We start from the raw sequence: 114747 nt of genomic DNA on the forward strand, positions 1-114747 counted from the left end.
CTCGCGCTGCCGCCCTACGAGGTGGAGCGACTTCTCCCCGCGCTCCCCGTGCCGACCTCCTTCGAGCCCATCCTCAACGTTCATTACCGCATGAAGGGCCTGTCTGGACCGCGCTTCATCGGCTTCACCGGCACGCTGGCGCAATGGGCGCTGGTCCGCCCCTCGCATGTGAGCGTCACGGTCTCGGCCGCCGACGCAGTGGTGGACCTCAATGCCGCCGACGTGGCGGCGCGGATCTGGCGCGACATCGCTCCGGCCCTGCGCCGCCTCGGGCTCGATGCGGACGGCGACCGTCAGCCCGAGAGCCGGGTGGTGAAGGAGAAGCGCGCGACCATCCGCCAGGCGGCGGAGGATCTCCCGCAGCCTCCCCTGCGGCCTCTCATGAACCTCGCCCTGGCGGGCGACTGGCTCGGCTCCCTTCCCGCTACCATCGAGAGCGCCGTGATGGCCGGTGAGCACGCCGCCTCCCTGCTGCGGCATGCCCGCTGCACCCGCCCGACCGTTCCGCGCGACCGCCCCTTGAAGACGGAGGATGCGGCATGATCCAGGACCATCCCCCGCTGACCGTTCTGCTCGCGGCGCCACGCGGTTTCTGCGCCGGGGTCGAGCGCGCCATCCGGGCCGTCGAGGACGCCATCGACCGGACGGGCAGGCCCGTCTATGTGCGCCACGAGATCGTGCATAACGGGCGCGTGGTGGACGACTTGAAGCACAAGGGCGCGGTCTTCGTCGAGGATCTGGCCGAGATCCCGGATGGGGCCGTGGCCATCTTCAGCGCCCATGGAGTTTCGCGCGCGGTGGAGCGGGAAGCGGCGGGCCGGGGACTTTCCGTGCTCGATGCGACCTGTCCGCTCGTGCGCCGCGTCCATCTCGAAGGACAGCGCCATGCGAAGGCCGGTCGCGAGGTCATCGTCATCGGCCATCGCGGCCATGTGGAGATCGAGGGAACCACCGGGCAGATCGACGGCACCGTCCATGTGATCGAGAGCGTCGCGGAAGCGCTGACCGTTCCGGTCCTGAACCCGGAGCGCATCGCCTACATCACCCAGACGACGCTCTCCGTCGACGATCCCCGCGAGATCATCGCACCCCTGAAGAAGCGTTTTCCCGCCATTCAGGGGCCCGACATCAAGACGATCTGCTACGCCACGCAGAACCGGCAGATGGCGGTGCGCGTGATCGCCCGGCGCGCGGAGCGGATCATCGTCTGCGGCGCGCGCAATTCATCGAACACGAACCGACTGTGCGAGGTGGCCGCCAACGAGGGACGCCAAGCCCTCCTCATGCAGGATCCGAAGGACCTGACGCTCTCCTTCATCGACGGCGCCGCCGTGATCGGCCTGACGGCGGGCGCCTCCGCTCCCGAAGACCTGGTGCAGGAGGCCCTGGCCCGGCTTGCGCAATGGCGGCGGCTGACGGTGGAGGAGGTGCGCGTGACGCAAGAGGACGCGCATTTCGCCCCTGTCGACATATCGCGGCTGGTGGGCGGAGCATCGGACCCGAAAGTGGACACCACTTTCGGGATCGATTCGATGCTCATTTCTCAATGAGCGCATTGTTCAGGGCGGAAAACCGGATCCACTTTTCCGCACAATGCGCTAGCTCGCGAACGCCTCCTGAACGTCCCGCGGCGTCGCCGTCACCAGTCCCAGCCTGTCCCGGCGCAGCCAGCGCCACAGCATCAGGCAGGCCACCACGGCGAGTCCGCTGGCCAGTCCGATCCAGATGCCGACACCCCGCAGCGACGTGCCGAAAGCCAGCATGGCGCCGAGCGGCAGGCCCACGCCCCAATAGCCGAGCGCCGCGTAGATCATCGGCACGCGGGTATCCTGCAGGCCGCGCAGCATTCCGGCCCCCACCGCCTGCGCGCCGTCCACGAGCTGGAAGATGGCGGCCACCACCAGGAAGGTGCGCGCCAGATCGATGACGAGCGCGTTCTTGGGATCGTTCACGTCGAGGAAGACGCCGAGCAGCAGGTGCGGGGCGAACAGCATGAGCGACGCGGTCACGGCCATGAAGCCGGTGCCCAGCGCGAAGGAGGTCCAGCCGGCCCGGGTGACCCCTGCTGCATCCTGCGCCCCGTAGGCCCGGCCGACACGCACCGTGACGGCCTGTCCGATGCCGAGCGGGACGGAGAAGCAGAAGGACGCGATCTGCAGGGCGATCGCATGGGCGGCCAGCTCGCTCTCGCCGATCCGGCCCATCAGCATGGCGGCCGCATTGAAGATCGTCACCTCGAACATCAGCGTCAGGCCGATGGGCAGGCCGATCTGCCAGAGGGTGCGATAGCGCGGCCAGTCGGGCCGCCAGAAACGCCCGAAGATATGGTAGCGCTTGAGCCGGGGATGAAGCACGATCACCACGGCGAGCGCCACGAACATGAAGATGCTCGAGATCACCGTGCCGAGCCCTGCCCCGACCAATCCGAAGGCCGGCAGGCCGAGGGAGCCGAACATCAGCGCATAGGCCGCGCCGAAATTGACCGGGATGGCGAGCAGGCCGATGAACAGGGCCCAGCCGGGGCGCTCCAGCGCCGCCAGGAACGAGCGCAGCACCAGGAAGAGCAGGAAGGGCAGAAGGCTCCATTGCAGGGCGCGGATATACTGGCCGGCATTGTGGGCGAGCGCGGGCGCCTGCCCGATGGCGAGCAGGATCGCCTCCCCGTTCCAGGCGACGATCCAGATCGGGACCGCGACGGTGACCGAGGCCCAGAAGCCCTGGCGCACCGTGCGGCGCACCTCCCGGACGGAATGGCGCTTGCGGCCGAGCTCCTCGGCGATCATCGGCGACGTCGCGTTGACGAGGCCGATCCCGAAGATCAGGAAGGCGAAATAGAGATTGGTGCCGAGCGCGCCCGCCGCCAGCGCGTCCGATCCCATCCAGCCCATCAGAATGACGTCGGACGTGATCAGGGCGTTCTGCGCGATGGTTGCCAGAACCAGGGGCCAACCGAGGGCCAGGGTCGCACGCAGCTCCGTCATCCAGGCGGCGCGCTCGAAGGTCGATTCTCTGGAAATCATGATGCTGCGCTTGTAGCCAACCCGACGCCGGAAAGCCACACCCGGAGAGCCGGGAGGGAGTCCTCTCGGACCAAGGAACCTGAGCGGAAGCGCGCCCGTTCATCCCATTGTTCACATTTGCGTGGTGTTTCCGGAGTCCTCGATGGCGCAGCCGGCGCTTTCAACCGAGATCGAATTCGACCTGCCGCCGGTCCTGCTCAACGGGCAGGGGCAGATGCGCACGGTCGGGATCGAGATCGAGTTCGTGGGGCCCTCCGCCGAGACGACCGTCCAGGCCCTCCAAGAGGCGCTCGGCGGCAGGCTCATCGAGCAGGACCCCCATGCCTTCGCCCTGAAGGAATCGGCCGTCGGCGACCTGACGGTGGAACTCGACAGCCGGATCCTGCACCCGGGCAAGCAGGCTGGGACCCAGAAGGGCGTCCTGCCCAAGATTGCGGCCCTGTTCGGCTTCGCGGCCCGCTATCTCGTCCCGTGCGAGCTCGTCACGGCGCCGATCCCGGTCGACCGGCTGCAGGAGATCAACCGAATCCTGACGATCCTGCGCAGGGTCGGCGCCAAGGGCACGCAGGACGGGCCCTTCTACGCCTTCGGCCTGCACTTCAACCCGGAGATTCCGCACCGGGACGCGGCGACCCTCACGGCCTTTATGAAAAGCTTCGCCCTGCTCAATCCGTGGCTCCGGCGCGAGGCTTCGCCGGACGCCACGCGCAATCTGCTGGGCTTCGCCGATCCTTTTCCGACCGAATACGTCCGCAGGATCGGCGATCCGGGCTATTGGCCGGACATTCGCACCTTCATCGACGATTATCTCGGCTACAACGCGACCCGGAACCGGGATCTCGATCTCCTGCCGCTCCTGCACGACTTCGATGCGGCGCGGGTCCGTGCCGTGCTGCCGAACGAGAAGATCAACGGCCGCCCCACCTTCCATTACCGCCTGCCCGACGCCCGGGTGAGCGATCCCGGCTGGAGCATCGCGCCGGACTGGAACCGCTGGGTCTGCGTCGAGCGGCTGGCCGCGGACCGGGAGAAGCTGGATGCGGTCGGCGCGGCCTATCTGTCTTTCGAGGGCGAGGACAAGAGCTGGGCCAACGTGGTGGAGCAGATCGTACGGTCATGACGAGCCCCTTGATCGGCGTCACCACGTCAAGGCGTGGCGGATGGCGCAGCTACCTCATGCACCGGCTGGCGCTCTCCCGCGCGGGCGCGCGCGCCGTTCGCCTGATGCCCGGCCATCCGCTGCCGGCGGAACCGTTGCAGGGGCTGGTGATCGGCGGCGGCGACGATATCGGCGCGGAGATCTACGGCGGCCAGGTGCTGCCGGACGTGCGCATCGATCCCGAGCGCGACAAGCTGGAGCTCGGCCTGCTCAAGGCGGCGCTGCCGGCGGGGCTCCCGATCCTCGGCATCTGCCGCGGATCGCAGATGATCAACGTGGCGCTCGGCGGCACCCTGCACACGGACATCTACGAGGTCTATGTCCAGGCGCCGAAGATGCGCACGGTGCTGCCGCGCAAGACCGTGACCATCGAGCAAGGCTCCCGGCTGGACCGAATCCTGAACTGCAATCCCTGTCAGGTGAACGCGCTGCATCACCAATCCGTCGCTCGTCTCGGGCGGGGGCTGAGGATCGCCGCCTGTGACGAGAGCGGCATCGTGCAGGCCATCGAGAGCGAGAGCGCACCGTTCCTGCTCGGAGTCCAATGGCATCCGGAGCTTCTGGTCTGGAAGAAGCCGCAGCAGCGATTGTTCGCGGCTTTGGCAGACGCGGCGCGCGAGGCTTCCGCTCCCCTCTCGGCAACGGCGCTTGCCGTATGATTCAGCGCGCCCGCCGCGAAGCGCGCGGGAAGAAAGGAATGACCTTGCTGTCGCTGTGTACGTTCAGGTGCCGCTGGATCGCCAGATGCAGGTCGCGGCTGACGATGGGCTTCTGGAGCAGCGGGAACTCGCTGTCGCCGCCGGCGACGTCGGGATTGCCGGTGATCAGCAGCACGGGCAGACTCGGGAAGACCTGCCGCACTTCGCGCGCCAGCATGACGCCGTTCATGTTCCCGGGCATGGCGACGTCGGCCAGCACGAGGGCGGGCCTGCGCACGCTCAAGGATTTCACGGCCTGCGCCGCATCGGTGGCGATGCTGGCGACATAGCCGAATTCTTCCAGGGTCGATTGCAGCGCGAGCGCGACTTCGAGCTCGTCGTCCACGATCAAGATTTCCGTGTGGCCCTGCACGCTCTGGTCCGGCACCTCATCGTCGCTCGGGGAGCTCGACGGCAACAGGGTCGCCGCATCGGTCCGCGGGATGTACAGGAGGATCGAGGTTTCCCCCCCGTCCCGCCGCACTTCCGACGCGCCGCCGAGGTCCTGCAGGAAATGCAGGCTCTGGCGCAGGGACAGCCACGAGGACAGGTCGAGATCCCGCACGGAGAAGGATTGCTCCAGATCGGCCTCCGGAGCATGGCGCATCTCCTCGGGGCCGGCGCTGCGGATCGCGAGCTGCACGAAGTCGCCCTCGCGTGTGAGATCCGGCAACGAGCCTTTTTCGACCTGCACGTTCCGGGCTTCGAGCGTGATGGTGCCGCCCTGGGGCAGGGCGTCACGGACATGGGCGCTCAAGGTTACGATAGCGGTCTGGATGTCGTCCGGATTGGCCTCGATGGCCCATAGATCGTCCGCGAGGGAGACCCGCAGCTCGACCGTGTCGCGCAACAGGGAATGGCTCATGAGATCGGCGACCGAGTTCACCTGCTCGGCAATGTTCACATATTGCACCTTGCCCTCGCCCTGGCGGGCGAAGGCCGTCGACTGGGCGATGAGCTTGGCGGCCTGGTCGGAGGCCACGAGCGCGGAGAGCAGCTTGCGCTGCAGGATCGGCTGATCCTTCAGCTGGCGGGCGGCCGCATCGATGTTGGCGCTGATCACCATGAGACGGTTGTTGAGATCGTGAGCGATGCCGTCCCGCAGCCGGTCGACGGCCTGCGCCTTCTGCATGCGGCGCAGGGCGTCGTCTTCCTCATGAGCGGGCCCCTCCTCGAAGGCGGAGAACTCGGCAAAGGACAGGAGGGGCTCGGCGGGCGGATCGAAGGAAGCGGCCGTTACGTCCTCGAACACCGTCAGCTCGTCGGACGTACCGTCATCCTTGTGTCGGAAGGCCTGCTTGATCTGCCGTCCGATCAGCAGGGGAGCGCCGGCGCCGATCAGCAGGAAAAGCCCCGCCGCCGCGGCGACGAGGGCCGAATTCCTGACATAGGCCGCAGCCGCCAGCGCGAAGCCCGACATGATCAGGGCGCCGGACAGGCTCAGCAGGGACAGCTTCAATGAGACTGGCAGCAGATGCATAAGGCTTTTCTGAAATATGATTTGACCTGACGGCCCCCGGACGCCACTTGCAGACCTATCTTGTGTAACACGAACAGGCGGCAAGCGAGGGGGACCTCGCGATTAAGTGTTATTGTTCCATAAAGGAGATAATTGTGCGGCTTTCTGATGTCCCTGGCTTGACGCAACTGGCGCTTGCATTGGCCCTCACGGTCTCGTTTCTCCCAACGGCAGGTGCCCAGGAATCCCAAGAGCAGGCCATCGAGCGCCGCGTGAACGAGCTTCTCGGACGGATGACCCTGGAAGAGAAGGTCGGCCAGCTGAATCTCGTCTCCCACGGTCCGCCGCTGCGCTGGGAGGACATCTCCGAGGGAAAGGCTGGAGCCGTCCTGAACTTCAACAGCGCCCAGGACGTGGCGCGCGCCCAGGCTCTGGTCCGGGAAAGTCGCCTGAAGATTCCGCTGCTCTTCGGTCTCGACGTCCTGCACGGTTTCCGCACCCAGTTTCCCTTGCCGCTAGGTGAGGCTGCAGCCTTCAGCCCGCGTGTCTCCCGGCTCGCCTCCGAGTGGGCCGCCAAGGAAGCGTCCCATGTGGGCGTGAACTGGACCTTCGCGCCCATGGCCGACCTGTCGCGCGACAGCCGCTGGGGGCGCATCGTCGAAGGTTTCGGCGAGGATCCCACGCTCGGCGCCGCCCTCACGGCGGCCCGCGTGGAAGGCTTCCGCAAAGGCGGGCTCGCGGCGGCGGCCAAGCATTTCGCGGGCTACGGCGCTCCGCAGGGCGGGCGCGACTACGACACGACCTACATCCCGCGCGCGGAAATGTACGACACCTATCTTCCGCCGTTCCGGGCGGCCGTGGAGGCGGGCACGGCAAGCTTCATGGCCGCCTTCAACGCCCTGAACGGCGAACCCTCGACGGCGAATCCGTGGCTGCTGACGGATGTGCTGCGCACCCAGTGGGGTTTCGACGGCTTCGTGACCTCCGATTGGGTCGGCATCGGCGAGCTCGTCAACCACGGCATCGCGGCCGATGGCGCGGAGGCCGCCCGCAAGGCGATCCTCGCCGGCGTCGACATGGACATGATGGGGCAGCTCTACATCAACCATCTACCAGACGAAGTGCGCGCCGGCCGGGTGCCGGAAAGCGTGATCGACGAATCCGTGCGGCGCGTGCTGCGCACCAAGTTCCGCTTAGGATTGTTCGATCGCCCCGACGTGGATTCCTCCCACCAGGATTCGGAATTTCCGTCGCCGGAGTCGCGCCAGGCTGCCCGCGAGGTCGCCCGCGAGACCTTCGTGCTGCTGCAGAACCGGGACGACGTGCTGCCGATCCCGTCGAAGGTCCGTTCCATCGCGGTCGTCGGCCCGCTCGCCGATGCGCCCCAGGATCAGATGGGTCCCCACGCGGCGCGTGGCCACAAGGAGGACAGCGTCACGATCCTCGAAGGCGTGCGCCGCCGCGCGCAGAACGCGGGCATCGCGGTGCGGCACGCTCCGGCCTGCGACCTGTTCTGCCGCAACACGGACGCGCTGCCCGCGGCGATCGAGGCCGCCCGGCAGTCGGATTTCGTGATCGCCGTCTTCGGCGAGCCGCAGGAATTGTCCGGCGAGGCGGCCTCGCGGGCCCGCATGGACCTCAACGGCAAGCAGATCGAAGTGCTGGAGGAGCTTGCCAAGACCGGCAAGCCCGTCGCCCTCGTCATCATGGGCGGACGTCCGCAGGTGCTCGGCCCGGTGGCGGACCGCATTCCGTCGATTCTGATGGCCTGGTATCCGGGGACGGAAGCGGGGCCAGCCGTGGCCGACGTGCTGTTCGGCGACGTGAGCCCGAGCGGAAAGCTTCCGCTCACCTGGCCGCGCGCCACGGGCCAGCTGCCGCTCTACTACAACCGGCTTCCCACCGGCCGCCCCACCCTGGCCAACAACCGCTTCACCCTGCATTACATCGACGAGAACGTCGCGCCGCTCTACCCCTTCGGCTGGGGCCTGAGCTACACGCATTTCGCCTATTCCGATGCGAGGATCGCGAGCCGGCAGCTCGACGAGGGTCAGGTCCTGGAGGTCTCCGTCACCGTGAAGAACGCGGGCGCGCGGGACGGCCAGGAGGTCGTGCAGCTCTACACCCGCGATCCAGTGGCGAGCCGCAGCCGCCCCCTGCGCGAGCTGAAGGCCTTCGAGAAGATCGCCCTCAAGCCCGGCGAGACGAAGCAGGTGACCCTGCGCGTTCCCGTCGAGTCCCTCGGCTTCCATTTCGACGACGGCACCTATCTGGTCGAGGCCGGCGCCATCCAGGTTTTCGTCGGCGGCTCTTCGCTCGCGGATCAGGTCGGCGAGGCCGAGATCCTCAAGACCCTCCGCATCCCGCCCCTGGAGCGGCGCGCCTCCGTGTCGACCGGCGTCGCGCAGTAACGGACGGAGGCAATTCATTTCCTGACTGTTCGGCGCATCGCTCTTAGCGGAAAACCGGATCCACTTTTCCGCACGATGCGCTAAGCTGGCGGCCATGAGCGCCCAGTCGACAAAGCCGGAAACGCGCGACTTCACCATCCGGGCGGTGAAGACCATCGCGGCTTTCGAGCGGACGAACGTGACGGATACCCTGCTGGGCATGTCCCTCACCTTCGTGGCCGGGGCCATCAATGCCGGCGGTTTCCTCGCCGTCGGCCAGTACACGTCGCACATGTCGGGCATCTTCTCGTCCATGGCCGACAATCTCGCCTTGGGTTCGCTGGGACTGGCGAGCCTGGGGCTCCTGGGGTTCCTGCCCTTCGTCATGGGGGCTGCCTGCTCGGCCATGCTGATCAACTGGGGCCGGCGGCATCACCTGGGCAGCCGCTACGCCATGCCGCTGATGGTCGAATCTTTCCTGCTTCTCGGCTTCGGGATCCTGGGCTGGCTCGCCCATCCGTCGCCGGGCTTCGTCGCGGTCGCGATCCCCCTGCTCTGCTTCATCATGGGCCTGCAGAACGCCACCGTGACGAAGATCTCCGGCGCGCGCATGCGCACCACCCATGTGACCGGCATCGTCACGGATATCGGCATCGAACTCGGCAAGCTACTCTACTGGAACCGGAATGCGCATAATCCGGACCGGATCATGGCGGACCGCGAGAAGCTGCGCCTGCTCGTCCTGCTGCTCGCGTCGTTCTTCATCGGGGGCGTTATAGGAGCCGTCGGGTTCAGCCATGTCGGCTTCCTCTTCGCGCTTCCCTTCGCTCTCCTGCTGCTTCTGCTGGCCGGGCCGCCCCTTGCGGAGGATGCCGCGACCCTGGCCCGCCGAATGACGAAGCGCTGATGCGCCATTGGCCCGGAGCCGAGAACGCCTAGATTCCCCCTATGCAAGAGAAAGCCGCGGCTCCCTTGTCCCACCCGTTCGACGGCGATGCTCCCGATGCCCGCGCCCGGCGGGTCACGCGCCTGATCGGCGCGGCGGCGCTCGTCGGGCTCGCTCTCTGGATGATCGGCTCCTATCTCACCGCCATCGGCTGGGCGGCGATCATCGCCATCAGCGTCTGGCCGCTCTATCGCCGGTTCCAGGCCCGTCTGGGAGGCTCACGCCTCGCCGCCCCCCTGCTGACGACGATCGGCCTCGCCGTGCTTCTTCTCGTGCCGGTCGCCCTCGTGCTGACCGAGATCGGCCGGGAGAGCCAGTTCGTCATGGAATGGCTCACGCGGCTGCAGCAGACCGGCATGCCGGTGCCCGAATGGGTCCATCGCCTGCCGCTCGTCGGCCAGCATCTGGACACCTGGTGGCAAGCGCATCTGGGCCGCCCGGAATCCGCCGGGCAGCTCTTGAGCGGCATCGACAGCCAGACCCTGACCGAATGGTCGAGAACCCTGGGTGGGGCGCTGGCAACGCGCCTTCTGCATACCTTCCTGACATTCCTGGTCCTGTTCATGCTGCTGCGCCATGGCAGCGAGATCGGCCGGCACGTGCTGGCCGCCATCGATCGCTGGTTCGGGGCGCCAGGCGAACGGCTGGCGGAGACCATGGCGTCGGCCGTGCGCGGGACGGTGAACGGGACGATCCTCGTCGCCGTGGGCGAAGCCATCCTGATCGGCATCGGCTTCGTGGTCGCGGGCGTGCCGCACGCGGTCCTGTTCGCCTTCCTGACCGCCGCCTTCGCCATGCTGCCGATGGGCGCCTGGTTCGCCTTCGTGACCGCCGCCATCGTGCTGGTTCTCGCCGGCGGATCCGTTCTGGCGGCCGCGGGCGTCGTGGGCTGGGGCGCGGCCGTCATGCTGATCGGCGACAATCTCGTCCAGCCGGCCCTGATCGGCGGAACGGCGCATATTCCCTTCCTGTGGACCCTGTTCGGCATCCTCGGCGGCCTCGAGACCTTCGGCCTGATCGGCCTCTTCCTCGGCCCGGTCCTCATGGCCGCCCTCCTGACCATATGGCGGCAGCAGAGCGGGCCTGTTCCGGATCATCCGGCCTAAGGAACATCTGCGAAGGCTGGGCGGTTCATCCCTGACACAAAGGAGCCGCCCGCCATGCCCCGGATCAACCCCAACCCCGTCGAGGCCCTGGCCCGTTTCGGCTACGGAGCGCGGGGGGTTGTCTATGGGCTCGTCGGGGGGCTTGCCCTTCTCGCCGCCATCGGCTCCGGCGGACAGACGGGAGGAAGCCGCAGCGCCCTGCAGACGCTGCTCTCGCAACCGTTCGGGAAGCTCTGGCTGGTCCTGATCGCCCTCGGCCTCTTCGGCTTCTGCGCCTGGCGGGTGCTGGAGGCCCTGACCGACGCCGACAATCGCGGCTCGGACGCGAAGGGCTGGGGCATCAGGGTGGCCCATCTGATCAGCGGCGTCATCTATGCGGGTGGTCTGCCCCCTGCAAAGTGATCCTCCCTGAAGTATGGCTTTTAAGCCGAAGGAGGACTGAAGATGGGCAAGAAGCGGCATACAGCCGAAGAGATCGTTTCCAAGTTGCGGCAGGTTGACGTGCTGACGGCACAAGGCCGGACAGTCGCGGAGGCGATCCGGCAGATTGGTGTGACGGAGGTCACGTACTACAGGTGGCGCTCCGAGTACGGCGGCCTCAAATCCGACCAGGTCAAGCGGCTCAAGGAACTCGAGATGGAGAACGCCCGGTTGCGTCGAGCGGTCTCGGATCTCACCCTGGAGAAGCTCATCCTCAAGGAGGCCGCCTCGGGAAACTACTGAGCCCCGCCCGCCGTCGCGCCTGTGTGCGGCATGTGATCGCCAGGTACGGCGTCTCAGAACGGCTGGCCTGCCGGGTCCTGGGCCAGCACCGTTCCACCCAGCGCAAGATCCCCAAGCAGCCGGAAGATGAGGCGGCCCTGACCGCCGACATCATTGCCTTGGCCACCCAGTACGGCCGCTATGGCTACCGGCGCATCACGGCCCTGCTGCGGGACGCCGGCTGGCTGGTGAACAAGAAGCGGGTCGAGCGGATCTGGCGACGGGAGGGGCTCAAAGTGCCGCAAAAGCAACCGAAGAAGGGGCGGCTCTGGCTCAACGACGGATCCTGCATCCGGCTGAGGCCGGAGTATCCCAACCACGTCTGGAGCTACGACTTTGTCGAGGATCGCACCCATGACGGGCGCAAGTTCCGCATGCTCAACATCATTGACGAGTTCACGCGTGAATGCCTGGCCATCCGAGTGAACCGGAAGCTGAAAGCCGTCGATGTCATCGACGTGCTCTCGGACCTGTTCATCCTGCGCGGTATTCCGGGCCATATTCGTTCCGACAACGGCAGCGAATTCGTGGCCCAAGCGGTTCGGGCCTGGATCGGTGCGGTTGGGGCGAAGACGGCTTACATTGAGCCGGGTAGTCCCTGGGAGAACGGCTATTGCGAGAGCTTCAACTCGAAGCTTCGCGATGAACTGCTGAAAGGAGAGATCTTCTACACCCTGCAGGAGGCAAAGGTGGTGATCGAAAATTGGCGCCGCCATTACAACACGGTGCGCCCGCACTCATCCTTGGGCTACCGACCGCCCGCACCAGAGGTCCTGGTCCTGGCTTCCAAGCTGGCGTCCAGACCAACGCTGAATTAACATCACACACGGATCACCTACATGGGGCAGGCCATACCCAAGCGGATGCAGCAAGCTTCATTCGTTCAACAACATCATGATATTCATTCAAGCTCCTAAAGGAGGACTTCCTAACCGTATAGCTTAAATGCCTTTGTCCTCGGGCCCAGAACTGAGGTCGACCGCTACGATCTGTCATTACAAGGAGTTCGCCTGAGGGAGGAGAAGCTGCGTTTTTATCTTTCTGCCCTCGAATTTCATTCAGATGGGCTCTCACCTCGTCGGCACTTGAAAGCGTATCTCCTTCAACCAGATAATAGTCGCGAGCAACCTCTCGATCATCTGTAATCGTGATTTTCGGGAGTTGACCCAAGAAGAGCTTAAAGGCCGCTTCGTCGCCAGGCTTCTCTAGCACATGGGAGTATTCATCGGTCGTTGCTGATGCAAATTGTTTCCCAGAATCAGCTTTGAAATGCGCGGGATCAGTTATTTCATACAGGGTATCCTCATCTAATTTGCCGGTTTCATCAATCCCACGCGCTCTTTGCAGTTGCTTAAGATACACTGACAGGTCGGGATCTACGAACGCACCGGGACCGGTGGGCAGTATTCCTAACACTTTCAGCTGGTCAGCGACGGCATTGCGTTCACTGGAGGTAAGTCCCGGCTCTTCAAAACTCCCCGTTGAACTACGAAGATATCGCTGCGCTCTGGCTAACCAAATTCGTGACTCAGCAAGTCCATTTATTCCGCCATTGACGGCCTTGCGGACACTCGCAATATCGTCCTTATCCGCGATCGTGTTAATTCCGCGAGCCTTCCAGTAAGCTACTGCTGTCTGGAACGCCCCGAACGGGGTTCTGGCGAGGTCTGGCTCCTCTTCGAGTTTAATGTTTAATTCGGAGCCTCGGCTGGCGAAGTTTCCCCGTCCAGTCAATTGGACCAATCCAGAGCCTCTATAAATCCAACCATCCTCGGGAAGTCGGTTTCCGAGCCGGTTTCCATAAACGAAGTTCGCAATTCTAACCGGCTGGTTCGCCAATTGGGCCGCCATCTCGGGACTAACTCGCCTCGGAAAAATCTGCAGCAAGCGGGCGGCCGAATAATTGAGATTTTCCGCCAAATATCGAAAGCCACCTGTCTCCGTGGCTAATTGCGCTATGAAATGCTCGATCCTTTTCGTTCCGACAATTCCTGCTTGGCTAGCGATCTTCCAATTCGACACCATCGTGGACACGACATCCGCTCGCGCTCTCGGAGAAAATCTAGCGAGGCTCGCAGCATCAATAACAACAACATCCCTGGGCTGCGGCTTGGTCTTGGCGAAAGCGACGCCCGTAAGGAACGGAAGCGTGACAATTATGAGCGCAGAAAGACACGTGAACATACGAGGCTCCCGATGCGATATCAGAATAATTGTCTTTGTGTTAGGTATTTGATCCCGCCTGAGAAAGAACCCGATCCTTCAGCTTACAAAAGCGCGCTGATTTAACCGAGAGGCTAAACTATATAGTTTTTGACAAGATTAATCTCCTACGCTTTTGAGCTACCTTGCAAGAGGTAAATGAACGCCATCGGCCATTTATAGATCTTCGACTGACGAACGCTGCAGCGAATCCAATTGCGAGTATGTTGGTTATACTCCAACCCACTCGGCTCCATTTATGCCTAGCCTTACCCACGGCATTCGGCTAACCCCAATCTACTCGCACAGAGGCGACAGACACCTCAAAAGAACTCCAATTGCGGGTATGAGAAAGCTTCCTCCGTACTAATATATTATTCGTACGACCCGTCATGGAACTACTAGGAGCCGCTTCCCCACAGCCATATACGCGCTCGCGCGGAGGCGCCGCTGGGCTGGCGTGAGGCGGTGGAGCTATAGTAGGGCTAGGCGGTGCCGCAGCGGCGTCCGCAGGGCCACGGCGCGGCGGCACTGTGTATATGGTGGCATAGGGTGGGCGGAGCGGCACAGAAAGTCGACTTTGCTTGGCCAGTCCCATTGGCTATCGTCTCGGATGCCCCTAAGCGAGCTTCACTACGCCCTATGACTTTACTCCCGCAACACCTCACACGGTACATCTCCTTAACGCAGTTTTTTGAGCAATTAGGGAGGCTAACGTTTGCCGAATCGTGGAGTGGGCGGGAGATCAGCGCCGACACGGTCATCCCCTATGAAGAAGCTTTAGTGCTTAGTGCTGAGTTGAAAGCTAAATCGGCCGAGCTTGCCAAGAGGTCAGGGCAGTCCGACATTGATTATGTCGATCACCTAATTCGCCAGAATGAGCTGACTGGAGATCTAGATCATAATGCTCCATTCCGACGGCTTATCTACCGGCTGGATTTTTTACATTCATATTTCCGTGCCCACCCTATAGAAGATAAAGCTGGATACGAAACCGCTTATTCCACCCACCTGCGCAGGCAATCTACTGTCGAGAAGATCCGCGAAGTTTTGGCGCAGCAGGCTCTTCAGGCCTTCGAGTCGACCGAGGATGGTCGCCGTGAAGTGTCAGGCGATGTATGGGGGTCGAAGGACGTTGATCTCGATATTGAAGCTAACTCTGCGAGAGCTGGCCCCCGAAAGCTTGTAAACATCTCCTTTCATCTCGACGACGCTCAGCGAATTATCTCGAGTTTAGCCGGCAGGGCCATCGCCACGGGAAAAGCCGAGGCGGACGCTAAGAGGTGCCTTATTACCATGATGAACGATCATGGAACGGCTCGCCGCTCCAAGTCTGAGGTCTGGAAAGAGCTTAAGGGCGAGTTTCCGGGCCTCTCGGAAAAAGGATTTGAACGTGCATGGACCGCTGCTTGCGAGGCAACTAGGTCGGGCTGGAACAAAGCCGGCCGTCCCCGTGGTGTCCCCGTATCCCAAAAAAGCCAGCGCGCAAAATCACCTCGAAATCTCCGCGGCAATTAAATCACGACGGCTATTAAGGGAGACGCGACAGCCTCAGTTTCTACCCACGTCAATTGTGACGTGGAGAAATGACCGTGCAGACAAAAATTTCAAATTCCGGGACCTACAGGAATGAGGCTAAGCAGTTAGCTTCGTTTCCCGACCACGACAAGCTGAGGACCTTCCGCGCAGCATCTGAGGCGTTGAATATCCCCTATTTCAAAATTCAGCGCGCTGCGCAATCAGGGATAATCCCGACCTATTCGATCCTAAACTCGCGCAAATACGTGAAGCTGAGCGATATTCTGAAGGCAATGTCGCCCTCTCTCTAACTCCTCTTCCCACAATCTTCGCCTCACCAACCGCGCATGTCATTTGCGTGAACGGGTTCGGCTGTCCTGAGAAAGCATCATGATGCCCCAAGATACTGACAATACTCTCTCAAATCTCCCTCTCCGGGACAACGGAGATGACTTCCTTCTCCCAGAGCACGACCCAAACTCGCTTGTGAACCGACTTGCTCAGGAAACAGCTATCATCTCGGCCCCCTCGGTCTCTTTCTATGCTCTCCGCGATTACTTCGTCTTCGTCATTAAAAGGCAACCCGACTGAGCCGGCCTGGTCACCGGGCGGCCCGAAGCGGCTATGCCCGCGACACCCATGATACCTACGCCTCCTCATCGTACGGCACCGCCCGCGATGGGGGACGGCTGACTTGAGAGAATTCACATGCTGGACCACATTATCCCCAATACAGCCGAGGCAGTCGCATTCCTTCAAGCGATGCACCCGGACGGACCCTGGCATCTCGTCGCCATGAAGCCGGATGGGCCGCCTATTGCCCAAACCTTCGACCCAGACAATCTCGACGCAATGTCCGCCTGGATCGAGGATCGCCAAGGCGTGGAGAACCTCTACTTCCATGTCAATATCCTGTCGCCGGGTATCCGCAACAATAAGGCGAAGAAGGGCGACGTCAGCGCGGCGGCTTTCCTCCATGTCGACGTCGATGACGCGAACGCGCTTAGCCGGATCGAACAGCACGCACCAAGGCCTTCGGTCGTCCTATTTTCAGGCGGTGGGTATCAAGCCTTTTGGCGATTGGATGCGCCTTGCAGCGACCTCGAAAGGATCGAGCGCCGCAGTATGCGCATCGCTGCGGAGCTCGGTGGCGACAACTGCCATAACATTGACCGGATCATGCGCGTTCCCGGCACGATCAATGTGCCCAACGCCAAGAAGCGAGCGGCGGGACGAATCCCAACCCTCGCCTACCTGGTCACGGCATTAACGGACTGGAACCTGTGCTACCCCATCGAAAATTTCACCGAACAGCCGGCCGATCGGCCGACTTTCGCGCCCATCTCTGTAGCCATCACGCCGCGTGGAATAGATGACCTACCCAAAAATGTCTCTGGCTCCACGCGGAGCGTGATTCAGGTCGGCGACGACCCCGACCGGCCGCGCACCGGTGAAGCGCCGCGGTATCCATCACGGAGCGAAGCTGTCTTTCATGTCGCGTGTGAACTTGTGCGCGCCGGCTGTGCAGAGGAGCTGATTGCGGGTGTTCTCATCAATCCCGATTTCGGCATCTCGGCCTCTATACTTGAGAGAAGAACCCCTATCCCTTATGCCTTAAAGCAGGCGAGGTCTGCGAAGGCGGCCATCGAAAATGGCTGGCCCGACTGCGATAAGAATGGCAGTCCCCGCGCGACAATGCGCAACGCGGCGGTGGCCATTCGGCGTCTCAGCCTCTCCTGCTCCTTCGACCTGTTCCGCAATCGTAAGATGGTCGGCGGACAACCGCTCGAAGAGCACCAAGGCGAAATCAGCGACGATGCCTGCATGGCCCTGCGCGGATTGATTATCGAGAACTTCGGGTTTGATCCGCGATCGGAGCACGTCCGCGACGCCGTCAATCTCCTTTGTCTCGAGAATGCGTTCCACCCGATCCGGCAGCTGCTCGACGGGCTGGTCTGGGACGGCGTGCCGCGCATCGATCGATGGATGACCAACTACTTGGGGGCAGAAGATACACCTCTCAACTGCGCAGTCTCCCGTATCATACTGATCGCGGCAGTGCGACGGATTAGGCGACCCGGCGTCAAGTTCGACCAGATTGTCGTGCTTGAAGGCAAACAGGGGTCCGGCAAATCGACGGCGGTGGCGATCCTCGCCGGGCCGGGCAATCATTCCGACCAGGAAATTCTGACCCTTGACGCGAAAGCCCAAATCGAACTGCTCGAAGGTGTTTGGTTCTATGAACTCGGCGAGGTAGAGGGATTCGGCAAAGCTGAAGTCAACAAAATCAAAGCCTTCGCCTCACGGACCATCGACCGAAGCCGCATGGCCTACGCCCATTACTCCACCGCTCGCCCGCGGCAGGCTATTTTCATCGGCACTACCAACGACGACAAATACCTCCGCGATTTGACCGGCAATCGGCGTTTCTGGCCGGTAAAGACCGGGTTCATTGACCTCGAAGCGCTTCGTCGGGACCGCGATCAACTCCTCGCCGAGGCGGCGAACCGGGAGCAGCAAGGCGAGAGCATCTCGTTGCCTGAAGAACTTTGGGAGGTCGCTGCGGTCGAACAGGCCGCGCGGCTCGAAGATGATCCCTGGCTCGAGAAACTGGCAGGCGAACGTGGGGTCGCGCATGGCGATATGGTTCGGATCGTTACTCACAAACTTCTCGAGGAAACGCTTCATATCCCCCCAGAACGTCAAACGCAGGCCCATACAAAACGCCTTGCCGTCCTGATGCGCCAACTGGGATGGGAGCCCAAGAAATTCAACCTCGCAGGCCAAACCATTCGAGGCTATGAGCGCCCAAAACCAACAGAACACCGTGACAAGCAAGCCTTCTAGGCCGTGGCGTGGTGGCACGTGTGGCGTGTCCCCTAGGCGGGGCTGGTGTGTGGGTAGCCGGGGCCGCGCTGCGGGTGTGTGGCGTGGGCAGCGCACGGAAGTGCCGCCGCCCACGCCACACATGCCACAGCCGCCACACGGCAGCGTTGAGGCATGGCGTCTTGGCTTTCGAAGTGCCCCATCGACCGACTCATGGACTATTGAACCGTAGTTCAGGCCGCGTCGCTTCGGGGCTATCGGGCCAAAATTCCCCCATGGTTACCTGCGTGGTCACTCTCTGGTACGCCTCACCGCCTTTCGATGACTCGCAGCATCGCGAATAATTGTGCCGGTTGCACGGGCATGCTTCCCTTTTGATTTTTCGTTTTCCTAAGGAACCAAGATGTCGATCGCCATCAAAGTGACCAAGCGTGAACGCCGTCGCCGCCTCAAGTCGGGCGAAGTCGTCGTGCAAACGCGGTATGTGATCAATTTTCGTGACCCGATTACTGGCAAGCGTAAGCAGCTGTTCTTTGAACGACAGAAAGATGCGCAGCATAAAGCAAGCGAGATCGCCGCGGCTGTGGTGACGGGCACTTATGCTCCCGCACCAGCGGCACGCCTTGATTTGGTCGTCGAGGAAGCCGTTCAGAACTGGCTCAACAACTGTGTAGGCAACGTCAAGGAAAGGACGTTACGGGGTTATCGCCACGTCGCGCGCTCCATCGTCGGCCCGCTTCTTATCGGATCCAAGGACCAGCGCACGGAATACACGATGACTGGCAAAGTGCCGAAAGGCACGCGGCTGCAGCCTCTGCTGGGCCCGGTGAAGGTCGCGGACTTAACTACTGCCGACATTCGGGCTTGGCATAAGCTCTTAACGAAGGAAGTTGGCTCCTTCACGGCGAACCGAGCCAAGACGTACCTGCAAGCGGCGCTGGCGCTCGCTGCTGAGGATCACAACATCCGTCCACCCGCTATGCCTTCCAAGTTGGGCCGTGGACGTCAAAAGCTCAAGAAAGCGATCCTCACGCCAGATCAGGTCGCAACGTTACTCAAGGCCGCGCGCAACGACCTCGAGCGCGGGATCTACTATGCCTTTCCCTTCCTCACTGGGACGCGACCCAGCGAACAGTTGGCTCTGCTGTGGGATGACGTCGACTTCGACAAAAACCTGATCCGCATCCAACGCATGCAGGAGATGGATGGGACCATCAGCGAAATGACAAAGACTGCCGCAGGGACGCGTGACATCCCCATGAGCTCAATGCTACGGGCACTGCTTCTGGACTGGCGTGTGCGCTGCCCACGAAGGCTCGGTGAGCTCCATCGTGTCTTTCCGAGTCCAGGCCAGCGGCGAGCTTGGCCCAAAGGCCGTGTTGGTGGCGGGGGTACCCTGCTTTATGCGAATTTCCGGACTCGCTTCTGGACGCCGGCATTCAAGAGACTGGGTCTTCCCTACGTCACCCCTCATTCGGCACGTCACTGCTTCATTTCCACACTGCAGGCTCAAGGTGTCGAGGTTGGTCTGGTCGCTAAACTTGCGGGGCACTCGAACGCTGTAGTCACGCTAGGTCACTACACACAGGCTGTACGCGGCGGCGAGGATGCCATTGCGGCACTGGAGCGAGCCTTCGTATAGAGCGTCAGATTAGAATATGTTTTCGAAACATGCCGCGGCGCAGAACCATGCGTCGCGGATAATTTTGTGCGCGCCCTCGGCGTGTTTTGCTTTTCCGATAAAGAGGAGCAGCACATGTCGGATCGGGAAGTCGTCTTAGTTGATCTGGTCACCTCTAGCGAGTCGCGCGTCTGCCTGTCTGCGGCCGCTGAGATCTCTGAGCTCTTTATTGAAGACGTTGAGTGGGCACTCGAGGAATACGGGATTTGTGAGACAGACCGCTACCGGATCATCGATACTGAGTGAGCGATAGCACCACGAGCCCGTCCGTGGGCCGCCAGCAGTCGTGAGCGCCACGTGGCTGTACAGGCCGGTAGACTTGGCTCATAGGCCTCCGTAGCCGCTCCCGCTGCGCGGTAGGGTATGTCCATGCGGCCAGCCCCGGGGCCGGCTGGCTCATCTCTCCGCCGCCTCGGCTTCAACCCTCCCCGTATTGTAGTGCCAGCGTCACCGCAACGGGGGCCCCAAGGACACCGCATAATATCTGGAATATTGCATTGTCAGCGGCGGTCGTCGTGCACTCTATGGACAAAGACCTGACGTTCGGTGCCCGACGCCGAAGACGACTTCCAGCCGATCTCGGATGTTCGTTCGATGCGCATCGGAGGTGCGGACCTGACCAGAAGCGGGTCGCAGGTTTATCCAAGCTTTCAGCCGATGAATATCGATGTAAATGTGCAACACTCCCCGCTAAAATGTGCAACAACCCATGTAAGCGTTTAGTGACACGGTGCGGAAATTCTCGCTCAGCAGGCCTTTACCGCCGTTCAATCCGGCAGCAACCCTTGCACGCATCGTCAGTCGGTTGAGGGGTGGGGAAAATGCAGTACGCGTTGGTAAATCGGGTACGTCAAGAGGCTGAGCCAAAGCTCCGTGGAACATGTCCGAACTGCGGCGCAGAAGTGGTCGCCAAGTGTGGTCAGAAGCGGATTTGGCACTGGTCTCACCTTGGGAAACTCGAATGTGATCGCTGGTGGGAGCCGGAGACCGAATGGCATCGGGCGTGGAAGGCTCTATTCCCGAAGGAGTGGCAGGAGGTCATCCACGTCGCCGCTGACGGCGAACGTCATATCGCGGATGTTAAGAACGATAAGGGCGTGGTGATTGAGTTCCAGCACTCGCCTCTAGATCCCGAAGAGCGCCTTTCCCGCGAGAAGTTCTATGGGACAATGGTTTGGGTCGTGGATGGCATGCGATATAAGCGTGATCTTTCCGCCTTTCGTGAAGCCGTGGCAGAGGGATACATAGTCAACGACAGCCCTTTGTGCTTGGATCCTCGAACGAGAGCCGCGGCTATGGTCCGACGCTGGGCTCCTCTCCGACACCACGTGTTTATCGACTTTGGGGACGAAGATTTTCAAATTGCTGGCTTTCAGCCTCCTGAAAAAGTCCTCTGGCAGTTTCTCTTCAATCGAGCAACCGGAAAGGTTGTAATCGCTGCCGTTACACGAGAGAGTTTCATGAAGTTTTGCTTGAATGGTAGCGAGTTTCAGCATCTCACAGTGGAACGTCACCAACGGCCACGAGGGCGCTACCGCCGCTATTAAGGCAGCAGTTCGGAGTACGGCGGCATATGGCGCAACTGTCTAGTTCCGCCGCTCGGCGGGAATGACTCCTTTCCTGCCTAGGGTGGGTCTGCGTCGCCGGAACCAAGCGTAAGATTTTAACCACTAGGGCCGTGTCTACCTTCAATAATGGGAACATCGGCAGTGGATAAAATCATTCGGTTCGATCTTGACGCGGAACGCGAGCGCCCCCTTGACAGGCTACAAGCAGTCACAATTAACCACGATGGCTACGATCCACAATAGACTCGAGCTACAGGCGCCCGACACGTGAAATAGTACTGTGCTAGAATAGCGGTTGGGCAGATGGTCTCATTTAGTACTGCGGGATCATTTCTGCTCATCCACGACGCGCGGCCGTAGCTAGGCGCCTAAAACTTTGGCTATCAGCTACGGACGGATGAACAGCGCGAATTTGATCAAGCGCAGCGCTCAGATCACGCGGGATCACCGAAGTGTCTGTAGTTCCGATAGTACGATCAAGCATTAATAGGAGTGCTTCAGCCTTCGAAGGGTTGTCGATTAACGCAAGTCGCGGTCTCCCGTTAGTTTCTCCATAAAGCCCATACTGGACCATTGACCAGCACTCGAATGGAACGAGAAAACGTTCGATCGAAATCACGGCCTCAGCGAATGCAGATCCGCATGCCGAGGGCAAATCAGCGAAGGCCCGCGCCACGCCTGGGGTAGCCAAGGATCGCTCTTGAGGCCATACCTGGGCTAAAAATGGTTGCGCAGCCGCATAAAACACCTCTTCAGGTGTCGGTGTACCACTTATCTCGTCAGCTGCCTGAGACATCTCGCTTACAAAGCGCTGTACTGCTTCAGCTGCATGAGCGCGCACTTCATCATCGATCGTTCGAAGCATCTGCTGCACGTCGGAGTGCGGAATGGCTGGATCGCGCTCCTCGCGTAAAGCATGAAGGCTTTCAACAGCGAGGCTCCATGCCAATGCTTGTCGAGTCTCTCGTCCCAACTGTGGATCACTCGCACGATTGGCGATTTGCACTCCAATTACCTTCAGCAATTCCGTTGGAAGGCGACGACGAGCGACAGCTCTCCAAAGTGTAGATGCTTCGGATGTGCTAGCTAAGAGAGGACCCAGCAGGTGCTTCTCCGACCAAGAAGCGTCCGCAATCTGGAAGTAAGATAGTGCCTCAAGCATCCGATGTCTCGCAATCATGAGTGACCGACCTTTCGTTTGAACGATGGTGTCACGCATGAAGCGCAAGTTTTCATCGGCCTCGAATGGCTGTTCGCCTGGCCTGATGGTTGGACAAAGAGCTAGGAATACGCCAACGAGCTTTCCTGTTGGAGTGTTGTATGTATCAAGATCTTCAGATTCGCGTCCGTCAGACGATCGTACAAGTATGTTTAGGTCCGGTTCCTCCCCTTCGTCCTGCTGCGAGTTGGTCTCAGTAACAGCAATTGGCCAGAGGCGCGCCCACGCTTTGACAGCACCTTCGGCGAACTCAAATTGCCGCTCCCAATTATCCATCCAGGTTGCGAGACCCTCGATTGCCTTGCGTAGGGTGCTGTCTGGTAGCTGCGCAATTAGATATAGAACTCGAGAAGCTGTTTTCGTATCTGCAACGGAAGTCTTTGGACCATTCTCTTCACTAGGCTGGCTTGGACGGTGTATCCATCCGAATTGATCCCATACATGCGGATAGGTTGCGCCAGCGTCCTTCGTAGACTCGAGGTCATACAACACCTCGTCGCATTTGCCCTCCAAGCGCATCCAGTCGGATGCCCGCCCTCTTGGATCATCCTTCCAGCTATCACGAGTTGATGATAGAGCTGCTTCTAGTGCGGCAAGGCGGCTTACACCTTCTAGAAGATCAAACCTATCGTCCGGGTCAGGTGGAACCCGTCGAGCCTTGTGCGTCCCAGGGAATCCTTCATCAATTCGATTCATTTGACGTAAGTCGTCGAACTGTAGCAGTTGAGTAAAAAGCCAAGTTCGCTGTTTTGCTGGCAACTCCGCGCCACTGAGCTCAATCCGGAGTAGTTCACGTGCAGCCCAGTACCGACGAGCCTCATCGACCTTGCTGCGATCGATATCTCTTGGCCAATGCTTTCGTGGAGGCAGCCTCATAAGACGGGCAAGAATTTCTTTTCGGTTCGTATCGGATAATTCCGCAAAGCGGCGCGCGCGAAGTTCCGCAACTTCGGGAAAGGAGTGAACATTCCAGAATTGTTGATCATTGCAACTGAGCAGAAAAGGACCGATATCCTCCCCTGACATTATGCGGTGTTCACGCGCGAGGGCGGACCACAGCCTTATGTAGATGATAGACTTCGAAGTTTGCCACCGTCGGGCGAACGCGATTGCTTCATCCAGATCGACCTCTAGAATCCTTGCGACGGTCGCATGTAACAACTTAACTGAAGGTGCGATACCCTTGCTAAATTCGTCTGGTTCATGCTGCTCCGGGTCTCTCTCAGCGACTGGCACAAAGTAGGCCCGATCCAACCCTCCAAGGCGCCATAGACTCTGCTGATTCTGCCAGCCAATCCTGTGACCGATATTAATTCCTTTGGTAACGGAAGCGTCTAGATCATTGGCTAGCTCAATGAGAAATTGACACTCAACAATTCCTGAGATGCCAAGCTCGTTAGGGTCGATTGTCTCACCGCTCGTCAGGTTGAGTAATACAACATCGGTTGAGCGCTCTGGCCTTCGTGCAGGATCTTTCAATGACTTTGCTTCGAGAGAAGGCTCTACCAGTTCCACAATCTCTCTGATCAATGCTCCTGACCGATCTCCATGCTCGATGCGAGCACGCAGTGCATATAGGCCGTCCCATGGTGGGCGGCGACTGCGCTGCTGGTTCCAACTCTCTTCGACGAGCCGCCACGCAGAATGCCAGGGCTCCTGAAGCCTCTCACCATCACGGCTAAGAACTTCCAGTACCGCAAGCCGCTTCACGTGCTCATGACTTGGTATACTGAGTGCCCAATCAATTGTAACTTGTTGATCAAGACGGCCGCTCAGGAATGCGACCGCAGCATCGTATGCCCCGCGCTCCATATCGGAAAAGTAAGACAATAATCGAGCCATTAGAGCCTCTCTCTACGAGGTTCATTTCCGATGGCGGTAATTGCATCTAGCCATTCCATGGTGGCTCCTGCTTGAGAGATAAGTGCCGCAATCCGCTGCCGCTCTGTGTCGACACTCCTCCGTACCAAGTGATCGAACAGATCGCGGTCAGCATCATCGGTAGCTGAGCGTGGTTTACGCGCTACGCGCCTCAACAAGGAGTCAATTCGATCACGTTTTCCATTGATTGCCGAAAGCTCTGACCACTGGATAAGTGTCTGGGCGACGGAAGCATGGTTATCCGCTACTGAGTAAGGAATCGGCGTGATACCTCTCCCTTTCCAGTCTTCCATCGCGACAGGATCAGATGAGTCTACGCCTACGAAGGCGAAACGCTCTTTCAAATCGCTGAAGCGAGAGCCATCTGCCGCAACCGCATTAAGCAGATACCGCATTGGTGCGTCGCTTGCGCTGTACCCAACGAGCACTAGATGAAAGAGCCGAGCCGCGTCATAAATAAAGTCAGGGATAACGCGGCGCCTGAGATAGAACTCGCCAAAGTCCTGGTCTGTTACAATAACATTTGATCTGTTGTTGGAATTTTTATTAAGGGCTCCATGAATATGGAGCACTCCAGAGAAGTCATCACGATAGCCAGGTCGTGGCATTGCACCCAATGAATGGGTGTCTATGCTCTTTCCTAAACCATGCGCGGCTTTTTCAAGTAGCAAATCGAAGTTCGTTGTGACGATCGTTGTAGCGGCGCCGCGATCAGCGAGGCGGATCAATGCCTTGTGAGTTGACGACGGACGGGGGCTTCCGGCTCGCAAGAGGTCAAAAACCTCGTTCCTTACCTTGCTCGTGGAAACTGCGACGCCATCCATTCGGCGCTCTAGCATCCCTAATACGACGTCGTACTCGCCTTGGATAAAACGGCTGATTTCAGCGCATTGTCTGTTATCCAGTCCTGCAGTTTTGGCTTTCCATGCGTTACATGCGTTCCGAGGCACCGACTTAAGAACATTATGTGTCGGACCTTCGAGCTTCTCATAGATTTGCAAAGTCAACGTGCGGAAGTCAGGCAGGCCGGATGGCATCGATATTCCTGCACCGGTGATGAACAGAACTTCACCACGGGAATGCGCCAGCAGAAGACGCTCGGGAACTCTCGCCGTATTTGACCCAAATGAAATCAGCCGATCTTCGGATGACTGAGGCCTAGACATTTTTGTTAAGTAGCCCCCCTTAGAGCTGACTAAGATTGGCTCTCGCCAGCAGACTGTAGACCGATCAATAAAACAGCCTTGATTAAACCGGGAAACCCAGCATTCACCCTCGATCCTAAAATGGTATATCGTCATCGAGATCGGAGGTATACCTCGATCCATCAGCCGATGTCCGGTACTGATCCGAATCTTCTCTTCTAGGGCCAGTGATTGCCTTTGGTGGCATGGCGGACTGAATTCGCCGTGATGCGTCGTCTGCTTCTTTAGCCTCGCCAACAAGGCGCAGTATATTCGTGACTAACCTCGGCGCTAGCTCGGCGGTGGCCCAGATCCCTCCTGGAGCACTCAGAATTGTAATCGCGAAAGTGGTTAAAGCCACCATGTTGAGGCGCTTCTTTTCCAGCTCAGCCTCGAACTCCGCTAGTTTTCTAAGCAAGATGCTCCGTTTGGCTTCGCTTAAATCAGCTCTATCGACTGCCTCACGTAGATGATGCAAATAACTTCTAATCTCAGCCTTTAAATCAGAAGAGATCGAGACTGAATCACGCTTAGCTCTTGAACTATTATCCAGAAGAAGCTGAGTTATGTAATGATCGAGGTCGGCTCTAAACTGTCGATGAAATTGATCGTCGAAGCGTCCGAGTTTCGGTATTTCTAATGAAATAAAAGGCTCAATCTCATATTTCTTAGCAGCCGCGACTACTACATTCACGAAGCCATAGCGCGCATCCTCAAGCAAACGCCATCCACCTTGGCTTTCATCATCGATTTGTGCAGTGCGGTCGCCTAGGCGCCGCTGAGCAATCCGCACAAACATTATGAACGCAGCCTGCGGATCGTCGTCCGGAAGATCGTCGATCTCATCCTGCGTTATAAAATCGAATATGTTCATTCGGCTCGGCCAGCGAAATACCAGAATCTTGTCATACCCAAACCTACTCTAACCTAAGCCGGCTGGTGACCCACTTATCCTATTATTCCCAACTTTCGCACTTCGACTGGCTATTGAGACGCGCTCACAGCAACACTGGAACGTTTAGTGCGTTGTAAGCTTAGCTTTGGTCCATTCGGCTTTTGCTGAATCCAATTGAGGTATGGCACAGTTCCAATGTGACGCATCTAGGTGCAGTCTCTTGAGGTCTGGATCTGTCCTGGGATCAACGTGCCGACTTGTAACCGAGAGGTAACCACGGCCTTTCAGTTACTTCGAAAATGCTGGCGATCCCGGGAAGACTCGAACTTCCGACCTTCGGTTTAGGAAACCGCTGCTCTGTCCTGCTGAGCTACGGGACCGCGTAAGACGAGGGGATTTAGCACGGTCGGGAGGGGCATTCCAGGGGGGTCATGCCTTTGAGCGCAGCTTGCGGCCACGAGATCGTGCCGGGCCGGGCCGTCGTGTCGCCGGTCTGGGGCACGGCGGCCCGGGCGAAGGGCTACCGGGTCCCGGTTTCCGGCGGCCGGACCGGGAGCATCAGGTGCTCGTAGGGCGTGTCCGGCCACATCACGTAAGGCTGCGAGGTGTCGGGCTTCGCGGTGCGGGGATAGCCCTCCATCATGCCCTTGGCGCCCACCACCATCACGTGGGGCCCGGTCTCGACCCAGTTGTTGTTGGGCTCGGGCTTCTGGGCATAGGGATCGGTGTTGCTGGCATCCGTGCCGCCGGCGAGCATGTACATGAAGCCGACCTTGTTTTTCGGCGGCTCCTTCTTTTCGAGCCAGGCCTGGGCCCATTCCATGGCGTTCTTGTCGCCGCACATGGGATCCGGCCCCGGCGTGTTCGGATTGTCCGCCAGACAGGTGAAGCCGTTCGTCCCCTTGCGGACGATTCGGGTTTTTCCGTCCGGCGAGACATCCACGATGGTCGCGTCCTTGGCGACGGCGGGCGGCGCCGCCGTCATGGCGCTCTTGATGATGTCCTCATCGCTCATGGAGCCCGCCATGCCCTGATGCTGGGCGGACGCCACGGGGATGGAGCCGAATGTCGAGATGACGCTGCACGCGAACCAAGCGAGAGTGCGATGCCCATTCATGGCCCACCTCCTGTTGCTGCGCGACCGGCACCTCTCATTCTACGCCTGTAAGCCATTTCAGGGGAGGGCCCTCTGCTACCTTCCCCCGACGAACCCCAAGGAACTCTGCTTGGCCCGATCCGGTTGAGAAGGAACCGGAGGCATATCATGGCGCAGACGCTTCGCGATTTCCTGAAACAGATCGAGAATCTCCCCCCCGACACCCTTCTCTGTGTCGCCGAGGTGGACGAGGCCTTCGCCGCTCATGTGGCCGAGATCGAAATCATCGAGGATGCGAAGCCACAGAACCGCAAGACGGAAGGCCTGGAAGCGGTCGAGCTGGGCAACGGACGCGAGAGGGTCGTGGTCATCCGGTGGTAGAACAAGCGTAGCCGTTTCATCCGGAATGGGTATGATCCCGTCCCATGACGGGAGCGGCCCTGCGGACATTATTGACCATCGGCATCGGGGCGGGCCTCGCGCTCGCCGCTCCCGCCGGGCGGGCGCAGCCTGTTTCGGGCGAGCGGCCGGGCGCCGCCTGCTCCGCGGAGATCCGGCCCGACCGGCTGCAGGACCTTTCCCCGGAAGGCGACCTCGTTCTGGCCGTCCTCGGCCCGGCCCGGCTCGCCGGGATCCGGCTTCCGGATGCGCCCCCCTATCGCGACGAGGCCCTGGCCTGGCTGCGGAACCGCGCCGGTGAGCCCAGCCTCGTTCAAGGCGCGGGACATTCCGACCGCTGGGGCCGGAAACCCGTCCGGATCCGGTCCGTCGGCACGGCACCTCCCGTCGATTGGAGCCACGGCCTCGTCGAGGCAGGCCTTGCGATCACGGATGCGGGCCTGGACGACGCTTTCTGCCAGCCGGAATTGCTCGCCCTGGAAGCCAATGCCCGCGAACGACGCCTTGGTCTTTGGGCCGATGACCGCTATAAGCCCATGGACGTCGATCAATCCGAGCGTCTGCGGGCCCGAATCGGCAATTTCATCCTGGTCGAGGGGCGCGTCAGAAGCATCGGTGAGCGCAAACAGCGGACTTATTTGAACTTCGGGGAGCACTGGGCAGAAGACTTCACGATCATCATTCCTCGAAAAACCTGGAAGCAGATGTCCGACCGCGGCATGGGCACCGAGGCGCTCAGGGGCCGGCGGATCCGGGCCCGAGGCGTTTTGCAGCCTTGGCAAGGGACAGCCTTCTCCATTGTCATTCCGGACATGATCGAACGCCTTGAAGGCGGCCGCCTGCCACGATGAACGAGCATGAGCACAATACGTCAGAGAGGTAGCTTTTCGTTACTTGGCAGCGTCCTGCTTGCGGCCCTTGTCGCGGGCTGTTCGGGCTTCGGCGGCGATGTCTCGCTGCCGGCCAATGCGCCGCGGGTGATCGGCCCGGACAGGGATCGGGATCACATCCGGCTCGTGCGCGCCTTCGGCGGCGAGGGCCGGGCTCCGCAGCTCCAGCAGATGCTGACCGACGTGACCAACCGGCTCGTGATGGCCACCGACAGGCCCGACGAGGCCTTCCAGGTGACGATCCTCAACTCGCCGGTGGTCAATGCCTTCGCCCTGCCGAACGGACGCCTTTACGTCACGCGCGGGCTCCTGGCGCTCGCCAACGACACCTCCGAGGTCGCGGCCGTGCTCTCGCACGAAATCGCGCACGTCACCCTCCGCCACGCATCACAGCGCAGCGAATTGCAGGCGCGGTCGGACCTGATCGAGCGCGTGGCGGAGAACGTGCTGAACGATGCCGAAGAGGCCGCCATGGCACAGAACCAGGCCCGTTCGGCCCTGGCCAGCTTCTCGCGCGCGCAAGAGCTCGAGGCGGACCAGACCGGCGTGAAAGTCCTGGCCCGGGCCGGGTTCGACCCCTACGGGGCCCCGCGGTTCCTGACGGCGCTTGGACGCTCGAGCGCCAGTTCGGATTCCTCGACGGCCGAGCGGAACGCCTCCCACCCGCGGACGGACGACCGGGTGGCGCGGGCGCTCCAGGCGGCACGGCGCACCGGCATGCAGGGAACGGGCGAAACGGGCCGCCTCGCCTATCTGACGGCGCTCGACGGTCTCTCCTACGGGGATGATCCGGCCGACGGCGTCGTGAAGGGTCGTCGGTTCATCCATTCGCGACTCGGCGTCGCCTTCGAGGCGCCCGAGGGGTTCACCCTCGAGAATACCTCCCAGGCGGTGCTGGGCGCCTCCGGCGACAGCGAGCGCCGCCTCCTGTTCGATGCCGCCGATACGCCGCTCGGACAGAGCCTGGAGGATGTGCTGCGCTCCACCTGGACGGATACGATCGAGCCCGGCACCCTGACGATCGGCACGGTGAACGGCCTGCCCGTGGTCACCGCCCTGTCCAACGGCAAGGAATGGACCTTCCGCCTCTCGGCCATCCGGATCGGCAACACCACCTTCCGCCTCATCATGGCGACCCGTGGGAACAGGGCAGACCTGGAAGGCCTGTTCCAGCAGACCCTCAACAGCGTCCGCCAGGTGCAGCCCGATGAAGCCCGCCGGATCAGGCCGCTGAAGCTGCAGGTCATCACCGCCCAGCGGGGCGACACGGCCCAGAACTTGGCGGCCCGCATGCCCGTGGACCGGGCGCTCGACAAGTTCCTGCTGCTCAACGGCCTCAACCGGAGCGATGCGCTCAAGGTGGGCGAGCGTTACAAGGTCGTCGTCGAGTAACTCGGCCACTCCCCAAAAGAAATCGGCGAAGCGGTTGCCCGCTTCGCCGGTGAGAATGCTCGTTTTGCCCGCGCCTTAATTAAACGAAAGCACCCGAAGCCTGGGGGTACTTTTCCACCAGGGCGCGTTTGAGCTTTTCCAGCGCCCTGTTCTCGATCTGACGCACGCGTTCCTTCGAGATCCCGAGCCTGTCTCCTAGAAATTCCAGGGTGACCTGCTCGTCGTCGAGGCGGCGAGCACGCAGGATCCGCAATTCGCGCTCGTTGAGCACTTCCAGAGCCTGCTGCAGCCAGCGCACGCGGCGCTCCGTGTCGATCACGTCGGTGACGCTCTCGTCCGGCAACGGACTGTTATCGACGAGAAATTCCACGCGCTCCGCGGAATTCCCCGCATCGGCATCCAGAACAGGCGCATTGAGGGACGTGTCCGGCGCCGAGAGCCGGGCGTCCATCAGAGCCACGTCGGCTTTGGACACGCCGATCGCCTCGGCGATCTTCGCATGCACTTCGGAGGAGATGCGCTCCTCGCCGCCGCGGGTCAGGCGGGCGCGCAGGCGGCGCAGGTTGAAGAAGAGCGCCTTCTGGGCGGAACTCGTTCCGCCCCGGACGATTGACCAGTTGCGAAGGATGTAATCTTGCACGGAGGCACGAATCCACCAAGTTGCATAGGTCGAGAAACGAACCTCGCGCTCAGGCTCGAAGCGAGCGGCGGCTTCGAGGAGCCCCACATGGCCTTCCTGAACAAGATCGGCCATCGGGAGGCCGTAGTGGCGGAAACGGGCTGCCAGCGCGATCACGAGGCGCATGTGGGCAGCAGTCAATTGATGAAGCGCCGCCTCATCGCGGTTCTCTTTCCAGCGCACGGCAAGAAGGTGCTCCTCTTCCCTTTCGAGAAAAGGTGCATTCATGGCAGCGCGGACGAACCGGCGGCGAACCCCTGAGATTTCTCCCATTGTGTGCTCTCCCTTGGCAGAGACACAACGAGCGAGACCGCGAAAAGTTCACTTCTCACAGCCAAGTTTTGCAAAATAGATTCCAAGCCTTGGAAAACAAGGCTTCGGGAAAGAAAAAGCCCGGCTTGGCGCCGGGCTTTTTGCGGGATGGAAGGTGCCTTTCGATCAGGCGGCTTCTTCCTGGAGGTCGTCGCCTTCGGCCTCGGCGCCCTTGGCACGGCGCGGGGACTTGGCAAGGCTCTGCTCGATGAGCTTGAGGGCCTCCGTATCCGTGATCTTGTTCACGGCGGCGATTTCGCGGACAACCCGGTCGAGGGCGGATTCGTAGAGCTGGCGCTCGCTGTAGGATTGCTCGGGCTGGGCCTCGGAGCGGTAGAGATCGCGCACGACCTCCGTGACGGCGATCAGGTCGCCGGAATTGATCTTCGCCTCATATTCCTGCGCACGGCGCGACCACATGGTGCGCTTCACGCGGGCACGACCCGTCAGCACGTCCAAAGCCTTCTGCACCAGGGCCGGTTCGGCAAGCTTGCGCATGCCCACGCTGGAAGCCTTACCGGTCGGAACGCGCAGGACCATCTTGTCCTTGTCGAAGGAGACCACGTAGAGCTCCAGCTTGAAGCCTGCGATTTCCTGCTCTTCGATGGCCGTGATACGGCCGACGCCGTGAGCGGGATACACGATTGCTTCACCGGACTTGAACCCAAGGCGCTGGGCGGACTTCTTGGCGGTTGTCATGCGAGAGAGGCCTCCTTGCATGGTCCTCGCTTGGCAGCGAGGAAGCTGTGGTTCCACTGGGCAGGGACCCAGGGGAACGAGGATCGAGATTGAGCATCACGGAACTTGACTATTCCGCTCGTCTCCCTGATGTAAGCCAGCGGCTAAATACGCTCATACCCTTGACCAAGGCAGCGACGCTCCCTTAAGTCAAAGGACGCGAATCTTTGCTTCAATTATGCGAACCGCCGGTCTGCAGGGACGGTGCACGGCTTGAGCGCAAGCGACGGCATTTGCGGACCCTATCACAGTCCGGCCGAAAAAGCAAAAATATTTCAACGGGCAGCGTAAATCAGGCCCTTTATGGCCGCGCTTTGGAAGCTAACGCATCGTGAGGAAACTGGTTCCGGTTTCCAGCCCAGGCGAACTGCAATCCGACAGGCCGGGAAGCGGCCGGACGGAGAGCCCCCGGATCCGGTCTCAGTCGCCTTCACCCGGATTGGCCGAGAAATACGCCTCGAACTTGCCGGCGACGCCGTCGAATTCCTTGGCGTCGGCGGGCGCGTCCTTCTTGATGGTGATGTTGGGCCAGCTCTTGGCCATGTCGGCATTGAGCTTCAGCCATTGCTCGAGACCCGGCTCAGCATCGGGCTTGATCGCCTCGGCGGGGCATTCCGGCTCGCAGACGCCGCAATCGATGCACTCGTCAGGATGGATGACGAGCATGTTCTCGCCCTCGTAGAAGCAATCGACCGGGCACACCTCGACGCAGTCCATGTATTTGCACTTGATGCAATTTTCAGTGACGACGTAGGTCATGCACGGTCCTTCGAGGGTCTGTTCGAAAGTCAACGAAATGGCGTTATGCCGCCGCTCTAGCCCTTGTCGGGGTCGCTGACAAGCGCCGCGTTGTCCTGGTTGAGGTCTATGTAGAGCTGCCTTGCTTCCGGCGCAGGGCCGCGCCGCTCGCCGAGGCTTTCGACCCGGACCACCAGGGTGGTCCGGGCCAGCGCAAGAGTGATCACGTCGCCGACGGCGACCGCCTTGGCGGCATTGTCGGTGCGCTGGCCGTTGAGCCTAACGAAGCCGCCCGTGACCAGCTTGGCCGCCAGCGTCCTCGTCTTCGCGAAGCGCGCGAACCACAGCCACTTGTCGAGCCGCTGCCGGTCCTCACGCATGCGTGTCACATCCCTACTTCTTGTTGTCCTCGAGCTGCGCCTTGAGGGCCATCAGCTTGGCGAAGGGCGAGTTCGGGTCCGGCTGCTTCTCCCGGCGCTCGTGCCCGCCCTCGCGGCGGTTGTCGGAGCGCTTGTCGGGACGGGGTCCTCGACGGTCCTCCCCGCGACGATCCTCGCCGCGGCCGGGGCCGCGCGGCGGACGGTTCTGCGGACGACCGCCCTCCCCTTGCGCCTCGCGGCGCTCGGGACGCGGACGGCGTTCGCCGGGTTCGCCCTGGCCTTCGCCGCCATGACGCTGACGACGCTCGCCGCGCTCCTGGCTGCGTCCGCCCCGGGCCTCGCGGCCATGGCGGGCGCGCCCGCCCTCGGGATGGCGGCGACCCTGGCGCCAGACCTCGATCATCTCGGGCTCGGCGGGAGCTTCAGCCGCGGGAGCCTCGGTCGAAGCCTCGGAGGGAGCCAGGGACTGACCTGCGGGCGAAGCCACGGCCTCGGCGGCGCTGGCCTCCACCTCCTGCTGGGACACGGTCGCCTCGGGGGCCTCGACCGCCACGGCGCCGATCTCTTCGGTGCCCACGGAGGCTTCGGCCGCTTCCGTCGGGGCCTGCTCGGCGGGAGCGGGGGTGTCGCCTTCCACAGGCGCGGCCGGGGGTTCGACAACCCTCGGAGCCTCGACCAGCGGCACCGTGATGGCGGGGCCGGGACGGCGCTCCACCACATAGCCGAGAGACTTGAGGATCGTGGCGAAATCCTCGCCCGCGCAGCCCACGAGAGAAGTCATGGACACGGTCGGGACGAAGCTCTCCCCATCGGCCGTGCCGGCCGGCGGCTCGCCGGGGGGGATGCCGGGACGATAGGAGATGGCGGGACGGATCAGGTCGGCCAGGCGCTCCAGGATGTCGACGCGCACGGCCCGTCCGCCGAGCACGCGGAAGCCGGCCGCGCGATAGAGCCCGTGGGCGATCTCGGAATCGACCGGGATTGAGGTCCGGCCGGACTGGGCGAGATGGGCGATCTCGTCGATGCCCTTCTGGTCGAGGCCGCCGTTCTGCAGGGCCCAGAGCTGGGTCGCCAGGACGCGGGGCGCCGGCTTCAGGAGGGCGGGCAGGTAGAGGTGATAGGCGCCGAACCGGACCCCGGCCTTGCGCAGGGCGCCGCGGGCATCCTGGTCGAGGCTGCGCACGTCGTTGAGAACCTTCGCGCGCTCCAGCACGCCGAGGGCCTCGCCGATCTGGAACCCGATGCCGCGGGCGAGGCCCGTCAGCTCGGCGCTGTCCTCGAGCTGCAGCAGGGGCCCGAGCAGGCGCACCACATAGGCCTTGAGCCAGGCGCGCAGGCGGGTGTCCACCTTCTCCCGGGCCGGGCCCGTGAGGTGCTCGTCAGAGAGGATGCGCACGCGGGGCTCGAACAGCTTGTCGCCGGCCTCCAGCTTGGCGACCGGGTCGCCCATCCAGCGGATCGTGCCGTCGTTCGACAGCACGAGCATGGCATCGGGAGCCTCGGCGAACCGGTCCGCCCGCGCCTCGATCTCCCCGGCCAGCGCCTTGCCGGCCGCGTTGCGCAGGGTCTTGGCCTCCGTGGTGTCGGCCTGGGGATCGGGCACGAAATGAAAGCCGTGCAGGTGACCGATGTGCTGACCCTCGACGGTGACGTCGCCGGTGGTCGTAATTTCCGCTTCGAGCATCGTTTTCTCTCTCAAGCGCCGCATGAGAACGCTCGTCCGCCGGTCGATGAATCGTTGGGCGAGGCGTTCATGGAGCGCATCCGATAGCTTGTCCTCTACCTGACGCGCAACATCCTGCCAATGCTCTGGATCCTTCAACCAGTCGGGACGGTTAGCGACGAAGGACCAGGTCCGGACCTGGGCGATGCGGTTGGAGAGGGTGTCGATATCCCCATCCGTCCGGTCCATGGCGGACAGATGGCGGGCGAACCAGTCGGCCGGGATGGCCCCGTCCTTCATGAGGAAACGATAGAGCTGGCCGACGAGATCCGCATGGGTCTGCGGGGAAACTTTCCGGTAATCCGGCACCTGGCAGATCTGCCAGAGCCGTTCCACGGCGAATTGGGTGCGGGTCATCGCCCGGATGTCGTCCTCCCGGGCCAGGACCTCGAGGGCCGTTACGTCCTCGCCCGTGGGGGCCCGCACGAGGCCGTGCTCCCTCGGCTGCGCCCCGAGAGAATCGCGCAGGCGGGCGAGCGAGGAAAAATCCAGGTCCGGGTTGCGCCATTGCAGGATTCGCACGGGGTCGAAGGTGTGATTCTCGAGCGCCTCGACGGTTTCCGCATCGAAAGGCGGGCAGCGGCCCGTGGAGCCGAAGGTGCCGTCGCGCATGTAGCGGCCGGCGCGGCCGGCGATCTGGGCGAGTTCCGGATTGTTGAGCTTGCGGAACTGGAACCCGTCGAACTTTTTGTCGGACGCGAACGCCACATGGTCCACGTCGAGATTGAGCCCCATGCCGATGGCATCGGTGGCGATGAGGTAATCCACGTCCCCGTTCTGGTAGAGCTCGACTTGGGCGTTTCGGGTCCGGGGCGACAGGGCCCCCAGCACCACCGCGGCGCCGCCGCTCTGGCGCCGGATCAGCTCGGCGATGCCGTAGACCTCCTCGGCCGAGAAGGCCACGATGGCCGAGCGGCGGGGCAGGCGCGAGACCTTCTTCTCGCCCGCGAAGGACAGCTTCGACAGGCGCGGCCGCGTGACCACATGCACGCCGGGGATCAGCGCCTCGATGAGAGGACGCATGGTGGCCGAGCCGATGAGGAGCGTCTCTTCGCGCCCGCGCTGGTTCAGCAGGCGGTCTGTGAATACATGGCCCCGGTCCAGGTCGCTGGCGAGCTGGATCTCGTCCACGGCCACGAAGGCAAGGTCGAGGTCCCGCGGCATCGCCTCGACGGTGGAGATCCAGTAGCGTGGCCGGTCCGGCTTGATCTTCTCCTCGCCCGTGACCAGGGCGACGTTGTGATGCCCCGCCTTCTCCACCACGCGGTTGTAGACCTCGCGCGCCAGGAGACGCAGGGGCAGGCCGATCATGCCGCTGTCATGGCCGAGCATGCGCTCGATGGCCAGGTGGGTCTTGCCGGTATTGGTGGGGCCGAGCACGGCGGTCACGCCGCGCGCACGCACTTGCGGAGGGAGAGAGCGACGGGACATGCCTGGATGACGGGTAATGCTGAAAAGGTCCCGGAGTGAGAGCCGAGAGGCTTTAGAACCGGAGACCGGCGCCAGGAGCCTTCCCTACGAAGCAGCCTCGAGCCCATGCGGCAGGCTGCGGTTAGCCCCTTATATGGTGCCGCAGCCCGCTTTCGCTACCTGAAACAGCAGGAATCGCGAGGGCTTTTCAGGACTTACTGAACGACCCCGGCCTTCACGGCCTCGTCCGCCTTCATGGCCTTGCGGGAGGGCGCGGGCGATTTGCCGTCCTCAAAGGACCAGAGGGACGCCTGCATCTCGCCCATGCCGATCATGGTGCGGACGGAAACCTTGACCGGGAAGAGCACGCGCGGCCCCTCGACGGGTGCCAGCCAGACGGACATGTCCTTGTTGTCCTGCATGAACTTCGTGCCCGGGCGCTCGCTCCGGTGGCCGGAAATCGGCACGTAGCGGGCATTGCACACGAGGACGGACCCGGAATAGCCCGGCACCTCGACCTTCTTCGTCTCCGCATAGGAGAGGACCACGTTCATGCGGGAGGCCCCGTCGAAGACCGGAATCGTCCGGTCGCAATTGGCCGGGTCGGTCAGGCTCTTCGACGCCACGGCCGGCATGAGCAGCGCGCTCATGGGATCGACCACGCCCTTCTTGTCGGCCGCCTTGACGGGCACCCGGTCGGGCTTGGGCTCCAGGGGCGGATCGATCTCGACCTCGGCCACCCGGCCGCTCTTGATCCCCATGCGGACGATGCGCTGATTGTCGGAGGTCTTCGACACGACGGAGAAGGTATTCGAACGGGGCGGCGCGTCCCCGTCCAGGGTGCCGGAGGCATTGGCCTCGCCCCGGCCGCCGGTCAGGATCATGGCGAGCCCGGTCAGCTTTGCCTGTCCCGCCATCTCGTACTTCGCCCCCTTGAAGGACGACGACAGGTCGGCCTTGCCCAGGGGCAGGCCGGCCAGGGTGATGTCGTAGCTCACTTTCAGGGTCTGGGCCGGTCCGGTCTGGGCTTGCGCGAGCGAGCCCGATCCGGCGAAGACCAGGGTCGCGAGAGCTGAGGCGATGAGGCGCATGAAAGCTATCCTGATAGTCTATTCCGTTGCATCGCACGAGATTCGGAATAAATCATGACCGCGCTGCTTCAAAAAAACGAGATACGGCGTCGCACTATTCTTGACGTCCTCCCCTTTTTTGGCCTATAGGCTCCCACCTTCCAAGGACTTCTGGTGTCCGGCCGCGTGGGATCTGCGATCAGGCAAACCCGCGATTTGTGGTCGCGACCCTTTAATAGACGAATAGGATTGAACCCATGTCGCGCCGTTGCGAACTGACCGGCAAGGCCGTGCTGAGTGGCCACCTGGTGAGCCACTCGAACCGCAAGACGAAGCGGAAGTTCCTGCCGAACCTCTGCAACGTCACGCTCCAGTCTGACACCCTGCAGCGCTCCGTGCGCCTGCGCGTCTCCGCCAATGCGCTCCGCTCGGTCGAGCACCGCGGCGGCCTCGACGCCTTCCTGGCCAAGGCCAAGGCTGGCGAGCTCTCCACCACCGCGCTCGCGGTGAAGCGCGAGATCGAGAAGAAGCTCGCCGCTGCGAGCTGATCTCGGATCGCCAGTGGATCGGCTTTGCGGGCGGCCTCGGTGCCGCCCGTTTTGCGTTGCATGAAGCCTGAGCTGTTGGCTCAAGAGAGACCGCCCAAAAGAGGCTGCCCCATGTCCCAGATCGACCGCCGCGACTTCCTCATTGCCCTTGCGGCCATGACCCTGGTCGTCCTCTCGTCGAACATCCTGGTCCAGTATCCCTTCCAGCATCTCGGCCTGGACAACTACCTGACCTGGGGTGCCTTCAGCTATCCGTTCTCGTTCCTGGTCACCGACCTGTCGAACCGGCGCTTCGGCCCCAAGGGCGCCCGCCGGGTGGTCTATGCCGGCTTCGCGCTGGCCGTGGTGCTCTCGGTCCTTCTCGCATCTCCACGCATCGCGATCGCCTCGGGAGCGGCCTTCCTGGTCGCCCAGCTCCTCGACATCCAGATCTTCTTCCGCCTGCGTGGCCACGCCTGGTGGATGCCGCCCTTCGTGTCCTCGGTGATCTCGTCGGGCCTCGACACGGCTATCTTCTTCTCCTTCGCCTTCTATTGCGGCGCGGTGCCCGGCCTCGGCTTCACCATCAGCGAGGCGCTCGGCCATGCCGGCATCGTGGATCAGTGCATCGCCCTGCCCTGGACCAATCTGGCTGTGGCCGACTACCTGGTGAAGCTCGCGCTCGCGGCGATCTCGATCGCTCCCTATGGGGCGATCCTGCGGCTCATGCGCTACGAGGCGAAGCATCATCACCGGGCCGCTTGAGCTTACCTCTCTAGCTTCAATGCACTTAGCAGCGCTGCTTGCTAATCACCCTCTAAGGCTTTGAGACGTCGGCACTCTGCGATACAAACTTCTAAACTGCCTCGAACCTGCTCGGCTGTCTCGAGATCGAAGCTGATGTAGTTTTTTGGGGCGCCCTCAGGCCCTGCAGAACCATCCGGAAGCATTTTCAGGCTTACAAAGTATGAGGCATCATCCAGCCCCTTCTTCACACGCCACTGGAACAGAGATGTGGATGACTGCCCCTGCAGGGGCTCAGCCTCGTAAATGACTTCACCCAGCAACGAGCCCATGAGGGGTGATCCCGCGAAGAGCTTCTTAATGGGTGCCCACATCACCGATGCGCCTCAATCGAGATTCTATATGTAATACTATATACCATACATTGAATGATTGCACTCACCAGCAAGTCGATTGAGTCAGCTACTAAAGAACCTCTTCCGTATAAGGCGGGTGAGGAATCGCCTGATGGGCCGCGCGCAAAGCGGCGGACCAGCGTTCGCGCAGATCTCTGAAATACGGCTCGTCCTCCTGGATCCGGTAGGTCACCTGCGCCTTCAGGGCGTCGCGCCTCGCCACCACGATGTCGATGGGCAGGCCGACCCCGAGATTGGATTTCAGGGTCGAATCCATGGAGATGAGTCCGAGCTTCAGGGCCTCGACGAGACTGGTGCCGTGAGAAATCGCCCGGTCGAGGATCGGCTTGCCGTATTTCGGCTCCCCGATCTGCAGGAAGGGCGTATCGACAGTGGCCTCGATGGCATTGCCGGCCGCGTAGATCTGGTAGAGCCGCATGGGACCTGACCCGATCTGCCCGCCGAGCAGCATGGTGACGTCGAAGGTCATCTGGCGCTTTTCGATCTCGACCCCATCGACCTCGTAGACCTGACGGATGGCACGGCCGACGAGCTGGGCGGCCTTGAACATGCTGGGCACGGTCAGGGGCGTCTCGACCACGCCGGTTTCGGGGTTTTCGAGTCCCTCGGTCAGCAGGGACATGACGGACTGGCTGGCCGACAGGTTGCCCGCGGTGGCCAGCGTGATGATGCGCTCGCCGGGCTTCTCGAACAGGTGCAGCTTGCGGAAGGTCGCGATATTGTCGACGCCCGCATTGGTGCGCGTGTCCGCGATCATGACGAGGCCGTCCCGCACCAGGATGCCGACACAATACGTCATGGGGGTTCCTCCTGGGGCCTTCTGGTCGAGCTGCTCTGTTGCCGAGGCCATTCTCACGCCTGCGATTGACGGGCGCTTTCGATCCTCAGACGAACGTCGAGCGCTTCACGGGTGATACCGTAATAGCTTCCTCGAACCGGGGCCGCATCAAGATAATCGAGTCCGATGGCCAGGCGGACATAGTGTTCCGTTGCGGAAACAGCATTGGCCGGGTCGAAACTCACCCAGCCGAGATCCGGAAGATACGCCTCCGCCCAGGCGTGGCCCGCCTCCTGCTCGATCTCTCCAGGCTTGTGCAGATAGCCCGAGACGTAGCGGGCCGGGATCTTCAAAGACCGCGCCGCGCTCACGAAGACATGGGTGAAATCCTGGCAGACCCCGTGGCCTGCCGCGAAGGCGTCCGCGCCCGTGGTCGTGGAGTTGGTGGCTTGCGTGTCGAAGCGCAGGCGCTCGGCAATGGCGCTCAGGAGCGCGTGGGCCTGATCGAGCGGATTGGTGAAGCGGCCCGCCGTGAGTTCGGCGAATTCGCGGATGGAGGCATCGGCCCGGGTCAGCGGCGTATCCCGCAGGTAGAAGATCGGCGGGAAGCGCTCCACCCCTCCCTTGATGATCCCGGCCGTATCCGTGGTCTCGATCTCGCCGGCCACGTGCAGGGTGATCTGACTCACCGGGCCGGAGACGGACAGGCTGTGGATGATGTTGCCGTACCAGTCCTCCCGCCGCATCAGCCGGCCGTCACCATCCATGTCGATGTTCCAGGACAGGACCGTCTGGCTGTCGCTGCCGCGCGGGGTGAGCCGCAGGAGCTGGATCGCCGACTTGGCGGGTTCGCTGTAGTGATAGACCGTCTCGTGGGTGATGCGGATGCGCATGGGTCAGCCGAGATACTGGTTCGTGATGGCCTGCCCGAGCCGGTTGTTCTCGGCAAGAAAGTCCTGCAGGAACTCGTGCAGCCCGTGCTGGAAGATCTCCTCGATGTTCTGGTTCGCGAGGCGCGCATGGGTCGCCCGCGCCTGACGCTGCGCCGCTCCCGACGTTCCGTAGCGGTGCGAGATGTCGTCGAGGTGGCGGGAGAGGAACGCGTAGCAGGCGGCGAGCGAGCGCGGCATTTCCTCGCGCAGGATCAACAGATCCGCCACGAGCCAGGGCCGCAGGTTCTGGTGGTAAACCCATTGGTAGCTCACCAGCGCCGAAACCGAGCGCAGGATGGCGGCCCATTGGTAATAATCGATGCCGCCGCCCACCGGCGCGTCCTGCGGTAGCAGCACGTGGTACTTCACGTCCAACACCCGGGCGGTGTTGTCAGCGCGCTCGATGTAGACGCCGAGCCGCGAGAACCAATAGGCGTCGTTGCGCAGCATGGTGCGCATGGCGGAGCCGTCATAGCGCAGCGAGGCTTCCTTCACGAGGTTCAGAAAACGGGGAAGCTCCTCGACATTGATCTTCTTCGACCGGTAACGGCGCAGGTCGAGCCAGGCGGAATTGATCGCCTCCCACATCTCGGAGGTCAGCGCGGACCGCACCGAGCGGGCATTCTGCCGCGCCGTGTCGAAGCTGCTCTGGATGCTCGACGGATTGGCCTCGGAGAAGGCCAGGAACTCGATCACGTTCTCGGGTGTCGCATCCCCGTAGACGGCGCGGAACTGCTCGATGCCGCCCGCCGTGACGAGCGCCGATTCCCACTCGTTGGTCTCGACGCCGTTATAGGAGATCGGCATCGACGCCATGCGATAGGCGACATCGAGGATGCGCGCCGTGTTCTCGGCCCGCTCCACGTAGCGGGAGAGCCAATAGAGGCTGTCGGCATCACGACTCAACACGCGAAACGCTCCCGCTCATTCACTCAGCACCCAGGTATCCTTGGTCCCGCCGCCCTGGCTCGAATTGACCACCAGCGATCCTTCCGTCAGGGCCACCCGGGTGAGACCGCCGGGCACCAACCTGACGCCGTCGCGGCCCGTCAGGACGAAGGGGCGCAGATCCACGTGGCGGGGCGCGAGCCCGGTCTCGGTGAAGATCGGGCTCGTCGAGAGGGCCAGCGTCGGCTGGGCGATGTAATTGTCGGGAGTGGCGAGGATCCGGGCCTTGAAATGCTCGCGCGCTTCCTTGGTCGCATGCGGACCCACCAGCATGCCGTAGCCGCCCGAGCCGTTGACCTCCTTCACGACGAGTTCGTGCAGGTTGTCTAGCACATAGGAAAGGGCTTCCTGCTCGCGGCAGCGCCAGGTCGGCACGTTCTTCAGGATCGGCTCCTCGCCCATGTAGAAGCGCACGATGTCGGGCACGTAGGAGTACATGGCCTTGTCGTCGGCCACTCCCGTTCCAGGCGCGTTGGCGATGGCGACATTGCCGGCCCGGTAAGCCGCGATCAGGCCCGGCACGCCCAGAGCGGAATCGGGACGGAAGACCAGCGGGTCGAGGTAGTCGTCGTCGATGCGGCTGTAGATCACGTCGACGCGCTTCGGCCCTTCGGTGGTGCGCATGTAGACTATCTCGTCGCGCACGAAGAGGTCGCGTCCCTCGACCAGCTCCACGCCCATGCGGTCGGCCAGGAAGCTGTGCTCGTAATAGGCGGAGTTCAGCGAACCGGGCGTGAGGAGAACCACGGTCGGGTCCCAGGGAGAGCTTGCCGGAGCGACGGATTTGAGCGTGCCCAGAAGCTCGTCGATGTAATTCTCGATGGGCCGGATGCGCTGCATTCCCACGAGTTCGGGGAAGAGGCGCATCATCACCTCCCGGTTCTCCAGCATATAGGAGACGCCGGAGGGCGTACGCAGGTTGTCCTCGAGCACGTAGAAATCCTGGTCGTCGACCCGGACGATGTCGATCCCCGCCACCTGCACGTAGATGTCGCTGTTCAGGGACAGCCCATGCATCTGCGGCCGGTAATAGGGATTGAGATAGACGAGTTCCGGCGGGATGATCCCGGCGCGCAGGATCTCCCGGGCCCCGTAGATGTCCTTCAGGAACAGGTTGAGCGCCTTCACGCGCTGTTCGAGGCCCTGCGAAAGGCGCTTCCATTCCTTGCCCGACAGGATGCGCGGGATGATGTCGAAGGGGATGAGTCGCTCTTCGGCTTCCGTGTTGCCGTAGACCGCGAAGGTGATGCCGACCCTGCGGAAGAAGAGTTCCGCTTCCTCGCGGCGATGTTCCAGCACGTGCGGCGGGGCGGATTTCAGCCAGTCCTGGAGAACCCGGTAGGCATCCCTGCTCTGGCCGTCATGGCCGCTCATCTCGTCGAAGACCGCCCGCGCCGCCACCGGATCTCCTCAGGCCTCGTGGTGCGGACACCCGGCGCAATGATTGGCAACGGGCCCGCATGCGTGAAGCTTAGTGGTCCGTAACCAGAGGCTTCAAGCGCAACGAAGGGATAGAAGCGGCAAAGAATGATGAGAAAAAAGGCGAATGCCCATCCGTAAGGCAGGGTCAGCCCACGAGAGAAAACTCGAGCAGCACCGTTTTCTGCAGGGAACTGAAATTGTCGTCGGAGATCAGGGAAAGCACCGTATCGCGACCTTCCCTATGAATCGCCAATCCTTCCATGTTGTCGATCTGATGCGAGGCTTCGCTCTCGTAAAGAACGTCGCCGTCGATCCGGGCCCCGGCCTTCAGTGCAGCCGCCTCGATGCGGCGAAGGCGGCAGCCGAAGAAGCCGAAAAGCGAGAAGCGGCGCTCCAGGATCACGGCATCGCCCTCGGGTAGGAAAGCGAGGTCGGTCACCGCATAACCGCCGGAGAGAACGATCTCGAAAGCGCCCTGCCGCGGCCCCGTCAGGATGAATCCGCTGCCGCCTTCCGCGATTCCCACGAGCGCTCCGTTCAAGGGCGAGCGCCGGGGCGCGACGCCGAGGGCCTCCAGGCCGCCATTGCTCGGCAGATCCTTCACCGCCTGCGGGACGGGAATGGGAACGCCGCGAATGATGCTGCCCGCATCGGTGCGCTCGAACCTGATCACCGCATGGTTGCGCTCGACGCCCACATAGACGGCATTGCCTGCAAGCGCGAAGCTCTCCGTGTCGTAATAGCGCGAACGCCGCAACGGCACGCCGTTGCTCAGGACCAGGGGGGACAGAACCGGGTTCGACAGACCCGAGAGCCGTCCGTCAGAAGTCTCGACCCGGGCTTTCAACACCTGCGCATTGTCGGCGAGCGCGATGAGGTCCTGCCCGTCGGACGAGCGCCAGAGGCCGGAGAAGCCTCCGAAGGCCGAGACCCGCGAGCGCAGCTCGAGTCCGGAGCGGAACATCAGCGCCCCGAAGCGGGAGCGATCGGGATCGGTGGTGGAGAGTCGGCTGACCGGCCGCGCCTCCACGTCGATGGAGGTCGCGCTCCGGAAAACCTGCGGGCGCTGCGCGAGGGCGACGCCCGTGCAGGCCAGGGTCGCGGCGGCCGCACCGCCGCCGATCAGGAAGTTCCGCCGGGTCAGCCTCAAGCGACGGCTCTGCGGCGGGGTGCTCCGCGGGATGGGGGCGCGGCATTCTCCTCGAACAGCTCCGCGAGCTTCTCGGTCATGACGCCGCCGAGTTCCTCAGCGTCGACGATGGTCACCGCGCGGCGGTAATAGCGCGTCACGTCGTGGCCGATGCCGATGGCGATGAGCTCCACGGGAGAGCGGGTCTCGATCTCCTCGATGATGAAGCGCAGATGCCGCTCGAGATAGTTGCCGGGATTGACCGACAGGGTCGAGTCGTCCACCGGCGCGCCGTCCGAGATCACCATCAGGATGCGCCGCTGCTCGGGCCGGCCCAGCAGGCGCTTATGCGCCCAATCGAGCGCCTCGCCGTCGATGTTCTCCTTGAGCAGGCCCTCGCGCATCATCAGGCCGAGATTCTTGCGCGCACGGCGCCAGGGCGCATCCGCCGACTTGTAGATGATGTGGCGCAGATCGTTCAGGCGGCCGGGATTGGCCGGCTTTCCGTTCTGCAGCCACATCTCGCGGGACTGGCCGCCCTTCCAGGCGCGCGTGGTGAAGCCGAGGATCTCGACCTTCACGCCGCAGCGCTCCAGGGTGCGGGCAAGAATATCCGCGCAGGTGGCCGCGACCGTGATCGGCCGACCGCGCATGGAGCCGGAATTGTCGAGGAGCAGCGTCACCACCGTGTCGCGGAAATTCGTGTCCTGCTCCTGCTTGAAGCTCAGGGGCTGGTAAGGATCCATGATGATGCGCGGCAGGCGCACCGGATCGAGGGTGCCCTCCTCAAGGTCGAATTCCCAGGACCGGTTCTGCTGCGCCATCAGGCGGCGCTGCAGGCGGTTCGCCAGACGCCCGACCACGCCCTGCAGGTGGGCGAGCTGCTTGTCGAGATAGGCGCGCAGGCGCGTGAGCTCGTCCGCATCGCAGAGATCCTCCGCGTGAATGATCTCATCGAATTTGTGGGTAAAGGCCTTGTAGTCGGGGCCTCGGGCCTCGTTGGAGCGCGACGGCGGACGCCAGGATTCGCCGGCATCCTCCGAATCCGCTTCCTCCGATTCCTCGGGCATCTCGCCGGAAGGACCATCGGCCTCTTCCGTCGCGCCGTCCTCCATCTCGTCGCTCGAATCCTCGCTCATCTCCACCTCGGCCCGGTCGCCTTGGCTTTCCTGCTCGGATTCTCCCTCGCCCTGCTGTTCCTGCTCCTCGGATTCGTTCTCGTCCTCGTTCTCCTCGTCCTCGGAATCGAGGGCCGCTTCGTCGGCCATGTCGAGGGAGGAAAGCATGTCGCGGATGTTGCGGGCGAAGCTGCGCTGGTTCTCGATGTTCTTGAGCAGGCCGTCGAGATCGTGTCCGGCGCGATCCTCGATGAAGTCGCGCCAGAGATCGACGATCTTGGCGGCCGATGCGGGCGGCTTCTCGCCGGTCAGGCGCTCGCGCACCATGAGGGCGAGCGCATCCTCGAGCGGCGCATCGGCCCGGTCGGTGATCTCCTCGTACTTGCCGCCGCGATGGTAGCGGTCCTCCAGCATGGCCGAGATGTTGGACGAGATGCCGGCCATGCGCCGCGAGCCGAGGGATTCCACGCGCGCCTGCTCGACCGCGTCGAACACCGCGCGGGCGGCCTGGCCCTCGGGGGCGAGCTTCCGGTGAAGGGCGGTGTCGTGGCAGGCGAGGCGCAGCGCCATGGCATCGGCATTGCCGCGCAGCACCGCCACGTCCTGCGAGGTCAGCCGCCGGGGCGGCTCCGGCAGGCGGGCCTTGTCCTGCCCCATGAGCACCGGACGGTCGGACGCATAGGCGACCTCGAGATCGGGCTTGCGGGCGATCGCCTTCATGGTGCCGGCGATGGAGCGCTTCAGCGGCTCCGCCGGCGCTTCCTTCTTCTCACCCGGCTTGCGGTTCGAGATGGACATCTCACCTCTCCTGACGCCCGTTGCGTGTCATCCCCGCGAAGGCGGGGATCCATAACCACGACAGAATGGGGATGGTTGCTGCGTATCCACCTGATCCTGAATCGTTGGCGTTCATGGGTTCCGGGCTCGGCTACCGCCGCCCCGGAATGACAGGGCTGGTTTTACGACAGCACCATATTCACCGCGCTCTCCGGCAGTTCCTTGCCGAAGGAGCGCTGATAGAACTCGGCCACGAGGGTGCGCTCGAGCTCGTCGCACTTGTTGAGGAACGTCACGCGGAAGGCGAAGCCCGTGTCGCCGAAGATCTCGGCGTTCTCGGCCCAGGTGATCACCGTGCGCGGGCTCATGACGGTCGAGAGATCGCCGTTCATGAAGGCCGAGCGGGTGAGATCGGCCACGCGCACCATCTTGTTGACGATGTCCCGGCCGGACGCATCCTCCTGGTAGTGCTTCGCCTTGGAGAGGACGATGTCCACCTCCTTGTCGTGCGGCAGGTAGTTGAGCGTCGTGACGATGGACCAGCGGTCCATCTGGCCCTGGTTGATCTGCTGCGTGCCGTGATAGAGGCCCGAGGTGTCGCCGAGGCCCACCGTGTTGGCGGTGGCGAAGAGGCGGAAGGCGGGGTGAGGCCGGATCACGCGCTTCTGGTCGAGCAGGGTGAGCTTGCCCGACTGCTCCAGCACGCGCTGGATCACGAACATCACGTCCGGGCGGCCGGCATCGTATTCGTCGAACACGAGGGCCACGTTGTTCTGAAGGGCCCAAGGGAGAATGCCGTCCTGGAAGGCGGTGACCTGCTTGCCGTCCTGCAGCACGATGGCGTCCTTGCCGACGAGGTCGATACGCGACACGTGGCTGTCCAGGTTCACGCGCACGCAGGGCCAGTTGAGGCGGGCCGCCACCTGCTCGATATGGGTCGACTTGCCGGTGCCGTGATAGCCCGTGATCATGACGCGGCGGTTGCGCGCGAAGCCGGCCAGGATGGCGAGGGTCGTATCCCGGTCGAAGAGATAATCGGGGTCGAGATCCGGCACGTGCTGCTCGGCTTGCGAAAAGGCGGGAACCTCCAGATCCGAGTCGATCCCGAAGACCTGTCGCACGGACACCTTCATGTCAGGCAGAAGGGTCGCTGTCTCGGTTTGTGCCGTCATAGGGGCCTCTCGGTCTTTGAAGTTTGTCTCGAAAACGTCACGGGCTTCTTAACCCCCATGACGGAATGGCGCAATTTCCTAATGCGCGTAGCTGCCTTGCCTAAAAGACTACCATGTCAGCACAGGCCGGCGCTCTTGAGGGCATCGTGCGCCTTGATGATGTCGCGCAGGCGCTCCTCGAAGGATCGGTCGCCGCCGTTGGCGTCCGGGTGGAAGCGCTTCACCAGGGACTTGTACTGGGCCTTGATGGCGGGACCGTCGGCGGTCTCGTCGAGCCCGAGGATGTCGAGCGCCCGGCGCACCGCTCCGCTGTAGCGCGGACGCTTGGGCTCGGGGCGGGCCCGGCTGGTGCGGGCCTGGGTGAAATCCTCGCCCTTGAGGATCCCGAGGGGATCGAAATAGCCCCAATCCCGCGGCTCGGCCTTGGCGCCTTGCTCCTCGCCCTGGCCGGATCCGTTCATGCCCATGGTCCAGGTCGGGCGGTGGCCGATGATGGAATCCTTCTGGAAGGCCGCAACGGCGGAATCCGACATGCCGGCGAAGTAATTATACGAGGCGTTGTACTCGCGCACGTGCTGGAGGCAGAAGCGCCAATACTGCCCTTCCCGGTCCCGCCCCTTGGGCGCGCGGAATTCCCCCGCCGCCTTGCAGGTCGGGTGCTCGCAGACGGGACCCTTGGCCTCCTGCGGCTCTTCGCAGGAAGGCTTGATCCGGATACGGTCGAAAAGAGGCGAGTTGAGATCCATGATTCAGTGATTATGAGTGGCTTGGGGCCTTGCGCCAAGGCCTGAACGCTTTTCGCCGCAGACCCGTTCAAAAAGGTTTTACAAATCAGCATGACCCTTCAGCACTGGATCACACAGACTTTGCAGGAGAGCCTGCAGCCGACCGACCTGACCGTCATCGACGAATCAGAAAAGCATCACGGCCATGCCGGGTGGCGGGAAGGCGGGGAAACTCATTTCCAGGTTAATATCGTGTCGCAAGCCTTCTCCGGCAAGAGCCGGGTCGCGCGTCACAGGCTCGTGAACGAGGTTCTGAAAGGCGCCTTCGACAGGGGCCTGCACGCCCTGGCGATTCAGGCCAAGGCGCCGGGTGAGTGAGGAAGACGGCTTCTAATCCAGCTGTCCGTTCCATTCCCAAGGATGCTTGATGCCTAAGCTTTTGAGTCCCTGATGAACAAGCCAAGGCGTCCATGGCCTTCCGTGCGGGGCGATGATGCGACGGCGGTCAAGCTCCATCACTATCAAGTGCGGAGAGGTTACCCCGACCTCTCCAAGTTCTTTGAAAATGGGCTTTAGTGCACTTGCCCAAGTCACAGTGACTCGCGTTCTGTAGGGCACGACTTCATTGAGAGGCGTAGCAGGCACCTTGGTCTTTCTGGGTTTTAACGCAAGGTGCTCTGCCTCAAACAAAGACGTTTCATGACCGACATCGTCAGGGGCCCTTTCAAGACCCTGTAGCGCCTGATTTACCCCGCGTCTCCCTGTACGATTGGAAGCGGCTTTGAAGCGTCGAACCGCTTTGCGAGCCGCCTTATCGTTTTCACCGTATTGATTGACGCAATCGCGCTCATAGGACAGCCTTTTGTTCTCCTGGGGCGAACGTTTGCGGTCAGACTTGTTCATCGTGAGTATCCTGGCATCTCATTCGACCGCCCGCACGAGCAATCTAGCGACATGATACTCTATTACTTGATCCGCTCAAGCACGCTCACGTAGTTCGCCACGGCCGCGCCGCCCATGTTGAAGATGCCGCCGAGCTTCGGGTTCCTGACCTGGATGCCGCCGGCCTCCTCGCAGAGCTGCATGGCGGAGAGCGCGTGCATGGAGACGCCGGTGGCCCCGATCGGATGACCCTTGGCCTTGAGGCCGCCGGAGGGGTTCACCGGCAGCTTACCGTCTCGGTTCGTCCAGCCCTCCTTGACGGCGATAGCGCCCTGCCCGGGGGCCGTCAGGCCCATGGCCTCGTACTCGATGAGCTCCGCGATGGTGAAGCAGTCGTGGGTCTCGACGAAGGAGAGATCGGACAGCTGGACGCCCGCCTGGGACAGGGCCCGCCGCCAGGCTTCCGCGCAACCCTCGAACTGGACGATGTCGCGCTTCGACATGGGCAGGAAATCCTGCGCATGGGCCGTGGCCCGGAAGGCCACCGCGCGCTTCATCCTGAGCGCCGTCTCGGTGTCGGCCAGGACCAGGGCGGCGGCGCCGTCGGAGACCAGCGAGCAATCCGTGCGCTTCAGGGGACCGGCGACGTAAGGGTTCTTCTCGCTCTCCGCGCGGCAGAAATCGAAGCCCAGATCCTTGCGCATCTGCGCGTAGGGGTTGTCGACGCCGTTCCTGTGGTTCTTAGCGGCGATCAGGGCGAGCGCGTCGGACTGGTCGCCGTAGCGCTGGAAATAGGTTCCGGCGATCTTGCCGAAGACGCCCGCGAACCCGCCCGGCGTGCCGCCGTCCTCCGGCAGGTAGGAGGCCTTGAGCAGGATGTTGCCGATCTCGGGCCCCGGCGTCTTCGTCATCTGCTCGACGCCGACCACCAGCACGGTCTTGGCGCGCCTCGCCTCGATGGTCTTGATCGCCTGATGCACGGCGGCCGAACCGGTCGCGCAGGCATTCTCGACCCGGGTCGCCGGCTTGAACCGGAAGCTGTCGCTGGCCTGGAAAACCAGGGAAGCGGTGAAGTCCTGGGCCGAGAACCCTCCGTTGAAATGACCGAGCACCACCTCGTCCACATCCTCAGGCCCGAGGCCCGCATGCTCCAGCGCCTCGTTGGTGACGCGGACGATCAGGCTTTCGACGGACTCGGCGTCGAGCTTGCCGAAGGGGGTATGGGCCCAGCCGACGATGCAGGCAGTCATGGATGTCTCCTCGGAGAAGGTGTTGTTGGAGGACAAAGTGGCCCTCTTTGGAGCCTTCAGCAAGTCGGGCATTCCATGCTGAGGCCGCATCAGGGTCTTGAGCCCGGCCCTTTCCTGTCGTTCATCGGTGGCTGACGCGAATCACGAAGGATAGTCCCATGCGCCTGTGTGTCTTCTGCGGTTCCAGCAGCGGCCAGGATCCGGTTTATCTCGCGGCGGCCCGGTCGCTCGGCGAGGCCCTGGCGGCTCAAGGCATCGAGCTGGTCTATGGCGGCGCCTCGGTCGGGCTCATGGGCGCGGTCGCCGACGCGGCCCTCGGAAAGGGCGGCCACGTGATCGGCGTGATGCCGCAGGCGCTGGTGGACAAGGAAATCGCCCATCGGTCCTTGAGCGATCTGCGGGTGGTCGGCTCCATGCACGAGCGCAAGGCCCTGATGGCCGAACTCTCCGACGGGTTCATCGCCCTGCCCGGGGGCCTCGGCACCTTCGAGGAATTGTTCGAGGTCTGGACCTGGGCGCAGCTCGGCTACCATCGCAAGCCCTGCGCCCTTCTGAACGCGGGCGGCTTCTACGACAAGCTGACCGATTTCCTGGACGACGTGGTCGAGCGTGGTTTCGTGAAGCCGATCCACCGGGCGATGCTGATCGTCGAGGAGGAGCCCGCCGCCCTCATCGCGGCCGTTCGCGCCTACGAACCGCCGAAGGTCGACAAGTGGATCAAGGCGGGCGAGCGGTGATCGAGATCGTCACCGCCCTGGTGCGCGACCGGCGCGGGCATGTTCTTCTCGTGCGCAAGCGCGGCACGGACATCTTCATGCAGCCGGGCGGCAAGCGCGAGCCGGGCGAAAGCAATCTGGATTCGCTGGCGCGGGAGCTTTCCGAGGAACTCGGCTGCGGCCTCGTTCCGGGTTCCACGAGAGAACTCGGAATCTTCGAGGCTCCGGCGGCGAACGAGCCGGGGCAACGGGTGCGGGCCGCCATCTATGCGGCCAGCCTCGAGGGCGCCATCGTCTGCAAGGCCGAGATCGAAGACCATATCTGGATCGACCCGCGCGAACCGGGTGACACACCGCTGGCCCCGCTCACGCGAGACACGGTCCTGCTCCTCGCCCTGTCGCTCAACGAGAGCGCTCAACCCTTGTAGGCGACCACGCCCTCGCCGAGACGGGCGTTGTTCGCCTCTCGAATCTTGGCGGCCTCCTCGTCGTAGAGGAAGGGCAGGAAGGCGAAGCGGCGCCCTTCGGTCACGCGGGATACCGCATGGAGAAGCGGGCACGAGAACACCACCGCGCCGCCCGGGGGAGCCTTGTAGCTGCGCGATCCGTATTCGGGGAAGCTCACCTCGCCGCCCTCGAAATCGCCGTTGAGATTGATGGAGACCGCGAAGCGGCGATGGGCCGTGCCGCTCGTCGTGTTGTCGCGATGCGCGCGGAAGTGCCCGCCGTCCTCCGCCGCGTAGCAGGAGACGATGTAGCGCTCCATGCGGGTGGGCTTGAAGAAGTGCACTCGCTCGATCTCCGGATTGATGCGGCGGATGATGCGGTGCTGCACCTGCCGGATCAGGTTCTGGTCCTGGATCGTATAATCCTTGCGCCTTTTGTGGCTCGCATCATGGATGGCGACGGTCTTGCCGTCGACCTCGCGCATGAAGCCCGATTCCTCGCCGCCGTGCTTCTCGTAGAGGCCGATCAGGTGCCGGCAGAATTCCGGCTCGAACACGTCCGGAATGACCAGCACCGGAGCCGGGATCTCGAACCCGGCGAACCGGTCCACCGGCGGCAGGGCGCGCAGATAGGCCATCACCTTCTCCCGGTCGCTGCCGTCCTGTTCGAACGGGAAGACGGCGCGCACCCGCAGGGTGGGGTTGAGCACCATCCAGAAGCGGCGGATCGGAACCTGCGATTGACCCGGCGACGTGTTGCGCGGAAGAGCCCCGTAGAGCCGCCCGACAGCACCGTCGAAGTCCCAGAAATGGCGAATGCCGGGAACGATCTGCCGGGCTCGCATTCCTGTTTCGTCCGACGGGTCCATGCTCACGCCGAAGATCGCGACCTTGTCGTCGTCGAATAGGTCGCGGTGCTCTTCCTGGAACGACGCCAGGGCTGCTCGCCCGATGTCGTCCGAGCCCGTCCCGTAGAAACACAGGACGATGTAGCGACCGGCCACCGTATCGAAGCTGAATTGCGGATTGCTGGTCGAGTTCTGTTTGAACCCGGGAGCCGGATCGCCGACCTGGAGGATACGGTAGGCCGGCTGGACGGTCTCGGATGCAGCGGCAGCGGTCATGGAAGAAGGCCCGGCGGATTGAACGTTATGTAATCTTGTTCGTTATCACGCCGTTGCCGCAGCGACAAGCTAACGCTGCGCCAGGAGCAGGAAGCCGACGCCCGCAAGAATCAGCACCATACCGACGAGTTCCCGCCGGGTCGTCGCCTGCGCCAGGAAGCGGTGCGACACGGCCTGCGCCATCAGGACCTCGACGAGCGCCAGCGTCCGCACATTGGCCGCGGTCGTAAGCGCGAATCCGATGAACCAGAACTGGGAGGCAAGGGCCCCGAGGAATCCCGCTCCCAGGGAGGGGCGCCAGGCCTTGAAGCTCGCCAGCAGGGCCTGGCGGTCGAGCAGGCCGAGCCAGATCATGAGAATCGCCGTCTGCAACCCTAAGCCCCAGACCAGGGTCGTGGAGGCCCGGATCAGCGCGGAACCGTGGTCGAGCGACAGGATGGCGCCGCGAAAGCCGATGGCCGCCAGGGCGAAGAAGGCTCCCGAGGCGAGCCCGAAGACAACCGGCTTCGCGCCCGAGGACGTGAGGCTCGTGCCCGGCTTCACGGACATGACGAGGACCCCCGAGGTCGCCACCGCGATGGCGAGCCCCATGGCGGGCGTCAGGTGATCCCCCAGCAGCACCAGCCCGAACAGGGCTACCTGGACCGGCTCGGTCTTGGTATAGGCCGTGACCACCGAAAAGGCGCGCTCCCGCATGGCCGCAAGCATGAGGGCCGTGGCGAGGATCTGGGTGACCGCACCGGTCAGCGCATAGGCCAGGAAGGTTGCATTGGGACCTGGAACAACCTCTCCGGTCGCGAGGTTCACGATGGCCAGTGCCAGGAGGGCGAAGGGAAACCCGTAGAGGAAGCGGACCTGGGTCGCGCCGACCGTCCCGATGGTTTCGGTCAGACGCCGCTGGGTGGCGTTGCGGCCGGTCTGGGCCGCAGCCGCGGCCAGGGTCACCGGGATCCAGAGGAGGGATGTTGTCATATCGATCTTCAAACCGCGCCGCTCTTGCCACTCTGTTGACACGAATTTCGTTAAGAAGGGCGGTATAAACTGTCAAAAATCCGGCCAACCTAGCCAAGGTTAAGGATTGGCCCTACAAATGGCCCAGCTGACAGGCGGGGCCTCATCGAGATCCTCTCCTATCGTTGGACGAAGCCAAGGAGTCGTTCCGCATGAACGTTAGCCGTGCCCTCCGCGCGACAGCCTTTGCCCTTGCCGCCTTGTTCAGCGGCTCGGCGCTGGCGGCCGGCGGCCCTGCTCTTGTCGTTGAACTCGAATCCGGCCGCGTTCTGCACGCGGAACGGGCGACCGACCCCTGGTTTCCGGCTTCGATCACCAAGCTGATGACGGCCTATGTGGCCCTCGACAAGGTGCGCTCCGGCCAGATGAGCATGGAGACGCTGCTCACCGTCACCGACGGCGCGGCCGCCCTGCCCCCGTCCAAGATGGGCTTCAAGCCCGGCACGCAGATCCGCCTCGACAACGCCCTCAAGATCATGATGGTGAAGTCCGCGAACGACATCGCCGCGACCATCGCGGAGAATATCGGCGGCTCGATCGACGGCTTTGCCGACCTGATGAACGCCCACGCCCAGCGCCTCGGCATGGTCAGCAGCCATTTCGTCAATCCCCACGGCCTGCCCGACGAGCGCAACCAGACCACGGCCCGCGACATGGCGGTTCTGGCCCGGGCGCTGCTGCTCGAGTTCCCGGAGGACAGGGAGCTGTTCGACATCGGGGCGGTTCAATACGGCCGGCGCATTATGCGCAACACGAACGGCCTCATCGGCCGCTATCCCGGCGCCGACGGCATGAAGACCGGCTTCATCTGCTCGGCGGGCTTCAATGTGGTGGCGAGCGCGACCCGCAACGGCCGCCACCTCATCACGGTCGTGCTCGGCGCCCAATCGGCCAACGAGCGCACGATCAAGGCGGCCGAGCTGTTCGACCGCGGGTTCAGCAGCAAGGTGAACTTCACCAATCCGGAGCTCGCGGCCTTGCCCGTTTCCAGCAACACCACACCGCCGGACATGCGCCCCGTCATCTGCGACCGTCGCGGGCCGATGCCGCAGGAAGAAGACGCCCCGGTCGTCGCCGAGACGGACAGCAACATCCCGAACCTGTTCTCCTCCGAGGTCATGGCCTTTGCCGGGAACACGACCGAGAAGCCGGTGCGCACCGCGCTCGGCCCCCGCGCGGCGGTTCAGCCGGAGCGCGTCTGGATCGGGCTTAATCCTCCGTCCGAGGCCGAGCTCGCCGCCCAGGCTGCCGCCGAAGAAGCCGCCGAGCAGGCCCGCAAGGCAAAGACCAAGAAAGCCACCGCTTCCAAGAAGGCTCCGGCCAAGAAGACCGACGCCAAGGCGGCGGACGAGAGCGAGACGGCCGACAAGGAGCCCGTAAAGTCCACGGCGAAGGGCAAGGACCAGGGGCGCGCCAGCGTCGCCGTCAAGCCGGTGACCGGCAACGCCAAGCCCGCTTCCAAGCCTGCCGCGAAGGCTCCTCAAAAAGCCGACGCCAACGGGAAGCCCAAATCCGTCGCGAACTGATCCGCGAAACGTGAAATGCTCTGCAGCGCCCGGTCATCGACCGGGCGTTTTGCTTGCTCCCTTGCTTTCGCGCTCGATCCGCGCGAACGGTGCGGAGCCTTGAATCGTACGCGTGCCCGATGACCCGCTCCTCCTCCCCGGCCGACGGCCTTCTCTTCGCCCTCGCCTCGGCCAGCCTCTACGGCGTCAACATCGTCTATGCCCGTATGGCGTCCTTTGCCGGAGCCAGCGGCTCCGCCATCGTGGTCTATCGGGTCTTTCTGATGCTGGTGCTGGTCGGCATCGTGGCGGCTGTCGCGAAGAGTTCCTTAAAGGCCGCGCGAGCGGAGCGAGGCACCCTGCTCCTGCTCGGCATTTCCACCGCGTTCGTGGGCCTCTGCTATCTCTCGTCGGTCGCCTACATCCCCGTAGCGGTGGCCGCCGTGGTATTCTACACCTTTCCCATCCTGATCGTGCTCGCGAGCCCCTTCGTGGAAGGGACGAGACTCACGCCGGCTCTGCTCGGCGTGGTGGCGCTCGCGACCCTGGGCGTCGGTCTCGTGGTGGGGCCGGCTTTCGGAGATCTCGACTGGCGCGGCCTCGCCCTGGCTTTCGGCGCGAGCATCGCCACGGCCATCCAGTTCTTTGCCGCAGCCCGCTGCCGCAAGACCGGCGTGATGGCCAAGACCTTCTGGATCCATCTGCTCGTTCTGCCGACGGCCGCCCTCATCAGCCTGGCGGCGGGCCAGCTCGCGCCACCGTCCACGCTGGCTCTCGCTCCCTTCGCGGTGGCCATGACCATCGGCGGCTATATCGTGGGCTTCGTGCTGCAGTTCCTGGCGCTCGGGCGTATTACGGCGGTGGCGGCCGGGATCATCTATTGCGCGGAGCCGGTCGTGGCGGCTTTGTCCTCGGCCATCATCCTGAACGAGACTCTGGCACCGCTGCAAATCGCCGGCGGCGCTCTTGTGCTGGCCGCCATCATGGCCAACGTTCTCCTGGAACGGCGGCGCCTGAAAGGCCCGCTGGTGCCGATTGCGGATTGATACGATGACGACCATGACCCCTCCCCCGCCGATCCCGCTCACCATTCTCACCGGCTTCCTGGGCTCCGGGAAAACGACCCTGCTCAACCGGCTCCTGAAGGATCCGGCCCTGCGGGACACGGTGGTGATCATGAACGAGTTCGGCGAGATCGGCCTCGACCATCTGCTGGTGGAGACCGTCGACGAGGGCATGGTGCTTCTCTCCGCCGGATGTCTCTGCTGCACCGTGCGCGGCGACCTCATCGCGACGCTCGAGGACCTTCTGCGCAAGCGCGACAACGACCGTGTCCTGCCGTTCAGGCGCGTGATCATCGAGACCACGGGCCTCGCCGACCCGGCGCCGATCCTCCATGCCGTGCTCTACCACCCCTATCTGTCGATGCGCTATGCGGTGGAAGGCGTGGTGACGGCGGTCGACGCCGTCAACGGTGCGGCCACCCTGGACGCCCATCGGGAAGCCGTGAAGCAGGCCGCCGTTGCCGAGCGGATCGTCATCACCAAGACCGACCTCGTCGACGACCGGAGGAGTCTCGACCGGCTGCGCGAACGGCTGCACCAGCTCAATCCGGGCGCCGCTCTCCTGGAGGCCGATGCGCCCGCCGACGCGATCATCTCGGGCGGACTTTTCGGCCTCGACGGCAAGATCGCCGACGTGGCCCAATGGCTGAAGACGGAGGCCGTGGAGGAGGCGGAGCGCGAGAGCCACGCCCATCAGCACGACCATCACCACCATCACGGCCATGGGCACGATCATCACCACCATCATCACGACGTGAACCGGCACGACGAGAAGATCCACTCCTTCTGCCTCATCAGCGACCAGCCCATCCGCCAGGGCACCCTCGACATGTTCCTGGACCTCCTGCGCTCGTCCCAGGGTGCGAAACTGCTGCGCGTGAAGGGTCTCGTGGCCCTGGCCGAGGATCCCGAACACCCGGTCGTCATTCACGGCGTGCAGCATGTGATCCATGTTCCCGCCGTGCTGCCGCGCTGGCCGAGCGAAGACCGGCGCAGCCGCATCGTCTTCATCGTGGACGACCTGGAGCGCGAGACCGTGGAAAAGCTCTGGAATGCCTTCCTCGGGCGCCCGGCCGTCGACGAGCCCGATGCGGCAGCCCTCTCGGATAATCCCCTGTCTCTCAGACGCTGATGAAGCTTCCGTAACGGCCGGTCATGAGATAGGTTATAGCGATGCTATAACGCTGATTCTGTAAGGCTGATTGCGATGCTGGTTTCGAAATTCGTCCGGACCGTCCTTCTGTGCGGCGCCGCCCTTGCCGTTCCGGCTCAGGCAGGCCAGCCTCCCGGACCGCGCATCCTGAAGATCGACGTGCGGGTGGAAGGTTCGGAAGGATGGCAGACCAAAGTCAGCTCCGAGAAGGGAACGATCTCGGAGCACTTCTTCCTGGCGACCGTCCTTGAACCGAGCGACAGCCTCGAAGCCATGAACCCGCTCGATCCGGCTTCCATCCGCAAGGCGCAGGACACCAGCGCCCGGCAGATCGCCAACATGCAGAAGATCCAGGAGCGCAACAGGGCCATGGCGCCCGCCGCGCCGCCGAACGCCGCCATGCAGCAGCAGGTCAACCAGGCGATCATGCAGGCCTATGCCAAATGCAAGGGCGACGAGGCCTGCATCAAGGCCGCCGTGATGCAATCGAATCCCGGCCTGATGACCCCGCCTCCCGGGGCCACCATGAGACCCGGCCTCCCGGATGCCTCGACGGCCGCCCAGGAAGACAAGGCGATCTACCGGCAATGGTTCGGGCTCGAAGGCTGCCCCGGCAAGTTCAGGGCGACCCGCGACGACGTCAGCCGGGGCTCCGTCTCGGACGTGGGCGCGTCGAAGCCGTGGAACCACGAGGTCAGGTTCGACATCGCGCAGGCCAAGCCGTCCCTGTGCCTGTCCTATCCGATGTCGGTCGTGAACGAGGAAGCCGGGACGCTCTTCCTCCCGGGCTTCCTCTTCCCGGAGGCCGCCGCCATGCAGGCCAACGCCGGAAGCGTCAAGGCGACCGTCCCCGGGGACATCGCCGCATGGGTGGCCAAGACCCTGAACGGCGCGCCGCTTTCCGGCACGAAGACCGAAACGATCACCCTGCAACGACCGGTCGTCGTGCTGCCCCTGGCGAACGCCTCCTACAGCGGCACGGCCAAGGTGACCGTGACCTGGAGCCTGACGGAAGCCTACAAGGCGGGAGCGGCCCTGCCGGACCGGTGAGAACGGCCGTCCCTCACGCGGCCATCTGCGAGCGCTGCGCCCAGCCGGTCATGGAGCGCTCCACGTAAGCGGTGATCGCATACATGACGACGCCGAGCACGGCGAGCACCACGAGGGCCGCCCAGACCAGCGGCACCTCGAAGGCCGCCGAGGCGCGGGTGAGAAGGTTGCCGATGCCCACATTGGACGCGTTCTGCTCGCCGATGACCGAGCCCACATAGGCGAGCGTGATCGCGACCTTCAGCGAGCCGAAGAAATACGGCATGGCGCGGGGTACGCCGACCTTGAGCACGATGTCCCGCTTCGAGGCGCCGAGCGCCCGCAGCACGTCCTCCATTTCCGGCTCCACGGTGGAAATGCCGGTGGCCACGTTCACCACGATGGGAAAGAACGAGATCAGGAAGGCCGTCATCACCGGCGGCACCCAGCCGACTCCGAACCAGAACACGAGGATCGGCACCACGGCCACCTTCGGGATCGAGTTGAAGCCCACGAGCAGCGGGTAGGACCCTGCATTGATGAGCCGCGAGGAGCCGAGCACCATGCCGAGGAGCAGGCCGAACCCGACCGCGAGGCCGAAACCGGCCAGCGTCATCCAGAGGGTGTGCATGGCGTGGTAGGCAAGCTGGGTCCGGTATTCCCATACGGCAAAAAGGATCGTGGAGGGCGCCGGAAGAATGAAGCTCGACACCTTGAGGACACGGCAGACGATTTCCCACAGCACGAAGAAGCCGACCGTGAAGATCCAGGGAGCGAGGGCGAGCCGGTTCTTGGTTTTCATGGGTTTCAAGCTGCTTTGCGCGCCTGCGCGATATGCCCGCGCAATTCGTGGACGAGGGCGGAGAATTCGGGCGTATAGGTGATCTCGAGATCGCGCGGCCGGGGAAACTCCACCTCCCGCTCGGCGACGATCCGGCCCGGCCGCGCGCTCATGCAGAAAATCCGGTCCGACAGGAACGCGGCCTCGCGCAGGTCGTGGGTGACGAGAATGATCGTGACCTTCTGGGCGGCATGGAGATCGCGCATCACGCACCACAATTCCTCGCGGGTGAAGCTGTCGAGCGCGCCGAAGGGCTCGTCGAGCATCAGGAGCTTGGGCTCGTGGATCAGCGCCCGGCAGAGGGAGGCGCGCTGCTGCATGCCGCCGGAGAGCTGCCAGGGGAACTTATGCCCCTGGCCCTTCAGGCCGACCTGCTCCAGCAGGCTCTCGGCCTTGGCCACGTACTCCGCCTTGTGGCGGCGCAGGCGGGAGCGGTGCGGCTCCACGATCTCGAGCGGCAGGAGAATGTTGTCGAGGGTGGTGCGCCAGGGCAGCATGGTAGGATTCTGGAAAGCCATACCAGCGAGCTTGACAGGAGCTCCCACCTGTCTGCCACCGACGATGACCGTTCCCTCGCGGGGGAACTGCAGCCCGGTGGCGAGCTTCATGAGAGTGGACTTGCCGCAACCGGAAGGACCCACGATGGCGGCGAACTCGCCTTCGTTCACCTTGAGGTTGAGGTTCCTGACCGCGGGCAGACCGTCTTCGGCCCGCGCATAGACGTGGGTAACGTCGTGAATGTCGACAAAGGTTTTCATGACACGAAGCCGGCGAGCCAGAAAAAAGAGCCCGGCCGCTGGACGGCCGGGCCTGCGGGATCAGTTCACCTTGCGCTGGTCGGCCGCGGGGAGGAACTCCTCCGTGAACACGGCGCCGACTTCGGGCTTTGCCTTGTAGGTGAAGGTCAGGCCGATCTGGTCGAGGGCCTTGGCGAAGCGGTCCTTGTCGATGCCGCCGAAGCCGTTCTCCTTGACCCAGGGCGTGATCATGTTCTGCTCCAGCACCATCTTGAGGCGCTCGAGCTCCACGTCCTTCTTGGCCACGTCGTTGCGCTTGATGACGGAATCGACCGCGCCCGACGGGTCCTTCACCGTGTCCTGCACGCCCTTCATGATCGCGCGCAGCAGGCCCTTCACGGCCTCAGGCTTCTCCTGGGCGAATTTCTGGGAGACGATGATGGTGTTGCCGTAGAGGTCGACGCCGTAATCGCTCATGAGCATCACGACGATGTCGTCCGCCGGGACGCCGCGGGATTTCAGGTTGATGTAGGACGACATGGAGAAGCCGAACACCGCGTCGACTTCTCCTTGAGCCAGCATCGGCTCGCGGATCGGGAAGCCCACATTCTCGAACTTCATGGTGGAATCGTCGATCTTGTTGACCGCCTTGAAGATCGGCCATTGCGCATAGGCGCCGTCGGCCGCCGGAGCACCGAACTTCTTGCCTTGCAGGCTCGCCACGTCCTTGGTGACGCCGCGGCTCTTGCGGCCGATGATGGCGAAGGGCGGCCGGTCGTAGATCACCATCACGGCCTTGATGTCCGTGCCGGGATTCTCGTCGCGGAAGCGCACGAGGGAGTTCACGTCGCCGAAGCCCACGTCGTAGGTGCCCGACGCCACGCGCGAGATCGGCTCGCGGGAGCCCGCCGCCGGGTCGATGGTCACGTCGAGCCCCTCGGCCTTGAAGTAGCCTTTGTCGAGCGCGACGGCGAAGGGGGCGGCCGGCCCCTCCCAGCGCCAGTCCAGGGAGAACCGCACCGGGGTCTGAGCCTGGGCCGCGGCGGACCCGAGAAGCACGGCCGCGCCGGCCAGCATCCCCCTGATCCACGTCGCCTTCTTCGCACGATCCGCAAACATCACCGTCACCTCTGCTTTTTATGGTCGGAGCCTCATGGGGCTCTTCCTGCCCGCCTGCCCGGTTCACGACCATGCAACCAGATCGGCACACAGGGTCAAGTCTCTTGCCCGGGCATCACTGCTCCTGGGGCAGGCATCTGACGGAAAATTGAGCAGATGAACTCGGTCCCACGCCCCTTGACGGCCGCGGGAGGGCTTCCCACGTGACACCCATCGGCGACCGGGCCCCTCTGGCAGGACGTGCGCACACGACTGTGATGTCGGAGCCGATGCTTGTACGAAAAAGCAATCATAGGTCCGGTTATGCCAGAATTCCTTCTCGTGGAATGGCTGGGAAAGCCCGTCTGGATGTGGACGGCTTTCCTTAGCCTTGTCGTGTTTCTTCTCGCCTTCGATCTCGGTGTCCTGAACAGGAAGGACAAAGAGCTCGGCGTGAAGGAGAGCCTTCTCCTGTCCGCCTTCTACATCGGCATCGCAGCGCTGTTCGGCGCCTATATCTGGTGGTCCTTCGAGACCGGCCTCCTGGTGACCCAGGACGGCAGCCATGCGGGCATCGCCTATTTCACCGGCTTCTTCATCGAGAAGTCCCTGTCCATCGACAACGTCTTCGTGATCTCGCTGATCTTCAGCTATTTCGCGATCCCCCGGAAATACCAGTACCGGGCCCTCGTGTGGGGCATCGTCGGCGTCATCGTGCTGCGCGGCATCATGATCGCCGTGGGCGCGGCCCTCGTGCAGGAATACGCCTGGATGCTCTATCTCTTCGGCGCCTTCCTCATCATCACGGGCGTCAAGATGCTGCTCGTGCCCGAGAGCGAGCCGAACATCGACAACAACGCCATGGTGCGCTTCCTGCGCAGGCACATGCGGGTCTCGGACCGCCTGCACGAGCAGCACTTCTTCGTGCGGGAGCCCGATCCGAAGACGGGCCGGATCGTCACCTGGGCGACGCCGCTCTTCCTCGCCCTCGTGGTGATCAACGTGGCCGACCTGATCTTCGCAGTCGATTCGGTGCCGGCGATCTTCGCCATCACGACCGATACCTTCGTGGTCTATACGGCAAACATCATGGCGATCCTCGGCCTGCGCGCGCTCTACTTCGCGCTCGCCGCCATGGTGCACCGGTTCCACTACCTGAAATACGCTCTCGCCCTGGTGCTCGTCTTCATCGGTGGCAAGATCTTCTGGAACCAGCTCGTCGGCAAGCTCGATCCCACGATCTCGCTCGGCGTCACCTTCGCGCTGATCGCAGGCGGCGTCGTCTTCTCGCTCTGGAAGACGAAGAACGAGCCGGAGACGATTTCCGGGTAAGGCAACTCTGCCCTGTCATGGCCGGCCTTGTGCCGGCCATCTCGCTTCGGTGAGGCTCAGCGCTGTCATCCCCGGCGCACACAGTGCGGGAAGGGGATCCACTCTCACGCTCAGCATCATGGTTTCCCTTCCCCTCCGCTGACGCTCCGGCCGGAAATGACATTGTGGTGCTCCCCCCTTCACACCGGCAGCATCCCGTCGCTTTTCACCTCCTCCATGACCGCATAGGTGCGCGTTTCCTTCACGCCCGGGAGCGCCAGGAGGATCTCGCCGAGGAAGTGGCGATAGGCGGCCATGTCGGCCACGCGGGTCTTGACCAGGTAATCGAAACCGCCCGCCACCATGTGGCATTCGAGAACCTCGGGCGCCCGCTTCACGGCGGCGGCGAATTTCTCGAAGACGTCGGGTGTCGTCTTGTCGAGGGAAACCTCCACGAAGACTAGTAATTCGAGCCCGAGCCGGCGTGGATCGAGCCGCGCCCCGTAACCGGCGATGACTCCTTCGCGCTGGAGGCGCTTGACGCGCTCGCCGGTAGAGGTCGGCGACAACCCCACCTTTTCGGCCAGCTCCACGGTGGCGATGCGGCCGTCGGCCTGGAGCGCCTTGAGGATCCTGCGATCAATCCGGTCCAAATCCGTCATTTTCACGGTCTTTCTACAATCCCGCCGCCGTTCATAAGGTCAGAACGTCAATTTCGCCATCGAAACACGGTCGGAGGCCTCATATATTCCCGAATAATATCCAGAGGATTGTCGATGAGCCCTGCCCCCGTTGCCCCCCTGCCCTTCAACCCGCCCTTCGCCGAGGACGACAAGGCCCTTGCGGCTCGCCTGCTGGCGAGCTCCCGTCTCTCGCCGGAGCGCGAGAAGCGCGTGGACGAGCAGGCCGCCCGCCTGATCGAGGCGATTCGCGCCAAGGGCGGCGGGCTCGGCGGCGTCGAGGAGATGCTGCGGGAGTACGCGCTCTCCACCAAGGAGGGCCTCGCCCTTATGGTGCTTGCAGAAGCCCTGCTGCGGGTGCCCGATGCCGCCACGTCCGATCGGCTGATCGAGGACAAGCTGGGCCAGGCCGATTTCGCCGGCCACGAGGCCAAGTCCGATGCCTTCCTGGTCTCGGCCTCGGCCTGGGCACTCGGCATCACGGCACGGATCATCCAGCCCGGCGAGACGCCGGAGAGCATCCTGGGCCAGCTCACCAAGCGTCTCGGCCTGCCCGCCGTGCGCACCGCCACCCGTCAGGCCATGCGGGTCATGGGCAACCATTTCGTGCTCGGCCAGACCATCGAGGAGGCGCTCAAGCGCGCCGCCTCGTCCAAGGGCCGGATCTACCGCTATTCCTTCGACATGCTCGGCGAAGGCGCCCGCACGGCCGAGGATGCGCGCCGCTATTTCGATTCTTACGCCTCCGCCATCGACGCCATCGGCCGCTCCGCCGGCAACGAGCCGCTGCCGAACCGCCCCGGCATCTCGGTGAAGCTTTCGGCCCTCCACCCCCGCTACGAGGCCACGAGCCGCGAGCGGGTCATGCGCGAGCTGGTGCCGCTCGTGATCGAGCTCGCCCGACAGGCGAAAGCCTACGATCTCAACTTCACGATCGACGCGGAAGAGGCCGACCGGCTCGAATTGTCCCTCGAGGTGATCGAGGCCGTGCTGGCCGATTCCTCGCTTGCGGACTGGAAGGGCTTCGGGCTCGCCATCCAGGCCTACCAGAAGCGCGCCGGGTCGGTGGTCGACGCGATCGCGGCCATGGCGGAGAAATACGACCGCCAGCTCATGGTGCGCCTCGTGAAGGGCGCCTATTGGGACACGGAGGTGAAGCGCGCCCAGGAGCGCGGTCTCGACGATTACCCGGTCTTCACCCGCAAGGCGATGACGGACCTGCACTACATCGCCTGCGCCGAGAAGATGCTGTCCTTGCGCCCGCGCATCTACCCGCAATTCGCCACGCACAATGCGCTCACCGTTGCGTCGATCATCGAGCGCGCCGGCGGCACGGAAGGCTACGAGTTCCAGCGCCTGCACGGCATGGGCGAGGCGCTTTATGCGCGCCTGCTCGAAGACAATCCGGGCCTCGCCTGCCGCGCCTATGCGCCGGTGGGCGGCCATCGCGACCTGCTCGCCTATCTCGTGCGTCGTCTGCTGGAGAACGGCGCGAATTCGTCCTTCGTGTCGGTGGCGGCCGATCCGAACGTGCCGGTCCAGGCGCTGCTGAAGCGGCCCGCCGACATCATCGTATCCGCCGACAAGGCGCGTCATCCCAAACTGCCCCTGCCGCGCGACCTCTACGGCCCCGAGCGTGCGAACTCGAAGGGCGTGGAGTTCGGCCATCGCGCCTCCCTCGATGCGCTTCTCGCCGAGATCGACAAAGGCCGGCAGCAGGGCTTCAAGGCGGAACCGCTGATCGACGGCAAGGCGGCGTCGGGCACGGCACGTCCGGTCGTCAGCCCCATCGACGGCTCGACCGTAGTCGGCCAGGTGACGGAAGCCTCGCCGGAGGTGGCCGACCGGGCCATGGCGGCCGCGCAGGCCGGATTCAAAGTCTGGAGCCGCACGGATGCGAAGACCCGGGCCCAGGCGCTCCAGCGCGCGGCCGATCTCCTGGAGGAGCGGCGCGGCGCCTTGCTGCATCTGTTGCAGGCGGAAGCGGGCAAGACCCTCGACGATGCGCTCTCCGAGGTGCGCGAGGCTGTCGACTTCCTGCGCTATTACGCTGTCCAGGGCCGCACGCTGTTCGGCGCGGGAGACACGATGCCGGGACCGACCGGCGAGAGCAACGTGCTGCGCCTGCGCGGTCGCGGCGTCTTCGTAGCGATCTCGCCATGGAACTTCCCGCTCGCGATCTTCCTCGGTCAGGTCAGCGCCGCCCTAATGGCGGGCAACGCCGTGGTGGCGAAGCCCGCCGAGCAGACGCCGCTGATCGCGGACCTGGCGGTGCGCATCCTACATGAAGCCGGGGTGCCGAGGACCGCTCTTCATCTCATGCCGGGCGACGGACGCCTCGGCGCGCGCCTCGTGGAGCACAGGGACGTGGCGGGCGTCGTCTTCACAGGCTCGACGGAGGTCGCCCGCATCATCAACCGCACGCTTGCCACCAAGGACGCGGCCATCGTGCCGCTGATCGCCGAGACCGGCGGCATCAACGCGATGATCGTGGATGCCACCGCGCTGCCCGAGCAGGTGGCCGACGACGTGGTGATGTCCGCCTTCCGCTCCGCAGGGCAGCGCTGCTCGGCCCTGCGCTTGCTCTGCGTGCAGGACGACGTGGCCGATCGCATGATTGAGATGATCGCCGGCAATGCCCGCGAGCTGAAGATCGCCGATCCGCGCGAGGTCTCGGCCCATGTGGGCCCGGTGATCGACCGGGAGGCGAAGGACAAGCTCGACGCGCATATCGAGGCGATGAAGCGCTCGGCGAAAGTGCACTATGCCGGCGAGGCTCCCGCGACCGGCACCTATGTGGCGCCGCATATCTTCGAGCTCAACCGGCCGCATGATCTCGCCCAGGAGGTGTTCGGCCCCGTTCTGCACGTGGTGCGCTACAAGGCGGATCGTCTCGAGGACGTGCTGCGCGCCATCGAGGGCACCGGCTACGGGCTGACGCTCGGCGTCCATTCGCGGATCGATGCCACGGTGGCGCGGGTCGTGCAGGCCCTGTCGGTCGGCAACGTCTACGTGAACCGCAACATGATCGGCGCGGTGGTCGGCGTGCAGCCCTTCGGCGGCCACGGCTTGTCCGGCACCGGTCCGAAGGCCGGGGGTCCGCACTACCTCCTGCGCTTCGCCACCGAGCAGACGGTCACGATCAACACGGCGGCGGCCGGCGGAAATGCGAACCTGATCGCCATGGGGGAGTGAGAGCTTCTCAGTGTCATTCCCGGCCGTCGCGAAGCGGAGGGGAAGGGAATCCAGTGCGCCGGCCGGTCATGGATCCTCTTCCCGGTCCTGCGGATCGCAGGGGATGATACCCTTGACGTCATCACCGGCCTTGTGCCGGCCATCCCGCTTCTGTGAAGCGCCGCGACTTTCCGATCGGGATCACCGGCACGAGGCCGGTGATGACGTGAGGGTGATATCTCGGGAGAAGCGAAAATTCCGCGCCCGCTCCCACGGCCCGCCGCGATACCACCACAGCTCCAGCCCGATAGCCTGCGCCTGAAACGGCCGGAAACCGTCGCGCAGCTCGTCCAGCAGGGCCCTGGCGGCGGATGGGTGGACCTTGTTCTGCAGCGTCACATGCGGCTGGTGGTTCTGCCGGTCCTGCGGTTTGAGCCAGTCGTTCCAGTGCAGGGCCAGTTCACGGTGCAGCTGCGCCAGCTCCGTTGATTGCAGGGCGTAGGCAACGCCGCGTCCCAGGGGGCGCAGGCCGGTGACGTCGAGCGTGAAGGGCGGCCGGCCCGATGCGCGTCGCTGGAGGTCCTGCTCGATGATTCCGAGATGCTCCCCCGGCAGGGCATGGAACAGCGTCAGGTGGGCCGGGATGAAGTTCCGCTCAGGCGGAAAATAGCGCCGTCGTTGCGCGTCGAAGAAGGTGAAGGAGCGCTCGTCGAACTGGAGCGTGAGAATGAGCGGCGCGGCGGGTTCCATCAAAGAGAAACCCGGCTCGGGGCCGGGTTGTTTCAGGCTTAGAAGTTCAGCGCCGCCTTGGCTTCGCGCAGCTGCGCGATGGCCGCCTCGGCCACGTGCTTGGCGGCCGGTTCGCTGGCCGCGTCGTAATGCATCTCGGCCGTCAGGATCTCCTGGTCGAGAATGTCCTGCGTGATCTCTTCCTCGGGAAGAGCGCGCTCGGCCAGGACCGTGAGGCCGTTCTGGTTGATGTCGGCGAAGCCGCCGCGGACGAGAACCCGCCGGCCGTTGCCGGGTGTGCTGGTGACGACGAGGAACCCGGTCTTGAGGGTCGTCATCACCGGCGAATGGCCGGCCAGAACCGTCATGTCGCCTTCGGTCGCCGGCAGCACCACGGCGTCGACCTCGCCGGAGAACAGCACGCGCTCGGGAGAGACGAGTTCGAAAGTGAAGGTAGCCATCTGAGCTCCTCGTCATCCCGTGGCCGGTGGACGGCCGGGAATCGTTTGGGAGATACGCTTGAAAAGGTCCGTTTGGACAAGATCATCCCGGAGTGTGCAAGCACGGCTCCGGGATGTCCCCTGTTGAAGATTAAGCCGCTTCGGCCGCGAGGCGCTGGGCCTTCTCGACGGCTTCGTCGATGGTGCCGACCATGTAGAAGGCAGCCTCCGGAAGGTGATCGTACTGACCCTCGACCAGACCCTTGAAGCCCTTGATGGTGTCGTCGAGCGCGACGAGCTTGCCGGGCGAGCCGGTGAACACTTCGGCCACGTGGAAGGGCTGGCTGAGGAAGCGCTCGATCTTGCGGGCGCGGGCGACGGTGAGCTTATCCTCTTCGGAGAGCTCGTCCATGCCCAGGATCGCGATGATGTCCTGGAGCGCCTTGTAGCGCTGCAGCACCTGCTGGACCTGACGGGCGACGTTGTAGTGCTCCTCGCCGACGATGGCGGCGGAGAGCATGCGCGAGGTCGAGTCGAGCGGGTCCACCGCCGGGTAGATGCCCTTCTCGGCGATCGAACGCGACAGCACGGTCGTGGCGTCGAGGTGGGCGAAGGAGGTCGCCGGAGCCGGGTCGGTCAGGTCGTCGGCGGGCACGTAGATGGCCTGCACCGAGGTGATCGAGCCCTTGGTCGTGGTGGTGATGCGCTCCTGCAGGGCGCCCATGTCGGTGGACAGGGTCGGCTGGTAGCCCACCGCCGAAGGAATACGGCCGAGAAGCGCCGACACCTCGGAGCCCGCCTGGGTGAAGCGGAAGATGTTGTCCACGAAGAACAGCACGTCCTGGCCCTGGTCGCGGAAGTTCTCGGCGACGGTCAGGCCGGTGAGCGCGACGCGGGCGCGGGCGCCCGGGGGCTCGTTCATCTGGCCGTACACGAGGGCGCACTTGGAGCCGGCGGCAGAACCTGCCTCGCGGGGATCCACGTTCACCTTGGACTCGATCATCTCGTGATAGAGGTCGTTGCCCTCGCGGGTACGCTCGCCGACGCCGGCGAACACGGAGTAACCGCCGTGCGCCTTCGCGACGTTGTTGATGAGCTCCATGATCAGCACGGTCTTGCCGACGCCGGCGCCGCCGAACAGGCCGATCTTACCGCCCTTGGCGTAGGGGGCGAGCAGGTCGACGACCTTGATGCCCGTCACAAGGATCTGGCCCTCGGTGGACTGCTCGGCATAGGACGGAGCGGGCTGGTGGATAGCGCGGGTGCCTTCGCCGACGATCGGGCCGGCTTCGTCCACCGGCTCGCCGATGACGTTCATGATGCGGCCGAGGGTGGCGGCTCCGACGGGCACCGAGATCGGTGCGCCGGTGTCGGTGACTTCCTGGCCGCGGACGAGACCTTCGGAGGTGTCCATGGCGATGCAGCGGACGGTGCTTTCGCCGAGCTGCTGGGCCACTTCGAGCACGAGGCGGGTGCCGCCGTTCGTGGTCTCGAGAGCGTTGAGGATCTCCGGCAGGTGGCCTTCGAACTGCACGTCGACGACGGCGCCGATGACCTGGGTGATGCGACCGGTCGCTTTACCGGCAGTGGTAGCGGTGTTGGCCATGATTGGCTCCTCTCGGATTCGTCAGAGCGCCTCGGCGCCCGAAATGATTTCGATCAGTTCCTTGGTGATCATCGCCTGACGCGACCGGTTGTAGGTCATCGTCTGCTTCTTGATCATCTCGCCCGCGTTGCGGGTCGCATTGTCCATGGCGCTCATGCGGGCGCCCTGTTCGGAAGCGGCGTTCTCGAGCAGCGCGCGGAAGATCTGCACGGTGAGGTTCCGCGGCAGGAGCGTCGTCAGGATCTCGCCTTCCTCGGGCTCGTACTCGTAGACCGCGTCGGGTGCGCCGGCGCTGGCCTCGATCTGGGCCGGGATGATCTGCTGCGCGGTCGGGATCTGGGCGATCACCGAGCGGAAGCGCGAGTAGAACAGGGTCGCCACGTCGAACTCGCCGGCGTCGAAGCGGGTGAGCACCTTCTGGGCGATCATGTCCGCCTGCTCGAATCCGATCTGGCGCACGGAGCGCAGATCCACGAACTCGATGATCTGCTCCGCGAACTGGCGGCGAAGGATGTCGTAGCCCTTCTTGCCGACGCAGACGATCTTGACCGTCTTGCCCTCGGCGAGCAGCCGGTTGGCATGGTCGCGGGCGAGACGGGCGATCGAGGAGTTGAAGGCGCCGCAGAGGCCACGCTCCGCGGTGCAGACGATCAGCAGGTGAACACGGTCGGAGCCGGTGCCGGCCAGAAGACGCGGCGTCTCCGGCCCGACGGTGATGCCGGACGCGATGTTGCCGAGCACCACCGCCATGCGCTCCGCATAGGGGCGCGCGGCTTCCGCCGCGGTCTGCGCGCGGCGCAGCTTCGCGGCGGCCACCATCTGCATGGCCTTGGTGATCTTCTGCGTCGCCTTGACCGAGGCGATGCGGTTACGAAGGTCTTTCAAGCTCGGCATCGAGCAGCCCTACCTCTCCGGTATCCCGGTTCGATCTTTGTGAGAAGCCAAGTCTTTACGAGAAGGACTTGGCGTAGTTCTGGACGACGTCCTTGAGCTTCGCTTCCGAGTCGCTCGACAGGTCCTTGGACGCGCGGATGGCTTCCAGGATGTCGGCGTGCTTGCCGCGCAGGAGCGAGAGCAGACCGTCCTCGAACGCGCGCACCCGGTTGAGCGGCAGGTTGTCGAGGTAGCCGTTCACGCCGGCATAGATCACGGCGACCTGCTCTTCCATCTTCAGCGGCGAGAACTGCGGCTGCTTCAGGAGCTCGGTCAGGCGCGAACCGCGGTTCAGCAGGCGCTGCGTGGTGGCGTCGAGGTCGGAGCCGAACTGGGCGAAGGCCGCCATTTCGCGGTACTGGGCCAGCTCGCCCTTGATCTTGCCCGCGACCTTCTTCATCGCCTTCGTCTGGGCCGAGGAGCCCACGCGCGACACCGAGAGACCGACGTTCACGGCCGGGCGGATGCCCTGGTAGAACAGGTCCGTCTCGAGGAAGATCTGGCCGTCGGTGATCGAGATCACGTTGGTCGGGATGTAGGCCGACACGTCGTTGGCCTGCGTCTCGATGACCGGCAGAGCGGTGAGCGAGCCCGCGCCCTGGCTGTCGTTGAGCTTCGCGGCGCGCTCCAGCAGGCGGGAGTGCAGGTAGAACACGTCGCCCGGATACGCCTCGCGGCCCGGCGGACGGCGCAGCAGGAGCGACATCTGGCGGTAGGCGACGGCCTGCTTGGACAGGTCGTCGTACACGATCACGGCATGCATGCCGTTGTCGCGGAAGAACTCGCCCATGGCGCAGCCGGCGAAGGGCGCCAGGAACTGCATCGGAGCCGGATCGGAAGCGGTCGCGGCGACGACGATGGAGTATTCCAGCGCGCCGTTCTCTTCGAGCACCTTCACGAACTGGGCGACCGTGGAGCGCTTCTGGCCGACGGCCACGTAGACGCAGTACAGCTTCTGCGACTCGTCGTTGCCCTGGTTCAGCGGCTTCTGGTTCAGGATCGTGTCGAGGGCGACGGCGGTCTTGCCGGTCTGGCGGTCGCCGATGATCAGCTCGCGCTGGCCGCGGCCGACCGGGATCAGGGCGTCGATGGCCTTCAGGCCCGTCGCCATCGGCTCATGCACCGACTTGCGCGGAATGATGCCGGGAGCCTTCACGTCCACGCGGCGGCGCTCGGTGGCCTGGATCGGGCCCTTGCCGTCGATGGGGTTGCCGAGCGCGTCGACGACGCGGCCGAGCAGACCCTTGCCGACCGGCACGTCCACGATGGCGCCGGTACGCTTCACGGTCTGGCCTTCGGCGATCTCACGGTCGGAGCCGAACACCACGACGCCGACGTTGTCGGTCTCGAGGTTGAGGGCCATGCCACGCACGCCGCTCTCGAATTCGACCATCTCGCCGGCCTGGACCTTGTCGAGGCCGTAGCAACGGGCAATACCGTCACCGACGGACAGAACCTGTCCGACTTCGGTGACTTCAGCCTCGGTACCGAAGTTCTTGATCTGCTCTTTGAGGATCGCGGAGATCTCAGCGGCTCGAATGTCCATCAGCGGACCTCTTTCATCGCTAGACGAATGGAATTGAGTTTGGTGCGCACCGAGGCATCCACCATGCGGGACCCCATCTTCACGATGAGACCGCCGATGAGGCTCGGGTCGATTTTGACGTCGACGGAGACGTCAGCCTTGGCGACGTCGCGCAGCGCCGCCTTGATTTCGTTGAGAACGGTGTCGGAGGGAGCCTCCGCCAGGACGACCTGCGCCCGAACGATGCCCTTCGCGTCGGACACCAGGTTCTGGAAGGCACGGATCATGTCGGGAAGCGCGAAGAGCCGGCGCTTGGACGCGACGAGGCGGATGAAATTGCCCGCGAGGCCGGAAATGCCGGCCTTGTCGAGAATGGCTCCGATCGCGCCGGACTGCTCTTCCGCCGTGAAGACGGGGTTCTGGATCAGGCGCTGCAGGTCGTCGCTGCCGCGGATCAGCTGGTCGAAGCGAGCGAGGTCGCCGGCGACGGCGTCCACGGCATTCGCTTCCCGGGCGAGTTCGAACAGCGCCGAAGCATAGCGCAATGCTACGCCCGACAGGAGGGGTCCTTCTTGCGAACCGCTTTGCGCCACGTAACCGTCTCTCTCGTGTCTTAACGGGCCTCGACCGGGACGGCCTGCGAAGGAGGCGCTCGGGAAACCCGTCAGGTGTGGAAATGAGCCCGGAGCGGAAGCCTTATCCACCTGCCGGGCGAGGGTGCACTAGCATGGGTTTTTCTGAGGCGCAAGGCGAGCTAGGCCCGGTCTGGCCGGGAAAAACCCGGGCATCCCGTTAAGGTAAAGGGTGAGAGCCGCCTCCCGTCGGGTAAAAGCAGCTTTTCCTTCCTGTCCGGTCCTTCGGCGGCGAACCGCCGAGAGTGCTTCAAAGCTCCAGGGTGGCGACCTCGCAATTGGCGAGGAACCGGCCGGTGAGCTTGCTGAAGAAGGTTCCGTGTCCCACCACGGCGATCATCGTCTCCGGCCGCTCCGCGAGCCAATTCCGGAATCGCTCGACCCGCTCCTCGAACACATGGGCCGGCTCGTAGATGAAGCCCCTCTCGTTGATCTCGCCCTCGTTGTGCCACCAGACCTCGTCCAGGTGGCCGAAGGACAGGTGAGGGAACTCCCGCGATAGGTGGGAGACGGCGCTGCCCACGTCGCAGCTGCTCTCCAGGTGCTCCCTGTGGAGGCATTCCACGAGGATCGACGGCCGGGCCGGATGGTCGCCGAACAGGCCCAGGGTCGTCTGGATGGCCCGGGTGAGCGGCGAGGTCACGATCAGTTCATAAGGGTTCGGGCGCAGCTCGGGCGCCCGCTCTGCCACCTGGCGCAGGCCGAGCTCGGTCAGGCGCGCGTCGAAATGCCCGGGATCCTCGCCGTGCTCGGCGAAATGGGCGTTGAAGGTCGATTGGCCGTGGCGGATGCAGTGGACGATCTTGGTCATGGGCCTTGTCTTGCTGGTGGGCGTTCTTTTGGCTGTAGCATCGTTTGGGGCGGAAAACCGGGTCCACTTTTCCGCATGATGTTCTCGCTCTTGATCACAAAAAGCTCTGCGGATCCACGTCGATGGACACGCGGGTGTTGCCGCGGATCTTCGGGCACCGAGCCATCCAACTCCTCAAATAGGCCTGGAGATCCACCTCCCGCTCGGTCTTCACCAGGAGCCGGAAGCGGTAGCGACCGCGGATCAGGGCGAGCGGCGCCTCGGCCGGGCCCAGCACCGTCACGCCGGGCGGCGGTTCGGCCACGAGGGCCATGGCGCGCGCATGGGCCTCCGCCGCTTCGCGCTCGGCCGCCGAGACGATCAGGGAGGCGAGCCGTCCGAAGGGAGGCAGGCCCGCCATCTCGCGGACGCGGGTCTCCTCCTCGTAGAAGCGCTCGGCATCGCCCGAAATAAGGGCCGCGATCACCGGATGGTCCGGCTGCCAAGTCTGAACCAGCGCCCGGCCCGGCTTCTCGCCACGCCCGGCGCGGCCGGTGACCTGCTGGAGCATCTGGAAGGTGCGCTCGGCGGCGCGCGGATCCCCGGAGGTGAGGCCGATATCGGCATCGAGCACGCCGACCAGGGTCATGAGCGGGAAATTGTGCCCCTTGGCGACCAGCTGGGTGCCGATGACGATGTCGAACTCGCCCGCCGCGATGGCCGCCAGCTCCGTCCGAAGCCGCTCCGTGCCGCCGGGGAAGTCGCTCGACAGCACGATGCAGCGCTTGTCCGGAAACAGCTCGGCGGCCTCCTCGGCGATCCGCTCCACGCCGGGCCCGCAGGGCACCAGCGAATCGACGCTGCCGCATTCCACGCAGGCATGAGGCGTCCGTTCCACATGGCCGCAATGGTGGCAGACCAGGGAGCGCCGGAAGCGGTGCTCCACCAGCCAGGAGGAGCAGTTCGGGCATTCGTAGCGATGGGCGCAGGCCCGGCAGAGGGTGAGCGGCGCATAGCCTCGCCGGTTGAGGAAGAGCAGCGCCTGCTCGCCCCGGGCCACCGTATCCTCCACGGCCGCCACCAGGGTCGGCGAGAGCCAGCGGCCTTTGGGCACGGCCTCCTTGCGCAGGTCCACGGCCCGGATCTGCGGCATGGAGCGCCCGCCGAACCGCTCGGGCAGCTTCACATGGCGGTAGCGCCCGCGCTCCACATTGACCCGGCTCTCGATGGAGGGCGTGGCGGAGGCCAGCACCACGGGGGCGTTCTCGATCTTGCCGCGCACCACCGCCATGTCGCGGGCATGGTAGTGGACGCCGTCGTCCTGTTTGTAGGCGGTCTCATGCTCCTCATCGACGATGATGAGGCCGAGATCCGCGTAAGGCAGGAAGAGGGCCGAGCGGGCGCCCGCCACCACCTTGACCTCGTTCGACGCAATGGCCGTATAGAGCCGCTCCCGCTTGCGGCCCGTCACGCCGGAATGCCAGGTGGCCGGCTTCACGCCGAAGCGGGCGGCGAAGCGGTCGAGGAACTGGGCCGTCAGGGCGATTTCCGGCATGAGGATCAGCGCCTGCCGACCGTTCCGCACCGCCTCGGCCACAGCCTCGAAATAGACCTCGGTCTTTCCTGAGCCCGTGACGCCTTCGAGCAGGAGCACGGGGGCGTGCTCCTCGCTCATGGCGGCGACGAGCGTGTCGGCCGCCTCGCGCTGACCATCGGAAAGCGCCGTGTGGCCGAAGGCGGGATCGGGCATCTCGGCGACCGGCTCGGCCAGGAGCGTCACGGTCTCCAGGACTCCCTCGTCGATGAGACCGTTGACCACGCCCGCACTGACCCCGGCCGCATGGGCCAGCTCGCTTTTCAGCCGAACCGTTCCGTCCTGGGCGACCTCCATGACCTTCTGCCGCGCGGGCGTCATGCGCTTCGGCGGAGGGCCGGCGAGCTTCACGCCCACGCGGGCGACCTCCTGCCGGTCCGGATCCGGGATCTTGAGCCCCATGGCGAGGGCGGAGCCCTTGGGCGCCAGGGTGTACCAGGCGATCCAGTCCAGGAACTTGCGCATCCTGGGCGACAGGTTCGGCGCCTCGATCACGCCGGTCACCTTCTTGAGGTTGCCCCCCTGCCCGTCCCGCATGCCCCAGACGACTCCCGCCACCTCGCGGTTGGCGAGCGGCACCTGCACGACATCGCCTTCCTCGACGGCGAGGCCCTCCGGCACGGCATAGGAATAGGCCGTGTCCAGCGCCAGCGGGATGAGGACATCGGCGATGCGGCTTGTCATCGATAAGGAGTTAACCTGTGAGTGCTACGGTTCTGCCCTTGCATAAATGGGACTCATGTCAAGCAGCGCCACACAAAATGTTCTCGATCTGGTCCTTCCCGGCGCGGATGACACCCGCCGCGAGGCGATGGCTTGGCTTGCTTCGCTCGCCAAGGAACGGCGGCTCTCAGGGAAAACCGTCGAGGCCTATGGGCGGGATCTGCGCCAGTTCCTGGCCTTTCTGACCAACCATCTCGGCGAGCCGCCGAGCGTCAAGGGCATCCTTGGCCTGAAGCCGATGGACATCCGCTCCTTCCTGGCGGCCCGGCGGATGGATTCGGTCGGAAGCCGCTCGCTCATGCGCCAGCTCGCGGCCCTGCGCTCCTTCGCCCGCCACCTGGAGCGGGAGGGTCACGGCACGGCTTCGGCCTTCGCGGCGATTCGCACCCCGAAGGTGGACAAGAACCTGCCGCGCCCCCTCTCCGCCTCCTCGGCCGTCGCGGTGACGAGCGCCGACACGCGGGCGTCGGAGGACCGCAAGCCCTGGATCCTGGCTCGGGACGCCGCCGTGCTCTCGCTCCTCTACGGGGCGGGCCTGCGCATTTCGGAGGCGCTCGGCCTGCAGCGGCGCGATGCCCCGGTGAACGGCACCGACACGGTCACGGTGACCGGCAAGGGCGGCAAGATGCGCAGCGTGCCGGTCATTCCGCCGATCCAGCGCGCCGTCGAGGAATACCTGCGGCTCTGCCCCTATGCGGTCCCGCCGGAGGGCCCGCTCTTCGTTGGAGCGCGGGGCGGTCCGCTTTCGCCGCGCATCATCCAGCTCGCCGTCGAGGAGCTGCGCGGAGCGCTGGGCCTGCCCGACAGCGCCACGCCCCATGCCCTGCGCCATTCCTTCGCGACGCACCTTCTCGCCAAGGGCGGCGACCTGCGCGGCATCCAGGAACTCCTGGGCCACGCCTCACTGTCGACCACGCAGCTCTACACGAAGGTGGATGCGGCACGATTGATGGACGCCTTCAACGCGGCGCATCCGAGGGCCAGGGTGAAGTAACTTTCCCCGTGTCATTCCCGGCCGCAGCGGAGCGGAGGGGAATCCATAGCGCGACATATGAAAGTGGATCCCCTTCCCGGCCTTTCGGCCGCCGGGGATGACAGCGGAGAGTCTTTCCGTATCGGGATGGCCGACACAAGGCCGGCCATTCTGATGAGGTGCGCCGGCTACTCGGCCGCGATGGGATGCGCCAGCAGCTGGCGGGCGGCAGGGCCGATGTCGCCTTTCGTCCAGTGAGGGCGGCAGACGGACACGTAGCGGCCCTCGCCGCCGATCTCCACCACCTCGCCCGAGCGCACAGCCTCGCCGTTACGGTCGTATTTGAGGATCATCGTGGCCTTGCGGCCGCAATGGCAGAGCTGCTTGATTTCCTGGAAATCCTCGGCCAGCGCCATCATGGTCACGATGGCGTCGCTGAACAGGGTGCCGTAGACGTTGTTCTTGAGCCCATAGGCCATGACCGGAATCTTGAGCTCGTCGACGATCCAGGCCAGTTGGCGGACCTGATCGGCCGTCATGAACTGGACCTCGTCGATGAGGACGACCGTCACCTTCTTCCGGGCATGCTCCGCCGCCACGAAGGCCGCGATATCCTCGTCCTTGCGCAGCGGGATCGCATCGGCCTCGAGGCCGATGCGCGACTTCACCTTGCCGACGCCGAAACGGTCGTCGATCAGGCTCGTGAACAGCAGCACGTGGCCGCCGTTCTCGATGTAGTTGTAACGAACCTGCAGGAGATGGGTCGTCTTGCCTGCGTTCATCACCGAGTAGATGAAGTGAAGCTTTGCCATGAATCCATGTTACATATGGATGGCGCGCTTCTCCACCGCCAAAGCGGCTTCCTTCACAGCTTCCGCGAGCGTCGGATGCGCATGGCAGGTGCGGGCGATGTCCTCGGAGGATCCGCCGAACTCCATGGTGATCGCCGCCTCGTGGATGAGGTTGCCGGCTTCCGGGCCGATGATGTGCACGCCGAGCACCTTGTCGGTGGTCGCGTCGGCCAGGATCTTCACGAAGCCGTCCGTGGTGCGGTTGACCTTGGCGCGGCCGTTGGCCGTGAAGGGGAACTTGCCGACATTGTAGGCGACGCCCGCGGCCTTCAACTCCTCCTCGGTCTTGCCGATGGAGGCGACCTCGGGGAACGTGTAGACCACGCTCGGGATCACGTCGTAGTTCACGTGGCCCGCCTTGCCGGCGATGATTTCCGCAACAGCAACGCCCTCGTCCTCGGCCTTGTGGGCGAGCATCGGGCCGGCGATCACGTCGCCGATGGCGTAGATGCCGGTGACGTTGGTGGAGAAATGCGCGTCCGTCTGGATGCGGCCGCGGCTGTCGAGCTGGACGCCCACGCGGTCGAGACCCAGGCCCTGCGTGTAGGGCACGCGGCCGATGGCGACGAGCACCACGTCGGCCTCGATGGTCTCAGCCGCACCGCCGGCAGCCGGCTCGAAGGTGAGCGTCGCGCCCTTGCCCGTGTTCTCCACCTTGGTGACCTTGGAGCCGAGCTTGAACTGGAAGCCCTGCTTGGTGAGGATGCGCTGGAAGTTCTTGGCGACCTCGCCGTCCATGCCGGGCAGGATGCGGTCGAGATATTCCACCACCGTCACCTCGGACCCGAGGCGGCGCCACACGGAGCCGAGCTCCAGGCCGATCACGCCGGCGCCGATGACCACGAGGCGCTTCGGCACGCTCTCGAGTTCGAGCGCGCCCGTGGACGAGACCACGATCTTCTCGTCGATCTCGATGCCGGGCAGGCGCGTCACGTCGGAACCCGTGGCGATGATGATGTTCTTCGTCTCGAGCACCTGGTTCGAGCCGTCATCGGCGGTCACTTCCACCTGGCCGGGCGCCGCGATGCGCGCGGTGCCGATGAAGGCGTCGATCTTGTTCTTCTTGAGCAGGAACTCGACGCCCTTGGTGTTGCCGTCGACGCCTTCCTGTTTGAAGGCCTGCATGGTCTTGAGATCGAGGGTCGGTGCCGACACGCCGATGCCGAGGCCGGCGAAATGGTCGCGCGCTTCCTCGAACATGTGCGAGGCGTGCAGCAGGGCCTTGGAGGGAATGCAGCCCACGTTCAAGCAGGTGCCGCCATGGGTCTTGCGCTTCTCGACGACGGCGGTCTTCAGGCCGAGCTGCGCGGCCCGGATGGCGGCCACATAGCCGCCGGGGCCGGTGCCGATGACGATAACATCGTAGGACATGGGAATGATCCCCTTGAACGTCATGACCGGGCTTGTCCCGGCCATCCACGTTTGGGATAGCCGCCCGGCTTAGGAAGGCGTGGATGCCCGGCACGAGGCCGGGCATGACGATGTGGCAGGATTACAGATCCAGAACCAGACGGGCCGGATCTTCCAGCGCGTCCTTGACCCGCACGAGGAAGGTGACGGCTTCCTTGCCGTCGACGATGCGGTGATCGTAGGAGAGCGCGAGATACATCATCGGGCGCACGACGATCTGGCCGTTGCGGACCACGGGACGCTCCTCGATGCGGTGCATGCCGAGGATGCCCGATTGCGGCGCGTTGAGGATCGGCGTCGACATGAGCGAACCGTAGATGCCGCCGTTGGTGATCGTGAAGGTGCCGCCCTGCATCTCGTCGATGGAGAGCTTGCCGTCACGGGCGCGGCGGCCGAAATCGGCGATCTTCTTCTCGATGCCGGCGACCGAGAGGTCGTCCGCGTCGCGCACCACGGGAACCACGAGGCCCTTCTCGGTGCCGACGGCGATGCCGATGTGGTAGTAGTTCTTGTAGACGAGATCCTGGCCGTCGATCTCGGCGTTCACCGCCGGGACGTCCTTGAGCGCCTGGATCACCGCCTTGGTGAAGAAGCCCATGAAGCCGAGCTTGGTGCCGTGCTTCTTCTCGAACACGTCCTTGTACTGGCTGCGGAGCTGCATCACGGCGCTCATGTCCACGTCGTTGAACGTGGTGAGCATGGCGGCAGTGTTCTGCGCATCCTTCAAGCGGCGCGCGATGGTCTGACGAAGCTTCGTCATCTTCACGCGCTCTTCACGCTCGGCATCGACCGGAGCCGAGGGCGCGCGCACCTGGACGGGAGCGGCCGGCGCGGGAGCCGAAGCGCCGCCCGTGGCGATGGCGGCGAGCATGTCGCCCTTGGTCACGCGACCGTCCTTGCCGGAGCCGGCGACGCCCGCGGGGCTCACGCCGCTCTCGGCCGCGAGACGGGCAACCGCCGGACCGTGGTCCTTGGCGGCGCCGGGGGCGGCAGCCGGAGCAGCAGCCGCTGCGGCGGGGGCCGGAGCAGCCTTGGGGGCCCCGGCCTTCGGAGCGGCCGCGGGAGCCGCCGTTGCGCCACCCTCGACGATGGAGCCGAGCACCGCGCCGGGAGTCACCGTCTCGCCGTCCTTAGCCACGATGTCGCCGAGCGTGCCGCTCGCGGGAGCGTTGACCTCGAGCGTGACCTTGTCGGTCTCGAGCTCGAGCACGGGCTCGTCGGCCTTCACGGGATCGCCGGGCTTCTTGAACCAGCGGCCGATGGTGGCCTCTGACACGGATTCGCCAAGGGTGGGTACGCGGATTTCGGTTGCCATGGTCGTCTTTGGGTCTTGCGGAGCTTGAGGTTAAGCCCCTCGGAATGGGGAGAGAACCTTCGCGGCGATCAAGCCGCGAAAGCCTCGTCGAGGAAAGCCTGCAATTGGGCTGTATGCTTGGACATGAGGCCGGTCGCGGTGGCCGCGGAGGCGGGGCGGCCCACGTAGCGCGGACGATCCACCTTGGAGCCCGCCGTCTTGAGCACCCATTCGAGATAGGGCTCGACGAACATCCAGGAGCCCATGTTCTTGGGCTCTTCCTGGCACCACACCACGTCGGCCTTCTTGAAGCGGGACAGCTCGGCCGCCACGGACTTGGCCGGGAACGGATAGAGCTGCTCCACGCGAAGCAGGTAGACATCGTCGATGCCCCGCTTCTCGCGCTCCTCGAGCAGATCGTAATAGACCTTGCCCGTGCAGATCACCACGCGCCGGATCTTGTCGTCCTTCACCAGCTTGATGCCCTCGGACGCACCCTGCGCGCTGTCGCGCAGGACGCGGTGGAAGGAGGTTCCCTCCGAGATGTCGGCCAGGCTCGACGTGCAGCGCTTGTGGCGCAACAGGGATTTCGGCGTCATCAGGATCAGCGGCTTGCGGAAGTCGCGCTTCAGCTGGCGGCGCAGGATGTGGAAGTAGTTGGCGGGCGTCGAACAGTAGCCCACCTGCATGTTGTCCTCGGCGCACATCTGGAGGAAGCGCTCCAGGCGGGCGGAGGAATGCTCCGGACCCTGGCCCTCGTAGCCGTGCGGCAGCAGGCAGACGAGGCCCGACATGCGCAGCCACTTGCGCTCGCCCGAGGAGATGAACTGGTCGAACACTACCTGGGCGCCGTTGGCGAAGTCGCCGAACTGCGCTTCCCACAGGGTCAGGGCGTTGGGCTCCGAGAGCGTGTAGCCGTACTCGAAGCCGAGCACCGCCTCTTCCGACAGCATCGAGTTGATGACCTCGTAGCGGGCCTGGTTCTCGCTGATGTGGTTGAGGTTGGTGTATCGCTCTTCGTTCTCCTGGTCGGTGAGAACCGAGTGGCGCTGCGAGAAGGTGCCGCGCTCCACGTCCTGGCCGGACAGGCGCACGCGATGGCCTTCGATCAGGAGCGACCCGAAGGCGAGCGCCTCGGCCATGGCCCAGTCGAGCCCTTCGCCGGTCTCCAGCATCTTCTTGCGGTTGTCGAGGAAGCGCTGGATCGTGCGGTGGACGTGGAAGCCCTCCGGGATCGTGGTGAGCGCCTTGCCGATCTGCTGCAGGGTCTCGGCCGAGACGCCGGTCTGGCCGCGACGCGGATCGTCCTGGTCCTCGCGGACCGCCTTGAGGCCGGACCAGCGTCCATCGAGCCAATCGGCTTTGTTGGGCTTATAGTTGGACGCGATGTCGAACTCGGCATCGAGCTTCGAGCGCCAGCTCGACTTCATCTCCTCGACCTCGGCCTCGGTGACGACGCCTTCCTCGACGAGCTTCTTGGAATAGAGCTCGACGATCGCCGGATGGGACCGGATCTTGCGGTACATGAGCGGCTGGGTGAAAGCCGGCTCGTCGCCCTCGTTGTGGCCGAAGCGGCGGTAGCAGAACATGTCGATGACGACAGGTTTCTGGAAGCGCTGGCGGTACTCGGCCGCCACCTTGGCGGCGAACACGACGGCTTCCGGATCATCGCCGTTCACGTGGAAGATCGGCGCCTCGACCATCTTGGCCACGTCCGACGGATAGGGTGAGGAACGCGAGAAGCGCGGATCGGTGGTGAAGCCGATCTGGTTGTTGATGATGAAGTGGATCGAGCCGCCGGTGCGGTGGCCGCGCAGGCCGGACAAGCCGAGGCACTCCGCCACCACGCCCTGGCCGGCAAAGGCGGCGTCGCCGTGGATGAGCAGCGGCATCACGGCCGTGCGGTTGTCGGGCGTGCAGCCGTGCTGGTCCTGCTTGGCGCGGACCTTGCCGAGCACGACGGGATCGACGATCTCGAGATGCGACGGGTTGGCGGTCAGGGATAAGTGGACGTTGTTGCCGTCGAAGGTGCGGTCCGAGGACGCGCCGAGATGGTACTTCACGTCGCCCGAGCCTTCCACGTCGTCGGGCGCGAAGGAGCCACCCTTGAACTCGTGGAACAGCGCGCGGTGCGGCTTGCCCATCACCTGGGTGAGCACGTTGAGGCGGCCGCGATGGGCCATGCCGAACACGATCTCGCGCACGCCGAGGTTGCCGCCGCGCTTGATGATCTGCTCGAGCGCCGGGATGAGCGACTCGCCGCCGTCGAGGCCGAAGCGCTTGGTGCCGGTGTAGCGGACGTCCAGAAACTTCTCGAAGCCTTCCGCTTCGACGAGCTTGTTGAGGATGGCGCGCTTGCCTTCCTTGGTGAAGGTGATCTCCTTATCCGGCCCCTCGATGCGCTCCTGGATCCAGGCCTTCTCGACCGGGTCGGAGATGTGCATGAACTCGACGCCGAGCGTTTGGCAATAGGTGCGCTCCAGGAGCGTGACGATCTGGCGGATCGTGCCGAACTCCATGCCGAGCACGTTGTCGAGGAAGATCTTGCGGTCCCAGTCGGCTTCCGTAAATCCGTAATGGGACGGATGCAACTCCTGGTCGTTCGGGCGGGGGTTGATGCCGAGCGGATCGAGCTTCGCATGCAGGTGGCCGCGCACCCGGTAGGCGCGGATCAGCATGATGGCGCGAACGGAATCACGGGTCGCCTGCTGCACGTCGATCTGGCTGATCTCGGCGCCCTTGGCTTCCGCCTTCGCCTTGATCTTGTCGCCGACAGCCTTCTCGACCTGGGCCCAGTTGCCGTCGAGGGCGGAGATCAGTTCGCCATTGGCATGGATCGGCCAGTTCGGCTTCTCCCAGGAGGGGCCGTTGGCCGCCTTCTCGACAGCCTGCTTGTCGTCCCTCAAGGCGCCGAAGAAGGCCTGCCACTCGGCATCGACCGAGCTGGGGTCCTTCTCGTAGCGGGCCTGGAGCTCCTCGATATAGGACGCGTTCGCCCCATAGAGGAAAGCGGTGTTCAGGAAGTTTTCGTTGGCGTCTTGGCGTGCCATGGCAACCTACAATCCAAAAGCTGATTGGCCGCCCCATGCTTGGGGCGGCCGGTTCGTTATCGACCCTTGAGAACCTCGACCAGGGTCTTGCCGAGTCGGGCCGGCGACGGCGACACGCGGATGCCCGCGGCCTCCATGGCGGCGATCTTGTCTTCCGCGCCGCCCTTGCCGCCGGAGATGATGGCGCCAGCATGGCCCATGCGGCGTCCGGGAGGAGCCGTGCGGCCGGCGATGAAGCCGACCATCGGCTTCTTGCGGCCCTTCTTGGCTTGCTGAGCGATGAACTCGGCCGCCTCTTCCTCGGCCGAGCCGCCGATCTCGCCGATCATGACGATCGACTCGGTCTTGGGATCGGACAGGAACATGTCGAGCATCTCGATGAACTCGGTGCCTTTCACCGGGTCGCCGCCGATGCCGACCGCCGTGGTCTGGCCGAGGCCTTCGTTGGTGGTCTGGAACACGGCCTCGTAGGTGAGCGTGCCGGAGCGCGACACGATGCCGACGGAGCCGGGCTTGAAGATGTTGGCCGGCATGATGCCGATCTTCGACTCGCCCGCCGTCACGATGCCCGGGCAGTTCGGGCCGATGAGGCGCGACTTGGAGCCTTCCAGCGCCCGCTTCACGCGCACCATGTCGAGCACCGGAATGCCTTCCGTGATGCAGACGATGAGCGGGATCTCGGCCTGGATAGCCTCGCAGATGGCGTCCGCCGCGCCCGGAGGCGGAACGTACACGACCGAGGCGTCGGCGCCGGTCTTCTCGCGCGCTTCCATGACCGTGTCGAAGACGGGCAGGTTCAGGTGCGTCGAGCCGCCTTTGCCGGGCGAGGTGCCGCCGACCATCTTGGTGCCGTAGGCGATAGCCTGCTCGGAATGGAAGGTCCCGTTCTTGCCGGTGAAGCCCTGGCAGATGACCTTGGTGTCTTTGTTGATGAGGATGGACATCAGCTCGAAACCTTACTTTCCGCCGCGCACGGCGTTCACGATCTTCTGGGCGGCGTCGTCGAGGTCGTCCGCCGGGATCACGTTGAGGCCGGAATCGCGGATGATCTGCTTGCCCTCTTCCACGTTGGTGCCCTCGAGGCGCACCACCAGCGGAACCTGCAGGCCGACGGCCTTCACGGCCGCGATCACGCCGCGGGCGATGACGTCGCACTTCATGATGCCGCCGAAGATGTTGACGAGGATGCCCTTCACGTTCGGATCGGCCGTGATGATCTTGAACGCCGCCGTCACCTTCTCCTCTGACGCGCCGCCGCCGACATCGAGGAAGTTCGCCGGCTCTTCGCCGTAAAGCTTGATGATGTCCAGCGTCGCCATGGCGAGGCCAGCGCCGTTGACCATGCAGCCGATGGTGCCGTCGAGCGCGATATAGGCGAGGTCGTACTTGGAGGCCTCGATTTCCTTCTCGTCCTCTTCCGTGATGTCGCGCAGAGCGACGACGTCGGGATGACGATAGAGGGCATTGCCGTCGAAGGAGATCTTGGCGTCCAGGCACTTGAGGTGCTGGTCCTTGGTGATGATCAGCGGGTTGATCTCCAGCATCTCCATGTCCTTCGCGACGAAGGCCGTGTAGAGCTTGGTCACCAGATCCTCGGCTTCCTTGGCGAGCGCGCCCTTCAGGCCCAGCGCCTTGGCGACCGTGCGGCCATGGTGGGGCATCACGCCGGTGGCCGGATCGACCGAGAAGGTCAGGATCTTCTCAGGGGTGTCGTGGGCGACCTGCTCGATGTCCATGCCGCCTTCCGTCGAGACGACGAAGGCGACCCGGCCCGTGGCGCGGTCGACGAGCATGGAGAGGTAGAGCTCGGTGTCGATGTCGGAGCCGTCCTCGATATAAAGACGGTTGACCTGCTTGCCGGCTTCGCCCGTCTGGATCGTGACCAGGGTGTTGCCGAGCATCTGACGCGCGAATTCCTTCACCTCGTCGATGGACTTGGCGAGGCGCACGCCGCCCTTCTCGCCGGCGGCGGCTTCCTTGAACTTGCCCTTGCCGCGGCCGCCCGCGTGGATCTGGGACTTCACGACCCAGAGCGGACCGCCGAGTTCCTTGGCGGCAGCCTCGGCCTCGTCGGCAGAGAAGATGGCCTTGCCGCGGGAGACAGGCAGGCCGAATTCCTTCAGGACCGCTTTGCCTTGATATTCATGGATGTTCATTCGTTTCTCTCCGCGTCAGCGGTTGAAGACGGGATGGCCGGCGCGAGACCGGCCATGACGTTCGATGATTAAGCGAGGGTCGCGTTGATCTGCTTGCAGGCGTCGACGAGACCCTGCACGGAGGCGACGGACTTCTCGAACATGGCCTTCTCGTCGGCCGAGAACTCGACCTCGACGATGCGCTCGACGCCGTTCTCGCCGATCACGATCGGAACGCCCACGAACATGTCCTTCACGCCGTACTGGCCATTGAGATAGGCCGCGCAGGGCAGGACGCGCTTCTTGTCCTTGAGGTAGCTCTCGGCCATGGCGATGGCGGAAGCAGCCGGAGCGTAGAAGGCGGAGCCGGTCTTGAGCAGGTTGACGATCTCGCCGCCGCCCTTGCGGGTGCGCTCGACCATGGCGTCGAGCTTCTCCTGGGAGGTCCAGCCCATCTTCACCAGGTCGGGCAGCGGAACGCCCGCCACCGTGGAGTAGCGCACCAGCGGCACCATGTCGTCGCCGTGGCCGCCGAGCACGAAGGCGGTCACGTCCTCGACCGATACGTTGAACTCCTCGGCCAGGAAGTGGCGGAAGCGGGCCGAATCCAGCACGCCGGCCATGCCGACGATCTTGTTCTGCGGCAGGCCGGAGAACTTCTGGAGCGCCCACACCATGGCGTCGAGCGGGTTGGTGATGCAGATGACGAAGGCGTTCGGGGCATATTGCTTGATGCCGTTGCCGACCGCTTCCATGACCTTCAGGTTGATGCCGATCAGGTCGTCGCGGCTCATGCCGGGTTTGCGCGGCACGCCGGCGGTCACGATGATGACGTCGGCGCCTTCGATGGCCGCGTAGTCGTTCGCGCCCTTGTACTTGGCGTCGAACCCGTCGACCGGCGCGGATTCGGCGATGTCGAGACCTTTGCCCTGAGGGATGCCTTCCGCGATGTCGAAGAGAACGACGTCGCCGAGTTCCTTCAAGCCGACGAGATGGGCGAGGGTTCCGCCGATCTGGCCTGCACCGATGAGCGCGATCTTTTTCCGGGCCATGGTCTGTCCTTGGGTTTTGGCAGAAGCCTTATTTGAGGCGCCGCCTTTTGAGGTGGCGCTGTTTGCCATGAGAGATGGGCCGCCATCAAGCGACCAAAAGGTTAACAGGCAGGGCTTTCCGTCACGGGGAAAGTCTCGGTAAGCTTAACGGTTCTAAAATACTGCACATTTACAGGCGCTTGAGCCATTCTAGACCCTCGGAATTTTCTTGTTACAAATTCCAGATTTTGTAACTGAGGTTACACGCTACCGTTTGCAAGCGCCCTCAGAATGACCCGGATCATGGTTGCGAGACGCTGATCGAGGATGTCCTCGGGCACATCCGCGTCGAGGCGGACGGTCAGGGGATTGATGAAGCGATAGACGGAATCCGTGACGAAGGCATGGGCCTTCTCCCGGTCACGCGGGTCGAACTTGGCCGTCGCGATCCCCTCGTCCAGCACTCGGTCGATCAAGAGCCGCATCCGGGACCGGTGCTTGCGGATGAGCGGACGGGAGGTCTCGGTGGCCGAACAATACACATCGAAGAGATGCCGGTCTTCCTTCAGGAGATCCCGATGGATCCGCGCCCAGGCTTGGATCAGGCGCTCCAGCTTGTCGTCGGCCGGATCGGGAGAATCCGCGATGTCCGCGATGGTCGCTTCCATCCCCCGCAGCCATTGTCCGGCCACAGCGTCGACGAGGGCCGCCTTGTTGGCGAAGTAGCGGTAGACATTGGCATGGGTCATGCCGGCCGCATCGGCGATGCCCACCACGGTAATATGCTTGGGCCCCTGGCGGCGCAGCTGATCGGCGGCGATGCTGAGAAGCCTTGTCTCCACCGGCATTGTATGGCGCATGGTCTTCATGGCATCCGGTCCGAGGACGGCCCTTGCGTGAAGCGGGATCGGTCGGAAGCCTCGTTAGCATGAAGAGCGGATGCCGGGCCAGAATGGATCCGCTTGACGGACTGGGTTCCCATCACACCTATTGTTTGGGCCATCAGGTCATCAGCCCCCAAGGCGCAATGTGACGAAACCTGTGCCGAGACATCGCAGATCCCTGTTCAACCTGCTGGGCCCGGGGCTCATCACGGGTGCGGCGGACGACGACCCGAGCGGGATCGCCACCTACTCCCAGGCCGGCGCCCAGACGGGATTCGGCCTGTTGTGGACGGTGTTCCTGACCACACCCTTCATGACGGCCATCCAGATCATCAGCGCCCGCATCGGTGCGATCACGGGACGCGGGATCGCGGCCAATGCCCGGACCATCTATCCGCGCCCTCTCGTGCTCGGGCTGATCGCCCTGCTCTGCGGCGCGAATGCCATCAATATCGCGGCGGATCTGGCGGCCATGGGCGAAGCCATGCAGATGCTGATCGGCGGCCCTCCTCACCTCTATGCCGCCGCCTTCGGCCTCTTCTGCCTCATGCTCGAGGTCTTCATCTCGTACAGGCGATATGCGCCCTATCTCAAAGGCCTGACCCTGGCGCTCTTCGCCTATGTGGCCGCCGCCTTCAGCGTCGATGTCCCCTGGGCCGACGTGTTCACGGCGACGTTCATTCCCCGTCTCTCCTTCAGCCCGGATTACTGGTTCCTCGTCGTCGCCATCCTCGGCACCACCATCAGCCCCTATCTCTTCTTCTGGCAGGCCGCCGAGGAAGTGGAGGAAGACAAGCTGACGCATAGCAGAAGCTTCACACGCTCGCCTCAGCGGGCCCAGGCGCGGCTGAAGGAGATCAGCATCGACACCTGGATCGGGATGGTGTTTTCCAACCTCGTCGCCTTCTTCATCATCGTCACCACGGCGGCCACCCTGCACAAGGGCGGCGTCACCGATATCCAGACGGCCTCGCAAGCAGCCGAGGCCCTTCGCCCCATCGCCGGCCCCTTCACCTTCTTCGTGTTCGCCGCGGGCATCATCGGAACGGGGTTGCTCGCCGTCCCGGTGCTCGCGGGCTCCGCCGCCTATGCGGTGGCCGATGCCTTCGGCTGGCGCAGCAGCCTCGAACTGACCGTGATGAAGGCGCGCGGCTTCTACCTGATCCTCGGCGGCGCCACATGCCTTGGGATCCTTCTGGCGCTCACGCGCATCGATCCCATCAAGCTGCTTCTGTGGAGCGCCGTCATCAACGGCATCGCGGCCGCGCCCATCATGGCCATGATGATGGGGATCGTCACCAGCAAGCGCGTGTTGGGGGACTACACGGTGAAGACCTGGCTCGCCTGGGTCGGATGGGGTGCGACGGGGCTCATGGGACTGACCGTCTTCGCCCTCATCGCCAGCCTGTTCCTCGGCTGAGGCACGCTCTGGATTATGTTGTCCCGCGTCTTTCCACGCAAAAACGTTCCCACGTTTGCGTCCGATGCTCTAAGTCTCGACCAATCCTTCGGAACTGCCGAACTCCTCCCGCCCATGCGGCAGGGACAGGTATTCCTCGGACCGCATCTCGATGAGGCGCGACACCGTGCGGTCGAACTCGAAGGCCTCGCGGCCGCTGTCGGCGCGATAGAGTTCGTGCACCTCGGCCTCGGCGGAGGCGAGCAGCTTCACATGGGCGTCGTAGAGCGCATCGATGAGCAGGATGAAGCGCTTCGCCTCGTTGCGCCGCTCGAAGGGCATGACCGGAATGTTTTCGAGGATGACCGTGTGGAACTCCTCGGCCACCGCGAGGTAATCGGCCGCGCCGAGCGGCTTGGAGCAGAGATCCGCGAAGGAGAAGCGCGCCACGCCGCCGGCAGCCTGAGGCACCTCGACGGGATGTCCCTTGACGGTGAGGGTCACGGGCTTGCCGCTCTCGCGGCCCGTCAGGCTCTTGAAGGCGCGGGTGAGCGCCAGATGAGCGTGCTGGTCGGCCGGGGCATAGAAGACCGGGCTGCCCGCGAGCTTCTCGAGTCGGAAATCCGTGCGGGATTCCAGCTTCACCACCGCCATCCGCTCCTGCAGCAGCCCGATGAAGGGCAGGAACAGCGAGCGGTTGAGGCCGCCTTCATAGAGCCGGTCGGGCTCCACGTTGGAGGTGGCGACCACCACGACCCCATGGGCGAAGAGCGCCGTGAACAGGCGACCCAGGATCATGGCGTCGGCGATGTCCGTGACGGTGAACTCGTCGAAGCAGAGCACCCAGGCCTCCTGGGCCAAAGCCTCGGCTACGGGCGCGATAGGATCGTCCCCGGTGACCTTCCCGGTTTTCAGCTTCTGCCGGTAGTCGTGAATGCGCTCATGCACGTCGGCCATGAAGGCATGGAAATGGACCCGGCGCTTGCGCCGCACGGGCAGCGCCTCGAAGAACAGGTCCATCAGCATGGTCTTGCCGCGCCCGACCGAGCCCCAGACGTAGAGCCCCCTGGGCGTCTTCTCCACGCTCTTCTTGCCGAACAGCCAGCCGAGTGCGCTGGGCTTGCGGGCGAGACGGTGGTTGGCAAGGCTCTCGGCGAGCGCCTCCAGCCGCTTGAGCAGAGCCAACTGGGCCGGATCGCGCTCGATGGCGCCCGACGTGACCAGGGCTTGGTAGCGGGCCGTGATGGATTGAGGCGAGGAATAGGAGGTGTCGTTCACGGGATGACCGATACCCCTCAACGCCTTGGAGCGCAAACGTCTTGAGGACACAGGGTTGAAAAACGGCGGCTCTCGCGTGTGGGCGACTGCTCATCCACACGTCACGTCGTCACCGGCCTCGTGCCGGCGATCTCGATCGGAAAAGCGCCGCGCTTCACGGAAGCGGGATGGCCGGCACAAGGCCGGCCATGACGTGGAGGTTCCTTTACGAGAATCAGGTAAGCCCCTTCGCTCGCCCTCACCGCGTCAGGCTGAGCGGCGCCCCTGACTTGGCGAGAACGCCGCTGAGGGACGAAGAGGATCCGCGCAGGCGCGCCGTCACCGAACCGCCGGTCTGGTAGAGATAGACCTCGCCGTCGCGGTAATCCCACGCATTGACCTTGGACAGGTCCTGGTTGGAGCAGCCGGACGCGGAGGCGCGGTAGAGATCGAGCGCGGGCGTGCTCGAAAGCTGGACCCGGCAGGAGCCGCCGGAGGTCTGGACGCTCCAGTTCCCCACCATGGCGGTGCGGCTCGTCGGCGCCGGAGCGGGCGCGGGGGCCGGCCCGCCGATGGTCGGCGGGGGAGGCGCAGGCGGCAGGCCCGCGATCTCGGTCCCGCCGGCCGGGGGAGCCGTCATGCCGGGGGCGATGGGCGCGCCTGCGATCGGCGGCAGCGGGGACGCCTCGACAGGTCCCGAAGGCACGGCTTCGACCGGCGGAGCCTCCGTGATCGGCGCCGCCGCAGCGCCACGGACCGGCGGTCCGCCGAGGCGGGTCGAAGAGCACGCGCCGAGCGCCAGGGCGGAGCACAGAGCGGCAGTCAGGGCATAACGACTATTCATCATCATCGCGGCAGGTGCTTTACTCTTTGGATTCGGGATGGCGGGCTACCGTCAAATGGCAGAGATTAGCTTCGAGTCAAGGCGAGACGATCTTTGAGCATTTTGAGGCAGTTGACCTGGATGGTGGTCGGCTCGCCGTCGATGGCCGCAATGCGCGTCGCCATGGCATGGAGATCCATGCGCTCCGAGGGCTGCAGGGCGGCCAGCCATAGCCTGGAAAACCGGAGCGACAGGGTATTGGAATCGGTCGCATGCTCCGCGACCCATTTGGCGAAGGTAAAGACCTCGTCCACCGGGGTCAGGCCCATGACCTGTTCCATCTCGGCTTTGATCGCCTGCTCCGTTGCGGGGCTCAAGGTCCCGCGCTCGGAAGCCAGCGCGATGAGCATCGCGACTGCTGCCGCAGCGGGATCATCAACGGCCTCGATTGGCGAGTTCTCGGCCTTGTTTCGAAACCGTTTTCGCCGGTAGGCGCCGCGCGCGCTGGGCGGCATCAAGTACCTCGTGGGCGGCATGGCCTACATCGCGAAGACGATAATACCAGAAGGCGGCGGCCCCTAGGACGCCGATGATCGCAAGCAGAACCGGCATAAAAAACTCCGGGATGGTGTCGCTCCATCCCGGAGTGCTACAATAAAACACACAAGCCGCGCTAGGCTTTTCGTCTCGTCAGATCACCCGCGCGACCATCATCTTCTTGACCTCGGCGATGGCCTTGGCCGGGTTCAGGCCCTTGGGGCAGGTGTTGGCGCAGTTCATGATCGTGTGGCAGCGATAGAGCCGGAAAGGATCATGCAGGTTGTCGAGGCGCTCGCCCGTGTTCTCGTCGCGGCTGTCGATGAGCCAGCGATAGGCCTGGAGCAGGGCCGCCGGGCCCAGGAAACGGTCGCCGTTCCACCAGTAGCTCGGGCAGGACGTGGTGCAGCAGGCGCAGAGAATGCACTCGTAGAGGCCGTCGAGCTTGGAGCGCTCCTCCGGCGTCTGGCGCCACTCGGTCTCCGGCGCGGGCGTCTCGGTCTGGAGCCAGGGCTCGACGGAGGCGTGCTGGGCGAAGAAGCTCGTCAGGTCGGGCACCAGATCCTTCAGCACCGGCATGTGCGGCAGCGGATAGATCTTGATGGAATCCGACGCGCAATCGTCGATGCCCAGCGTGCAGGCCAGCGTGTTGCCGCCCATGATGTTCATGGCGCAGGAGCCGCAGATGCCCTCTCGGCAGGAGCGGCGGAAGACCAGCGTCGAATCGACGTTGTTCTTGATCCACAACAGGGCGTCGAGGACCATCGGGCCGCAATCGTCCCGGTCGACGTAATAGGTGTCGATGCGCGGGTTCTGTCCGTCGTCCGGGTTCCATCGGTAGATGCGGAATTCCTGGACGTTCGTGGCACCGGCCGGTTTCGGCCAGGCCTTGCCTTCGGTGTACTTGGAGTTTTTGGGAAGAGTGAACTGAGCCATCGTTTTGCGTCTTCCTTAGTACACGCGAGCCTTGGGCTCGATGTACTGGATGTCGTTCGACATGGTGTAGGTGTGCACCGGACGGTAATCGAGGGTCACCTTGTGGGAGGTGTCGTCGAGCCAGGCGAGCGTGTGCTTCATCCAGTTCTTGTCGTCGCGCTCGGTGAAGTCCTCGCGGGCATGGGCGCCGCGGGATTCCTCGCGGTTCGCCGCGCCCTCCATGGTGACGACGGCCTGTCCGATCAGGTTGTCGAACTCCAGCGTCTCGAGGAGGTCGGTGTTCCAGATCAGCGAGCGGTCCGTGACCTTGATGTCCGCGGAAGCGCTCCACACGTCGTGGATGAGCTTGCGGCCCTCTTCGAGAACCTCGCCGGTGCGGAACACCGCGCAGTTGTTCTGCATGGTCTTCTGCATCTGGAGGCGCAGCTCGGCGGTCGAGGTCGAGCCGTTGGCGTAGCGGAACTTGTCGAGGCGCGAGAGCGCGAGCTCGTCGGCGTTCTTCGGCAGGTCCGCGTGGCGGGCGTTCGGCTCCAGGATCTCGGCGCAGCGCAGGCCGGCCGCGCGGCCGAACACCACGAGGTCGATGAGCGAGTTCGAGCCGAGGCGGTTCGCGCCGTGCACGGACACGCAGGCCGCTTCGCCGAGCGCCATCAGGCCCGGCACCACCGTGTCCGGGTTGCCGTTCTTCAGGGTCAGCACTTCGCCGTGATAGTTCGTCGGGATGCCGCCCATGTTGTAGTGGACGGTCGGCAGGACCGGGATCGGCTCCTTCGTGACGTCCACGCCCGCGAAGATCTTCGCGCTTTCCGAGATGCCGGGCAGGCGCTCGTGCAGGATCTTCGGATCGAGGTGGTCGAGATGGAGATAGATGTGGTCCTTGTTCTTGCCGACGCCGCGCCCGGCGCGGATCTCCATGGTCATGGCGCGCGAGACCACGTCACGAGAGGCGAGGTCCTTGGCGGACGGGGCGTAGCGCTCCATGAAGCGCTCCCCTTCCGAGTTGGTGAGGTACCCGCCCTCGCCGCGCGCGCCCTCGGTGATGAGGCAGCCCGAGCCGTAGATGCCGGTCGGGTGGAACTGCACGAATTCCATGTCCTGCAGCGGCAGGCCGGCGCGCAGCACCATGGCGTTGCCGTCGCCCGTGCAGGTATGGGCGGAGGTCGCCGAGAAATAGGCGCGTCCGTAGCCGCCCGTGGCGAGGATCGTCATGTGGGCGCGGAAGCGGTGGATCTCGCCGGTGGACTGGTTGAGGGCCACGACGCCGACGCAGCGGCCTTCCGAGTCCATCATCAGGTCGAGGGCGAAATACTCGATGAAGAAATTGGTCTGGTTCTTCACCGCCTGGCCGTAGAGGGTGTGCAGGATCGCGTGGCCCGTCCGGTCGGCGGCCGCGCAGGTGCGCTGCGCCGTGCCCTTGCCGAAATCGGTGGTCATGCCGCCGAAGGGACGCTGGTAGATCTTGCCTTCGGCCGTGCGGGAGAAGGGAACACCCCAATGCTCCAGCTCGTAGACGGCGGCGGGCGCGTTGCGCACGAGATACTCGATGGCGTCCTGGTCGCCGAGCCAGTCCGAGCCCTTCACGGTGTCGTACATGTGCCAGCGCCAATCGTCCGGGCCCATGTTGCCCAGCGACGCGGAGATGCCGCCCTGCGCGGCCACCGTGTGCGAGCGGGTCGGGAACACCTTGGTGATGCAGGCGGTGCGCAGGCCGGCCTGCGAGCAGCCGACGGTGGCGCGAAGGCCTGCGCCGCCCGCGCCCACGATCACCACGTCGAAGGTGTGGTCGATGATGGTATAGGCCTTGCCGTTGACGGCGGCGCCGTTCGTTGCTTGAGCCATGTGTGGATTCCTTAAAGCAAGATGCGGCCGAGGCTGACCTTGAGGATGGCATAGAGGCAGGCCACCCCGACGATCACGGCGTAGAAATTGTTCGCGATGACGGCAGCGATCTTCGGACCCTTGTCGTGGACGTAGTCCTCGATGACGATCTGCATGCCGAGGCGCATGTGGTTCACGACCGAGATCACCGCGAGGATCAGGATGATCGCCACCAGCGGGTGCGAGATGATCGCGATGGCGCCCTGGTAGGACGGGGAATTCGCCAGCGCCGCGACGATGATCACGAAGGAGATGATGAGGGGGACGTTCGACACCGCCGTGACGCGGTGGATCCACCAATGCTCGACCCCGTGCCCGGAGGCGCCGAGGCCCTTCACGCGGGCGAGCGGGGTGCGCATGGAAACGCGGGTATCAGCCCTGTTGTCGGCCATGGGTCCGGCTCCTTAGAAGGCGATGAAGGCGACGACCCAGATCGCGAGCGTGAGCGCGATCGAGCCGACGAGGGTGAAGCGGGCCATGTTGATGCGCTGCTCCGGCTCCATGCCGTAGCCGAAATCCCACACCAGGTGGCGCACGCCGCCCAGCATGTGGTGCATCAGGATCCAGGTATAGCCGAACAGGATCAGGTACCCGAGCGGCGAGCCGAAGAACCATTGCACGGCGTCGAAAGCCGAAGGCCCGGAGGCCAGGGCCACCAGCCAGATGGCGAAGAGCGCGATGCCGCCGTAGAGGGCGATGCCCGTGATGCGATGGACGACGGACATCGCCATCGTCCAGCTCCACCGGTAAATCTGAAGATGCGGGGACAGGGGCCGCGGGGCCACTTTCGCCTCAGCCATGGTGTTCACTCCTGATCGGCGACGTCGGCCGCCCGTAGTTTGGAACGGTTCGTAACGGAAGCGCGGCAACACCGCAATGCGCCTTCCGCCGGATGCACGGCAGGGGACACACTTCGTCGGCCGCGAAGTTTGCTATAGGGTCGCTTATCGCACAATTTTTAATTATTCTTATCTCCCTTCGCGGTTGACGAAGGATAACCATGCAATTCGATCTGACGGACCTGAGCCTCTTCCGCCATGTGGTCGAGGCCGGCAGCATCACCCACGGGGCCGAGCGGGCCCATCTGGCGCTGGCGGCGGCGAGCACCCGCATCCGCAACATGGAAAAGTCCCTCGGCGCCCCCCTGCTCCTGCGGACCCGCGCGGGCGTGACCCCGACGCCCGCCGGCCGGACCCTGCTCCAGCACGCCCGCGCCCTCCTGGCAGGGGCCGAGCGGCTGCGCGAGGATCTGGGCACCTACACGGGCGGGCTCACGGGCCAGATCCGGATTCTCTCCAACACCAACGCCCTCACGGAGTTCCTGCCGGAGGCTCTCGGCACCTTCCTGGCCGGGCATCCGCACGTCTCCATCGATCTGGAGGAGCGGCTGAGCGACGAGATCGTGGGCCTGATCGCGGAAGGGGCCGGGGATCTCGGCATCGTGGCCGGCACCGTCGATACGGGCCGGCTGGAAACCTATCCGTTCCGCAGCGACCGCTTCGTGCTCGTTGTGCCGAAGGGTCATCCTCTCGCCTCCCGCGCCAGCATTCCCTTCGCCGAGGTGCTGGAGCACGATTTCGTCGGCCTCGACCGGGCAAGCGCCCTCCAACGCTTCCTCGCCGGCAAGGCGACGCGGATCGGCAAGCCCATTCGGCTCCGGGTGCAGCTGCGCAGCTTCGACGCGGTCTGCCGTATGGTGGAGGCCGGCGTAGGTCTCGGCATCGTGCCCGAGACGACCGCCCGCCGCGCGGTCCGCACCACGGCCATCGCGCCGGTCGAGTTGGAGGATTCCTGGGCCGCCCGCGACCTTACCCTCTGCATCCGCTCTCTAAAGGATCTTCCGCCCTCCGCGCGGCAATTGGTGGAGCACCTGCGCAAGGAGGCCTGACCGGCCACGCCGTCCTGAATGGTTCCCCCCGCCTTCAAAACGCCGTGAGCAGGGAATGATTTTCCTGTCAGGATTGTCTCTGGAACCGTCCGCCTCGAAGAGGGCGGTCCTCAATCCATCACGGAGGAAACAATGCGCGTTGTGAATGGCGGCCGGATCATGGCCATAATCGGGGTGCTCGCCCTCGCTCCCATGGGCTCCGCCCTGGCGCAGAGCGCCCAGGACACCACGTTCTTCGTCACCAGCGTCGGTTCCGGCAAAGGCGCGGATCTCGGCGGGCTCGAGGGGGCTGACCGGCATTGCCAGGCCCTGGCCGAAGCCGCCGGCATTCGCGGAAAGATCTGGCGGGCCTATCTTTCGAGCCAAGCCACGGGCGGTGGAACGGCCGTCAATGCGCGGGACCGCATCGGTCGCGGGCCCTGGCAGAACGCCAAGGGCGTCGTGATCGCCAAGGACGTGGCGGATCTGCACGGGCCCGGCAACAATCTCACCAAGCAGACGGCCCTGACCGAGAAGGGCGAGCCGGTGAAGGGTCGCGGCGACCAGCCGAACGAGCATGACATGCTGACCGGCTCGCAGCCCGACGGCACGGCCTTCGCCGGCAGCCAGGACATGACCTGCGGCAACTGGACGAAGAGCGGCACGGAAGGAGCCGCCATGCTCGGACACCACGACCGCACGGGCCTGGATGAGTCGCCGCCGGCCAAGTCCTGGAACTCGTCCCATGCCTCCCGCGGCGGGTGCAGCCAGGACGCTCTCAAAAGCACCGGCGGCGCAGGGCTCTTCTATTGCTTCGCGGTGAACTGACCGGACCGGAAAGGCGATTGCTCCCAAAAGTGGCCCCACTCTTGGGAGCAAACCGCCAGGGTCCGCTCCTCAAAAGCAACCGCATTCCGACAAGATCGGATTGCCTGCCTCGCGCTTCGGACGCAAAAGTGGGAACCGGTTTGCGTGTGAAGATGCGGCAACCCGGAAATTTGGTGCATCGGACGTGAGTTCGAATTCCCATCCGATGCCTTAGTGCTCGGGACGATCGTGCCGATGCGCCGCCATGGCTCGCTGGGGCAGACCGCTTCTCCACGCGTCATGCCACTCAGCAAACCGAAGGAGCATCAATGACCGGCAAACTCTCGTCACGCCTTCTCGCCATCGTGAACGCACTCCCCCTTCGCGACGGCATCCGGGTCCTGGAAATCGGCTGCGGTCCGGGAGCAGCCGCGCGCGAGATTGCGCGGCGCATTGGTGGCGGGCACATCCTGGGGATCGACCGGTCCGCCAAGGCTATCGCCCAAGCGCACGCGACCTCGGCCGACGAGGTGGCGTCCGGGCGGTTGAGCTTCCGCCAGGCTTCGATCGAAAGTTTCGAACTGGCGCCCGGAGAGGCTCCTTTCGACATCGCGTTCGCCGTACGGGTCGGCGCTCTCGACGGACGTGATCCGCAGGCCGGTCTCCTCGCGCATGCCCGGATCAGGGTTGCCCTGGTCCCAGGCGGGCGCCTCTTCATCGACCGAGGAAGTCCCTTGCAGGTGGTCCAACTCGGCGGCTGACGCAGCGGCTCATGCCTTGCAGGCCATAGAACTTTATCGAAAATCCTAGAGCATCGAACGCAAAAGTGAGAACCGGTTTTGCGTGGAACGATGCGGGAGAACAAGACCTGAAAGCATCGTGCGGAAAGGTGGATCCGGTTTTCCGCACCGAACGATGCGCCAGCCAAAAGAGGAAGCATCGGATCCGATGCTTTAGAGATGATTTCACTTGCGTGGAATCATCTCCATTCTTTGCTTTGCCGCACTTTTAACGGTGAGCCGGATCCACTTTACCGAAAAATGCTCTAGTGCCGGAAATGCCGGTAGCCAGTGAACACCATGGCGAGGCCTGCCTCGTCGGCGGCCTTGATGACCTCGTCGTCGCGCATGGAGCCGCCGGGCTGGATCACCGCCGTGGCGCCGGCCTCGGCTGCGGCCAGCAGGCCGTCCGCGAAGGGGAAGAAGGCGTCAGAGGCGACGACCGAGCCCTTGGCGAGGGTCTCGGACAGGCCTGCGGCCTTGGCGGCCTCGGCAGCCTTCCAGGCGGCAATGCGGGAGGAATCGACGCGGCTCATCTGGCCGGCGCCGACGCCGACCGTCGCGAGGTCCTTGGCGTAGATGATGGCGTTCGACTTCACGTGCTTGGCGACCCGGAAGGCGAAGCGCAGGTCGTCCAGCTCCCGGTCGGTGGGCGCGCGCTTCGTCACCACCTTCAGGTCCATGGCGTCGACCACCGCGTTGTCCCGGTTCTGGGCCAGGAAGCCGCCCGCGACCGTGCGCAGGGTCAGGCCCTCCTGGCGCGGATCCGGCAGGCCGCCGGCCAGCAGCAGGCGCAGGTTCTTCTTGGCCGCCACGATGGCGATGGCCTCCTCGGTCGCGTCGGGCGCGATGATCACCTCGGTGAAGATCTCGGTGATGGCCTTCGCGGCCTCCGCGTCGAGCGGCCGGTTCATGGCCACGATGCCGCCGAAGGCCGAGACGGGATCGCAACGCAGGGCCTTCTCATAGGCCTCGCGCAGGGAGGTGCCCTCCGCGACGCCGCAAGGGTTGGCGTGCTTGACGATCACGATGGCGGCGGAGCGCTCAGGAAGGAACTCGGCCACGGCCTCGTAGGCCGCGTCGGTGTCGTTGATGTTGTTGTAGGAGAGCTGCTTGCCCTGCACCTGGCGGGCGGTGGCGACGCCGGGACGCTGTTCCGGCGTGCGGTAGAAGGCGGCGCTCTGGTGCGGGTTCTCGCCGTAGCGCAGGACCTCAGCGATGGAGCCGCCGAGCGCCCGGAAGGGCGGAGTCTCCTCGCCGATCTCGGCGGCGAACCAGTTGGAGATCGCCGCATCGTAGGCGGCCGTGCGGGCATAGGCCTTCTGCGCGAGGCGGCGGCGCAGGGTCAGGGTGACGGAGCCGTCATGCCGGGCGAGATCATCCAGCACGGAGGCGTAATCGGCGCCGTCCACCACCACGGCCACATCGCCGTGGTTCTTGGCCGCTGCGCGGATCATGGCCGGGCCGCCGATATCGATGTTCTCGATGCAATCGTCGTAAGGTTTCCCGGCCGCGACCGTCGCCTCGAACGGATAGAGGTTCACAACCAGGAGGTCGATGGGCTGGATGCCGTGGGCGAGCATGGCCGCCTGATGCTCGGGATTCTCACGGATGCCGAGCAGGCCGCCATGGACTGCCGGGTGCAGCGTCTTCACGCGGCCGTCCATCATCTCGGGAAAGCCCGTGAGCTCGCTCACGTCCTTCACGGGCAGGCCCGCCTCGCTCAAGGCCTTGTGCGTGCCGCCGGTGGACACCAGCTCGATGCCCCGCCCGGAGAGCGCGCGGGCGAAGTCCACGAGACCCGTCTTGTCGGATACGGAAAGCAGAGCGCGGGACACGCGCTTCAGGTCGCTCGGCATGGCGGCCGCTCCATTCAAGGAAAAAGATGCGGGCGCGATACCACGGCGGGCCAGGGATGGGAACCTGCCGCGCCTGCATGGCCGCCTTACCGCCGATGCCCCGCCTCCGGCACGGTGCCGCGACAGGCCAGGGCCACGGCCGCGAAGGAGCGCGGCCCGTCGGGCCTGCCTCCCTCGTAGGCGGCGCGCAGTCCGCCCGCGAAGGCCGCGCGTTTGTCGTCGTCGAGCCCGGTCACGTATTTGCCGAGCGGCGACTCGCCGGCCGCGATGGGGCTCCAGAAATCCGCGAAATTCCGGAACTCCATGCGGATCATGAGCGGGATCTCGGCGACAGCGACGAGGCCGCTGTCGGCCCAGAGCGCCTCCATCTGACCAGGCCTCGTGAGCGGCTTGAAGTAGTTTTCGCCCCGGATCGCCGATGCGGAAGAATCCAAGGCGGCCGCAGTGTCCCAGAACATGCGCTGAACGGGCATGCCGCCGTAACTGTCCCAGACGGCGGCCGCCACGGTTCCGCCGGGCCGCGTCACCCGGCACATCTCACGCAGGGCCTGCTCCGTTTCCGGAACGAAATGGAGAACGAGGAGGGCGAGCGTCCGGTCGAACGCACCGTCGTCGAAAGCAAGATCGCAGACATCCCCCTGGGCAATGGAGATCCGGGGATCGGAGTTTTTCTCCCTCGCGGCTGCCACGTAGACGTCGGAATAATCGATCGCGTCGATGCGGCCCACATCGGCCACCTGCGGCAGGATAAAAGTCAGGCTGCCCGTGCCGCACCCGACATCGAGCACCCGCTCGCCCGTTTCCAGACCCGCGAAGTCGAGGAACGGGCCCGCCAACCTCCGGCTCCAGCGGCCCATGAGCTGTTCGTAGGCCTCGGCACTCTTCGCATGAAACCTGGAGGACATGATCGGCCCCAATCGCATCGAGGGATCGGAACGCAACGCTGGCGCATCCTAGCAGATCGGCTCGGGACTTGCTCAGTTCTCTTGCGGAGATGCCCTGACGACGCTGTCCCGATTGTACCCCGGATGCCCATTTGCGTGCGCAAATTCCGTCCGGTCATGCTGCCGGACCACAAGTGTCAGGCAAACAGGGGATAGAAATGAGCGACCTGGAAAAGGGCATCACACGGGCGGGTGAGGGATTTGGCGGCAAGTCCTGGAACATCCTGGGCCAGCTGTATTTTCCGAAGGCTTCCTGCGGCTCCAGCTTCGCGTTCGAGACCAACAGCGATCCGGGACAATACGTGCCCGTTCACATCCATCCCACGCAGGACGAGTTCATTCTGGTGCTCGAAGGCGAGCTCGACCTGAAGCTCGACGGCGTCTGGAGCAAGGCCAAGGTGGGCGATCTCGTGCGCATGCCGCGGGGCGTTCCGCATGGCTACTTCAACAAGTCGGGCACACCGGCACGCGCCCTGTTCTGGGTGTCCCCCGCGGGCAGGCTGGAGGCTCTGTTCGACGCGTTGCACGACCTGAGCGACATCCCCCGGATTTTGCAGCTCTCCGCCGAGCACGAGGTCGACTTCCTGCCGCCCGAGGCGAACGAATGAAGGATCAGATCAGCTCCGGCGCTTGCTCGGCGGGCTGCTCCGCGCCGTAGCTGCGCGCCAGGCGCTCGAAGCGCCAGCGGACGGAGGGCATTTCGCCGGGCCGGACGGTGAGCACGATCTGCTCCGTGCGGCGCATGCCCTCGGCGGTGGCGAGGAACACGCTGTCCTCCAGTTCCGCCTCGACCGGAGCGGCCGAGAACTGCCAGGCTTCGCGGTTGGGCAGCACCAGCATCACCACGCGGCCGTTCTGCGCGCGGCTTGCCCTGATTCCGGGCGCCAGATGGAAGCGGATGATGGCCTGCACTGTCCCGGCCTGACCGCCTTCGCTCCAGAAATGATCCTCGCCCTCCAGCACGTTGCCCTTGGGTGCGAGCTGCCAGCGCCGCTCGTGGGTGATGCCGAAGCGGGCCTTGTAGCCGTCGTGGCTGGCGCCGAGGATCTGGACGTGCTCGCGCTCAGAGCGCTCCGCATTCACACGCTCCGGCCCATTGAGGACCACCGGGCCGATCCGGCGCAGGATCCAGGCGGACATACGGCGCTGCAGCCAATTGCCCTTCTTGTCGACGATCTGGCAGGACGAGACGTCGTCGATGGACGCGGTGGAATGCGCCACCGTCGAACGTGAGGCCTGGATGATCGGATCGCCCGCGATATAGGGCGTCCCGCAATTCACCACGATGCGCTGCGCGGCGCTCGAGAACTCGAAGGACAGGCAGCCGGCGCCCGCATCCTGCGAGAGCGGGCGCGGCGGCGGGGCGCCCACATCGGCGACGACCAGGGTGCGCCCGGCCTCCAGGCGCTCGTAGCCGGAATGGGGCGCATGGTGGATCGGCTGACTGCGCATGTCGTCATAGGTGAGCAGCGTCGCCAGATGGTCGGCGGCAGTCACGCCCATGCCGTTGAAATGGGAGAGAGTGCCGTCCCCGTGCCGGAACAGGCGCACCATCGGGAGCATGCGGTCGACGGCATGGAGCAGGGCGTCGGGCGTATCGACCTCGCGGCTGGCGAACATCTGGCGCAGGGGCAGAAGGTCGAACAGAAGATCGACCATGATGCGCGGGTTGCGGCTCACATGCCCGCCATCGGCCAGGATCTGCCGTTCGAGTTCGCGGGCGAGCAGGCGGCTCGCGCGGCGCAGGTTCCGGTCGAGGCCCTCGCAGCACAGGCCCGCATAGCAGAGCGCAATGGCCGCCATGAGCTGCTGGAACGGCAGGGCGCCCGCGCGGACCTGGCGCTCCAGGGTGCGCACATGCTGGCCGATGAGCTTCAGGAAGCGCTGGTAGAAGGCGTGGTCGGCGCCTTCCAGGATCAGCGGCGACTGGCTGATGAAGGACATGAGCCGGCGCGCCGTGATCTCGGTGCTGCAGGCGAGGCGCTTGTCGCCGAGCTTGGAGGTGACGAACTCGTCCACCAGGGAGCGGGCATTGGCCTGGGCGAGCGCCGTGCCGGCGGCCCGCAGGTGGCGCAGCCAGCCGAAGCCGTAGAGCGCCTGGCCCCAGGCGCGGCTCGGCGGCGCGAAGGCGAAGGGCGAGCGCCCGCTGGTGGTGATGGCACGGCCGGAAAAGGCGAAGAAACCGGAATAGATGTCGGTGGCGATGGTCGGGTCGGCCGTACGCAGGTCCTGAGGGGCGAAGAGCAGGCGCGTGGGCACGGGCGCGCTGGAGAGCCTGGACAGGCTCCAGACCGCACTTTCGCGCACGGCACGGCCTGCCTCGCGTGCGGCAAGCCCGTACAGTCGCCAGCGATCCGGCCCGAAATCCACCCGTGGTGCTCCCCTTGTTCGCTCAAATCTCAGCCAACTTAGGTGAGGAGTTCCTGCTGACCGGTTAACAACAGGTAAGGGATCGTTCACCCTGTTGACGATCCCTTGTGCACAAACCGTGCGACAAAGAAGCCGTCGAGGCCGCTGCGGTCGTGTTCCGCAAGGGCAAGCTGACTCGGCAGGGTGCGAAGGTCGCCCTGCGGAGTGATGCACTCGGTCAGGCCGCCGATCTCGTCGGGGGCGATGGGCTTGCGGGCGAATGCGGGATGGCGGGCAAGGAAGGCCTCCGCCTGCCGCTCGCCTTCCTCGGCTTCCAGCGAGCAGGTGCAATAGACCAGCCGTCCGCCGGGCTTCAGCAGGTTCGCCGCCTTGTCGAGCAGGCGGGCCTGAAGGCCGGAGAGCTTGCGGATGTCCTCCTCGCCCTTGGTCCAGGCCACGTCCGGATGGCGACGGATGGTGCCGGTGGCCGAGCACGGAGCATCGAGCAGGATGGCGTCGAAGGGCTCCGCGTCGAGCTTTTCCGCGTCGAGCGCACGGGTCTCGGCCTTGAGATGCAGGCGGGCGAGGTTCTCCTCCAGCCGCTCCAGCCGCTTGGCCGAGCGGTCGACGGCGAGAACCTCGGCGCCGGCGGCGGCCAGCTGCGCGGTCTTGCCGCCGGGCGCGGCGCAGAGGTCGGCGATGCGCTCGCCGGGCTTCGCCTGGAGCAGGCGGGCCGGGAGGGCCGCGGCCGCATCCTGCACCCACCATTCGCCGTCCTCGAAACCGGGCAGCTCGCGAATGGCGGTGCGCTCCTTGAGGCGGATGCTGCCGGTGGGCAGGAGAACGCCTCCGAGACGCTCGGCCCAGGCCTCCTGGCCGCTCTTCACGGTCAGGTCGACGGAGGCGAGGGAGCGGTGCGCTTCGGCGATTCTCGTCGCCAGCGGTTCGCCGTATTGCGCGATCCAACGCTCCTCCAGCCAGATGGGGGTGTCGAGCCAGGGATCGTTCTCGGCCAGGATCTGCTCGCGCTCGCGGGCGACCCGGCGCAGGACCGCGTTGATGAAGCCGCCGGCGTGATGGAGCTTGGGGTCGCCTTGGGCGAGCTCGACGGCGCTGTCGACGGCCGCATGGTCCGGCACGTCGAGGAACAGGATCTGCGCCGCCCCGATGGCGAGGAGATGCATCAGGCGCTCGTCCTTGGGCGGCTTGTTGAGCCGCTCGCGCAGCGCGTGGCCGAGGGTGCCCAGCCGACGGAAGGTCACGATGGCGATGGCGCGGGCGAGCGCCTCGTCGCGGGTGGAGAGGTTCTCCGCGCGGGACAGCTCCTCCATGACATCGTCGAGCGGCACGCGCCGTTTCAGGGTCTCCGTCACCGCCATCCAGGCCAGGCGGCGGGGCCCGAGGCCCGCCTGTTCGCTCATTTGATCCAAAATATTATCCCCAAGGCCCCCGGCGGGTGCCGGCCGGGCCGCCGCCAGGGCCCCTGACGGAACCCCACGGACTCGATGAACTCTGCGCGAAGAAGCCGGACGGCTGCGCCTGCGCGCCCATCTCCTGCGCCAAAGCGTGCAGGGCCGCAATCCGGTTTTCCGTCGCGGGATGGGTCGAGAACAGGTTGTCCACCCCTTGGCCCGAGAGCGGGTTGATGATGAAGAGCGACGCGGTGGCGGGGCGGCGCTCCGCATCGGGGTTCGGGATCTGCGCCACGCCGCCCGCGATGCGCGCCAGCGCCGAGGCGAGCGACAGCGGCTGGCCGCAGATCTGGGCGCCCATCCGGTCGGCGTCGTATTCCCGCGAGCGGCTGATCGCCATCTGGATGATCATGGCAGCGAGGGGTGCCAGGAGGGCGGTGCCGATCATCACGATCGGGTTCGGCCGGTTTTCGCCCCGGCCGCCGAAGAGGAAGCCGAACTGCGCCAGGGTCGCGATGGCGCCGGCGATGGTGGCGCTCACGGTCATGATGAGCGTGTCCCGGTTCTTGATGTGGGCAAGCTCGTGCGCCATCACGCCGGCCACCTCGTCATGGGAAAGCATGTTGAGGAGGCCCGTGGTGGCGGCGACCGCCGCGTTCTCCGGGTTGCGCCCGGTGGCAAAGGCGTTGGGCTGCGGATTGTCGATGAGGTAGACCCGGGGCATGGGCAGGCCGGCGCGCGCCGCGAGATCGCGCACCATCCGGACCAGTTCGGGCGCGGTGCGCTCGTCCACCTCGACGGCGTGATGCGCCGCGAGCGCCAGCCGGTCCGAGTTCCAATAGGCGAAGAGGTTGGTCGCCAGGCCGAAGCCCAGCGCGATCATCATGCCGGTGCCACCGCCCAGGAAATAGCCGACGACGCCGAACAGGGCCATCAGGCCCGCCAGCAGCATTCCGGTCTTGACGGTGTTCATCGGGGTCTCCACCTCGTGGTCAGCGCGACATCCATCCTTTGCCCCTAATGTGGGAACGGTCCAGCTCCCTCCCAAGAGGGCAATCTGGCATAAGGCCTCTCATGAGCACGAACGACAATACCCCTCCGGCCGAACCCATCGAAGGCGCGGCCCCCGGCAAGCCCCTGTCGCCCGCCGCCCGGCGGGCCCTGGAGGAGGCCGCCCGGCGGCGCCTCGACATCGATGCCCGCGCGGCCGAGATCGCCCGGCAGAAGGAGCTCCAGGGCCGCGGCGGCCTCGAGCCCGTCCGCTACGAGGACTGGGAAGTGAAGGGCATCGCGAGCGATTTTTAGAAGAATTTCGCACCGGCATGTCACATTCGGGATCGCTGCCTCGTCTTGGCATCGTCAGCAACCCAAGACACGAGGACGAAGACGATGTTGAAAGCCCGGTTGATGCCCTTCGAAGTCGCTCCCGGCGCCCTGAAGCCCATGGTGGAGCTGGAGAAGATCCTGAAGAACAGCGGGCTGGAGCACAGCCTGATAGAGCTGGTGAAGACCCGCGCGTCTCAGATCAACGGCTGCGCCTTCTGCATCCACATGCACACCAAGGATGCCCGCGCCGCCGGCGAGACGGAGGAGCGCCTCTATCTCCTCGATGCCTGGCGGGAATCGCCGCTCTACAACGACCGGGAACGGGCGGCGCTCGCCTGGACGGAGGCCCTGACCCTGGTGGCCGAGACGCACGCTCCCGACGCGGATTACGAGGAGCTGACCAGGCATTTCACCCCTGCCGAGCAGGTCAACTTGACCCTGCTGATCGGCGCGATCAACACCTGGAACCGGCTGGCCATCGGCTTCCGGTCCATCCATCCGGTCGGGGCGAGCCGTGCTGCCGCCTGACGGTAACGCGGCGGACCGGTTCCAGCCCCTCAGGCCGGGGCTGGTCCGCCTCGCCTATCGCATGCTCGGCTCCCTCGCGGAGGCCGAGGACGTGGTGCAGGAGGCCTATATCCGCTGGCACCAGACGGACCGCACCGCGATCCGCGAGCCGGGCGCCTTCCTGTCCAGGACGGTGACGCGCCTGTGCCTCGACATCCTCAAATCGGCGCGGGTCAGGCGCGAGACCTATATCGGGCCCTGGCTGCCCGAGCCGGTCCTGGAAACGGCGGGGGACGAGGACATGAGCGAGGATCTGTCCCTGACCCTGATGCTGGCCCTGGAGCGGCTCTCGCCCCTGGAGCGCGCGGCTTTTCTCCTGCACGACGTGTTCGGGCTCGGTTTCGAGGAGGTCGCCGCGACCCTCGACCGGGATCCCGCGGCCTGCCGCCAGCTGGCCGCGCGGGCGCGCAGGAACGTACGGACCGACCGGCCGCGTTATCCTGTCGACCGGGCGGAAGGGGAGCGGATGACCGATGCCTTCTTCGCGGCCTCCCGCAGCGGCGATCTGACCGCGCTGCAGAGCCTCCTGGCGGAAAACGTCGTCGCCTACACGGATGGCGGCGGCGTCCGGAACGCGGCCCTCAACCCGCTCTTCGGCCTCCGCCGGGTGTCGGGCCTCTTCATGGGCGTGGCGCGCAAGGCTGACGGCCAGTTGCCTCCCGTTCTCTACAAGGGGTTGATCAACGGCCTGCCCGGCTTCGTCACCCTCGAGAAGGACGGCATCGTGCAGACCACGACCCTCGACATCGAGGACGGTCGCATCGTCGGGATCTATATCGTCCGCAACCCCGAGAAGCTCCGGCACCTGTCCGACTTGACAAACTGAACCTGGGCGCAATGAACCTTGGCGAATTAAGCGTTGAAGGAGAGGCCGACCGCGAAAGCACCGGTTGTTCCCGCGCCGCCCTGCCGCTACCTTGCCCTGAAAGGGAGGGCTCATGGCTGGGACGGGCGAGACGGCACGGCTGGGGATGTTCCGGGATCTGTTGGGCGAGGCGCATCGCGCGCTCGACCTCCAGTTCGGCTTCGAATTATGGGACGGCTCGACGGTCCCGGCGGACCTGCCTTCCTACGCCATGCGCCTCGTCATCCGGCGCGAGAGCGTGATCGCGGCTCTCCTGCGCCGCCCCAATCTCGATACCGCCCTCAACGCCTATGTGGCGGGCCTTTTGGATCTCAAGAACGGCACCATCTTCGATCTCGCCTCCCAGCGCCCGCAGAAGGCCGGTCGGCGCCTGAAGAGCCTGAGCAAGCTCAAGGCGTTGAAAGTCGCCTACCACTTTCTGCGCGCGCCCGCCGCCATGCCGCGCCCGCTCGCCCGGGTCGAGGACAAGCCGGATGCCCGCGACGGCAAGCCTCAGACCAACAAGCAGAACGTCGCCTACCATTACGACGTGTCGAACGCGTTCTACGAGCTCTTCCTCGACCCGGAGATGGTCTATACCTGCGCGTATTTCCAGCCGGACTGGCACGACGACCTCGCCCGCGCACAGCGGGACAAGCTCGACATGATCTGCCGCAAGCTGCGGCTGAAACCCGGCGAGCGCCTGCTCGACATCGGCTGCGGCTGGGGGGCGCTCATCTGCCACGCGGCGCAGCATTACGGCGTGAAGGCTACCGGCGTGACGCTCGCCGAGGAGCAGGCCGCGCTGGCGCGAGCGAAGGTGCAGCGCCTAGGCCTACAGGATCGCGTCGAGGTGCTGGTGAAGGACTTCACGCAAATGGGGGGCGAGTTCGACAAGATCTCCTCCATCGGGATGTTCGAACATGTGGGCATCAGGAACCACCCGGCCTATTTCAGCGCCGTGCATCGCCTGCTTCGTCCGCGCGGGCTCTATCTGCACCACACCATCGCCAGACGGGCGAAGAAGAGCGACAGGGCGTTCCGGAAGCTCAAGCCCGAATACAAGGCGCTCACCCGCTACATCTTCCCCGGCGGCGAGCTCGACCACCTCGGCATGTCGGTGGCCAATCTCGAACGCCACGGCTTCGAGGTGCACGACGTGGAGGGCTGGCGCGAGCATTACCAGCGCACCACGCGCCTGTGGTGGGAAAACCTCAACGCCCGCCGGGCGGAGGCGGAGGCGCTCGTCGGACCTGAAAAGACCCGGATGTGGCTGCTCTATCTCGCCGGTTGCTCGCTCGCCTTCGAGCGCGCGGCCGTGGGCGTGAACCAGACCCTCGTGTCCAAGCGCACCCGCGGCCCGTCAGGCCTGCCGCCGTCGCGGGCGGATCTGTATCGGTCATAGCAGCCGCCGGCCTCCGCGCTCATCCAGGAGGCCCGGCGCGCTCAGGGAGTGGCGAAATCCACCGCCGGCATCGTAAGCCCCCTGCGGAGGCAGGCGGCCTCGAGCGTGTTGCGCAGCAGGCACGCGATGGTCATGGGGCCGACGCCGCCCGGCACCGGCGTGATGGCGGACGCGACCTGGGCCGCCTCCGCAAAGGCCACATCGCCGACCACCTTGGTCTTGCCCTCGCCGGCCGCCGGGTTCGGCACCCGGTTGATGCCCACGTCGATCACGATGGCGCCAGGCTTGATCCAGTCGCCGCGCACCATTTCGGGGCGACCGACGGCGGCCACGAGGAGATCGGCGTTGCGGCAGACTTGCGGGAGATCGCGGGTCTTCGAATGGGCCACCGTCACCGTGCAGCTCTGGGCGATGAGCAGCTGCGCCATGGGCTTGCCGACGATGTTGGAGCGCCCGAGCACCACGGCGTTGAGCCCGGCGAGATCCCGCCGCACCGATTGCGCCAGCAGGAGGCAGCCCAGCGGCGTGCAGGAGACGAGGCCCGGCACCCCGGTCATCAACCGCCCGGCATTGATCGGGTGGAAACCGTCCACGTCCTTGGCCGGATCGATGGCCTCGAGCACCTTCTGCGCGTCGATCTGCTTCGGCAGGGGCAGTTGCACGAGGATGCCGTCCACCGCCGGATCGGCATTGAGCCGGGCGACGAGGTCGAGCAGCTCCGCCTCGCCGGTTGAGGACGGCAGCTTGTGCTCGAAGGAGCCCATGCCGACCTCGACGGTCTGGCGCGCCTTGTTCTTCACGTAAAGCTGGCTCGCCGGATCCTCGCCGACGATGACCACCGCGAGACCGGGCGTGACGCCCTGGCCGGCCAGGGTTCCGACCGCTCCGGCGATGCGGGACCGCAATCCCTCGGCATAGGCTTTTCCGTCGATGATCGTGGCGCTCATGAATGGGTCCGTCCTGTCAGTTCGGCAAGGGCGGCGGCCAGCGCCTCCCCCTCGCCCGCGATCGAAAACGTCTTCAGTCGGGCGGTGGCGCCCGCCGCGAGGCTCACCGCCGAGGCCGGAACCTTCAGGGCCTTGGCCAGCAGGCGCCGGACGCCCTCGTTGGCGGCCCCATCCTCCGGCACGGCCCTGACCCGGACCTTCACCACCGGCCTGCCGTCCGACAGGACCTCGAGACCGTCGATGGCATCCCGCCCGCCCCGGGGCGTCACGCGCACCCGGATGTCGAGCCCATCGGGACGGATGCTCCAGGCCACATGCGAGGCCAAACCCGGCTCCTTTCTAGAAGGCGATCGGCATCAGGTAGTCGACGATCAGGTTCTGGATGAAAATGATCAGCAGGATCAGGATGATGGGCGAGATGTCGACGCCCCCGAGATTGGGCAGGATGTTCCGGATCGGCCTCAGGGCCGGCTCGGTCACCGCATCGAGGAAATTCCAGATCGAGCGGACTACATCGTTTCGGGTGTTGACCACGTTGAAGGCCACCAGCCAGCTCAGGATCGCCGAGGCGACGATGAGATAGGTATAGAGCTGCAGGGCCAGCAGAATGACGTTGAGAAGCGCGCGCATGGGAAACCTGTCGGGGGATCGGCCTCGTTCATGTAGCGATTGAAGCGGGGCTGAACAACCCATAACCGCTTCGCCCCAGGGTCGAGTCCCGCCGGAAAGCCCTCTCCCGCCGCGCACGGGCCGATTGACAGACCAAAGCCGAGAGGCCTAAAACGTCCGCCACTTGGCTCGATTCAATCGACCGGGGCTGTAGCTCAGATGGGAGAGCGCTGCAATCGCACAACATGGATTGAGAATCAATCCGGCTCGGCTTTTGAAAAAGCTAAGATGTTGCTTCGATTGTTCTTTCCTTAGCAGCCTGAAGCCCCCTACCAGCTAGACAATTTCAGTTCGCCACACCTGTGCCACAACGGTGAGACGAACAATATGGCAACCATCCGCAAGCGTGGGACCTCATGGGAAGTCCAAGTCCGACGCAAAGGCTTTCCTAGCCTGACCAAGAGCTTTTCCGCCCATTCTGATGCTGTTGCATGGGCAAGAGACAAAGAGAGGCTCATTGACCGAGATGAGCTTGGCCCGGACACCCAACTCCTCAAATGCATGACCATTGGCGACCTGTTATGTCGCTATCGTGATACAGTAACAACAGCTAAACGTGGTGCTGAACCGGAACGCTACCGGTTACGGACCCTCTTAGCCCATCCTCTCTCGAAGGCATCCCTCAATAAGATCTCACCGTCAGTCGTCACGTCCTACAGAGATGACCGTCTCAAGCTCGTTCAACCAGGATCAGTGAGGCGGGAGCTTGCTATCCTGCAACATTGCTTCGAATTGGCGAAGCGAGAGTGGGGTTTACCAATCAATACAAATCCGGTTCAGCAAATCACACTACCAAGGGAGCAAAGAGCACGTGAACGACGGCTTCAGAACGGGGAGACACAACGCCTAGCCTCCGCCATGACCGATTCTGTGTGGTATCTTCGGCCACTAATCACCTTAGCTATCGAGACTGGAATGCGCCGAGGGGAGCTTCTGTCGATCCGGTGGCGGGACGTTCACCTAGCCGCTCGAACCGTCCGCATTCTGAAGACCAAAAACGGCCACCCACGCACAATCCCTCTTACTCCCAAGGCTGTCGACATTTTGTCATCCATGGAGAGGAAGGACGATCGGGTCTTCCCGGTGACGCCTAATGCCGTTCGATTGGCATGGGAAAGGCTAAGGAAAAGAGCTGGTCTAGAAGATCTTCGCCTTCATGATCTCAGGCACGAAGCTGTTTCCCGGTTCTTCGAGTATGGCCTCACTGTGCCTGAAGTGGCTCTGATAAGTGGTCACCGAGATCCACGAATGTTGAGCCGCTACACCCACCTAAGACCGGAGAAGGTGGCCGAAAAGTTGGCCAAAATGATAGTTGGTTGATCCTCAAAAGAAGGGAGCCCGATGGGATAACCGTCGGGCTCTTAAGTCTTCCAGAGGGACCATGAAACTCAAAAAGCTAACGGTTACGCCTTGTCCAAGTTCCTCCCCAGGCTCATAAGTCGGCAATATACTTCATCAACAAGAGCGCTAGCACGATGAGGACTAGGGCTCCGACGGCCAACGGCCCTTCAGCGTGAGCGTCGAGAAGCTTCCAGATACGTAGAGACAGGCGGGGCAATCTCACTTTCGTTCTCCCAAATCATGTTCTAGAGCTTATCATAAAATTAGAACAAAAGGAGAACATATTGGTGAGGCTGTGGATGCCTGTTGATACCTCCGAGTTCAAGACGGGGCATGAAAAAGCCGCCAGTTAGGGCTAGAACTAAGACCCCTTTGAGGTCCAAGCTATGCCGGATTTTGAGATCACGATCCAAGTCGCTCAGGACAGGAAGGTGATGGCAATAGAGCTAGCGGCCCTTGGGCGGCCATCACAGCGGCTCATACTTGAGCTTAACGAGCTTGATAGGCTCATTAGCGAACTCGGCAATGCGAGAAGCCAAATGGTTTCAGAGCAAGCACAGCCTGACCTTGAAAGCGACGAGACCACTATCAGCACGGTTGCAAATGCAAAGTGGTGTATCCGAGTATCTCCTCCAGCAGTTGCTCTCTTTGCGTTCAACCATCCGAAGTTCGGACCCGTTGGGCTTATGCTTCCAAAAGACCAGATCACCAAGATCGTTAGCTTCCTAACGGATCGGTTTATCCTTCAACCAACTCAATCAGTGGAGAAGCATTAGGCTTTGGCGGGCCTATGAAGTTGAGTTGATATACCCACTCAGCGCCAAGAAAAATCCTATTTCTTATGCCTGATGAGGCTTATTCGTTGACGAATGCTGTTCAACTCCTTCCAAATAGCATCGAAAGATAACTTGCCTTTCTGCGGAGTCCATTGTGCGAGTTCACTTTGAAGTACGGCTTCACGGTGTTCCAAAAAGAGAAGCTCATTATCGAGTGCGGCCCGATGAGTATCAAGCATTTGCTTGTTATTTAAGTGCTCGTTCCATGCCCATCGGAAGTTTTTTAAATCTTTTGCTTCCGAAAAATAACTATCGTTCCATATTATATCGGGATTATTCTTGGCGATAATTCCCAGATAAAAATCACGCAAGTTATTATTCATATCCTCCTGAGCCAAGACGTCATCCAAATGCTTTTCCAAGCTAATTGATGCTTTTTGAGCGCTCTCGTCTTCCTCGATTTCCTTTATTGCGCTCTCGTCAATGACTTTATTAAGGTAGTTCCCGGCCTGTTCTATGAAAGAGCCCAAGCTGTACATATAGAAAGACTGTCCTGTCTCCCATCTGAATTCCTCAAGAAGTTCAGGTCGAGGGCCTACTTTTTCACCCTTAAATTCATGCCACCAATCATCTTTGAGATCGTCTGTGACGAAGATAATGGGGCACTGGTCGGCCTTCGCCTTTGAGAGCATTGCTTTCCAGATAACAAGGTCACCATAAACGTCAGCGTCTTGCTTCGACGCATCTCGAAATCCGGGTGGTATTTTCCTTTTATAACGGGATTCGCCTTCTTTATAGATCGCCTCAAGTTCCTTCTCAGTTAGCCGCTCACCAACCTGATCGCCAATGAGATCGGAAATACGATTAAGAATCCCAAGTGCATCATCCGGGTTTGGATGTTGATTGCTAAGTTCCTCAAGCCGTCTACAACGTTCAGAAATGAACTTGTCAATCGCCGCTTTCTCGGCATCGGCATCGATTAACTGGTGACGGTTATAATCGTTAAATAATGCCTTCATGCTGTTGCCAGCGGTAGTGAGCTTATCCGTTAGGTCTTTGTAAGCTGACCTATTCTTGTAATCGATCTCTCTCCATCGACGGTGGAACTCTAGGCCGACTTGATATGGAATCCATAATCTAGATTTGAATGCATTGAATGTTTCGAACACCTGATTTCGTGTATTCTCACCGTATCGAAAAAGGTGGAGAAGCACATTTGTATCAGGCACGAAAAGACACTGGTCCCAAAGTGCTTTGAACTCGGCATCATTAGGACGATAGTATCCGACAAACCGGCTTTTCATAGCGAACCCAAAAGGAAGTTGCCCTTTGACCTACGTCTTATATACCAAATCAGTTGCTGTCTAACTTCTTATCTCGACCGCCGACAAGAACGAACGCCATGCGGGTCTACCACTTTGTAAACCAAGAGTACGGCCTTGAAGATATCAAGCGACGGCGGCTCAAGATCGCTACTCTCAACGATCTCAATGATCCATTCGAGCTTGGTGTTGACTCGCCTGACCCGGCTGTTCGTAGCGCCTTCAGGTCATTGAAGAATAAACTTGCTCAAGCCTTCGGCCTTCTTTGCTTCAGTCGAGATTGGAAGAACCCTGTTCAATGGAGCCACTATGCTGACCGACATCGTGGCTTGTGCCTAGGCTTCGACGTGCCAGACGATGTCCTGACGCCGGTCATCTACAAGGCACAACTCCCGAAGCCAGACATGGCTGTATTGAAGGGTTTAGGAGAACCGGCTACGGAGCATATCAAACAGATCCTCTCGACCAAGTTTCGCCACTGGCGATACGAGAATGAGGTTCGGTGCTTCCTAAAAATTGAGGATGAAGACGAGGTGAAGGCGGGATTGTACTTCGCCCCGTTCTCAGATGATCTCAGGTTGCGAGAGGTTATCGTCGGCCACAGCTCACCTGTGTCACGTGGTAATTTGGTTGAGGCACTTGGAGATCTTTCATCCGTAGTCTCAACCTGCAAGGCTCGGCTGGCGTTCCGCTCCTATTCTGTCGTGAGACAGAGGCGAGACGAATTTTGGCCCTGAATGGAGCGTGATAGTTCTCAGGCAAGGTTGACTAGACTTGCCGCTCAAGAACTCGATAGACAGACGCACGACCAATACCAAGACGCTTTGCAATTACTGATGCCCCTAGGCCCTGGTCCTTCAGGGCCTGAACTTGGCTCACGTCAATCGTAGGCTTCCTCCCCCGATACACGCCTTGAGCTTTCGCTTTTGCAATGCCCTCCATTTGACGTTCACGCCGTAGGTTGGTTTCAAACTCCGCAAAGACCGCCAGCATGTCCAAGAACGCCTTACCCGCCGCTGTGCTGGTATCAATTGGCTGTTCGGTGGCCTTTAAAGATGCCCCTTTCGACTTCAGCATCCGCACGATGTCCTGAAGGTCGGCGACGGACCGTGCCAAGCGGTCAATCCGTGTGACCATCAGAATGTCGCCAGCTCGGATGAAATCCAGGAGTGTGGACAGTTCCGTACGGCCTTCACGAGTGGTGCCGGTAACTTTCTCCGAGCGAACGACTTCACATCCGGCTCTCGTTAAGGCTTCGACTTGAAGTGTCAGATTCTGATCGCTGGATGAAACTCTTGCGTACCCGTATGTCGGCATCGTCCCTCAATCTGTCTCATTAGACTCTAGACCGCTCTACAATCGTGTCTCGCAAATCAAGAGTCAAGCCTAATGAGACGCTTGATATGTCTCGTGCACGTGTTTCGCTGAAGTACACCCAGGTGAGACGCCTACATAGAAAGGTAGAAGCACGAAACACACAGCGGGTATCGTGCGGACTCAAATCTGAAGCTAGATCGACCTACCGACTGGCACCGAAGTGGATAAAAAAATTGATACCGTTCAGGACCTATTACGACCAGAACACAAAGGAGGATGGCTCGGATGTAGCATCGCTCGACCATGAAGATCTGCAACAGCAAGCACAGATCGAAGAAGACCTCTTCGGTCCAATCGACGAAGGCCTATCGGCGTATGCTTCGGCAACCCATCGTATAGACGAAGTTTCGTTTCGCCTAGCTCAACAGCAATATGACCGAGCAAAGTCGGATCGTGAGAGACAGGATGCAATGAACAAGAAATTAGATGTGATTGGACGAGTTCTCTTAAGGTTAGGCGCATAGCGAAAAGTTGTAGGCCAAGCCTTTCACTTGACATCTATTATGTTATGATGTATTATACAAATGTCACAGCTCACGAGTAGCTGGTGTCTAAATACTTACAAGAACCGTGGACTCTCGTCCCTGGCTTGAGGGAGCCAGCTTCATAAGCCCTCCAACAACAACTCCGGGTAACGGATGGTAACTGTTGACGGCCTAACGGTTGGGCACTGTCC

The 114747-nt window shown here is 63.8% G+C and carries 104 protein-coding genes and 1 tRNA gene (1 of these 105 cut by a window edge); 41 read left to right on the top strand and 64 right to left on the bottom strand.

What is annotated here, in order from left to right; genetic code table 11:
• Together H0S73_RS02090 and ispH are read left to right on the top strand one after the other, a co-directional pair.
• On the top strand, positions 1-543 hold the end of the coding sequence (locus tag H0S73_RS02090) for a hydroxysqualene dehydroxylase (protein WP_181050603.1). Its footprint begins 744 nt before the window's first position; only the last 543 of its 1287 coding nucleotides appear in the window; the start codon falls outside the window, past its left edge; the stop codon is at positions 541-543.
• Positions 540-1550 carry a 4-hydroxy-3-methylbut-2-enyl diphosphate reductase gene (gene ispH / locus H0S73_RS02095; RefSeq protein WP_202049766.1) on the top strand — a complete coding sequence of 337 codons (1011 nt, stop codon included), beginning with the start codon at positions 540-542 and terminating at the stop codon, positions 1548-1550. The genes H0S73_RS02090 and ispH overlap by 4 nt, the downstream gene beginning before the upstream one ends.
• 48 nt (positions 1551-1598) lie before the next feature.
• On the opposite strand, the gene H0S73_RS02100 is transcribed toward ispH, so the two are convergent.
• Entirely contained in the window at positions 1599-3020 is a 1422-nt protein-coding gene (locus tag H0S73_RS02100) for an MATE family efflux transporter (protein ID WP_181050604.1), read from the bottom strand.
• A 142-nt stretch (positions 3021-3162) separates the two neighbouring features.
• On the opposite strand from H0S73_RS02100, the gene H0S73_RS02105 reads away from it, so the two are divergent.
• Complete coding sequence (locus tag H0S73_RS02105; protein ID WP_181050605.1) at positions 3163-4140, top strand: amidoligase family protein; 978 nt, start codon at positions 3163-3165, stop codon at positions 4138-4140.
• Entirely contained in the window at positions 4137-4838 is a 702-nt protein-coding gene (locus H0S73_RS02110; protein WP_181050606.1) for a gamma-glutamyl-gamma-aminobutyrate hydrolase family protein, read from the top strand. The genes H0S73_RS02105 and H0S73_RS02110 overlap by 4 nt, the downstream gene beginning before the upstream one ends.
• A 1-nt stretch (position 4839) precedes the next feature.
• Here H0S73_RS02110 and H0S73_RS02115 read toward each other — a convergent pair whose 3' ends face one another.
• Positions 4840-6357, bottom strand: coding sequence for a response regulator (locus tag H0S73_RS02115; RefSeq protein ID WP_181050607.1), 1518 nt, complete (start codon positions 6355-6357; stop codon positions 4840-4842).
• Between the two features lie 134 nt (positions 6358-6491).
• On the opposite strand from H0S73_RS02115, the gene H0S73_RS02120 reads away from it, so the two are divergent.
• From H0S73_RS02120 to H0S73_RS02140, 5 genes are all read left to right on the top strand, one after another.
• Positions 6492-8747: a glycoside hydrolase family 3 N-terminal domain-containing protein gene (locus H0S73_RS02120; RefSeq protein ID WP_181050608.1), complete on the top strand. Its 2256-nt coding sequence runs from the start codon at positions 6492-6494 to the stop codon at positions 8745-8747.
• A gap of 94 nt (positions 8748-8841) precedes the next feature.
• Entirely contained in the window at positions 8842-9633 is a 792-nt protein-coding gene (locus H0S73_RS02125; RefSeq protein WP_202049767.1) for a YoaK family protein, read from the top strand.
• Positions 9634-9674: 41 nt separating this feature from the next.
• Entirely contained in the window at positions 9675-10778 is a 1104-nt protein-coding gene (locus H0S73_RS02130) for an AI-2E family transporter (RefSeq protein WP_181050609.1), read from the top strand.
• A 54-nt stretch (positions 10779-10832) separates the two neighbouring features.
• Complete coding sequence (locus H0S73_RS02135) at positions 10833-11180, top strand: DUF1206 domain-containing protein (RefSeq protein WP_246388704.1); 348 nt, start codon at positions 10833-10835, stop codon at positions 11178-11180.
• Positions 11181-11222: 42 nt separating this feature from the next.
• Positions 11223-12358, top strand: a protein-coding gene (locus H0S73_RS02140; protein ID WP_181050610.1) for an IS3 family transposase whose coding sequence is annotated in 2 segments (ribosomal slippage) — positions 11223-11487 and positions 11487-12358 — 1137 coding nt in all. Because the reading frame shifts where the segments join, the coding sequence is not laid out codon by codon here.
• 13 nt (positions 12359-12371) lie between these two features.
• Here H0S73_RS02140 and H0S73_RS02145 read toward each other — a convergent pair.
• On the bottom strand, positions 12372-13724 hold the full coding sequence (locus H0S73_RS02145; protein ID WP_181050611.1) for a glycoside hydrolase family 19 protein: 1353 nt from the start codon (positions 13722-13724) through the stop codon (positions 12372-12374).
• A 660-nt stretch (positions 13725-14384) separates the two neighbouring features.
• On the opposite strand from H0S73_RS02145, the gene H0S73_RS02150 reads away from it, so the two are divergent.
• The 5 genes from H0S73_RS02150 (at position 14385) to H0S73_RS02170 (ending at position 21314) form a co-directional block, all read left to right on the top strand.
• Positions 14385-15260, top strand: a complete 876-nt coding sequence (locus H0S73_RS02150) for a hypothetical protein (protein WP_181050612.1) — start codon at positions 14385-14387, stop codon at positions 15258-15260.
• Between the two features lie 708 nt (positions 15261-15968).
• Positions 15969-18107: a VapE domain-containing protein gene (locus H0S73_RS02155; RefSeq protein WP_181050613.1), complete on the top strand. Its 2139-nt coding sequence runs from the start codon at positions 15969-15971 to the stop codon at positions 18105-18107.
• 382 nt (positions 18108-18489) lie between these two features.
• Positions 18490-19728 carry a site-specific integrase gene (locus H0S73_RS02160; RefSeq protein ID WP_181050614.1) on the top strand — a complete coding sequence of 413 codons (1239 nt, stop codon included), beginning with the start codon at positions 18490-18492 and terminating at the stop codon, positions 19726-19728.
• Positions 19729-19794: 66 nt separating this feature from the next.
• Positions 19795-20013, top strand: coding sequence for a hypothetical protein (locus H0S73_RS02165; RefSeq protein WP_181050615.1), 219 nt, complete (start codon positions 19795-19797; stop codon positions 20011-20013).
• Positions 20014-20588: 575 nt separating this feature from the next.
• A complete protein-coding gene (locus H0S73_RS02170) occupies positions 20589-21314 on the top strand; it encodes a competence protein CoiA (RefSeq protein ID WP_181050616.1) in 726 nt (241 codons plus the stop codon).
• Positions 21315-21672: 358 nt separating this feature from the next.
• Here H0S73_RS02170 and H0S73_RS02175 read toward each other — a convergent pair whose 3' ends face one another.
• The 5 genes from H0S73_RS02175 to H0S73_RS02195 all read right to left on the bottom strand — a co-directional run bounded on the left by H0S73_RS02175 (position 21673) and on the right by H0S73_RS02195 (position 27631).
• On the bottom strand, positions 21673-24396 hold the full coding sequence (locus H0S73_RS02175; RefSeq protein WP_181050617.1) for a hypothetical protein: 2724 nt from the start codon (positions 24394-24396) through the stop codon (positions 21673-21675).
• The gene (locus H0S73_RS02180; protein ID WP_181050618.1) at positions 24396-25601 is read right to left on the bottom strand and encodes an SIR2 family protein; all 1206 of its coding nucleotides are present in this window, start codon (positions 25599-25601) and stop codon (positions 24396-24398) included. Before H0S73_RS02180 ends, H0S73_RS02175 begins: the two co-directional genes overlap by 1 nt.
• A gap of 115 nt (positions 25602-25716) precedes the next feature.
• A complete protein-coding gene (locus H0S73_RS02185) occupies positions 25717-26493 on the bottom strand; it encodes a hypothetical protein (protein WP_181050619.1) in 777 nt (258 codons plus the stop codon).
• Positions 26494-26817: 324 nt separating this feature from the next.
• Positions 26818-26894, bottom strand: a tRNA-Arg gene (locus H0S73_RS02190).
• Positions 26895-27034: 140 nt separating this feature from the next.
• On the bottom strand, positions 27035-27631 hold the full coding sequence (locus H0S73_RS02195) for a hypothetical protein (RefSeq protein ID WP_181050620.1): 597 nt from the start codon (positions 27629-27631) through the stop codon (positions 27035-27037).
• Between the two features lie 147 nt (positions 27632-27778).
• Between H0S73_RS02195 and H0S73_RS02200 the strand changes: the two genes are divergently transcribed.
• The 3 genes from H0S73_RS02200 to H0S73_RS02210 are packed head-to-tail and all read left to right on the top strand — an operon-like array spanning position 27779 to position 30291.
• Complete coding sequence (locus tag H0S73_RS02200) at positions 27779-27991, top strand: sugar phosphorylase (protein ID WP_181050621.1); 213 nt, start codon at positions 27779-27781, stop codon at positions 27989-27991.
• A gap of 44 nt (positions 27992-28035) precedes the next feature.
• Positions 28036-28860, top strand: coding sequence for a thermonuclease family protein (locus H0S73_RS02205; protein ID WP_181050622.1), 825 nt, complete (start codon positions 28036-28038; stop codon positions 28858-28860).
• A 6-nt stretch (positions 28861-28866) separates the two neighbouring features.
• Positions 28867-30291 (top strand): M48 family metalloprotease, encoded by a 1425-nt coding sequence (locus H0S73_RS02210; protein WP_181050623.1) that lies wholly within the window; start codon positions 28867-28869, stop codon positions 30289-30291.
• A gap of 79 nt (positions 30292-30370) precedes the next feature.
• On the opposite strand, the gene H0S73_RS02215 is transcribed toward H0S73_RS02210, so the two are convergent.
• The 6 genes from H0S73_RS02215 to H0S73_RS02240 form a co-directional block, all read right to left on the bottom strand.
• Positions 30371-31243 carry an RNA polymerase factor sigma-32 gene (locus H0S73_RS02215; RefSeq protein WP_181050624.1) on the bottom strand — a complete coding sequence of 291 codons (873 nt, stop codon included), beginning with the start codon at positions 31241-31243 and terminating at the stop codon, positions 30371-30373.
• Between the two features lie 165 nt (positions 31244-31408).
• Positions 31409-31981 (bottom strand): CarD family transcriptional regulator, encoded by a 573-nt coding sequence (locus H0S73_RS02220; RefSeq protein ID WP_009493395.1) that lies wholly within the window; start codon positions 31979-31981, stop codon positions 31409-31411.
• A 459-nt stretch (positions 31982-32440) separates the two neighbouring features.
• The gene (fdxA, locus tag H0S73_RS02225) at positions 32441-32779 is read right to left on the bottom strand and encodes a ferredoxin FdxA (protein WP_181050625.1); all 339 of its coding nucleotides are present in this window, start codon (positions 32777-32779) and stop codon (positions 32441-32443) included.
• Positions 32780-32835: 56 nt separating this feature from the next.
• Positions 32836-33138, bottom strand: coding sequence for an RNA-binding S4 domain-containing protein (locus H0S73_RS02230; protein WP_181050626.1), 303 nt, complete (start codon positions 33136-33138; stop codon positions 32836-32838).
• 13 nt (positions 33139-33151) lie between these two features.
• Positions 33152-36292: a helicase-related protein gene (locus tag H0S73_RS02235; protein WP_181050627.1), complete on the bottom strand. Its 3141-nt coding sequence runs from the start codon at positions 36290-36292 to the stop codon at positions 33152-33154.
• Between the two features lie 194 nt (positions 36293-36486).
• Positions 36487-37362, bottom strand: coding sequence for a DUF3108 domain-containing protein (locus H0S73_RS02240; RefSeq protein WP_181050628.1), 876 nt, complete (start codon positions 37360-37362; stop codon positions 36487-36489).
• Positions 37363-37598: 236 nt separating this feature from the next.
• On the opposite strand from H0S73_RS02240, the gene rpmB reads away from it, so the two are divergent.
• Complete coding sequence (rpmB, locus tag H0S73_RS02245) at positions 37599-37889, top strand: 50S ribosomal protein L28 (protein ID WP_009493402.1); 291 nt, start codon at positions 37599-37601, stop codon at positions 37887-37889.
• 111 nt (positions 37890-38000) lie between these two features.
• Positions 38001-38633 carry a queuosine precursor transporter gene (locus tag H0S73_RS02250; RefSeq protein WP_181050629.1) on the top strand — a complete coding sequence of 211 codons (633 nt, stop codon included), beginning with the start codon at positions 38001-38003 and terminating at the stop codon, positions 38631-38633.
• 41 nt (positions 38634-38674) lie between these two features.
• Here the strand turns inward: H0S73_RS02250 and H0S73_RS02255 are convergent, their stop codons facing one another.
• The 9 genes from H0S73_RS02255 to H0S73_RS02295 all read right to left on the bottom strand — a co-directional run bounded on the left by H0S73_RS02255 (position 38675) and on the right by H0S73_RS02295 (position 48050).
• The gene (locus H0S73_RS02255; protein WP_181050630.1) at positions 38675-38944 is read right to left on the bottom strand and encodes a hypothetical protein; all 270 of its coding nucleotides are present in this window, start codon (positions 38942-38944) and stop codon (positions 38675-38677) included.
• Positions 38945-39077: 133 nt separating this feature from the next.
• Positions 39078-39827, bottom strand: coding sequence for a proteasome-type protease (locus H0S73_RS02260; RefSeq protein WP_181050631.1), 750 nt, complete (start codon positions 39825-39827; stop codon positions 39078-39080).
• 53 nt (positions 39828-39880) lie between these two features.
• Positions 39881-40699: a transglutaminase family protein gene (locus H0S73_RS02265; protein WP_181050632.1), complete on the bottom strand. Its 819-nt coding sequence runs from the start codon at positions 40697-40699 to the stop codon at positions 39881-39883.
• A 3-nt stretch (positions 40700-40702) separates the two neighbouring features.
• Positions 40703-41647, bottom strand: a complete 945-nt coding sequence (locus H0S73_RS02270) for an alpha-E domain-containing protein (RefSeq protein WP_181050633.1) — start codon at positions 41645-41647, stop codon at positions 40703-40705.
• Between the two features lie 15 nt (positions 41648-41662).
• Complete coding sequence (locus H0S73_RS02275; protein ID WP_181054213.1) at positions 41663-43060, bottom strand: circularly permuted type 2 ATP-grasp protein; 1398 nt, start codon at positions 43058-43060, stop codon at positions 41663-41665.
• 193 nt (positions 43061-43253) lie between these two features.
• A complete protein-coding gene (locus tag H0S73_RS02280) occupies positions 43254-44258 on the bottom strand; it encodes an esterase-like activity of phytase family protein (RefSeq protein ID WP_181050634.1) in 1005 nt (334 codons plus the stop codon).
• The gene (gene cobT, locus H0S73_RS02285; RefSeq protein WP_181050635.1) at positions 44255-46153 is read right to left on the bottom strand and encodes a cobaltochelatase subunit CobT; all 1899 of its coding nucleotides are present in this window, start codon (positions 46151-46153) and stop codon (positions 44255-44257) included. Before cobT ends, H0S73_RS02280 begins: the two co-directional genes overlap by 4 nt.
• Positions 46154-46314: 161 nt before the next feature.
• Positions 46315-47304, bottom strand: coding sequence for a cobaltochelatase subunit CobS (gene cobS / locus H0S73_RS02290; protein WP_009493414.1), 990 nt, complete (start codon positions 47302-47304; stop codon positions 46315-46317).
• 116 nt (positions 47305-47420) lie between these two features.
• Complete coding sequence (locus H0S73_RS02295) at positions 47421-48050, bottom strand: J domain-containing protein (protein WP_181050636.1); 630 nt, start codon at positions 48048-48050, stop codon at positions 47421-47423.
• A 90-nt stretch (positions 48051-48140) separates the two neighbouring features.
• Here H0S73_RS02295 and H0S73_RS02300 point away from each other — a divergent pair, with 90 nt between their 5' ends.
• Positions 48141-48407 carry a BolA family protein gene (locus H0S73_RS02300; protein WP_181050637.1) on the top strand — a complete coding sequence of 89 codons (267 nt, stop codon included), beginning with the start codon at positions 48141-48143 and terminating at the stop codon, positions 48405-48407.
• A gap of 12 nt (positions 48408-48419) precedes the next feature.
• Here H0S73_RS02300 and H0S73_RS02305 read toward each other — a convergent pair whose 3' ends face one another.
• Positions 48420-48932, bottom strand: coding sequence for a hypothetical protein (locus tag H0S73_RS02305; protein WP_181050638.1), 513 nt, complete (start codon positions 48930-48932; stop codon positions 48420-48422).
• A 62-nt stretch (positions 48933-48994) separates the two neighbouring features.
• Positions 48995-50161 (bottom strand): acetyl-CoA acetyltransferase, encoded by a 1167-nt coding sequence (locus H0S73_RS02310; RefSeq protein ID WP_181050639.1) that lies wholly within the window; start codon positions 50159-50161, stop codon positions 48995-48997.
• 158 nt (positions 50162-50319) lie between these two features.
• Here H0S73_RS02310 and H0S73_RS02315 point away from each other — a divergent pair, with 158 nt between their 5' ends.
• Together H0S73_RS02315 and H0S73_RS02320 are read left to right on the top strand one after the other, a co-directional pair.
• Complete coding sequence (locus tag H0S73_RS02315) at positions 50320-50898, top strand: LOG family protein (protein WP_181050640.1); 579 nt, start codon at positions 50320-50322, stop codon at positions 50896-50898.
• Entirely contained in the window at positions 50895-51305 is a 411-nt protein-coding gene (locus H0S73_RS02320; RefSeq protein WP_181050641.1) for an NUDIX domain-containing protein, read from the top strand. Before H0S73_RS02315 ends, H0S73_RS02320 begins: the two co-directional genes overlap by 4 nt.
• Here the strand turns inward: H0S73_RS02320 and H0S73_RS02325 are convergent.
• Positions 51293-52447 carry a 2OG-Fe(II) oxygenase gene (locus H0S73_RS02325; RefSeq protein WP_181050642.1) on the bottom strand — a complete coding sequence of 385 codons (1155 nt, stop codon included), beginning with the start codon at positions 52445-52447 and terminating at the stop codon, positions 51293-51295. The genes H0S73_RS02320 and H0S73_RS02325 overlap by 13 nt on opposite strands.
• Before the next feature lie 69 nt (positions 52448-52516).
• Positions 52517-53419, bottom strand: a complete 903-nt coding sequence (locus H0S73_RS02330; RefSeq protein ID WP_181050643.1) for a DMT family transporter — start codon at positions 53417-53419, stop codon at positions 52517-52519.
• A 191-nt stretch (positions 53420-53610) separates the two neighbouring features.
• Here H0S73_RS02330 and H0S73_RS02335 point away from each other — a divergent pair, with 191 nt between their 5' ends.
• From H0S73_RS02335 to H0S73_RS02350, 4 genes are all read left to right on the top strand, one after another.
• Complete coding sequence (locus tag H0S73_RS02335) at positions 53611-54984, top strand: D-alanyl-D-alanine carboxypeptidase family protein (protein ID WP_181050644.1); 1374 nt, start codon at positions 53611-53613, stop codon at positions 54982-54984.
• 119 nt (positions 54985-55103) lie between these two features.
• Positions 55104-56009, top strand: coding sequence for an EamA family transporter (locus tag H0S73_RS02340; RefSeq protein WP_181050645.1), 906 nt, complete (start codon positions 55104-55106; stop codon positions 56007-56009).
• A 4-nt stretch (positions 56010-56013) separates the two neighbouring features.
• Complete coding sequence (locus H0S73_RS02345; RefSeq protein WP_181050646.1) at positions 56014-57159, top strand: CobW family GTP-binding protein; 1146 nt, start codon at positions 56014-56016, stop codon at positions 57157-57159.
• Between the two features lie 75 nt (positions 57160-57234).
• Positions 57235-58230: a hypothetical protein gene (locus tag H0S73_RS02350; protein WP_181050647.1), complete on the top strand. Its 996-nt coding sequence runs from the start codon at positions 57235-57237 to the stop codon at positions 58228-58230.
• A 13-nt stretch (positions 58231-58243) separates the two neighbouring features.
• Here H0S73_RS02350 and H0S73_RS02355 read toward each other — a convergent pair whose 3' ends face one another.
• Genes H0S73_RS02355 through H0S73_RS02365 form a run of 3 tightly spaced genes read right to left on the bottom strand, consistent with a single transcriptional unit; the run spans position 58244 to position 60906 of the window.
• The gene (locus H0S73_RS02355) at positions 58244-59011 is read right to left on the bottom strand and encodes an ABC transporter permease (protein WP_181050648.1); all 768 of its coding nucleotides are present in this window, start codon (positions 59009-59011) and stop codon (positions 58244-58246) included.
• A 5-nt stretch (positions 59012-59016) separates the two neighbouring features.
• Positions 59017-59808 (bottom strand): ABC transporter ATP-binding protein, encoded by a 792-nt coding sequence (locus tag H0S73_RS02360; RefSeq protein ID WP_181050649.1) that lies wholly within the window; start codon positions 59806-59808, stop codon positions 59017-59019.
• Between the two features lie 60 nt (positions 59809-59868).
• Positions 59869-60906 carry an ABC transporter substrate-binding protein gene (locus H0S73_RS02365; RefSeq protein WP_181050650.1) on the bottom strand — a complete coding sequence of 346 codons (1038 nt, stop codon included), beginning with the start codon at positions 60904-60906 and terminating at the stop codon, positions 59869-59871.
• Between the two features lie 303 nt (positions 60907-61209).
• Here H0S73_RS02365 and H0S73_RS02370 point away from each other — a divergent pair, with 303 nt between their 5' ends.
• On the top strand, positions 61210-62217 hold the full coding sequence (locus H0S73_RS02370; protein WP_181050651.1) for a TerC family protein: 1008 nt from the start codon (positions 61210-61212) through the stop codon (positions 62215-62217).
• A 179-nt stretch (positions 62218-62396) separates the two neighbouring features.
• On the opposite strand, the gene H0S73_RS02375 is transcribed toward H0S73_RS02370, so the two are convergent.
• Positions 62397-62858 (bottom strand): Lrp/AsnC ligand binding domain-containing protein, encoded by a 462-nt coding sequence (locus H0S73_RS02375; protein ID WP_181050652.1) that lies wholly within the window; start codon positions 62856-62858, stop codon positions 62397-62399.
• 114 nt (positions 62859-62972) lie between these two features.
• Between H0S73_RS02375 and putA the strand changes: the two genes are divergently transcribed.
• Positions 62973-66071: a bifunctional proline dehydrogenase/L-glutamate gamma-semialdehyde dehydrogenase PutA gene (gene putA / locus H0S73_RS02380; protein WP_181050653.1), complete on the top strand. Its 3099-nt coding sequence runs from the start codon at positions 62973-62975 to the stop codon at positions 66069-66071.
• 180 nt (positions 66072-66251) lie between these two features.
• On the opposite strand, the gene H0S73_RS02385 is transcribed toward putA, so the two are convergent.
• The 8 genes from H0S73_RS02385 to H0S73_RS02420 all read right to left on the bottom strand — a co-directional run bounded on the left by H0S73_RS02385 (position 66252) and on the right by H0S73_RS02420 (position 74983).
• Positions 66252-66800: a 2'-5' RNA ligase family protein gene (locus H0S73_RS02385; RefSeq protein ID WP_181050654.1), complete on the bottom strand. Its 549-nt coding sequence runs from the start codon at positions 66798-66800 to the stop codon at positions 66252-66254.
• Positions 66801-66838: 38 nt separating this feature from the next.
• Entirely contained in the window at positions 66839-67240 is a 402-nt protein-coding gene (locus H0S73_RS02390; protein ID WP_181050655.1) for a F0F1 ATP synthase subunit epsilon, read from the bottom strand.
• A gap of 130 nt (positions 67241-67370) precedes the next feature.
• Complete coding sequence (gene atpD / locus H0S73_RS02395; protein WP_181050656.1) at positions 67371-68825, bottom strand: F0F1 ATP synthase subunit beta; 1455 nt, start codon at positions 68823-68825, stop codon at positions 67371-67373.
• Positions 68826-68846: 21 nt separating this feature from the next.
• On the bottom strand, positions 68847-69719 hold the full coding sequence (locus H0S73_RS02400) for a F0F1 ATP synthase subunit gamma (protein ID WP_181050657.1): 873 nt from the start codon (positions 69717-69719) through the stop codon (positions 68847-68849).
• A 55-nt stretch (positions 69720-69774) separates the two neighbouring features.
• Positions 69775-71304, bottom strand: a complete 1530-nt coding sequence (gene atpA, locus H0S73_RS02405; RefSeq protein ID WP_009493464.1) for a F0F1 ATP synthase subunit alpha — start codon at positions 71302-71304, stop codon at positions 69775-69777.
• Positions 71304-71876: a F0F1 ATP synthase subunit delta gene (locus tag H0S73_RS02410; protein WP_181050658.1), complete on the bottom strand. Its 573-nt coding sequence runs from the start codon at positions 71874-71876 to the stop codon at positions 71304-71306. Before H0S73_RS02410 ends, atpA begins: the two co-directional genes overlap by 1 nt.
• Positions 71877-72165: 289 nt before the next feature.
• Complete coding sequence (locus H0S73_RS02415; protein ID WP_181050659.1) at positions 72166-72726, bottom strand: histidine phosphatase family protein; 561 nt, start codon at positions 72724-72726, stop codon at positions 72166-72168.
• Positions 72727-72820: 94 nt separating this feature from the next.
• Positions 72821-74983, bottom strand: a complete 2163-nt coding sequence (locus tag H0S73_RS02420; RefSeq protein WP_181050660.1) for a primosomal protein N' — start codon at positions 74981-74983, stop codon at positions 72821-72823.
• 46 nt (positions 74984-75029) lie between these two features.
• Between H0S73_RS02420 and H0S73_RS02425 the strand changes: the two genes are divergently transcribed.
• Positions 75030-76016, top strand: coding sequence for a tyrosine recombinase XerC (locus tag H0S73_RS02425; RefSeq protein ID WP_181050661.1), 987 nt, complete (start codon positions 75030-75032; stop codon positions 76014-76016).
• 167 nt (positions 76017-76183) lie between these two features.
• On the opposite strand, the gene H0S73_RS02430 is transcribed toward H0S73_RS02425, so the two are convergent.
• The 8 genes from H0S73_RS02430 to H0S73_RS02465 all read right to left on the bottom strand — a co-directional run bounded on the left by H0S73_RS02430 (position 76184) and on the right by H0S73_RS02465 (position 86635).
• A complete protein-coding gene (locus H0S73_RS02430; RefSeq protein ID WP_181050662.1) occupies positions 76184-76807 on the bottom strand; it encodes a thymidine kinase in 624 nt (207 codons plus the stop codon).
• A 9-nt stretch (positions 76808-76816) separates the two neighbouring features.
• A complete protein-coding gene (gene lpdA / locus H0S73_RS02435) occupies positions 76817-78217 on the bottom strand; it encodes a dihydrolipoyl dehydrogenase (RefSeq protein ID WP_181050663.1) in 1401 nt (466 codons plus the stop codon).
• A 121-nt stretch (positions 78218-78338) separates the two neighbouring features.
• Complete coding sequence (gene odhB / locus H0S73_RS02440; protein ID WP_181050664.1) at positions 78339-79571, bottom strand: 2-oxoglutarate dehydrogenase complex dihydrolipoyllysine-residue succinyltransferase; 1233 nt, start codon at positions 79569-79571, stop codon at positions 78339-78341.
• Between the two features lie 68 nt (positions 79572-79639).
• The gene (locus H0S73_RS02445) at positions 79640-82600 is read right to left on the bottom strand and encodes a 2-oxoglutarate dehydrogenase E1 component (protein ID WP_181050665.1); all 2961 of its coding nucleotides are present in this window, start codon (positions 82598-82600) and stop codon (positions 79640-79642) included.
• A gap of 56 nt (positions 82601-82656) precedes the next feature.
• Positions 82657-83544 carry a succinate--CoA ligase subunit alpha gene (gene sucD / locus H0S73_RS02450; protein WP_181050666.1) on the bottom strand — a complete coding sequence of 296 codons (888 nt, stop codon included), beginning with the start codon at positions 83542-83544 and terminating at the stop codon, positions 82657-82659.
• Positions 83545-83556: 12 nt separating this feature from the next.
• Complete coding sequence (gene sucC / locus H0S73_RS02455) at positions 83557-84756, bottom strand: ADP-forming succinate--CoA ligase subunit beta (protein ID WP_181050667.1); 1200 nt, start codon at positions 84754-84756, stop codon at positions 83557-83559.
• A 68-nt stretch (positions 84757-84824) separates the two neighbouring features.
• On the bottom strand, positions 84825-85787 hold the full coding sequence (gene mdh / locus H0S73_RS02460; protein ID WP_181050668.1) for a malate dehydrogenase: 963 nt from the start codon (positions 85785-85787) through the stop codon (positions 84825-84827).
• 239 nt (positions 85788-86026) lie between these two features.
• On the bottom strand, positions 86027-86635 hold the full coding sequence (locus tag H0S73_RS02465) for a TetR/AcrR family transcriptional regulator (protein WP_246388706.1): 609 nt from the start codon (positions 86633-86635) through the stop codon (positions 86027-86029).
• A 160-nt stretch (positions 86636-86795) separates the two neighbouring features.
• On the opposite strand from H0S73_RS02465, the gene H0S73_RS02470 reads away from it, so the two are divergent.
• On the top strand, positions 86796-88070 hold the full coding sequence (locus tag H0S73_RS02470) for a divalent metal cation transporter (protein ID WP_181050669.1): 1275 nt from the start codon (positions 86796-86798) through the stop codon (positions 88068-88070).
• A gap of 69 nt (positions 88071-88139) precedes the next feature.
• Here the strand turns inward: H0S73_RS02470 and zapE are convergent, their stop codons facing one another.
• The 7 genes from zapE to sdhC form a co-directional block, all read right to left on the bottom strand.
• Positions 88140-89327: a cell division protein ZapE gene (gene zapE / locus H0S73_RS02475; protein WP_343058194.1), complete on the bottom strand. Its 1188-nt coding sequence runs from the start codon at positions 89325-89327 to the stop codon at positions 88140-88142.
• Between the two features lie 238 nt (positions 89328-89565).
• A complete protein-coding gene (locus tag H0S73_RS02480; protein ID WP_181050671.1) occupies positions 89566-90150 on the bottom strand; it encodes an AprI/Inh family metalloprotease inhibitor in 585 nt (194 codons plus the stop codon).
• A gap of 65 nt (positions 90151-90215) precedes the next feature.
• A complete protein-coding gene (locus H0S73_RS02485; RefSeq protein WP_181050672.1) occupies positions 90216-90644 on the bottom strand; it encodes a hypothetical protein in 429 nt (142 codons plus the stop codon).
• Between the two features lie 175 nt (positions 90645-90819).
• Positions 90820-91602, bottom strand: coding sequence for a succinate dehydrogenase iron-sulfur subunit (locus tag H0S73_RS02490; protein WP_181050673.1), 783 nt, complete (start codon positions 91600-91602; stop codon positions 90820-90822).
• A gap of 15 nt (positions 91603-91617) precedes the next feature.
• Positions 91618-93441, bottom strand: coding sequence for a succinate dehydrogenase flavoprotein subunit (sdhA, locus tag H0S73_RS02495; RefSeq protein ID WP_181050674.1), 1824 nt, complete (start codon positions 93439-93441; stop codon positions 91618-91620).
• Between the two features lie 11 nt (positions 93442-93452).
• Positions 93453-93872 (bottom strand): succinate dehydrogenase, hydrophobic membrane anchor protein, encoded by a 420-nt coding sequence (sdhD, locus tag H0S73_RS02500; RefSeq protein ID WP_181050675.1) that lies wholly within the window; start codon positions 93870-93872, stop codon positions 93453-93455.
• Between the two features lie 12 nt (positions 93873-93884).
• Positions 93885-94280 (bottom strand): succinate dehydrogenase, cytochrome b556 subunit, encoded by a 396-nt coding sequence (gene sdhC, locus H0S73_RS02505; RefSeq protein WP_181050676.1) that lies wholly within the window; start codon positions 94278-94280, stop codon positions 93885-93887.
• A gap of 200 nt (positions 94281-94480) precedes the next feature.
• Between sdhC and H0S73_RS02510 the strand changes: the two genes are divergently transcribed.
• The 3 genes from H0S73_RS02510 to H0S73_RS02520 all read left to right on the top strand — a co-directional run bounded on the left by H0S73_RS02510 (position 94481) and on the right by H0S73_RS02520 (position 96915).
• The gene (locus H0S73_RS02510; RefSeq protein WP_181050677.1) at positions 94481-95368 is read left to right on the top strand and encodes a LysR family transcriptional regulator; all 888 of its coding nucleotides are present in this window, start codon (positions 94481-94483) and stop codon (positions 95366-95368) included.
• 132 nt (positions 95369-95500) lie between these two features.
• Entirely contained in the window at positions 95501-96175 is a 675-nt protein-coding gene (locus tag H0S73_RS02515; protein ID WP_181050678.1) for a hypothetical protein, read from the top strand.
• 308 nt (positions 96176-96483) lie between these two features.
• Entirely contained in the window at positions 96484-96915 is a 432-nt protein-coding gene (locus tag H0S73_RS02520) for a class I SAM-dependent methyltransferase (protein WP_181050679.1), read from the top strand.
• Between the two features lie 284 nt (positions 96916-97199).
• Here H0S73_RS02520 and purH read toward each other — a convergent pair whose 3' ends face one another.
• Positions 97200-98792 carry a bifunctional phosphoribosylaminoimidazolecarboxamide formyltransferase/IMP cyclohydrolase gene (gene purH, locus H0S73_RS02525; RefSeq protein ID WP_181050680.1) on the bottom strand — a complete coding sequence of 531 codons (1593 nt, stop codon included), beginning with the start codon at positions 98790-98792 and terminating at the stop codon, positions 97200-97202.
• Between the two features lie 86 nt (positions 98793-98878).
• Entirely contained in the window at positions 98879-99697 is an 819-nt protein-coding gene (locus H0S73_RS02530; protein WP_181050681.1) for a class I SAM-dependent methyltransferase, read from the bottom strand.
• 197 nt (positions 99698-99894) lie between these two features.
• On the opposite strand from H0S73_RS02530, the gene H0S73_RS02535 reads away from it, so the two are divergent.
• Positions 99895-100344, top strand: coding sequence for a cupin domain-containing protein (locus tag H0S73_RS02535; protein ID WP_181050682.1), 450 nt, complete (start codon positions 99895-99897; stop codon positions 100342-100344).
• 4 nt (positions 100345-100348) lie between these two features.
• On the opposite strand, the gene H0S73_RS02540 is transcribed toward H0S73_RS02535, so the two are convergent.
• The 3 genes from H0S73_RS02540 to htpX form a co-directional block, all read right to left on the bottom strand.
• A complete protein-coding gene (locus tag H0S73_RS02540; protein WP_181050683.1) occupies positions 100349-102106 on the bottom strand; it encodes a heparinase II/III domain-containing protein in 1758 nt (585 codons plus the stop codon).
• Between the two features lie 86 nt (positions 102107-102192).
• A complete protein-coding gene (locus tag H0S73_RS02545) occupies positions 102193-103506 on the bottom strand; it encodes an RsmB/NOP family class I SAM-dependent RNA methyltransferase (protein WP_181050684.1) in 1314 nt (437 codons plus the stop codon).
• A 13-nt stretch (positions 103507-103519) separates the two neighbouring features.
• The gene (gene htpX, locus H0S73_RS02550) at positions 103520-104470 is read right to left on the bottom strand and encodes a zinc metalloprotease HtpX (RefSeq protein ID WP_181050685.1); all 951 of its coding nucleotides are present in this window, start codon (positions 104468-104470) and stop codon (positions 103520-103522) included.
• Positions 104471-104571: 101 nt separating this feature from the next.
• Here htpX and H0S73_RS02555 point away from each other — a divergent pair, with 101 nt between their 5' ends.
• The 4 genes from H0S73_RS02555 to H0S73_RS02570 all read left to right on the top strand — a co-directional run bounded on the left by H0S73_RS02555 (position 104572) and on the right by H0S73_RS02570 (position 107639).
• On the top strand, positions 104572-104802 hold the full coding sequence (locus tag H0S73_RS02555; protein ID WP_181050686.1) for a DUF1674 domain-containing protein: 231 nt from the start codon (positions 104572-104574) through the stop codon (positions 104800-104802).
• 138 nt (positions 104803-104940) lie between these two features.
• On the top strand, positions 104941-105351 hold the full coding sequence (locus tag H0S73_RS02560; protein WP_484502645.1) for a carboxymuconolactone decarboxylase family protein: 411 nt from the start codon (positions 104941-104943) through the stop codon (positions 105349-105351).
• Positions 105338-106216 carry an RNA polymerase sigma factor SigJ gene (locus tag H0S73_RS02565; RefSeq protein WP_181050688.1) on the top strand — a complete coding sequence of 293 codons (879 nt, stop codon included), beginning with the start codon at positions 105338-105340 and terminating at the stop codon, positions 106214-106216. Before H0S73_RS02560 ends, H0S73_RS02565 begins: the two co-directional genes overlap by 14 nt.
• 112 nt (positions 106217-106328) lie before the next feature.
• Complete coding sequence (locus H0S73_RS02570; RefSeq protein ID WP_181050689.1) at positions 106329-107639, top strand: class I SAM-dependent methyltransferase; 1311 nt, start codon at positions 106329-106331, stop codon at positions 107637-107639.
• Positions 107640-107680: 41 nt separating this feature from the next.
• Here H0S73_RS02570 and folD read toward each other — a convergent pair whose 3' ends face one another.
• The 3 genes from folD to H0S73_RS02585 are packed head-to-tail and all read right to left on the bottom strand — an operon-like array spanning position 107681 to position 109216.
• The gene (folD, locus tag H0S73_RS02575) at positions 107681-108586 is read right to left on the bottom strand and encodes a bifunctional methylenetetrahydrofolate dehydrogenase/methenyltetrahydrofolate cyclohydrolase FolD (RefSeq protein WP_181050690.1); all 906 of its coding nucleotides are present in this window, start codon (positions 108584-108586) and stop codon (positions 107681-107683) included.
• Entirely contained in the window at positions 108583-108900 is a 318-nt protein-coding gene (locus tag H0S73_RS02580; protein WP_181054215.1) for a DUF167 family protein, read from the bottom strand. Before H0S73_RS02580 ends, folD begins: the two co-directional genes overlap by 4 nt.
• A 25-nt stretch (positions 108901-108925) precedes the next feature.
• Entirely contained in the window at positions 108926-109216 is a 291-nt protein-coding gene (locus H0S73_RS02585) for a YggT family protein (protein ID WP_009493530.1), read from the bottom strand.
• 540 nt (positions 109217-109756) lie between these two features.
• Here H0S73_RS02585 and H0S73_RS26040 point away from each other — a divergent pair.
• Positions 109757-110575 carry a tyrosine-type recombinase/integrase gene (locus H0S73_RS26040; protein WP_281369187.1) on the top strand — a complete coding sequence of 273 codons (819 nt, stop codon included), beginning with the start codon at positions 109757-109759 and terminating at the stop codon, positions 110573-110575.
• 407 nt (positions 110576-110982) lie between these two features.
• Complete coding sequence (locus H0S73_RS02595) at positions 110983-111372, top strand: hypothetical protein (protein ID WP_181050692.1); 390 nt, start codon at positions 110983-110985, stop codon at positions 111370-111372.
• Positions 111373-111428: 56 nt separating this feature from the next.
• On the opposite strand, the gene H0S73_RS02600 is transcribed toward H0S73_RS02595, so the two are convergent.
• Positions 111429-112676, bottom strand: coding sequence for a PIN-like domain-containing protein (locus H0S73_RS02600; RefSeq protein ID WP_181050693.1), 1248 nt, complete (start codon positions 112674-112676; stop codon positions 111429-111431).
• A gap of 98 nt (positions 112677-112774) precedes the next feature.
• Between H0S73_RS02600 and H0S73_RS02605 the strand changes: the two genes are divergently transcribed.
• Entirely contained in the window at positions 112775-113431 is a 657-nt protein-coding gene (locus tag H0S73_RS02605) for a DUF2971 domain-containing protein (protein ID WP_181050694.1), read from the top strand.
• Positions 113432-113462: 31 nt separating this feature from the next.
• Here the strand turns inward: H0S73_RS02605 and H0S73_RS02610 are convergent, their stop codons facing one another.
• On the bottom strand, positions 113463-114011 hold the full coding sequence (locus H0S73_RS02610; protein ID WP_181050695.1) for a recombinase family protein: 549 nt from the start codon (positions 114009-114011) through the stop codon (positions 113463-113465).
• Between the last annotated feature and the right edge of the window lie 736 nt (positions 114012-114747).

It is taken from the genome of Microvirga mediterraneensis (genome assembly GCF_013520865.1).
Classification (GTDB): domain Bacteria; phylum Pseudomonadota; class Alphaproteobacteria; order Rhizobiales; family Beijerinckiaceae; genus Microvirga; species Microvirga mediterraneensis.

Coding starts and splice junctions, on each gene's coding strand:
- ispH (WP_202049766.1), top strand. CDS start 540: ATGATCCAGGACCATCCCCCGCTGACCGTTCTGCTCGCGGCGCCACGC.
- H0S73_RS02100 (WP_181050604.1), bottom strand. CDS start 3,020: ATGATTTCCAGAGAATCGACCTTCGAGCGCGCCGCCTGGATGACGGAG.
- H0S73_RS02105 (WP_181050605.1), top strand. CDS start 3,163: ATGGCGCAGCCGGCGCTTTCAACCGAGATCGAATTCGACCTGCCGCCG.
- H0S73_RS02110 (WP_181050606.1), top strand. CDS start 4,137: ATGACGAGCCCCTTGATCGGCGTCACCACGTCAAGGCGTGGCGGATGG.
- H0S73_RS02115 (WP_181050607.1), bottom strand. CDS start 6,357: ATGCATCTGCTGCCAGTCTCATTGAAGCTGTCCCTGCTGAGCCTGTCC.
- H0S73_RS02125 (WP_202049767.1), top strand. CDS start 8,842: ATGAGCGCCCAGTCGACAAAGCCGGAAACGCGCGACTTCACCATCCGG.
- H0S73_RS02130 (WP_181050609.1), top strand. CDS start 9,675: ATGCAAGAGAAAGCCGCGGCTCCCTTGTCCCACCCGTTCGACGGCGAT.
- H0S73_RS02135 (WP_246388704.1), top strand. CDS start 10,833: ATGCCCCGGATCAACCCCAACCCCGTCGAGGCCCTGGCCCGTTTCGGC.
- H0S73_RS02145 (WP_181050611.1), bottom strand. CDS start 13,724: ATGTTCACGTGTCTTTCTGCGCTCATAATTGTCACGCTTCCGTTCCTT.
- H0S73_RS02150 (WP_181050612.1), top strand. CDS start 14,385: ATGACTTTACTCCCGCAACACCTCACACGGTACATCTCCTTAACGCAG.
- H0S73_RS02155 (WP_181050613.1), top strand. CDS start 15,969: ATGCTGGACCACATTATCCCCAATACAGCCGAGGCAGTCGCATTCCTT.
- H0S73_RS02160 (WP_181050614.1), top strand. CDS start 18,490: ATGTCGATCGCCATCAAAGTGACCAAGCGTGAACGCCGTCGCCGCCTC.
- H0S73_RS02170 (WP_181050616.1), top strand. CDS start 20,589: ATGCAGTACGCGTTGGTAAATCGGGTACGTCAAGAGGCTGAGCCAAAG.
- H0S73_RS02175 (WP_181050617.1), bottom strand. CDS start 24,396: ATGGCTCGATTATTGTCTTACTTTTCCGATATGGAGCGCGGGGCATAC.
- H0S73_RS02180 (WP_181050618.1), bottom strand. CDS start 25,601: ATGTCTAGGCCTCAGTCATCCGAAGATCGGCTGATTTCATTTGGGTCA.
- H0S73_RS02185 (WP_181050619.1), bottom strand. CDS start 26,493: ATGAACATATTCGATTTTATAACGCAGGATGAGATCGACGATCTTCCG.
- H0S73_RS02195 (WP_181050620.1), bottom strand. CDS start 27,631: ATGAATGGGCATCGCACTCTCGCTTGGTTCGCGTGCAGCGTCATCTCG.
- H0S73_RS02200 (WP_181050621.1), top strand. CDS start 27,779: ATGGCGCAGACGCTTCGCGATTTCCTGAAACAGATCGAGAATCTCCCC.
- H0S73_RS02205 (WP_181050622.1), top strand. CDS start 28,036: ATGACGGGAGCGGCCCTGCGGACATTATTGACCATCGGCATCGGGGCG.
- H0S73_RS02210 (WP_181050623.1), top strand. CDS start 28,867: ATGAGCACAATACGTCAGAGAGGTAGCTTTTCGTTACTTGGCAGCGTC.
- H0S73_RS02215 (WP_181050624.1), bottom strand. CDS start 31,243: ATGGGAGAAATCTCAGGGGTTCGCCGCCGGTTCGTCCGCGCTGCCATG.
- H0S73_RS02220 (WP_009493395.1), bottom strand. CDS start 31,981: ATGACAACCGCCAAGAAGTCCGCCCAGCGCCTTGGGTTCAAGTCCGGT.
- fdxA (WP_181050625.1), bottom strand. CDS start 32,779: ATGACCTACGTCGTCACTGAAAATTGCATCAAGTGCAAATACATGGAC.
- H0S73_RS02230 (WP_181050626.1), bottom strand. CDS start 33,138: ATGCGTGAGGACCGGCAGCGGCTCGACAAGTGGCTGTGGTTCGCGCGC.
- H0S73_RS02235 (WP_181050627.1), bottom strand. CDS start 36,292: ATGTCCCGTCGCTCTCTCCCTCCGCAAGTGCGTGCGCGCGGCGTGACC.
- H0S73_RS02240 (WP_181050628.1), bottom strand. CDS start 37,362: ATGCGCCTCATCGCCTCAGCTCTCGCGACCCTGGTCTTCGCCGGATCG.
- rpmB (WP_009493402.1), top strand. CDS start 37,599: ATGTCGCGCCGTTGCGAACTGACCGGCAAGGCCGTGCTGAGTGGCCAC.
- H0S73_RS02250 (WP_181050629.1), top strand. CDS start 38,001: ATGTCCCAGATCGACCGCCGCGACTTCCTCATTGCCCTTGCGGCCATG.
- H0S73_RS02255 (WP_181050630.1), bottom strand. CDS start 38,944: ATGGGCTCGTTGCTGGGTGAAGTCATTTACGAGGCTGAGCCCCTGCAG.
- H0S73_RS02260 (WP_181050631.1), bottom strand. CDS start 39,827: ATGACGTATTGTGTCGGCATCCTGGTGCGGGACGGCCTCGTCATGATC.
- H0S73_RS02265 (WP_181050632.1), bottom strand. CDS start 40,699: ATGCGCATCCGCATCACCCACGAGACGGTCTATCACTACAGCGAACCC.
- H0S73_RS02275 (WP_181054213.1), bottom strand. CDS start 43,060: ATGAGCGGCCATGACGGCCAGAGCAGGGATGCCTACCGGGTTCTCCAG.
- cobT (WP_181050635.1), bottom strand. CDS start 46,153: ATGTCCATCTCGAACCGCAAGCCGGGTGAGAAGAAGGAAGCGCCGGCG.
- cobS (WP_009493414.1), bottom strand. CDS start 47,304: ATGACGGCACAAACCGAGACAGCGACCCTTCTGCCTGACATGAAGGTG.
- H0S73_RS02295 (WP_181050636.1), bottom strand. CDS start 48,050: ATGGATCTCAACTCGCCTCTTTTCGACCGTATCCGGATCAAGCCTTCC.
- H0S73_RS02300 (WP_181050637.1), top strand. CDS start 48,141: ATGACCCTTCAGCACTGGATCACACAGACTTTGCAGGAGAGCCTGCAG.
- H0S73_RS02305 (WP_181050638.1), bottom strand. CDS start 48,932: ATGAACAAGTCTGACCGCAAACGTTCGCCCCAGGAGAACAAAAGGCTG.
- H0S73_RS02310 (WP_181050639.1), bottom strand. CDS start 50,161: ATGACTGCCTGCATCGTCGGCTGGGCCCATACCCCCTTCGGCAAGCTC.
- H0S73_RS02315 (WP_181050640.1), top strand. CDS start 50,320: ATGCGCCTGTGTGTCTTCTGCGGTTCCAGCAGCGGCCAGGATCCGGTT.
- H0S73_RS02325 (WP_181050642.1), bottom strand. CDS start 52,447: ATGACCGCTGCCGCTGCATCCGAGACCGTCCAGCCGGCCTACCGTATC.
- H0S73_RS02330 (WP_181050643.1), bottom strand. CDS start 53,419: ATGACAACATCCCTCCTCTGGATCCCGGTGACCCTGGCCGCGGCTGCG.
- H0S73_RS02335 (WP_181050644.1), top strand. CDS start 53,611: ATGAACGTTAGCCGTGCCCTCCGCGCGACAGCCTTTGCCCTTGCCGCC.
- H0S73_RS02340 (WP_181050645.1), top strand. CDS start 55,104: ATGACCCGCTCCTCCTCCCCGGCCGACGGCCTTCTCTTCGCCCTCGCC.
- H0S73_RS02345 (WP_181050646.1), top strand. CDS start 56,014: ATGACGACCATGACCCCTCCCCCGCCGATCCCGCTCACCATTCTCACC.
- H0S73_RS02350 (WP_181050647.1), top strand. CDS start 57,235: ATGCTGGTTTCGAAATTCGTCCGGACCGTCCTTCTGTGCGGCGCCGCC.
- H0S73_RS02355 (WP_181050648.1), bottom strand. CDS start 59,011: ATGAAAACCAAGAACCGGCTCGCCCTCGCTCCCTGGATCTTCACGGTC.
- H0S73_RS02360 (WP_181050649.1), bottom strand. CDS start 59,808: ATGAAAACCTTTGTCGACATTCACGACGTTACCCACGTCTATGCGCGG.
- H0S73_RS02365 (WP_181050650.1), bottom strand. CDS start 60,906: ATGTTTGCGGATCGTGCGAAGAAGGCGACGTGGATCAGGGGGATGCTG.
- H0S73_RS02370 (WP_181050651.1), top strand. CDS start 61,210: ATGCCAGAATTCCTTCTCGTGGAATGGCTGGGAAAGCCCGTCTGGATG.
- H0S73_RS02375 (WP_181050652.1), bottom strand. CDS start 62,858: ATGACGGATTTGGACCGGATTGATCGCAGGATCCTCAAGGCGCTCCAG.
- putA (WP_181050653.1), top strand. CDS start 62,973: ATGAGCCCTGCCCCCGTTGCCCCCCTGCCCTTCAACCCGCCCTTCGCC.
- H0S73_RS02385 (WP_181050654.1), bottom strand. CDS start 66,800: ATGGAACCCGCCGCGCCGCTCATTCTCACGCTCCAGTTCGACGAGCGC.
- H0S73_RS02390 (WP_181050655.1), bottom strand. CDS start 67,240: ATGGCTACCTTCACTTTCGAACTCGTCTCTCCCGAGCGCGTGCTGTTC.
- atpD (WP_181050656.1), bottom strand. CDS start 68,825: ATGGCCAACACCGCTACCACTGCCGGTAAAGCGACCGGTCGCATCACC.
- H0S73_RS02400 (WP_181050657.1), bottom strand. CDS start 69,719: ATGCCGAGCTTGAAAGACCTTCGTAACCGCATCGCCTCGGTCAAGGCG.
- atpA (WP_009493464.1), bottom strand. CDS start 71,304: ATGGACATTCGAGCCGCTGAGATCTCCGCGATCCTCAAAGAGCAGATC.
- H0S73_RS02415 (WP_181050659.1), bottom strand. CDS start 72,726: ATGACCAAGATCGTCCACTGCATCCGCCACGGCCAATCGACCTTCAAC.
- H0S73_RS02420 (WP_181050660.1), bottom strand. CDS start 74,983: ATGACAAGCCGCATCGCCGATGTCCTCATCCCGCTGGCGCTGGACACG.
- H0S73_RS02425 (WP_181050661.1), top strand. CDS start 75,030: ATGGGACTCATGTCAAGCAGCGCCACACAAAATGTTCTCGATCTGGTC.
- H0S73_RS02430 (WP_181050662.1), bottom strand. CDS start 76,807: ATGGCAAAGCTTCACTTCATCTACTCGGTGATGAACGCAGGCAAGACG.
- lpdA (WP_181050663.1), bottom strand. CDS start 78,217: ATGTCCTACGATGTTATCGTCATCGGCACCGGCCCCGGCGGCTATGTG.
- odhB (WP_181050664.1), bottom strand. CDS start 79,571: ATGGCAACCGAAATCCGCGTACCCACCCTTGGCGAATCCGTGTCAGAG.
- H0S73_RS02445 (WP_181050665.1), bottom strand. CDS start 82,600: ATGGCACGCCAAGACGCCAACGAAAACTTCCTGAACACCGCTTTCCTC.
- sucD (WP_181050666.1), bottom strand. CDS start 83,544: ATGTCCATCCTCATCAACAAAGACACCAAGGTCATCTGCCAGGGCTTC.
- sucC (WP_181050667.1), bottom strand. CDS start 84,756: ATGAACATCCATGAATATCAAGGCAAAGCGGTCCTGAAGGAATTCGGC.
- mdh (WP_181050668.1), bottom strand. CDS start 85,787: ATGGCCCGGAAAAAGATCGCGCTCATCGGTGCAGGCCAGATCGGCGGA.
- H0S73_RS02465 (WP_246388706.1), bottom strand. CDS start 86,635: ATGAAGACCATGCGCCATACAATGCCGGTGGAGACAAGGCTTCTCAGC.
- H0S73_RS02480 (WP_181050671.1), bottom strand. CDS start 90,150: ATGAATAGTCGTTATGCCCTGACTGCCGCTCTGTGCTCCGCCCTGGCG.
- H0S73_RS02485 (WP_181050672.1), bottom strand. CDS start 90,644: ATGCCGCCCAGCGCGCGCGGCGCCTACCGGCGAAAACGGTTTCGAAAC.
- H0S73_RS02490 (WP_181050673.1), bottom strand. CDS start 91,602: ATGGCTCAGTTCACTCTTCCCAAAAACTCCAAGTACACCGAAGGCAAG.
- sdhA (WP_181050674.1), bottom strand. CDS start 93,441: ATGGCTCAAGCAACGAACGGCGCCGCCGTCAACGGCAAGGCCTATACC.
- sdhD (WP_181050675.1), bottom strand. CDS start 93,872: ATGGCCGACAACAGGGCTGATACCCGCGTTTCCATGCGCACCCCGCTC.
- sdhC (WP_181050676.1), bottom strand. CDS start 94,280: ATGGCTGAGGCGAAAGTGGCCCCGCGGCCCCTGTCCCCGCATCTTCAG.
- H0S73_RS02510 (WP_181050677.1), top strand. CDS start 94,481: ATGCAATTCGATCTGACGGACCTGAGCCTCTTCCGCCATGTGGTCGAG.
- H0S73_RS02515 (WP_181050678.1), top strand. CDS start 95,501: ATGCGCGTTGTGAATGGCGGCCGGATCATGGCCATAATCGGGGTGCTC.
- H0S73_RS02520 (WP_181050679.1), top strand. CDS start 96,484: ATGACCGGCAAACTCTCGTCACGCCTTCTCGCCATCGTGAACGCACTC.
- purH (WP_181050680.1), bottom strand. CDS start 98,792: ATGCCGAGCGACCTGAAGCGCGTGTCCCGCGCTCTGCTTTCCGTATCC.
- H0S73_RS02530 (WP_181050681.1), bottom strand. CDS start 99,697: ATGTCCTCCAGGTTTCATGCGAAGAGTGCCGAGGCCTACGAACAGCTC.
- H0S73_RS02535 (WP_181050682.1), top strand. CDS start 99,895: ATGAGCGACCTGGAAAAGGGCATCACACGGGCGGGTGAGGGATTTGGC.
- H0S73_RS02545 (WP_181050684.1), bottom strand. CDS start 103,506: ATGAGCGAACAGGCGGGCCTCGGGCCCCGCCGCCTGGCCTGGATGGCG.
- htpX (WP_181050685.1), bottom strand. CDS start 104,470: ATGAACACCGTCAAGACCGGAATGCTGCTGGCGGGCCTGATGGCCCTG.
- H0S73_RS02555 (WP_181050686.1), top strand. CDS start 104,572: ATGAGCACGAACGACAATACCCCTCCGGCCGAACCCATCGAAGGCGCG.
- H0S73_RS02560 (WP_484502645.1), top strand. CDS start 104,941: ATGGTGGAGCTGGAGAAGATCCTGAAGAACAGCGGGCTGGAGCACAGC.
- H0S73_RS02570 (WP_181050689.1), top strand. CDS start 106,329: ATGGCTGGGACGGGCGAGACGGCACGGCTGGGGATGTTCCGGGATCTG.
- folD (WP_181050690.1), bottom strand. CDS start 108,586: ATGAGCGCCACGATCATCGACGGAAAAGCCTATGCCGAGGGATTGCGG.
- H0S73_RS02585 (WP_009493530.1), bottom strand. CDS start 109,216: ATGCGCGCGCTTCTCAACGTCATTCTGCTGGCCCTGCAGCTCTATACC.
- H0S73_RS26040 (WP_281369187.1), top strand. CDS start 109,757: ATGACCATTGGCGACCTGTTATGTCGCTATCGTGATACAGTAACAACA.
- H0S73_RS02595 (WP_181050692.1), top strand. CDS start 110,983: ATGCCGGATTTTGAGATCACGATCCAAGTCGCTCAGGACAGGAAGGTG.
- H0S73_RS02600 (WP_181050693.1), bottom strand. CDS start 112,676: ATGAAAAGCCGGTTTGTCGGATACTATCGTCCTAATGATGCCGAGTTC.
- H0S73_RS02605 (WP_181050694.1), top strand. CDS start 112,775: ATGCGGGTCTACCACTTTGTAAACCAAGAGTACGGCCTTGAAGATATC.
- H0S73_RS02610 (WP_181050695.1), bottom strand. CDS start 114,011: ATGCCGACATACGGGTACGCAAGAGTTTCATCCAGCGATCAGAATCTG.